Origin of the sequence: Lentisphaera araneosa HTCC2155 (assembly GCF_000170755.1) — a bacterium.
Lineage (GTDB): Bacteria > Verrucomicrobiota > Lentisphaeria > Lentisphaerales > Lentisphaeraceae > Lentisphaera > Lentisphaera araneosa.
Genome location: NZ_ABCK01000016.1, coordinates 1 through 115,343, shown reverse-complemented (window position 1 = coordinate 115,343; position 115,343 = coordinate 1). Strand labels below are relative to the sequence as shown.

The window sequence follows — 115,343 nt, the reverse complement described above, 5'->3', positions numbered from 1 at the left end:
ATTTGAAAAGAAAGTTCCTCCGTCTCTCCATGGAACTCGAACGCTTAATTTACCATATTGCCAAATTGGGCAATAGCTCCGAGGAAGTCTCCTAATGAAACGCCTCTACTCAAGATTAAAAATGGATGACGACACTCAAAACGTCGACATGACCCCGCTCATTGATATGGTTTTTATCCTACTGATTTTCTTTATTGTTACCTCGGTCTTTGCCAAAGATAAAGGAATGGATATAGAACGTCCTTCTCAGCAGTCTGCAGGTAAAGTCGCTAAAGAGAATATCATGATTGCTTTAACGGAAGAAGGCAAATTGCGTGCGGACGGTCGCGACATCTCCTTTAATAGCCTGCGTTCTTACGTCGCTAAAAAAATCACTTCAAAAGAACAAGCCGTGGTTATCATGGCTGACATTGATGCCGATGTTGGTGACTTAGCCGATATCATGGATGAATGCCGTTTAGCTGGTGCTAAAAAAATCAGCCTCGCCACGGAGACTGAATAATGGTCAACAACAGCGAAATCCTCATCTACCGTAGCTCTAATTCTTCCTATAAACAAGCTTGGATGAACTGCCTATTTGCCATCGTCTTTGGCTCGGCTTTTTTCCTTATCCTGCCTTTGATGAACCGCGCTCCTCAAGTCACTGTAAAAGATATTGAAATAAGAGAAATCCCGCAGATAATCAAAAAGAAAAAGATTAAAAAACTCAACAAAAAACTGGATAAGCCTAAGGAAGTCAAAAAGCTCATCAAACCTGTCCCTCAGCCTCCTATCCCTCAGGCTATGAAAACTGTGGATATTAAAATTGATCTCCCTCCCATTTCTTTTGCGAGCGAAGTTAAACTGAGCCCCATGACTCTCAGTCAAAACTTTGAGACCGACTTTGCTATTGAAGCAAGGCCAACAGCACCTGTCCAAACTACTAAAAGCAGTGAGTCGGCAGTTGATTATTCTGGGGTCTTTGAACTCACTGAAGTTGATCAGCAAGCCCGACGTCTCAAATTTGTTCAACCCGTGTACCCTCGACGAGCGATGCAGCGCGGTTTAACAGGAACTTTAAGCGTCCAGGTTTTAATCACCAAAGAAGGTCAAGTTTCGACCTACAAAATTTTAAAATCACCGCATCGCGGGATTTTCGATAAGGCTTGTATCAAAGCTTTACTCGCAGACAGCTACAAACCCGCTACAAAAAATGGTCGCGTGGTCAGTTCTAAAAGAATTATTAATTACGATTTCAGGTTAAAATAATGAAGTACCTCCTCTACTTCCTCAGTTTCACTCTTCTCGCACTTGAGCCCACGGTTCCCCGCGAGCAAAAAGTTCAATATCAGGAAATCATTGCTCTCATGGGTAAGGATTCTGATAAAGCTTTAGAAAAACTCAACAAGATGGATGAAAAGCGCTCTCCAATTTTTGATTATTTACAAGGCAGCCTATACCTCGATAAAAAAGACCAAAGCAAGGCATTCAGCCAATTCAATAAAGCCATCAAAAAACTCCCCGAGTTTACACGAGCTCATAAAGCCCTCGCTTTTATCTACCTTGAACAGGCTAAGCATAAACTTGCACTCAAACACCTTTCCTTAGTGATCAGCCAAGGCAGTGGCGATGCCAGTATTTGGAAGAACCTCGCCTATGTTCACATGAGTTTAGAAAACTGGCAAGCCGCTTGGTTCGCCTTCGAAAATGTTCGCCTCTTTGACCCTGAGAACGCTCAATTACAAAAGTATTTCCTCGACATACGCATGCGTCAAGAAAACTACACTGAGGCGCTCTTAATTGCTAAAGAAATTATTGAAGATACGCCTCAAGATCGCAATACTTGGCTAACTTATATTTCTTGTTTTAATCAGCTCAATAAAAGCGAGGAAGCCCTCGCCAATTTTATTTTATTCGAAAAACTTTTTAAACTCAGTGATACGGAAAAATTAAATCTAGCTGGACTCTATTATTCACAAGAGAATTATTTATCTGCGACCAAGTACTTTGGCCAAGTTGAAGGCGAGCTCCAAGCCGATGCTAAGTTGAGACAAGCTTATGCCTTGATGAATATCCAGAAATTTGCTGAAGCCGCAAAAATCCTTGCCGCACTTAAAGTTACTGAGTTCAAGAATAAAGAAACTTACTTACAGACTTTCGCTCAAGTCCAAATGAATTTGGGTAAAACAGATGAAGCGATCAAGCTCTATCGCGAAGCCCTAAAGTACAATGCGAATAATAGCATGACGCTTATGTCAATTGCGCAACTCGCTGATCAGATCGCTGATTACGAAGTCGCCATTGACTTCTACACGCGCAGTATGAAGCACAAGGACTTAATGAATAACGCCCTCCTGCGAAGAGCGCGAATCTATCTCATTCAAAAGCAATGGTCACTAGCTGAAGACGATGCCCGCGCGGTCATCGACTCAAATGCTGATAAAAACTCCAAGGCCTTTGCCCGAAACATCCTAGATAGTCTGCCCCAGTAAAATATGTGCACATAAAGTTCGAGCATCTTTTTTACCTCAACTTGATATAAGGAAACTCCCCTTAGAGACAGGAATCTAGATTGAAGCTTAAGGTCACAAGACCTGGTTCGCTTCTTAACTAGCGCCCACTGAATAATATATATCTTATTGATTATAAGATACATAACACAAAAAAGTGCTATATTATCTGTAATCAAAACACCTCAAAATAGTCATTAGGTTTGCAGAAGATGTACAAAAACACGAGTTTAGAGCCGAAAATGGCCAACCTCCCTTATTTCCTGGATACGACACTCAATGTAGATAACCGTTGGGTGAAATTATCCACTCTAATTCCTTGGTCAGATGTAGAAGAGATCTACGCTTTAAACTTCACTAGTCAGAAAGGCCCTAAGGCAATATCTGCTCGTGCAGCATTTGGTTCGCTTATCATTCAGGTGAAGCTAAGTTTAACCGATGAAGAAACGGTTGAGACGATTGCCGAAAATCCCTATATGCAATACTTCATAGGTCTTGAGCGATATGAACAAAAAGCTCCATTTGATTCAAGTATGATGACTCACTTCAGAAAACGATTCAACGCCCAAGGTATCAAGGATATTGACGAACTCTTACATTCCGCTACTAGAGAAAAGTCAGATGTTTCTGACGATGACTCTGATGATGATCAGCCACCGAGCAATAAAGGCTCGATAATTGTTGATGCCAGTTGTGTTCCCGCCGACATTCATTACCCAACTGACTTAGGTTTATTAAACAAAGCTCGTGAGAAAACAGAAGACATTATTGATATACTTTGGCGCAATCGATCTAATGTGGATGAGAAAGTAAAACCTCGAACTTACCGTGAGATCGGAAGGAAAAGCTTCTTGAGTATCGTACTACAAAAGCGTGCTTCGAAAAAGAAAAGACGTCAAGCTCTCGAGAAGCAGTTGAATTCAGTAAGAAGAAACCTTTCCAGTATAAATGAGCTCAAAAAGTACGCAGACCTATCCTTGTTGAAGTCAAATTTATACCGTGATTTATTAGTGATCGATACACTTTACCAGCAACAGCAATATATGTATGATAATAATGTAAAGAGTGTGAATGATCGAATTGTAAGCATTCATCAACCGCACGTACGCCCTATTGTGCGAGGCAAAGCAGGTGCTCATACCGAGTTTGGTGCAAAGATATCTATTAGTGTTGTCGACGGCTGGAGTTTTCTCGATACAATAAATTTCGACGCATACAACGAAGGTTCGGAACTTATCTCTCAAATTGAACAATATAAAGATCGTTTTGGTTACTACCCCGAATCAGCGCACGCTGATAAGATATACCGTAACAAAGTCAATCGAGCCTACTGTAAAAAACACGGAATACGAATAAGCGGACCCTGTTTAGGAAGACCTCCAAAAGATCTGAAACTTCGTAAAGAACAAAAAGAAATTCAACGACAAGATGAGGCAGTGAGAAATACGGTTGAAGGATGCTTTGGAGTTGCGAAAAGACGATACAAATTAGAGAGAATATTTACAAAAATCAAAGGCTCTTCGAAGAGCCTTATCGCTCTTATATTCATGGTGATGAATTTGGAGAAGGCAATGGCCTTTATAGCCGTTGTTTACTTTTCCATTATTAATACATTCCGCCGAATCATTAGGCAGGTTCAAGGAAGTCCTCAAGTTATCTTATTCAAAACACTTATTATTCAGTAGCCCCTAACTACAGTTCAATAAACGAATTTATTGCTTTGGTAATAGAACAAATACTCGTCAGTCCTACTGTTCATATCAATATGTGTTTGAACTATGGGATCAACAAACACTTAGGTGTATATACAAAAAAGCCCCTCGGATCAAAAATCCGAGGGGCTTTAAAAATCTAACTACGAATAATCCTTAACTTTCACCTTCATGAAGGATACCAATTTCTGCTTCTTTCTTATGCGCTACAATACCATAGATCGCAACTAAAATGAAACCAACTAAAGGCATTGCAAAGCTCGTAGCAACGTTGAATGTATCAACGAGAATAGCTTGAACTGGGACTAACACAGCTCCACCAACAATTGCCATAATGATGAATGAGCCACCTAACTTACGGTCATCACCTACACCGGTTAAGCCTAAACCATAAATTGTTGGGAAACAAATTGACATACATGTGAACGAGAGAACAATTGACATAGCACCAACATTACCTTTCACAAGAATCGATACAATCATCAATATTGCAGCTGTACTTGCCATAAAAGTAAGGATACGCGCTGGATCGAACTTCTTCATAAGTGCCGTACCTATAAAACGTCCTAAAATAAAGAGAATCATGCCTGCAATAGCATAAGAGGCTGCATCATCTTTTGTACTAACACCCGTGTGGTATTCAACGAAGTATGGCGTGATGTAAGTAAATACACCGATTTGTGCTGCTACATAAAAGAACTGTGCTATCACTGAGAACTTAAAGTTACCATTTTTCATTAATCGACCAAATGATGCTCCAAGCCCACCAAAATCTTCGCTATCTTTATGTACGGGGAATTTTTTAATTAAAATAACAATACCAACGATAAGACCAACTAGACCTACTGCCATATAAGCTTTAACAACAAAAGAAAGGTCAGTTACCTGACTTTCAAGTAAGTTATTAGTCAATGATTTTACAGCGTTGATTGAGTTTTCAGAAAGATTCGCAAAAGACTCTGAACCTACCATTTTTTCTTGTGCAGCACTAACTTTTTCTGTGATACTTAAATCAGAAAGCTGAGTAGATATCTCAAATAATTGACTCTTGAATTGGTCTAGTTTAGCATTCTGGAATGCATCAACGACTGCCGTTTGCTTTTCAGTATCAAGCTTAGCCACTAAGTCCCATTCAGTGATGAGTTCTTTAAATTTTTCAGTACGCTGAGCTAAATCAACTGAGCTGAGTGATTCTGCCCAAATCCCTGCCTTTTCATTAATTGTTGCGAGAGCTTCAGTTTCTGAGGTATCTGCACTAAACACACCTGCATCAGTAAGAGCTTTAATTGGAGCTTTTGTTGCATTCAGGTCAAAATTTACGGCGTTAATTGCATTCCTAAAACCTTCTGTTGTCATTTCAGGGTTTGGAGCATCCTCCATAGTTGGAGAAGTTAAGTTTTTCAAAATTAAAATTTTACCCAAGAACATACCACTAATTGAACCAATTGGGTTAAAAGCCTGTGCGAGGTTAATACGCTGTGTTGCTGTTTCATCAGGGCCCATAGTCAACACATAGGGGGCTACAGATGTTTCTAAGAACGCACATCCTGCAGCATAGACGAAGAAGGCGATCAAGAAAAAGTCAAAACTATCTGCTTGTGAAGCTGGGAGTGTAAGAAAAGCACCTGCGGCATAAATAAATAGACCTGTAACTACAGCTGTTTTGTAACTTGTTTTTTGAATAAGTATTGCGGCTGGAAGAGCCATTAAAAAGTATGCACCATAGAATGCCGACTGAATAATTGACGATTGAAATGCCGTCATATTCTTTACATCTTTGAAAACAGGAACCATGAAATCGGTCATGTTATTTGCTGCGCCCCACAAGGCAAATGGAATTGTTAATAGAATAAAGGGTACAAGGAGTCCCTTACCTACTGTTGCATATTTCTCTACTGACATAAACCCGTCCTATATATTATTAAAATTGACATTTTATTTATTGTACTTTTCGTCAAAAAATTTAACTCAAGTACATTTTCAACATGCACAGTTTAAGTCAGCCCAACTCAACATTCAATAGTCCGACTTACAGATTTCATCGTTTTTGAATATTTTTATCATCATATTTTATACATTTAATGCATTGAACGATTTTTATGTTAAGTCATCTCTAATAAATTGTATACACAAATCAGCTAATAACTTACAGCTTGGGCATGAACGATTAAGTTGCCCTTACTATTTCAAGGCTTCTTTAATTAAGTTATAAATCGCCTTGGTTAATCTTGTAAAAAAAAGCTTTTCATTTAGATTTTGGCCAATGTGTCAACTTTGGGATAAAACATGTTTCTGCTATTTTCTGTTGCCTTGATTTTCTTGGCTGCTTTTGCAACACCAGCTCTAGCTCGATTTATACCGAATAAGCGTCGCGCGCTATTCGCGATAGTTCCCGCGACATCTTTCTATCTTATTTTCAGTAAAGCCCAAGAGATTGCTTCGGGCACTAGCTTGAGCGAAGATTACACATGGATTCCAAGATTTGGGATCAACCTCAACTTTCGTTTAGATGGCTTAAGCTTCCTCATGGCACTGCTAATAACGGGTATTGGAACTTTGATACTCATTTATGCAGCCGGGTATCTAAAAGACTACAAAGCAAATACCCGCTTCTACACGATCATTCAGATTTTCATGGCTGCCATGTTAGGACTCGTCCTTTCTGACAACCTCATTTCTATGTTCATTTTTTGGGAACTAACCACCGTAAGTTCATTCTTACTTGTGGGTTTCAATCACGAAAACCCCGACGCCAGAAAAAAAGCCCTTCAAGCCCTCATTGTTACAGCAGGAGGCGGTTTAGCCATGCTAGCAGGCTTGCTTTTACTCGGCAATATTGCAGGTACTTATCAAGTTTCTGAACTCATTCAGCACAGCGAACTTATTAAGAACCACAAACTTTATGAAGCTGTCGTTATCTTAGTTTGCTTAGGTGCATTCACTAAATCAGCACAATTCCCTTTCCATTTTTGGCTTCCCAATGCCATGGCCGCTCCTACGCCTGTAAGTGCTTACCTTCACTCTGCCACCATGGTTAAAGCAGGGGTTTTTCTATTAGCTCGACTGACACCCGTGCTTGGTGGCACAGATTTCTGGATGTATTTATTAGTTTGTGTAGGTGGCTTCACCATGCTACTGGCCGCCACACTCGGTCTTATTTACCGCGACCTGAAAAAAATCTTAGCCTACTCTACTTTAAGTGTACTCGGCATTATCACCCTACTGATTGGTATGGGAACTGAGTTTAGTTTTAAAGCAGCGATCATGATGCTCTTTGCTCACGCTCTATACAAAGCGACTCTCTTTATGGTGGCAGGTTCCATTGACCATGAAGCTGGAACACGAGATATAACAAAACTTCGCGGACTTCGCAAAGTCATGCCTTGGACATTTGCGGCCGCCGCACTCGCTGCACTCTCTCAAGCGGGGTTCCCCCCTTTCACAGGCTTCCTAGCCAAAGAATATTTTTACGGAAGTGCTTTAGATCATAATCTGAAAGCTGTATTGATTAGCAGCGCTTTTATTTCCAGTATGTTTTTATTTGTCCTCGCCTTTAAGATTGGTTTTCAGCCTTTTTTGGGAAGAGCCAATAAAAAAATCCATGCACACGAAGCCCCCCCAAGTATGTTACTAGGTCCCATAGCACTCGGCTCACTCAGTTTATTGTTTGGTCTTTTCCCTGGCCCCATCGCCAAATACATCCTAAGCCCTGCACTCGCTAGCTTCACCACTTCCTTCCATCCCGTCAAACTTAAACTCTGGCATGGCGTCAACACTGCTTTAATTTTGAGCCTCATTACTTTGACTGTTGGCTTCATTCTTTATAATATTCGTAAAAAGATTAGGCGAAACGCTACTAATGTTGACGACAAGCTCAACATCCAATTCGACAAGTCTTTTGCTAATGGCCTCGAGAGCTTCATCAAATTTGCGAAGTGGTCCACTAAGCTTATTCAAAGTGGCTCACTACGCTCTTATATGATCATTACTATTTCTGCTTTTGCAGGTCTACTCTTATATATCCTCCTCTATGTGGGCGGGATGCCAGAGTTCTATAAATTTACTCACATAAAACCCATCACTTCAGCATTTTTGTTAGCTCTAGTCATTGTGACAATTGTGACATGTACAACTTTATCGCGCATGACTGCCCTACTTTCACTAGGTGTCATTGGCTTTGGCATCACACTGATCTATATGATGTACGGTGCCCCTGACCTGGCCTTCACTCAAATCCTCGTAGAAACACTTACTGTGGTAATGTTTATGGTCGTCATTCACAAGCTCCCTCGCTTCAAAGATTTCAGCACTCGTCGCAAAAAAATTACTGATGCAATCTTTGCCTCACTTGTTGGTATGACGGTGACTTTCCTCGTCATTAAAGCTCAAAACCTAAGTTCCAATAATCCCGTCTCCAATATTTATGCAGAAACGAGTTACTTAGAAGCTCATGGTCGAAATGTCGTAAATGTTATCCTTGTTGACTTCCGCGCCTTTGATACTTTTGGAGAAATTGTTGTACTGAGTATTGCCGGTTTGGGCGTCTCACTGCTCATGCGAAACAACAAGACGGAGAAGCCTGAATAATGCATTCTGTAATTATCATCCTTTCGGCTCGACTGCTTTGCCCCATCCTTATGGCTATGGCGATTGCCTTCCTTTACCGTGGGCACAACGACCCTGGTGGTGGATTTATCGGTGGACTGCTCTTCACTGCTGCACTGATTCTAAAAATCCTTGCTATCGGTGCTGAAGAATTCGAAAAACATCTTTGGATGAAGCCAAAAAACTTTCTTATGACGGGACTCATCATGGCCTTCACTGCGGGTATCATGCCCCTATTTGTTGGCAAAGCCTTTTTACAAAGCCTCTGGTTCCCGACTTTCTCACTGCCAATCCTTGGAGATGTTCATATCGGCAGTCCTCTACTTTTTGATCTTGGAGTTTTTATGGTTGTTATCGGTTTTGTTTTAACCGTCATTATCGATTTTGAGGAAGCTGTCTAATGGAAACACTCATTGCAATCCTCATTGGTGTTCTTTTTGCCGGTGGCGTTTACTGCCTCTTGCAAAGAAGTTTAGTTCGCCTTGTTATCGGCATTATGCTGATTAGCCAAGCGGCTAACTTACTAACCTTTGCTGCCTCGGGATTAACACGTAAGCACACGGCCATCATCAAGAGTGGCGAAACGGTTTTACAAGCGCCTCACGCCGACCCCTTACCTCAAGCACTCGTTCTGACTGCAATTGTTATCGGTTTTGGTTTCACTGCTTTTTGTCTTGCACTCTTGCATAGAACTTATAAGACTCTTGGCCATGATGATTTGGAAAAATTCAACACCACGGACACTGATAAATGAGTCCACTTTTACTTCCACTCCTGGTGCCTTTCATGGCGGCCTTATGCTGTTCCTTATTTACAAAGAACCTCAAACTTCAGCGAACCGTCAGCCTAATTGCTGCACTCTTTCACCTAGCCGCTTCTTTTAATCTTTTGCAAACAGTTCGTGCTGAAGGTATACAAGTTTATTTAAATGGTGGCTGGGCAGCAAATATTGGCATTGCACTTGTGGCCGATTTATTCAGTTCAATTATGCTAGTGATTACAGGCCTCATTTCCTTAGTCGTGCTCGTCTATTCCTTTAAAGAAATGAAAGAAGAGCTCCAAGCCCGGTTCTATTTCCCGCTCTTCAACTTCTTGATGATGGGTGTTAACGGCTCATTTATTACTGGCGACATGTTCAACCTCTACGTTTGGTTTGAAGTCATGTTGCTCTCTTCTTTTATCCTTTTAGCCATGGGCAAGAAACCCGATCAACTCGAAGGAGCGATCAAATACGTAACGATTAACCTTTTCTCCTCAATCCTCTTTCTTTCGGGAGCCGCTATTATCTATGCAAAAACAGGCTCACTTAATATGGCGGATATCGCCATCAGGATTGCTGAAAGCAGTGATGAAAAGCTCCTTAACTCAACAGCCATCTTATTCTTAAGTTCATTCGGCATTAAGTCCGCTCTCTTCCCTATGTTCCTGTGGTTACCGGCTTCTTATCACACTCCACCAGTTTCTATCTCTTCACTTTTTGCTGGCTTACTTACCAAGGTCGGTATATACGCCATGATTCGAACCTTTACGCTTATTTTCCCCCTTGATAATGGTCTACTTCAAGAGTTTTTCTACGTCATTGCGATCCTCACTATGGTGGTGGGTGTGCTTTGTGCAGCCTCTCAGTTTGAGGTCAGGAAAATACTTTCTGTTCACATTGTCAGCCAGATAGGTTACATGATACTTGGCCTTTCTCTATTTACTCCTCTTGGCATTGCTGGAGCCATCTTTTATCTCCTGCATAATATCATTGTCAAAACTAACCTCTTCCTATTAAGTGGAGTTATCCTACGTAAAAAAGGTAGTTGTGATCTGAAGAAAATCGGTGGTTTATACAAAATCAACCCTGGCTTTGCCACCATCTTTGCGCTCTCCGCATTTGCCTTAGCTGGCGTTCCTCCACTCTCAGGTTTCTGGGCCAAATTTGTCGTACTTAAAGCTGCCGCAGACTCACATGAATACCTTTTACTTGGCACGGGACTTGCCGTTGGGGTCGTCACTTTGTTTTCAATGACCAAGATTTGGGCTGAAGCCTTTTGGAAAAAGCAGCCCGAAGAATATCCTGGCGAAGGCATTGATACAGGCAATCAACCTTGGCAAATCATGCTGCCAATCATTTTCCTCACATGTTGTACTTTTGGATTAGGGATTTGGGGCGAATTCATTTTCGAAATTTGCGTAGAAGCTGCAGAGCAACTTCTCAACCCAGAAGAATACATCAAGGCCGTTATGGGAGGAGTTAAATGAAAGTTATTAAACTCATTTCTTTTATCTTATTCTATGTGAAGGAAGTTGTGATAACCAACGTGCAAGTTGCCTATGATGTTCTCACAAAAAAACATCACATGACCCCTGGCTTTGTCGCTATTCCCGTAGATGGTTTGAGTGACCGACAGCTATTAGTCTTATCCAACCTTTTGACCATGACACCAGGATCAATCACAATTGATTTATCTCAAGATAAGCAAACTTTATACATCCATGCCATGTACATCGAAACTGTTGATGAAGTTCGAGAAGAAATCATCACCAAGTACGTCAATAGAGTTAGGGAGGTTTTCTAATGGGTGATCTTCAAATTTTCCCATGGGCTCTTATGTCTGCCTATGTCTTGCTCATATCTGCCCTCGGCATTGCCACTTGGCGGTTAATTTATGGCCCGAGCCTTTTTGACCGTGTGGTTGCGATGGATCTCATTTCTGCCGTAGTCATGTGCATTGCCGCCGTATTTGCTCTCGAAACACAAAACCCGGTGTTTCTTGAAATCTCTGTGGCCATTGCCGTCGTGACCTTCTTAGGTACGATTGCCTTTGCTCGCTACTTAGAAGACGAGGAAGAAGAATGAACCTACTCGTCTCAATCATCCTAATTATTGGCGCCGCCTTCACAACGATTGCCGCCATTGGCCTTATTCGTTTCCCCGACTTCTACACGCGTATGCACGCTGCCACAAAAGCTGGTGCTTTCGGAGGCACCATTATCCTCTTGCTTTGTGCATTCTGTTTTGGTACTTTAAAAATCACTCTCATTGTCTTAGTCAATATAATCTTCTTCTATTTCACTGCTCCAGTAGCTGCTCATATGATTGCGAGGTCCGCATACATCAATCGCATCAAACAGTGGAAAGGCGGCAAGGCCGATGAACTCGAGGGCAAAATCCCCTTAAAACACAAGCACAAAGATTAAAAAAGCTTACTCCCCTTAGTAGAATAAGACTCAGCATGAAAAAAGATCTTTTTTTCATGCAAAGCGCTATTTTATAACTTTTTGAACTTAAAAGATAAGAAAGTCGCATATAATTTATACTTCATAAAAATATAAAGGGAGATTATATGAAATACTGGATTGCCATTGCCTTGATAAGCGCACTTTCCGTAAATGCGGAAGATAGCTTCAAAGGCTGGAAAGAAATGAGGGTCATTAAAAGTGAAAAAAGCGAAATCTATGTAGATGATTTTTTACATAATGGGCAAGATACATTAATGCTCATCAACCACATTCAGGGACGTTTAGACTTTTATCATTATATCGCCGCATCTGAAAGAGAAAATGAAAAAGCTGACGATTCTCCAAATGCTCTCCCGACTGCAAACGAGTTTAAATTAACTGAGCTGCCCATTACCCGCCCCATTGAAGCAGTCAAAAACATTAGCACTAAAGATAAAAAAGGGATCCTCGTCCAAACACTTTATCCCGACGAACTCAGCTATTACGAAAAAAATAAAGATGGCTGGGAAGAAAAACAGAAATGGAAACTCATTACTGATGAATTTCATGGTCTCCCCATAATCATCGATGGAAACACTGCCTACATCTCTGCAAAAAAGGGCATCCAAAAAATCACTTTAGACAAAGAAAGTCGCGTTTCTCATCTAGAACCTAGGGACAACAATGTTAATCGAGTTTGGTGGTGGTACACTGATGTGGATGGCGACAAGAAAAAAGACATCGTTGAATGGGTTTCAGGAAAACTAAAGTTTCTTAAAAAATCTAAGAATGACAATTTCCTTCCTTCAGTAGAACTTCACGAGGAAAACTTTTCGCATGCTGAACTTGGTGAAGGTAAAAATGGCGCCAATTTCTTTTTAATCTCCAATCAACAAGACAATCTGCTTGGTCGCTACGTACTAAAAGATGATAAAGAAATTAAAGAGTTTGGAAAAACTACTAGCCTCCCTTTAGAAAAGGCGAGTTTAAAACTCAACACAAGCCTGCTCATTGACGGCCAAAAAACACTTGTCCAAGTCGACAATAATAACTCACTCTTTAAACTTTTTGTGAATAAAGATCAATCTTGGCACGCAGCTAATACATTTCCTGGAATTCGTGATGTTGAATCTATTGCTGCTCCCTTAGCAAAGGAAGGGAAAGTTTTAATCCACGTTAAAAATTCTCCAAGACTTTTTTCTTCAGAATGGACAAATAATCGCTTGAGTTACCCAAGCCCCTGGCCCGCCAAAGGCAAGACTCCCAAAGACCAAGTCATTTTAAAGCTTGCTCGAACTGAAGGCATTACTTGGTGGGTCACAAGAAGTGGCAAAGACCTTGAACTCCACACCTGGTCAAAAACTGATAAAGAGCCAAAAAGCTCTTTATTTAAAGGGATTGGTGATAAAGTTGAAGACGTCAACTGGCTCGGTGGGACAAAAATCATTTACCGCCAAAAGTATCGACAAGAATTAATGTTTTCAAAATTACACGAAGAACATGTGGTGACTGTAGAATTGAGCAAGTTTAAAAAAGCCAACCTCAATGAATTCTCTTTTGTTATTAACTCCAAAAATGATAGCCAAGCCCTTCGCTTAGTTGGTGGCATCCTGACTTGGTTAAACGCAAAACTAGATCCTATCGATCAAATCAACTTGCCAAACAGTAGCAAAATCAGAGCTTATGTGCAACTCAATGGTGAAGAAGCTTACGCACTTGATCAAACAGGCAGAAATATTCATCGCTTGAAGAAAGATGAGAGCGGCATCTACAGAAGTCAGAGCGAAGACGAAGTCATTGGTAGCAATATGATCTTCAAAGACCCTGTCTTTGACTTAGTTTCACTCAGCAGTCGCGCACTTACACTCTTGGAAAAAGGTGCATCAAAAAAACTTAGCCTTCAATCATCTATAGATAAGCGTTTGCTCGACATCCAAGGCGTTAAAAAAACTCACATCAGTGATTACCGCCTCATGGATGTTACTGGAAACAAACGCAAAGATCTACTCGTCATGGATTACCCCAATCGTCGCCTCAGCTTATTGGAAATCGATAATAAATTTCAAGCGAAAAAAACTCTTTCATGGACAGTGTTTGATGATAAAAAATATCCTTATGGCGGGGGTCGAAAATCACAAGACGACAACTCTCAACCCCAAGAAGTTATCAGTGCCGATTTTGATCAAGACGGCAAACAGGACTTAGTGATGATGTGCCATGATCGAATTATTTTTTACCTCGGAGATAAGGAGCAAGCCAAATGAAATACTTTTTAAGTTTACTAATGTGCACAAGCGTACTTTTTGCCAAGGAGTCTTCTAAGGAAAAAATCACACTAAAAAACGGCTCTGTGATCACAAGTAAAATCCTCAAAGAAAATGAATCCAATATCATAATTGATGTGGGCAGCGACCTCATTAAGCTCGACAAAAATGATATCCATTCTCGCAAACTCGTTACTGAAAAAAAGCTGGTCAAAACTCAATCAGACCAAGTCGAAGATATTTACACTATTGGTCGCCGAGCAGTAGCACCCGTTAAAGAACTTGTCGATCGTGTGAATGAAAGTGTCGTGATGGTAAAAACACCTCGAGGCCTCGGCAGCGGTGTTATCATTTCTGATTCTGGATACTTACTTACTAACTACCACGTGGTTGAAAGAGAGACACAGATCACGGTCATTCTCTATAAAAAAACTAATACTGCCTTCGAAAAAATTGAGTTAAAAAAAGTAAAAATCATCGCTCTTCACCCCTACAGAGACATTGCTCTTTTAAAGCTCGACCTTGATGAAGAAAAAGGCCTCGACCTTAAACCTGCATCCTTCTCACCCGACTATAAGGTAGATCCAGGCAACCTCATTTTTGCCATTGGTAGTCCCCTTGGACTCGAACGTACCGTAACCCAAGGTATCGTTAGCTCAAACATGAGAAACTTGGGACAACTTCGTTTTATCCAAACCGACACAGCAATCAACCCAGGTAATAGTGGTGGACCTATGTTTAACGCCAACGGTGAAGTTGTAGGACTTGTTTGTGCGGGGTCCGCACAATTCCAAGGCTTAGGTTTTGGCATCCCCATGGCCGATATCATCAACTTTCTCACCCACCGTTCCGCATACCTCTATGATGAATCTCAACCTCAGAACGGCATCAATTATCACCAACCCCCTTACATCGAAAACAAGGAATCCAAATGAAACTCTTTAAACCTGCAGCCTGCGCTGCTTTCGTTCTCGGCAGCCTTTCAACACATGCTGCAACAGAAGACGTCTTCCAAGCCTTACCCAACGACACAATTGCCGCACTACGAATTAATCTGAGCAAAGAAAACCTCAATGCAATAAAGAATGAAACACAACTGGGCAAAATGTTTAGTGACCCAAAACGCATTGATAAGCTTAAGAATATATTTGAAGAGGCACTCAAAAAAGAAGGCGAGTACGACGAGTATAAAAAGAATTTAAATGAATTTGGCCTTAAAGATGGTGACCTGCACACCCTACTCAACAGTAAGTTTGGCTTTTCATTTTCACTTTCTGATAAAGTCGCTAACAAAAACATGGGCCTCATCTTCATGTGGCTTAAAAATGAGCCCGACCTCATCAATCGTTTTTACCAAGCCTTTGGCGAAAACTACAAACTAGAAAAAACTGAAAAACGCCTTGACCAAAACCTCGCTGACACTGATGTAATCACCCTGCTCGACCAGCAAAATCACGAAGTCAGCCACATGGTCAATCTTGGTGATGGCCACCTACTCTTAGCTATTGCTACTGACTTAGACAACAACGCCATGAGTAACGATTTTGATAGTGATGACTTTGGGGATTCAGACATAAGTGATGATTTCGAACCTCAAGTATTCAATAAGCTCCACAAAGCAATAAAACAAGAAGCCAAATTCCAAGCTCAGTTCTTCCAAGATGGTCTTTCCGATGAGTCCCTTGATGGCAACACGACATCAGGTAACAAAATGGACGATAAAGCCTTTGCCCAACTCAAAGAACTCAGCGAAGCCTACACAAGTCAATTACTCGCAGCTAAAAATGGTTCCGGTTCAGATTTCTATGCCAAAACTATGCAAAAGGAAGGCATGCGTCGAAACACCCCTGAAGGCGACCTCATTTTCGAAGCGGTAGCTGACCTACAAAATATCAAAATGGATGCTGAAGCGAAAGAGATTTTTGATAAGTTTGGCGAGCTCTCAACACTAGGTACTTGGTTGACTTATAAAGACAATCTAATGTTCTCAAATTTATTTGTTAGTCTCCCAGAAAACAAACGTGGCTATTTAGAGCTGCTTAACCAACCACATGTTGATGGAAAACCTGAAGCTTGGGTTCCGAAAGATCTTCAAACCTACTCGCAAGTAGCGATGGACCTTCCTTACACTTGGAACAAAGTAAAGGGGATCATGATCGAAGAAAATGTACCTAATGCCAATCAAATAGAAGAACAAGTTAATACTCAATTACAGATGAATTTCCAATCTGACCTCAATAAATTACTCAATAGCTTTGGCAAAAAAGTAGAAATCCTCGAATTTAAATCTAACAACCCTTTTGAATCGATGACTTACAACGGTAGTGCAGCCATTGTAGTTGAATTTAACAATCCTGAATTAATGAATAAAATCCTCATGACTCTAAAGGGTTTGGCAAGTATGTCGGCCCCAGGCACTCTTATCGATAGCCCACTCTTAGGTTTTAATGGTTTTAAAATTGATCCGACAAAAACCAATGGTGTTGCCTTCTCTGTTCACTACGGCAAAAATAAACTTGTCATTAGTCTTGGTGAAAAAACTGATGAAAGAGTCGTCAACCTCATCAATACGCCCCCAGCTTACGCTGACTCTTTAGTTAACTCCTCTGAGTACAATGAATTCCAAAGTAAATACACCCCAAATAAAGTTTTATTAAGTAGCTTTAACGATGCGGGAAAAACAATGGCCCAACTCATGTCTGGCATCAATTCAAGCGATATGATAGGCAACTTATTACAAATGGCCGGTGAAGACGACGAAATGGTGGAGCTTTTCAATAAATTCAAGGAAGTCCTTCCCAAAGAAACTGAAATCGCCAATTTATTCAAACTTGCTTGTTCCAGTGCAAACTTCTCTGAACACGGTCTATTAATCAAAAGTGTTTCGCAACTTCCACAAGCTAAATAAATCCTTTTAAAAAGGCTTTTACCACATAAGCCCCAAATGAATACATTTTGATATAAAGATGTTTTCATTTGGGGCTCTTACATTATATTGCGGAAATCAAATTATTCGAAGGTCATGAATGTACGCTGAAATCGCTCAAGTTTTAAATTCTATAGGTCAACCCAAAATCCTTATTGTCGGGGATCTTATGCTCGACGAATTTTTAAGTGGTTCAGTTAATCGTATCTCACCCGAAGCCCCAACCCCTGTCATTGCCTACCAAGATAGTAACTGTCAACTCGGCGGCGCCGGCTTCACCTCAAACGTCTTGGCTCAGCTCAATGCTGACGTGGAAATTTGCGCCGTAACTGGTGACGACGAAACTCGTAATAAAGTCATCCAATTACTCGACTCAATCAATGTTAAACACCGCTGCCTCATAAGTGATGATTCTAGGCCCACTACCCGTAAACAACGAGTCATGGCTCAAGATAATGATATTTCATCGGGACAACAACAGATCTTGCGCATTGATTATGAATCAAAAGCTCCCATCTCTAGCGCAATTGAAGATCGAATTATTAATTTTATCGACCAAAATGGAAAAAACTTTGATGCCATCATCATTTCTGACTACCAAAAAGGTGTACTAACCGAGAGAGTTCTAAAACACTTATGTTCTGCGAGTCAGTACACCACCGTCATTGCGGACCCCGCAAAAGGCGCCCCCATAGAGCGCTACAAAGGTATCACTGCCATGAAGCCCAACCGTCATGAATGCGAAGCTGCAGTAGGTTTCTCTATATCAACACAAGAAGAGGTTATTCGTGCGGGCAAGATCTTACTCGAAAAAGCTGAACTTGATTACACTCTAATCAGCTTAGATACAGATGGGATTTTTTATATTAACCGTCAACATGATTACCTATTTGTTCCCACTCAACCCCTACAAGTTTATGATGTTGCTGGAGCTGGCGATAGTGTCATCTCTATCATGGCTCTACTCTCAAAAGCCAATATTGCTCCACGCTACCTACTGGAAACTGCCAACGCGGCCGCTGGTATTATGATTTCTCAGCAAAGCCCAAAACACATAAGTCGCGAAGACCTCGTCCATCGCATGGTCGTTGATAAAGACGACTTCAATAAAAAGATTAAAAGCATTGATGAACTTGAAATCATCCTCAAATCATCCAGCACCAAAAACAAGAGCATCTACTTCACTAATGGTTACTACGACAACGTTTCACGCGAACGCATTCTTTACCTTGAAAAACTCAATGAGTTTGATGGTATTCGCATCGTTGCCATTAACAGTGATATATCGATTAAGAATCAAGGCCACGAACCTCAACTTAGAGAAAACGATCGCTTGCGCTTGCTGCAAATGTTTGATTGTATTGACTACATCCTTATCTTTGATGACACCGACTGCAAGCAAGTTTTAGAGCGTTTAAAACCCGACTATTTCCTCAAAGGTAAAAATTTCGAGGGCAAGGCAATTGCCGAAGCAGCAATCCTAGAAAAGATTAATTGTCAAATAAAATTTATCGACATCTATTCTTAGCCACTTTAAACTTAGCTTCTAGGGGCTAAGTTGCTGATTAAAGTTAAAACAAGAGATTTATGTACTGGTATTATAAATATATTTTAGTTGCGGCAGCACTTATTGGCATTGGCTTAGGGGTCTATAAAGTCTTACCCCAAGAATGGCTTAAAAGTAGCCCTTCTAGTCCCGTGGAAGACAATGATAGCCAAGAACCAGCTCAAACACCTACATTAGAATCTAATCAGGCTCGCACTGAAAAAGAAAAGTATACCCCCACTGCTTCTTCAAAAAATACTAATGCAGTAAAAACAATTAATAAAAAGACCGTTGTAAGCTCACCTAAGTTTAGCGAAAAACTCAAACAAGGCACTGAACTTAAAAATAAAGGCATGCTTGACTCTGCCTATAATATTTTAATCGAAGCCTTGGAACACTCTGAACCTTATTCAGACGATTGGATTAAGGCAGCTCAGCTCATTAGTGAAATCAACGTTTACATCTACAAGAATGCCGTACCTTCAAAACGCAAACAAAGTCACACAGTCAAAAGTGGCCAATCCCTCTGGGACTTTGCTGCAGAAAACACTACCATTCGCGCAGTACAAATTAGTAACAAAATCCCTATTGAATCATCAGTCATCCACGTCAACCAAGTCCTCACCTTCTTTGGAGGTCAATGGGAAATCAAAGCTTCTAAATCACATTACGCTCTTCAGCTTCTACTCGACGGGAAATTATTCCGCTTCTACAACATAGGAATTGGCAAAGATAACCGAACTCCATTTGGAGAATTTTTTATATCTGGAAAAAAACGCGAACCCAGCTGGAAAGGCTACCCCTTTGGCCACCCAGAAAATGTTTTAGGAACTCGTTGGATGAGACTCACAAAAATTAGCGATGGCTCAAATGAAGGCTATGGTATCCACGGAACAAGTGAACCTGAATCTATCGGCACTGCATCTAGTCTAGGTTGCATACGCATGAGAAACGAAGACGTTGAAGAACTTTTTAATTTTATACCTGACAACAAAATCAAAGTGACAATTGAGGACTAAACATGGAAAACTTTGTACTAGAATTTGAGAAACCTATTATTGAGCTCAAAGAAAAACTTAGCGAAATTCAAGAATTTGGCGAAACTAACAACATCGATATGTCTAAACAGATCGCCGAGCTTGAATCCCAAATCACAAGTAAAAGCACTGAAATCTTTGGCTCGCTCACCCCCTGGCAACGCGTTCAAGTGGCTCGTCACCCTCAGCGCCCCTACGCTTTAGATTACTTAAATATTTTTGCATCAGACTTTGTTGAACTCAAAGGTGATCGTCGCTTTGGCAACGACGAAGCAATTATTGGCGGATTCGCTAAACTTCGCGATGGTCGCAAAGTTATGGTTATTGCTCAACAAAAAGGACGTGACCTCAAGGAAAGAAGCCTCAGAAACTTCGGCATGGCTCACCCAGAAGGTTACCGTAAAGCTCTACGTTTAATGCAACTTGCAGATAAAGTTGGCTGCCCAATTATCACAATTATTGACACACCTGGTGCGTACCCAGGTATTGCCTCAGAAGAACGTCACGTCGGCGAAGCTATCGCCGTTAACCTCTTAGAGATGTTCAAACTCCGCGTACCAATCATCTCTGTAGTCATTGGTGAAGGTGGATCCGGCGGAGCTCTTGGCATTGGCGTAGCAAACAAAGTTTTCATTATGGAAAACGCTTATTATTCAGTTATCAGCCCAGAAGGATGCGCAGGCATTATTTGGAAAGACGGCGCCAAAGCACCTGAAGCTGCTGCCGCAATGAAAATTTCTGCTGGCGAACTTCTAAAACTCAAGGTTGTCGATGACATTGTCAAAGAACCTCTTGGCGGTGCTCACAAAGATCACGAAGTTGCTGGCAATGCCCTCTACGAGATGATCAGTAAAGAACTTAACGATCTTTCTGAGCTCAGTGAACAAGAAATCCTTGATCAGCGCTATGATAGATTTAGGGAAATTGGATCTTTTCTAGAAAATTAACTCCAAAAAATTTGGATTCATTAACAAATTTTACATATTAATTAAGCGATCATTTTTTGATCGCTTTTTTTTATAAATCAATAGGAGACAACACATGAAAAAAATATTTTTATTCATCATGATAGCAGTAAGCACTACTCTATTTGCAAAGAATGCCCCAAGCTTCGAACTAAAAGATAGCACTGGAAAAACTCATAGCTTATCTGATTATAAAGATAAAATTGTCGTTTTAGAATTTGTGAACTATTCATGCCCTTTCGTAAAAAAACATTACGATGCGTCCGGAAACATCCCCTCGCTCCAAAAAGCCTACAAAGATAAAGGTGTTATTTGGTTATCTGTCTGCTCATCTGCAGAAGGTAAACAAGGCAACTTTTCCGCCAGTGAGCTAACTAAACTCCATGCAAAAAATGGTGCACAACCTAGCGCTTACTTAATTGATGATAGTGGCGTTGTCGGCAAAGCCTACGGAGCAAAAGTCACACCTCATATTTTCATTATTGATAAATCGGGCTCACTTGTTTATCAAGGAGGAATCGATAGTAAAAAAAGCACTAAAGCAGGTGACATCGCTTCTGCTGAACCTTACGTAAAAAACGCCCTCAATGAGCTATTAGCCGGCAAGCCCGTTTCCACCACCAAAACTAAAGCCTACGGCTGTGGTATTAAATACGTAAAGTAACATGCGTTTAATACCTTCTCTATTATTACTTTTAGTAACAAGCTTTTCTGCCTATGCAGAAAAGCTTGTTGATGCTAAAATCATTCTCCCCCGCAGCTACGCGGCTCCTGGACAAGTACGACAAATCATCATAAAAACAACTGTAAAAAAAGGCTGGCACATTTACTGGAAAAACCCTGGTGAAAGCGGCTTAGCGCCAAGCTTCACTTGGCATGGCGACAATTACGATATAAAGAAAATCCACTGGCCAACTCCAAAAGCCTATACAAATGCTGGAATCCTTAATAACATCTATGATGGTGAAGTTTTATTCATTGCAGATTTACTTGTGAAACCGGGCACTAAAGACGGAAAGATAGACATCAAAGCAGACATAGATTTCCTCGTCTGCAAAGAGAGCTGCATCATGCAATCAGTAAAAGTATCAAGTACCATTGAGGTCAACTCAAAAAACATGATAGAAACTATGCAAATTCATCCTTTATTATCAAAAGCTATGGATTTGCTCCCTAGAACTGTCGCTATCACTAACAAAGACATTAAGGGAAATAAGTTTTCTTTAGATTTACCTAATAATTTACACAATAAAGAACTTTATTTTGCGTTTGATGAAGATGGCATCGTTATGAAACAAGGCAATCAAAAAGAAGGTCAATTCAATTTCACGAGCAATGAAAAAACTGAATTAAAAGGCCTCATCATCTCCAAAGAAGGCCCGTCGTGGAGAGTCAAAAACTAAACTAACTTCTCAATTTCAACATTAACTTGATCTAAGCTACTACTGAATGGCGCCATCACATACTGGCCATCTGAGAGAGCTTTATAGCTCTTCAAAGATTGATGTAAATACTTTTTTGTGTTTATGGCAGCCTGAAGCCCACTCAAACCATTGCTCAAACCCGCCGTTAAAGCAGAGCTAACTCGACAACCCGTACCATGACTCGCTTTGATCTCAAGTTCATCAGTCTTCAAGGACCACAAACCACTCTCATCGATAAAAAAGTCTATTGATGGAGCCTCTGCATTATGCCCACCCTTTAAATACACTGGAACTTGAACCAGATCGAAATACCTCTGCACCATTTCTTCTCCACACATCACTTCATCGATACCTAGCAAAAATCGAAGCTCAGGAAAATTAGGCGTCACCATATTAGCCGAAGGTATTAATAAATCCCTCATCACTCCCCAAGCACTCTTCTCTAACAATTCGGTCCCAGAGGTCGACATCATCAAGGGATCAACCACCAATTGTGCACTTGAAGGCTTTCTCTCCAAAAAAACATTGATATACTCTCCGTCCACCAACATCCCCGTTTTGATACAAGCTGGCTGAAAATCAGAGAACACCACCTCCAATTGATCCTCAAAGGCCGTAATACCCACTGGGTTCACTGATAAAACTCGCGAGTAACTCTGAGCCGTAGTCGCTGACAGGACTGATAAGGCATGACAATTGAAATAATTAAACACTTGTAAATCCGCCTGAACACCAGCTTCACCACCACTATCCGCTCCCGCAATAGTAAGGCATGTATTAAGTTTATTTATCACAAAAACGACTCCTTGAACGATTATTTTTCTGGCTTAAAAATAACCCAATTCATACAATACACTCAAAATTAGTAGATTTTCTTTTAATTTTTTTGCCTTTAAGCGTCAAATTAAAGGCCCGAGCGGTGATTTTTAACTGGATACAGTTAATTTATTAGCTTATCGAAACAGAATTGGGAATTTATCTATGATAGAAATGCATGACTTATTGCAGCTTGTTATCGACGAGGGAGCGAGTGACCTTCACATAACAGTTGGCGTACCGCCAATGTTGCGAATTAACGGATCATTAAACGGACTAGAAACAGCACCATTAGGACCTGAAGATACTGAAAGGCTGATGAAATCAATAACGTCCGATAAAAACCGTGTTGCAGTAAGTGAAAATGGCGGCGCCGACTTTGGCTTTGCATTTGGCGAACAAGCTCGATTCCGTGTTTCTGTTTTTAAACAAAAAAACACTTACGCAATGGTTTTACGTACGATCTCCAATGCACTTCTCACTCTAGAGCAAATCGGCCTCCCCCCAGCTATTAAAGACTTACTCTACACACCTCGAGGACTCATCCTCGTTACCGGCCCAACTGGTTCAGGTAAATCAACAACTCTGGCATCAATGATCAACGTCATCAATAATGAAAGAGATTGTCACATACTCACTGTTGAAGACCCTATAGAATTCTACCACCCCCACAAGACTTCGATTGTAAATCAACGAGAAATTGGCCCGGATGTCCCTTCTTTTGGAGAAGCTCTCAGACGTGCACTTCGTCAAGACCCCGACGTCATACTTGTCGGTGAAATGCGAGACCTAGAAACAATCTCTGCCGCTGTAACTGCCGCGGAAACAGGCCACTTAGTATTTGGAACTCTCCACACTACTGGTGCAGCTGAAACGGTAGACAGAATTATTGACGTCTTCCCCACCGACCAACAAGAACAAGTCCGCTCCCAGTTAGCGGCTGGCTTAGTGGCAGTTATCTCTCAGGCACTGTTACCTAAAGTTGGTGGAGGACGTGTTGCTGCCTTTGAAATTATGATTTCTACCGACTCAATCAAGGCACTCATTCGAGATAACAAAACTTTCCAGGTTGTATCAGAGATTCAAACTGGCCAAAAATACGGCATGAACACCCTCGATGCTCACCTCCTCCAACTCTATGAGGAAGAGAAAATCACTTATGCTGACATGATCACTAAGTGTAAAGATGTACAAGCAATCAACAACAACCTCAACGTTTAAGGAGTAGACATGGCTAAGTTTAAATATGTAGCAATGGATGCTACTGGCAAAGAGCATAAAGGTATAATCGAAGCTGAAAGTGAGGCTGATGCAAGCGCTCAACTAAAGCAGCAAAGCATGATTCCCACATCGATAACTCAAGAGTCTGCTGCTAAAAAGAAAAAGAAAAAAGGCGCTGGCGGAGGCATGGGTGCCATCACACTTGGCACACCAAAAATGACCTCAAAAAATCTAACTGTTTTTACGAGACAGCTAGCTACACTCCTTGGTGCGGGGCTCCCAATGGTCCGCGCCATACGAACCCTCGCAAAACAAGCGAAAAAAGACGTTATACTCAGGCAAATATTGACTCAAATCGCCGACTCAATCGAAGGTGGCAACGGCTTCTCCGATGCTCTTGCCTCTCAACCTAAATCATTTAACAAGCTCTACGTAAACATGATCCGTGCTGGTGAAGCATCTGGTGCCATGGAAGCCGTACTTAACCGCCTTGCGGAATTCATGGAGAAATCAGAAAAACTCAAGCGAAAAGTTAAGGGTGCACTCATGTATCCTTGTTCAGTACTTTTCATTGCCGTATGTATTACTTGGGGTCTCATGACATTCATTGTCCCTAAGTTTAAAGAAATCTTCGACGACCTCCTTGCTGGTGAACCTCTCCCAGGATTAACTGAGTTCGTAGTTCAACTCTCCACCTTCATCAACACCATGTGGTACATCCCTCTTGGTACTATTGTAGGTGCTGTATTTGCCTTCAAAGCATTTAAATCAACGAAAGGCGGCTCCTACGCCATTGACATGGTCCTCCTCAAAATGCCCCCCCTCGGTGGCATGGTCACAAAAGTAAACACAGCCCAATTCTGTCGAGTCCTTTCGACTCTTTTAGGCTCAGGTGTAGCCATCTTAAACGCCTTAGAAATTGTAAGGAACACAACTAGTAACGCCGTTGTAGCTAAAGCAGTCCAAAGCGTTGCTGACTCTGTTAAAGAAGGTGAAAGTGTAAGTAAACCTCTTGATCAATCTGGCATATTCCCTCTAATGATGATTTCGATGGTAGAAGTTGGCGAAGAAACAGGTGCAATGCCTGAGATGATGCTTCGTGTAGCAGATATTTACGAAGAAGAAGTTGATGTTGCCGTAGACGGCCTCACCTCACTTATTGAACCTATAATGATCGTTTTCCTAGCCGTCGTCGTTGGTGGCATAGTTATTGCCATGTTCATGCCCATGATTAAACTCATGCAGACAATGTAGTAAAATTTTATTAACTAAAGAAATATTATAAATAAATGAAAAAACTTATATTTACTGGACTATCTTCCACTGCAGCCCTTGCTTCACTAAGTCCTGAACTGCATGCGGAAAGCCAAACTGAATTAGATGCCGATATGAAGCTCATCAAAGCTTACATTGACAATTCTGACAAATTTGACTTCACAAAAGAATTAACTTTTCAAATCAAGCTCGCTAAAGCGACCTACAAGAGCCAAAAAGATGCTCTCGCAAAGATTGACATCATGCTTGCTTTCTCAAAAAAACGCAACACGACAGCGAGAAAAGTCCTTACTGACTTTGGTATGAACAGCCCTCAGTCAGAAGGTGTTTTATACTTCTTTATCGAAAAGGCACAAGAAGCCAACGATCGAAAAAGCTTAGCTATTGCAGGCAAATTATTCTTTGAATCAAAATTCAAAGAAAGCCTCAGTAAAGAAAATCCCTACTTTGAAACACTCCAAGGCGCCGCATACTCCTACAATCTTGAACTCACTAAGAGTGACAAAAACAAATCGAAAGCTTTTGAAGCCTGGTGGAAAAGCAAAGGCTTCCCGCCAATTGCACCGCCTGATCAATCTCCTTCAGAAGCCCTCTACGCTCAAACCGTAGCTGTAATGGATGAAGCTCTTGAGATTTTCACAAAAAGAAAGCCTGGCACAATAAATACAGCTGACATTAAGTCCCAAATCAAACTCATTAAAGAACTTGAATTTGAACAATCAAATGACCAGATCGACCCATGGTTTCTGCTGTGCGTAAGTGAAGCTGCTCGTGGCATGGCCCTACTTGGAGAAGAACAAGAAGCCCTACCATGGCTTGCACATTACTACAAAAGATTTGCTGATATTGATGCTGCTGTAAAAGCTACGGCTAAAAGAGAAGGCAAGCCTGAAATAGTTAGTACTTCAATCATGTCTAACTTCCTTTATTCAAAAGCCTGCATCTACTGGGCCGTTGCTCAACGCTCTGCAAAAGCTGGGGATAATGCCAAAGCTCAAACTTCACTAGTAGACAAAGGCACTCAAAATGCCGCTGTAAATATGTACCTCCTCGTTATGCGCTACCCACAATCACGCGGGGCAATCAAAACTTTATTTGAGTATGATGATGTTTGGAAGCTTTACGCAAAAGTTGGTGGAACAAAAAGCAAAAAAGCTCTCCCTACAGACAAAAAGCTTATTTTCATGGCTAATTACTCTAAAAAAGATTACGATAAAGCTATCACACTAGCTGATGAGTATATTAAGTCTGTAAAGAATATGAATGACAAAGGCGAAGTTCTTTGGCTAAGTTTCTATGCGGCTACTCAAATCGATAACTTCGAAAAAGCGGAAGAGTATTACAAAATCCTTAAAAATGAATTCTCGAGCAACGCCGCTTTAAGAGCTGCTTATCTAGACAAAGCAACTGGCTGGAGAAAAAGCTTCTACAAAACTCGCGTCAAGGAACTTGCAGATGACCCTAGCAAGAAATCAGCTTACGAAATCTTATCTAAGATCAAGCTATCGGATCCAAACAACCCAAACGATGCTCTACTTGACCTAGTTGATGAAGTCAAACTCGCTTTCAGTACTTACGGAAAATCAAGAAGTGCAGGCAAAGCCAAAGCTAAAGAAACTTTAGCCCTCATTGAGGCTTACATCAAAAAATTCCCTAACACAACTCAATTAACTTTGGCTTACTCACTTAAGGGCCAAATTGCGGAAATCGCACAAGAGCACCAAATTGCCCTTGAATCGTATCAAGAATTCCTCAAACGTGAAAGTGGTATTGATACTAAGGGGAAATATAAAAGAGCTGAAGCTTTTTATCACATAGCTTACAACTTGCTAAAACTCGACCAAATTGAAGGCGCCAACGGCATGCTTAACGCTGTTGAAACCTACAAAAACTACATCGCTAAAAATGACTTCAGTGATGCGAGTGATAAGCAACAAAAAAATCTAAATGATTTTAATGCTGGCTTAGACATCTGGAAAATAGATATTGACTACAATAAAATCAAAGAAGTCAAAACAGCTTTTAATGAGTCCGACAAGAAACTCAAAGCTTCCCCTGATGACAAGTCACTCCAAACGACACATAAACAGCAGCTCGAAAAACTCCAAAAAATGTCATCTAAAGTTGCAGACAGCTACCTTGATTGGACGAAACGCAATAAAACTAACAGCAAAATTGCAACGATCCTCGCAAAAGTCGGTGGCATTTACCAAGATGCTAAAATGGATCGTGAGTCACAGAAGATCTTCAGTGAAATTTCTGAACGTTTCCCAGATAGCCCTGTGTTAGAACAAATTCAGATGCGCCTCGTTATCTCCTACATCAACAACAAGGACATTGGAGCTGCAGCTAAAGAAGCAGCTAAATTGGACTATGAAAAAATGTCCGTAGGCACACTTCAATACTTAGTGTCTAAATTCCTCTACCCATCAAAACCTGACAAACGAAAGCTCAATCAAAATGATTTTGAGAAAGCTACTCAGATAGTCATCAAAGCCTCAAACAAGATCATTACTCAATCAAGTGAACAAAGTGCAAAACACCGTTACGCATTTTATGCTGGACGTGCACACTTCTTAATAGGCGAAAAACTTGAAGCAGGAAAACTATTTGATATCATCAAAAATGAAGCTCCTAACTCACCTTACAGTTTAGAGATATCATTCCTAGATGTTGAGATCATGATTGAAAAAGGCAAATATACAGAGGCTGATAAGATCATCTCTGATCTTGAAAACTTAGTTAAGACCTATGGCACTCCTTTACAACATGCTAAAGTGAGAACACTAAGTGGCAAAGTCGGCTTTGGTGCTAAACAGGAAAACTTTGTTAGAAAAGGTAAGACTCAGTGCTACTTAGTCTATATCAGTCAATTCCCTAATACCGTTGAAGAAACTGAAGCGAAAGAAGTTATGGAAAATGCAACTTTTTACCTTACCATGTGTAAAGCTTTGCTCGGAGAAGATATTAAACAGTTAAGAACTGAATTCTTACAAAAATACCCTTCTTCCTCCTTCCGCGATCAAGTTCTAACGCCTCCAAGCGCTATTAAATAAGGATTTCAACCAATGAAAAAAATCATATTCACACTCCTCACACTTGTTGGCTTCACCTCGTGGTCACAAGTCACCATCGGTCTTAAGGATGGAAAACTTATTGAGGGCCAAGAAATTGGTGAAAAAACAGGACGAATCACCATCACTATATCTGGTGGCGCTACTCGTACACTAGATAAAAACGACATCAAATACATTGACTGCCCTCAGCCTAAGTATATCTCTTCTTTGATTAAGTATACTAATGCAGGTAAATATGACGCTGTACTTAAAACAGAGAAAAACCTAAAAGAAGTAAGTCTCTTCGGTTGGGGCCAAATAGGTCATTTATATTACAGCCGAGCCTTACTTGCAAAAGGTAAAGTTGAAGATGCACGTAAAATGTTAAGACGCGCACGCTTCTCTGCTGTTAATACGAGTAATAAGTTACTTGATGATACAATCATCATGGCCGCACTTATTGATATTGAAGTCCATGATAAAAAACTTGCTGCAGCTGAAGATTACATCAAAAAAATATCGGAAAAACAATTCGACTCTAACGGCCAAAAATACTATTTCATGGCAAAAGGAAACTACTACAGAGCCAAGGGTGACGCTAACCAAGCACTCGCAAGCTACTTCAAAGTAATTTTACTAGAATCGCCAAAAGATTTCGAAAGAAAGCGTGCTTTGGAGAAAGTTAAGGAAATTTATACAGAATTTAACGATCCCCGCCTAGCAGAACTCAACAAACTTTAATATACTAAACGATTAATTTATTAAGATACACAACAGGAGCCAATAAATGTTAAACAACACACTAAAGTACACTCTCGCATCACTAGCCCTTTCGATGAGCGCTTTTGCACAAGAAGCCGCAGAAGCTGGTGGCGAAGCAGCTGCTCAAAATACAACAGCAGGTTTTAAAGAAATTATTTTTGGTGGCGGTGCCGTAGGTATCTTCATTTGGGTACTTATCTTACTCTGTTCACTCGGTATGCTCGCCTTTATCATCGACTCTGTCCTTATCTTAAATCGCGAAAAAATTCTTCCTGCACATCTTCAAGATGCTGTAGAAGACTCACTTAACGACGGTGACCTAGAATCCGCTATTGCCGCTTGTGAAGAAACTCCTAGCCCCCTTGCAAACATTCTCCTTGCTGCTTTTGCAAATATCGCAGAGGGTTACGATGTTATCCAAGATTCAGTTTCATCTGCTGCAGATTTAGAAAACGAAAAAATCCTTCAACGTATCAACTATTTAAACGTATTTGGTCAAATGGGTCCAATGTTAGGTCTACTAGGTACAGTATCTGGTATGGTTGGCGCTTTTGCGGGTCTTGCAAATAAAACTGGTGCTGCTAAAGCAACTTTCCTTGCAAACCAAATTTCAATCGCACTATGGACAACTGTTGCTGGTCTCTTGATTTCAATCCCAGCCTTACTCGGCTACACACTTGCTCGTAACGCCGCAATCAAAATCACTATCGAAACTCAGTCTACCGTTCTTGACCTCATTAAAAAGCTGAAAGATGCTGAAGTAGATGACGAAGAATACGAAGACGAAGAATACGAGTAATAATGTTCTATAATGGCCAATAGTAAAGACGTCAAAGCAGAAGGAGCACCGATTTCCTCCTTGATCGATGTGGTTTTCCTACTGATTATGTTTTTTGTAGCGACAGCCCAAATGGATCAGGAAGGCTTCGACCAAAACGTGCAACTTGCCATCGCTTATGATATGGAGAAAATCAAAAATAGAGCCAATGGACAATTCCCAATTAGTGTCCTTAAAGAAGGTGTAGTTTCTACAGGACCTGGTAGCACTGGTGACATTGCTGGTCTTAAGAGAGAACTCACTCAACACGTAGCGAACTATGGCGACGAAGTAACTGTCATCATACGTCCTGACAAGGAAGTTGAGCTCAAAGTTATCGAAGAAGTTATGAGTGCTGTAGGTGAATGTGGCGTAGCTAAAATCAATATCTCCGCGAAGTTAGAGGAATAAGATGGCTAAAAAACGCAAGAAAAAAAGAATTGAAGAAGAAGCTGAAGTACCACTCTCAGCAATGATTGACGTCACCTTCCTTCTCTTGACATATTTCATTATGACTCAAACTGAAGTCATTGAAGAAGCTTATATTGCAATGAATATGGTTGCCCCTAACCCAGGTCCTCCACCCGAGGTTAAACCAACTATTTTTGACATTAAAGTCTTCGAAAATGATTATGTCGTACAAGGTCGCGCATTTAAAGAAATTGACGCATTAGGTGCTTATTTAGCCGCCTTTGCACGTGAGACTGCGGGCGCTGAGATCACTATTGATTTAAAGCTTCAAGGCAGAGCAAAAACTAAGCGTTTAGTTGACTTATTAGATATCCTTGCCAAAGAAGGACTTGAGAAAAAAATCAATATTGCCTTCCTTCAATAACTACACTTGATTTACATAAACTAAGCCCCTTTATTAAACGATAGAAAGTTCCTTTCTATCGTTTTTTTATTTCTCAAACAAAGGTGATAAACAATGGCTAAGAAAAAAAAGTTGAAAATCGTAATTGGTGACACTGAAGTCCCTCTCTCTGCAATGATAGACGTAACTTTCTTACTTCTCGCATATTTCCTCATTACGAGTAGTCCAGTGATTGAAGAAGCTCATGTCGCTATAAATACACCATCAATACTAACTACGCCTATTATAGAAATCGATCATTCCACTTTTGACATACACGTTTTAAAAGACAAGTATCATATCCCCGAGCTAGGACGAACTTTTGAAAATGCTCAAGACATGAAAAATTTCATTGCGGACTTCGCAAATAATACCGAAGGCGACAATAACAAAGTAAATTTAAAACTAGATGGTAGCGCAAAGACTGAGCGACTCGTAGATTTAATCGATCTTTTAGCAAAGGAAGGCTTAGAAGACAAAATGACCCTTGCCTTCCTTAACTAAAGTCTCCATTCATTGTTAATACCAGCGAACGCCCTGACGCATAGTCACGGTGTTCGCATAAGTATATACCCTGCCAGGTACCTAACGCTAAACGACCATTTTTTATGGGTATACTTACACTCGAACCTAAAATAGAGGATTTCAGATGTGCAGGCATATCATCTGACCCTTCATAAGTATGCAAATAATAAGGCGCATTTTCAGGTACCATTTCATTAAAATGACTCTCAAAGTCCGTGCGAACGGTTGGATCGGCATTTTCATTTATAGTTAGAGATGCCGAACTATGCTTAATAAAAATATGCAATAAACCTACTTTACAGGTCCGCAAATCTTCCAACTCCCCTATTATGTCATCTGTAATCAAATGAAAGCCCCGGGATTTAGTCGGTAAATTAATTTCTTTTTGTTTCCACATATTTAAATAACTTTTAATAATTAATCATAGATGGGTATTATACACCTTAATGATATATTGGAAAAATCTATCTCAAAAAAGACTCATCATGACCTTAATAAAAAATAAAAAACCCATCATTAAAATTAGCGATAATTTTTCTAAATACCTAGAATCCCATAGTCGTCATTTTATTCTTCCTTTAGACTATGAAGATTTATTGCGTTTTCAAGATTCCTTCCCTGTCTATGATCACGATGACGAGCCCACCCTTTGGGAAACTGTCATGTATCCCCATCAAGAACAGGTCATCTTAGAAAAAGCTCTTCTCCAAATATACGTAACTCTTTTAGCTGGTGGCGACAAATCAATTATTGAACACCTTAGCGTTGATCGTATAGATTACTGCGCCTTTGCTAACTCGCGTCCATTCAGAATCCGCGTCATAAATAAATTCAATGATAACCGTGACCATTTTTACGTTAAAAAAGCCGATGCCTCGAGAATATATGGCCTCGAATTCGAAGGCTTACTCTCCCCCAATCGCGTCAATTATATGGTGGATCAAAACACACTAATTGAAGAACATATTATCGGTATTCCTGGCGACCATTATATAGAACACAATATGTCTCACCCTAAAGTCAACCCTGTTCGCCTCTGTAAAGAGTTTGTTAAATTTAATGAACGCTGCTTTACTTCCCTCATTGGAGACATGCGATCATATAACTATGTCGTCAATGTCACACCAGATGTGGAGGAAGATCAGTATCGAGTACGACCTATAGATTTTGACCAATTTTGCCACGAAGGCAATGTCCAAGTTTATCTCCCTCAATTTTTCCCTGAAAACCAAAAGATCGTTCAACTCTGCATGGATCGCCTTAATCCAGAAACTGTACGTCAGTATCAGAGAGAGGAAAGAAACATCATATATCGTCGCTTTCTGTACTCTAAACAACAAGTTAAAAGTCTTGTTGCCTGCATGAGTAAAGACAAACTTGCCTCACGTGAAAATATTGTCCAGTTACGCGAAGAACTCTCCGAATTCCATAAGAACAAAGATTTCATCAAGTGCAATAATATGGGGGACATCATCAAGCAAAACATTATTACCTTACTCAACCTCGAATCTAAGAAAAAGTAATTTATGCAATAAAAAAGCGCCCTCCTTACGGAAGCCGCTTTTTTTAAAGAAACAAACTTTCTTAGAAAGTTACTACTGACCTAATCGCTTTCCCCTCATGCATGAGGTCAAAGGCTCTATTGATCTCTTCAATTGGCATTGAGTAAGTAATCATGCTATCAATTTCAATCTTACCCGCAAGATAATCATCTACTAAGCCAGGAAGCTCTGAACGGCCTTTAACACCACCAAAAGCTGTCCCCATCCATTGGCGGCCAGTTACTAACTGAAAAGGACGCGTGCTAATTTCTTGACCCGATCCAGCTACACCAATAATTACTGATTTACCCCAGCCCTTATGGCAACATTCCAAAGCTGAACGCATCACCTGTGTATTACCGATACATTCAAAAGAATAGTCAACACCACCATCAGTAAGTTCAACAATAACATCCTGAATGGACGCACCATGTTTCTTAGGATTAATAAAATCTGTCGCACCGAGCTGTTTAGCCATTTCAAATTTATCTTCATTGATGTCAACGCAAATAATACGACTCGCTCCAGCCATCACAGCACCCTGAACGCATGAAAGGCCTATGCCGCCCATACCAAAGACGGCAACTGTAGAACCTGGCTCTACTTTAGCCGTATTAAGCACAGCACCAATACCAGTCGTGATACCACAACCGAGCAAGCAAACTTTTTCTAACGGTGCGGCCTTGTTGATTTTTGCTACAGAGATTTCCGCCACAACTGAATACTCTGAGAATGTCGAAGTGCCCATATAGTGAAGAAGTTTTTGACCCTTATATGAAAAACGACTCGACCCATCTGGCATCACACCCTTACCCTGAGTTGCACGAACTGCTTGGCATAAATTTGTTTTACCTGAGGTACAGAATTTACAGACTCCGCATTCGGGTATATAAAGTGGAATAACATGATCACCCGGAACAACACTTGTTACGCCAGGCCCAATTGCTTCAACAATTGCTCCACCTTCATGACCTAAGATGACAGGGAACTCACCCTCAGGATCATCTCCTGAAAGCGTGAATGCATCCGTGTGACAAACGCCAGAGGCAACATTACGGATTAAAACTTCACCTGCTTTTGGACCCTCTACATCAATTTCTACGATCTCTAATGGTTTGCCTGCGGCAAAGGCAACAGCTGCTTTTGATTTCATTTTTTATTCCTTTAGCTATTTATTTAAATTTTTGTAATGTTAATTTTACTGATAAACTACAAAAATCAATAGGTAAATTCAATGATTGAAAAAAAGTCTGAAAATCTTATTTTTAATGGGCAACAATTTTTTTATTCGCATCACTCCGACACCCTGAATTGCGACATGGAATTTTCCGTCTACCTGCCACCCCAATCGAAAAACAAAAAATACCCCGTTCTTTACTGGCTTTCGGGCTTAACCTGCACTGCTGAGAATTTCACCACTAAATCTGGATTTCAAAGATATGCGGCAGATCACGGTGTGATTGTCGTCGCTCCTGACACAAGCCCTAGAGGGGCACAAGTAAAAGACATTAAAGATGAATGGGACATCGGTTGTGGAGCGGGTTTCTACGTCAACGCGACGACAAATGAGTGGGATCAACACTTCAAAATGTACGATTATATCACAAAAGAATTACCCACCCTTATTAAGGACAATTTCAACTGCTCTGACAAAGCTTCCATATCAGGTCATAGCATGGGTGGTCATGGCGCCCTCATCTGCTCTTTAAAAAACCCTGGAATGTACCAATCCACATCGGCATTTTCACCAATTGTAAACCCTGTCAATTGTCCCTGGGGTCAAAAAGCATTCAGCACTTACCTTGGTGAGGATATAGAATTATGGTCTGCGTGGGATAGTGTCGAACTCATTAAACAAGGCCATCAAGTCAATCATCTTTTCGTTGACCAAGGACTTGCGGATAATTTTTTAGATAATCAACTCAAAACTGACGCCTTGAAACAAGCTTGCGAGAGCAAAAAAATAAACCTAGAACTCAAGTATAGGCAAGGCTACGACCACTCATATTACTACATATCTTCGTTTATTGGCGAGCACATAAAGTGGCATGCGCAGTTCTTAAATTAATCTAAATTCTCCCACTCAGGTCCTTCTTCGCTAATGCCTTTAAGGACCTTAACTTTTTTCTCGACTTCAGCTAATTTTGCTGAACAAACTTTTGCAAGATCACTCCCCTTTTCAAACTTCTTAAAGCTATCCTCTAAGCTAAGTTCTCCTTGCTCCATTTCCTGAACAATTTTCTCTAGCTCTCCTAAGGCTTCTTCAAATTTTTTCTCTTTCATTCTTTTACCTTCTTTTCAACTTTTGCGACTAATGAACCTTTTGCTAAACGAATTTCGAGCAAATCAGATTTTTCCACATCCTCATTAGAATGCAAGATTTCTCCCTTGCTCCGCACAATACTGTAACCTCGATCCAGCGTACTTTGCGGGTTTAGCAATTTTAAATTTTTATGTATAGCTTCTAACTGACTCCCCTTATTCCGAACAAAATTTTCGAAGGAAGTCATCAGTCGAGTTTTTAAGTGCTGTAACTCTTCTTTCTGACGCAATATATCAGGTGTACGGTTTTTCAAACGCCCCTCAAGCTCCATGAGTCTTTGCGACATGTACTGTAAGCGCTTCTGTAAGGCTTGCTCTAATTTTAATTTTACAAAGTCTAAATTCTGATACTGAACTTCTAGTTTTTTCTCTGGATTATTCATCATCAAACGATGCTTACATTCACGGAATTTCTGTGCTAATGAATACAACTTAAGTTGTAAATTCTTATCCAAAGATCGCATTTGATTATTGAGCTCTTGAATGAATTCGGCTCGACTCTTGACCACTAACTCGGCTGCAGCTGAAGGGGTCGGAGCTCGCAAATCCGCAACAAAATCAGAAATTGTAAAGTCCACTTCGTGGCCAATAGCAGAAATAATGGGGATGTGCGACTCGGCTATTGCATAAGCTAAGTGCTCCTGATTAAACTCCCATAAATCTTCAATGCTACCTCCACCACGCGTCATCACTATCACATCAGCCGCTTCCATCAAATTGCAACGATGAATCGCTCCTGCGATTTTTTTATGCGCGCCTTCTCCTTGAACTGGAACCGGAAACAAGCGTACTTCTTTTCCTGGAAAACGCCTGTTGAGTACCTGTAAAAAGTCGTGAAGTGCTGCTCCATCTGCCGAACTTATAACAGCAATCTTTTCTGGAAAAACGGGCAAACTCTGCTTTTTCTCTTGAGAGAATAAACCCAAATCACTCAACTTCTTTTTTAACTGCTCAAATTCGAGCTGAAGTTTCCCCACTCCGCCAGGACGCAATTCTCTCACAATAATTTGCGTTCTCCCCGAAGGAGCAAAATACGTTAAACTTCCAAAAACCTCAACTTCCATACCATCCTGCATAGAAAATGAACGCGCCTGCTGTGCACCATTAAAGTAGGTACATGAGACTTGGGATTTAGCGTCTTTAATCGAAAAATAGACATGCCCAGAACTATGAATTGTCAGGTTAGAAACTTCTCCTTTAACCCAAAAAGGTTTCACTCCCTGCTCAAGTACTTGACGAACAGCCATCGCTACCTGACTCACAGACCACATGTTCTGATTTTGACTCATCTTTATCTAAGCGCCTTCATATTTCTTTTTTGTCTTTGTTCGTTAACAAAGCGCCAAACAGTTTGTGATTTATGTAGAACTTTAATAAGTGCAGATGTACTCAAGGGTAGATTTTTCGATAAATCAGAAACTTGATACGAACACTCATCCAAACCATCCATTAAGGTGGCTATCAAAACTGGATAGAGTTTATTTTTCTCATTCATATTCCAATCCCCACTCCAAGCTTCATATTCTTCACGCATTTGCAAAGCGAGCTCTAGTCTAAGACGACGCAAGGCTCGTTTCTTATTGACGGATTGCTGACGGTCTTCTGATGCCGATGCTTGTATATCCGTTTCTTTATGGATTAAACGCACTGCAGATGAGGTTTTATTCTTTTTCTGCCCTCCAGGACCCGACGCCTTAAAAAAGTCCTGTGTGCATTGTTTCAACAAGTCTTCATCATCCAAGAGTAAAAGGTCTTGACGTTTCATTATCCCGGAGGCCAATTAAGACTTCTGCCACCGATAATGTGAAAATGTAAGTGAAATACACTCTGCTGGGCTCCTGCGCCATTATTAGTCACGACTCGGTAATCTTCAAAGCCCTGAGAATGGGCAATCTCTTTCGTTTTGATCATCATGTGCCCTAATAAAGCCTGATCATTTTCTTCCGCATCAGATAAGTTGAGTAATTCTTTTTTAGGAATTAATAAAATGTGCATGGGAGCTGTTGGGTTAATATCTTTAAAAGCTAGGCAAAGTTCATCTTCATAAACTATGTCCGCTGGAATTTCCTTTGCAATAATTTTGGAAAAAATTGTACTCATGTAAAAACTCCGTATTAAACTTAATCAGTCTTATAATTTAGACGATTTATTAATCTCTCCAAGTCGCCAAGTTTTCATGGTCAACTTTTTTTGCTAGAGATTTCCATATCTCTTCATCTGCAGAACTACGGATCAAAGGCATAAAACCAAAGTTTAAATAGAGCCTAACGGCCTTCAGACGCATCGTATAGGTTCTTAAATAGGCCTTCTCATGCCCACATTCCTTTAAGCGTTTGAGAACTTCGCTTAAGAGGCAATTGGCTAAGCCTTGCCCTTGATAATCGGGATGAACTGCCACCCAATGAACGCGACCCCAACTTTGACCTAAAAAGTTTTTATCATACCAAGCCGTGGCAGTGGCAACTGCAAGTCCGTCGGAATTACAAATATAAATTTGACGCTTCTCTAATTTTTGAGCCTTGGCTCCAAAGTACTCTTTAAAAGTCGTCGAATAAACTTTATTATAATTATCGGAAGCTTTGTAGATTCTAAACCAATTTTCTTCATCTTGAAATTCATAATTCCGAAAATAAAACCCTGCAGGCAAAGGACTCGAAACAAGCTCATTCAAATGAGCTCGCGTTAGGAAAATTTCTTGATATTTAGTATCATTCATAATAAAAAAAGGGCGGAATAAATCCGCCCATTAGAATTTGTTAAAGAAAACTATTTTTCGTCTTCTTCCTCTTCTTCGTCGAGGTCATCTTCCTCTTCATCGTCAAACTCAGATATTTCGTCTTCGCCGATAAACTCTTCGGTCTCATCCTTGCTTGCAGTAGTCTCTGTCGTAGTTTTGGGAGATACACCAATAACATTCATCAATCTTTCGTCTAGGCCCTCTTCATCGAGAACTTCTTCATCAGGATCAATGATTTCATCGTAAGCATCTTCTTCGTTTTCTTCGTCATCATCATCTTCTTCTTCAAGCGATGCGACAAGATCTTCACGACTAAAACTAACCGTATCCATAATAGATGGACGAACAGGCTCAGATTTTTCAACACTCATTTTCTTTAAGTAAGGTGATTTTCCACCATACATATATAGATGGTCATGAATTTCTTGATCATCACTATCCATCCACTCATCCCAGTAGCCATCAATGCATTCTTCTAGGCCAGAATTCGATTCATCTAATGCTTTAGTCTTGCGCACATACTTAAGGGCTTGTGCCAAAGAATCAAAATTTGTATACTCGGGATCACCGTCATACCATACTCGATATTTACTCACGATTTTTTTCCTTAACTTTAACTATTGAAATTTAATTTTGAGAAATGAATAATCCCTATGAGAAAAAATGTCAAGTAGCAGAAGAAAAAAATTACAGAGAACCTTTGGTTGAATACAGGTTTGAAGTGCCATCTTTAGAGGCCGCAATGGCGAAAGCTTTCGCAAAACATTTGAAAATTGCTTCAGAAATATGGTGCTTATTATCACCATAATGAACAAGTACGTGAATGTTCATACGCCCAAAAATGGAAAGTGCTCTGAAAAATTCTTTTACCAATTCACAATCGAATGTCCCCATCTGCCCAGTAAAAACCTCAGGCACACGATATTCAAAATGAGGTGATTTACGGATATCTACAGCTACCGTACATAAAACCTCTTCCATGGGAAGTGTGAAACTACCGTAACGATTAACACCCGTCATATCTTCTGTGGCTTTATCAAAAGCCTGTCCTAAAACAATAGCCACATCTTCCACCGTGTGGTGAAAGTCAACTTCTATATCGCCAACTGCCTTCAAAGTCATGTCCATTTGTCCATGCTTAGCAATGTGAGTTAACATGTGATCAAAAAACGGTATTCCTGTATCAATAGTGTACCCAGTCCCCGAGAAAGGACGTAAGTCTAATTCAATTTCCGTTTCGTAAGTTTTTCTGTCTATCTTTACTTGTTCCATAATCTTTTGGCCATATAAACTAATTAATAAAGTAATTGAACTTAAATCTCCTTTTATTTAGATCAAGTCCATGTTGTAAGAGAGTTGTTTGATGTGTATAATACGCAGTCAATAGGAATGTTGAAATATTAAAAAAGTTTTACTTATGGAAATTACACTCACTCCCGATTATTGCTGTGGTGGCGGACACTGTGGCCCCATGCCTGGATATTTTTACGAATGCCCGCACTGCGGAACGGAAACTCAAGCTCGTACTGGTTTCGAATTAGAAGAAGGCGACGAACTTAAATGCTGCCTTTGTAAAGAATCAATAAAGGCAATCAAGAAAAAATCTAATTTTAAATTTGAATTTAGCTTGGACTAAGAACTATACTAAAGCATGAGTACACTGCCCCCAGAAGATCAGCCGCCTCAGCGTGGACTTAAAATCAAATCCCCAGGACAAAAACCCCAAGGATTAAAAATTGTCTCTTCAGGCAACGATAGTCATCAACTTAAGATGGTTAAGCCCTCTTCTCAGGACAATTCTCACCAGCTAAAAATTAAGTCTCCTTCTTCTACTTCATTTCATCCCAAAAACGCTCAAGAAACTTTAGACGAAATCGAATCCTTCGATCCACTTGCTACCTACGTTCAGCATCAAGAAACACTCTACGATATGGAAGAAAAAAAGCGACAAGCCATTGTCGAACAAGAAGAAAAACTTCGCAAACTAGAAGAAATGCAGGAGCAACGCCTGCGTGAATTAGAAGAACGCCTTGAGCAAGAACGCAAAAAACTTCAAGAAGAAAAGATGAAGTTTGAGCATGCGAAACGAGAAGAAGATTTTAGACACCAAAAAGAAGAAGATTTTATCAAAGAACACGAACGCGAAGATGAAAAGCGCTGGGTTGAATACGAAGAGAAAATCAAAAAAGAAGAAGAACTTCAGAAAAAATTAGAAGAACTGGAGAAAGAAAAAACTTCTGTTGAAATTAACGCTCACAACAAGCAAACAGAAGAAGCGGAAGAAGCGGAAGAAGCGGAAGATCCAACAAACGATGCTCCCATCAAGCTAGAAAAGAAGCGCCACACCGATACTAGCACTTGCAAAGCTATCAATCCGGTTAATAACGACGATTCATCAAAAACTGCTAAAGAAGAATTACTCAAGCACACAGTTGATTCAGACCGCGAAAGCCTTCTTGCCCTTGATGAAGAAGCCGACGAAACTATCCCGTCTTCAATAGTTGACGACAAGGTGGAAACCGAAGAAGCGCGTAAAGAACAAGACCCTCAAAAAACCCTCGTCCAACTCGACCCCTTCGCTATAAACCCCGATGATATCGATGACGATTTTATAGAAGAAGATGAAAACAAACACCAAGCTATCCCTCTTAACGAGCAGCAAGCTAGAACCTCCGGCGGCTTCACCCCCTGTTTTTATGTCATCGACGAAAAAGGCATCCGCATGACCCCTATTGAAGATGACGACGTCATCTTCAATTTTGGACGTGGAAAAAATAACGAATGTCACATCAACGATAAATCAATTTCAGAAACGCAAATGCGTGCCATTCATTTTAAAGGACGTTGGACCTTCATGGACACTGGCGTCCGTGATGCACTCTCCTTCAACGGCATCAAATCACGACAACTCACAACCACTTCAGAATCCCGTACAGCAATTAAATGCGGTAACAGTTGGATTATTCATGTTGGCCTCGACAGCTCAAAATACGAAGACACCGATACACAACTCCTTAAGCGCTCCATTCTGGACAACATACCTGAACCCTTTGTAGATGACGCTTGTGTCACTCTTAGCTATAGAAACAAAGCCCGCTCGAGTACCATGGCACCTATACTTGCGGGTTCACATGCAAGCTGCGATTTCCGTATGGACACACTCAAGCCTTTCCACTTCATTATATACTGGAGCCAGGTCGGCTTATACATGGAAGACCTCACAAAAGGTCACCCAGGCGTCTTCTTAGGTGATAGACGAATTTCTGGCAACACTGGCATCAACCAAACCATCAGTATAACTGCAGGTAAAAATCGCTTTGACGTCGTTGTAACGGGAACCCAAGACACGCATCGCCAAGCTTTAGCCGATGCACACAATAATAAGCAACGGCTTAAATTAATGCCCGTTAGCAGTCAACTCCCCCCGATCATCCTTACACCAGGCCTTCGAAATCTAGTCATTGGTAGAAACGAAGAATCTGATTTAATGATTGAGGATATTTCTGTGTCTCGTCGTCATGCAAAAATTAGTATTCGCGATAAATCTGTTATGCTCGAAGATCTCAAGAGTATCAATGGAACTAAAGTCAATTTAGAAAAAGTCAGAAGAAGTATCGTCGTCCCCGGTGATGTAGTTACAATCGGCAATGTCTCTTTCTTACTTTGCTACGAAGAACTTTCCCGCACCGCCCGATGAAACTCAAGCTCTTTCTTTTATTAATTTTCTTCAGCCTCACATCTAGCTATGCACAAAGCAATGCTCTAAACATAGATATTAATGGTGACCTCAAATTTAGCGCCGAAGAACAGAGTTCTTGGATCCAAGTCGCTCTTGAAGAATTTGAAAAATACAGCGTCCGTGGCTCATCTAGAACTCAACAAAAACTTGAACTTATCTTCAGCTCAGACATCGATGGTAATAATGAAATTGATAAAAAAGAGCGACGCATCATTCGCGCCCGTTTAGCTTCCATTTGCGCTTACTATGAAAACTTATTTAAAACGGAATATGGCGAAAACGGAGCCATCGATCCAAGTCAAATTAAAAAAATAAAATCAAAATACTCATCAATGACACCTGGCTACGACCTCGTCGACCCCTTCAAAGACAAGAACCAGAAAATAGAAGAAAGCTTGACGCCTATCTATTTTTGATTGACAAAAACCTTGGCATCAACTTCACTAGAAAAAATCTCCCCGTAATCGACGCGATCATCTTTCTTGTTATAAGGCAAGAAACAAGCATAAGAACTGCCATCCTTATACTCCACATGAGCCTCTATTGCACTGCAATACTCACCGTACTCTGGGTGTTTCACTTTTACCTGACACACTAAAACTGCGCCAAAAATCTCTTCTTCTGAAGCCCTTTTCTTCAAGCGAATGTATAAGTCCTCAATCAATTCTTCTGGATCACTCTCATAGACATCTTTATCGAAATCTTCACTAAATTCCACATAAGTATTCTTATCCATCACTAGTACGTAAGGATAAATATTTTCATTTTTTTCTAATTTCTCACAAGCTTTGGTCAAAGCCGAATCTAGCATGAGGTCGAGGTGTTCTGTTTTCATCTTTTAATCCCTGTAATCATCATTAACCGCAAGCTAAATGACAAGATCTGTTTTTCAAAGCCTATGGCAGATTAACTCAAGCTATTTTTTATCTGGAAAATGCTGATCCATAAAATAAATACTCGTCGTCATATCTTGAATGCGACCACTATCTAATCTCAATGACTTTCTGTATTCACGAGGACTCATCCCCAACTCTTTTTTGAATGTTTGAGAAAAATATTGCGAACTCGAAAAACCCACTTTGTAAGCGATCTCAGTAATCGATAAACTCCCTTCGCGAATCAAACGTTGCGCAGTGTCCACTCTAAATTGACGGACAAAATCAACTGGTGAAGTTTTAAAGATTTTCTTAAATAAGAAACGGAAATGACTCTCCGAATAATTAAAATGCTCCGCAATCTCCTGAACCTTAATATCTGTGCGAGACACATGTGTTTCCAAGTAGGACAACAAACTCTTCTTGAACAAATTATATTCATTGAGATAGGTTTTGGCTTCCCAACCCTCCGAACGGCGCACGACCATTGTCAAAATTTCATGTAACCAGCCTTTACAAAGACCCTCGGAAAAAACATCCTGCCTCTCATGCTCACTTATCAATTTCGAAAAAAGGATACTTCTGTCAGTTGGAAGGGAAATTTTTCGACCTTCAATAGCATGTAATTTTCTATTAAATAACTCTCTCTCAGACTCACTCATGAAACCATCATAATCTAAGTCGATCTGCATGAAGTAGGCATCACTCACCATAAAATGCCCGCCAAGCAAAGCTAATTTATCTTCTGGAAAAGTGACTAAGATATCATTTTGACGCGTTACGATTAACTCATCGTTAATCAACCACTCAAGAGTCCCCGAGACCACATAAGTAATCTCAAAGCGCTTATTCATATGAGGCAACATCGCATTACGACTCACTTCTGTAACCTGCCTATGACCTAAGACCGCAATCTCATTTAATAAGGATGGGCGATCCTGTGGTCGACCGAATCGAATAAGTTTATTAGCCATAATTTCACCTTTTTATTTTTTTATAAAAGCACTTATTAAGAATATATAACTACAGAAAACAAACACCTAAGCAAAAGAAAATATCTGAAGTTATAATATTCAACGATATTAGCGTGGAAGTATATTTCAAACCCTACCCGTAGTATTAAGCATCATTTTTTATAAATAGTCATAAAACAAACAAGGAAACTGAATAATGAAAATCAAAAATGCTGCAGATTGTAAATACGACATCTTATCACTAGGCGAAGTCATGCTCCGTTTGGATCCAGGAGAAGGACGCGTTCGCAACACTCGTAAATTCAACGTATGGGAAGGCGGAGGTGAGTACAATGTTGCTCGCGGCCTCAAACGCTGTTTCGGACAAAGAGCTGCAATCGTAACTGCTCTTGCAGACAACGACATCGGTTATTTAGTTGAAGACCTCATGTACCAAGGCGGCGTCAACCAAGAATATGTTAAATGGGTTCCTTACGATGGTTGTGGCCGCACAGTTCGCAACGGACTTAACTTCACGGAACGCGGCTATGGTCTTCGTTCTGCACTCGGCATCTCCGATCGTGGTAACACAGCTGTTTCTCAACTTAAAAAAGGCGATATCGACTGGGAGAAAATCTTTGGCCAAGACGGCGTTCGCTGGTTCCACACTGGCGGTATTTTCGCCGCTCTTTCTGAAACGACTCCTGACGTAGTCTTAGAAGCCGTTCAAGTTGCAAAAAAATATGGCACGATCGTATCTTACGACCTCAACTTTAGACCTTCTTTATGGAATGCCATTGGCGGCGAAGCGACTGCACAGAAAGTGAATCGTGAAATCGCTAAATACGTTGATGTGATGATTGGTAACGAAGAAGACTTCACGGCATGTCTCGGACTTGAGATCGAAGGTGTTGATCATAATCTCACTAAACTTGAGTCTTCTGCTTTCCACAACATGATTAAAAAAGCTTCCGAAGAATTCCCTAATTTCCAAGCCATTGCTACAACCATGCGCGGCGTTAAAACTGCTACTATCAATGACTGGAGCGCTGTTGCTTGGTCAAGAGAAGATGGCTTTGTTGAGTCAGCCAAGCGCGACGAAACAGAAATCCTCGACCGTGTTGGCGGTGGCGATAGTTTCGCATCTGGCCTCATTTATGGCGTGATGATTAAAGGAAGTATTCAAGAAGGTGTTGAATACGGTGCTGCTCACGGTGCTTTAGCAATGACCACTGCTGGCGACACAACGACTGCACGTCTCAATGAAGTTGAGCGCCTCGTCGGTGGTGCAGGAGCACGTGTCATTCGATGAAAAATAAAATCCTCCAATTCGGTTCGGGTGTTTTCCTCCGCGGTTTTTGGGGGTGGATGGTCAACGAACTCAATAAAAACGAAAACTTTGACGCCTCTATCACTATGGTTAAGCTCACCCCTCGGGGTGACCTTAGTCAGTTCAAAGAAACTTCTGGTCTCTATTCACTAAGTACTAAAGGGCTCTTGAACGGCGAAGTCATTGACACAAATGAAGAAATTGACATCTACCAAAGATTCATCCATCCCTATCCTGAATGGGTTGAGTTCTTACTCACTGCGGAAGAAGAAGATTTGCAAATTGTCGTTTCTAACTCCACAGAAGCGGGCATTGTCTACAAACAATGTCTTTTTCCAAATGAGTGCCCGGAAACTTATCCTGCTAAACTCTGTGCTTGGCTCTATAAGCGTTTTGTTCACTTTGATCAAAGCTCAGACAAAGCACCACTCATCTTGCCTATGGAGCTCATCGAAAGCAATGGTGACAAGCTCCAAGAAATCATTATCAAGCACGCTAACGATTGGGGCTTGGACCACAATTTCATCACTTGGGTTCAAAAAGATTGCGATTTCCGCAATACACTTGTCGATCGTATCGTTACTAAAGGGGATAAGAACGACGCTTGCGTAGAACCTTATCATCTCTTTGCCATCGAAGGCGAAGAAGCTGAAGAGATCCTCCCTTTGAAAAAAGCTGGCGTCAACGTTTTTTGGACCAAGAACCTTCCCGCTTTCAGAGAAACAAAAGTGCGCATGTTAAATGGTGGTCATACATCAATGATTTATGCCGCTATACTAAGTGGTGAAACCATTGTCGCTGACGCATTAGAAAAACTCGAAATCGACCAATTCTTACGCTCCATACTTCTCGATGAAGTCCTCCCTACTCTCGAAGCCAAAGGTGGCGACAAACAGGAACTGACGGATTATGCCGAAGCGGTAATTGAAAGGTTTAAAAACCCTTTCCTCAATCATGAAATGATTAATATTGCTTTAAACTCCGCATCCAAACTACTCGTACGAATCCTCCCCTCTTTTAATGATTCCACTAAGCTCAACAAAAAATATCCTGAGAAACTTTCAAAGGCTATCGCTGCTTTTTTCTGGTTTTATAGAGGCTCAGTTGAGGGTGATACCTTTAAAGGTGAATCCGAAGGTTTGACCTATGAATTTGCGGATGACGCAAAAGCCATGAGCGCCATCGCTAAGTGTGATACGAGTTCCGCTGCGAACTTCGCAAAAGCCATCCTGGCTTGTTCCGCTTGGAAGGGTGCATTTAATAAGCACCCAGATTTCGAAGCAACTTTAACAAAAATTTTAGAAGAATTTGAAGAGAAAGGACTTAAAGCAAGCCTTTTCCCAAATACTTAATAAGGAAATATTATGTCTATCGAACAACAAATTGCCGATTTAAAATTAGTCCCAGTTATCAAAATAACTGACCCAGCTCATGCCGCACCTTTAGCTGAAGCTCTCATTGCTGCTGGTCTCCCCGTAGCCGAAGTGACTTTTAGAACTGACTGTGCTGCCGAAGCTATCAAAATCATGTCAAACTATAAAGACCTACTGCTTGGTGCAGGCACAGTGATTAATGCCCAACAAGTAGAAGAGGCAAAAAATGCTGGCGCTACTTTTATCATCTCTCCTGGTTTTTCCCCGGAAGTGTCAAAAGCCTGCTTAGAGTCTGGCTTAATTTATTTCCCAGGCATTGCATCACCACGTGACATCCAAGATGCACTCGCTGACGGTTGGAAGACATTAAAGTTCTTCCCAGCAGAAGCTTTAGGTGGCGTAAAAACTCTCAAGGCCTTTGCTGCGCCGTACCCAGGTATTAAATTTGTTCCAACAGGTGGTATCAACGCCGACAACGTCGGTCAATACCTAGAACTCCCACAAGTACAAGCTTGCGGTGGCAGCTGGATGGTACCCAACAAACTTATGGACGAAGGTGATTTTGCTGGAATTACTGAGATCGCCAAAGAAGCTCTTAACAAAGTTAAATAAACGAGGACAGAATTATGAAAACAGTTGTTTGCCAAGAACCCTACAAATTCACCATGGAAGAAACAGAGAAGACTCCTGTTAAAGAAGGAGAAGTTCTCGTGAAAATTCGTCGCATTGGCATTTGCGGCACCGACCTCCACGCCTACCAAGGCAACCAAGCCTTCTTCGAATACCCTCGCGTTTTAGGACATGAGCTCTCTGGTGAAGTCACTGAATTTGGTACAAATGCAGATCAAAGCAAGCTCGCTATTGGCGATAACGTTCTCATCGTGCCCTACCTCCACTGTGGCAAATGCGTCGCTTGTAGACGTGGAAACACGAACTGCTGTGCCAACATGCAAGTTATTGGTGTTCACCAAGACGGTGGCATGTGCGAATACATTAGCGTACCAGCTAGTCACGTTCTCAAAGTTGATAATTTAAGCCTCGATGCCATGGCTCTCGTTGAATGCCTTGCTATTGGCGCTCACGCCGTTCGTCGCGCCGACATTCAAGAAGGCGATAACGCTCTTGTCATTGGCGCTGGCCCCATTGGCCTAGCCACCATGCAGTTTGCCAAAGCTGCAGGTGCAAATGTGATTGCTCTCGACCTCAACCAAGAACGTTTAGACTTTTGCCAAGCCGACATTGGTGTCGCTGCTACGGTTAACCCCACTAGTGAAGATGCGATTGAAAAAATTAAAGAACTCACAAATGGTGAATTTGCCACTGCTGTTATCGATGCGACTGGTCATGCAGGCTCAATGATGGGCGCCGTTGAATATTGCTCTCACAGTGCGAATTTAGTTTATGTTGGTCTCAGTAAAGATAAACTTTCTTACGATCACCCAAACATCCACAAACGTGAACTCACTATCATGTGTAGCCGTAACGCTACTTTAGAAGACTTCCAACACGTAGCCGACTGCCTAAACGATGGCCGCGCAAAAAGCACTTGTATGATCACTCACACTTGTAAATTCGAAGACATGATCGAAGAATTTCCTGCGTGGACCAAGCCAGAGACTGGCGTCATCAAAGCTATGGTTGAACTCAACGATTAATAATCTCTGAGTCTGTCAAGGCTAATATTATCCTTAGTCGCAGTCCTTGGCAGGCTCACTTCCTTTAAGGCATACATCATGAAAAAAGCACTTCCAAAAGTCATCTTCGGAACCTCTTCACTAGGTAATCTTTATTCCGCACCGCCCTTCGAGACAAAACTCAACATTGTCAAAGAAATTGTCAACGCCAATCCAGAGCTTGCGGTCTTTGATAGCGCAGGAAAATACGGTGCAGGCTTAGCCCTCGAAAGCTTAGCCGAATGCTTGAGCGAGCTCAAGATCCCAAAAGATAAAGTTCTCATCAGTAACAAACTCGCATGGAAACGAGTCCCTTTAACAAGTGATGAACCCACTTTCGAACCTGGTGCATGGGTCGATTTGAAAAATGATGCCATTCAGGATATTTCATACCAAGGCATCATCGATTGTTACGAACAAGGCAACGAGCTTTTAGGCGATTACGATGCCCAACTCGTCTCTATTCACGATCCCGACGAATACCTCGCATCTGCAAAAAACGACGAAGACTTAAAAGATAGAAAAGAAAAACTTCTCGAAGCTTTTAGAGCTTTAGACGAACTTAAAAAATCGGGACGAGTTCAATCGGTCGGAGTCGGCGCTAAAGACATCTCCGTTATTGACTTCATCTCCGATCACTTTCAACTCGACTGGGCTATGTTTGCCTGCTCGATCACCCCCTATACCCACAGCGACTTCGCCATCAAACTCCTTAAAAAGCTAGGTCAGCAAGGTGTTGATGTGATTAACTCAGCTGTATTCAATGCTGGTTTTCTCATTGGTGGCACCCATTTTGACTACCAACTCATTTCACAAGAAACTCATCCCGAAGTTTTTGAGTGGAGAGATAAGTTCTTCGCTATATGCCAAGAATTTGATATAAAACCCGCCGCGGCCTGTGTACAATTTTCATTTTTATTCCCAGAGATCAAAGCGATTGCACTCAACACGAGTAAACCTGAACGCGTTAAATCAAACATGGATTTAGCTCACGCGAAAATCCCGCAAGGCTTTTGGGACAAAATGAAAAGCGAAAAACTGATCAATATTTAAACTGGAATCATCATGCCTGAAGTTAAATTTAAACGCTACTGTAAAACATTGACTGTAAAAGATGACCCCCAACTCATCAAAGAATACACTGAAGCTCACTCTATGGGCAAAGCCTGGCCAGAAATCACTCAGGGAATGAAGGATATTGGCATTACCGACATGGAAATCTATATCTTTAGCAATCGCTTATTCATGGTCATGGAAACCCTGCCGGATTTCGATCACGATAGTGCTTTTGCGAAGCTCGCAAACATGCCTCGCCAAAGTGAGTGGGAAGCTTCTATGGCGAAGTTTCAAAACACCTCAGCCAATGCTTCGGCAGATGACAAATGGCAGCTCATGGAACGCATTTACAAGATGGATCAAAAACACGAACGCCGAGCTATTGAAGGCCAATTCGTTTTTCGATAATTCAAGCCTTCTCTAATGAGCTAATTTCTTCTGACTCAATAAGTCTGGACTTAGCTGATTAGAGAGTTTGAAAGCCTGCGGGTTTCGTTTAAACTATGAAAATTATTTTATAAATTTCCAAGGATCTACGCTATGTCAAATAACGAAGCCGAATCACGCTACGCAAAACGCGGTGTTTCTTACTCCAAAAAAGAAGTTCACGACGCCATTAAAAACGTCGATAAAGGCCTCTACCCACAAGCTTTCTGTAAGATTATCCCCGACTTCCTAGGTGGCAGCGATGATCACGTTAACATTGTTCATGCGGATGGTGCTGGTACAAAGTCATCACTCGCCTACATGTACTGGAAAGAAACTGGTGATCTCAGCGTTTGGGAAGGCATTGCTCAAGACTCTATCGTGATGAACGTCGACGACATGATTTGCGTCGGTGTGACCGAAGGCATGCTGATGTCTTCTACCATCGGCCGTAATGCCAGCAACATCCCTGGTGAAGTTATTTCTGCGATCATCGCAGGTAACGAAAAGTTAATTCAATTTTTTAACGACAATGGCATCCCCATGGTTAACACAGGTGGAGAAACTGCTGATGTCGGCGACCTCGTTCGTACAGTTATTGTCGACACAACTGTCAGTGCACGTATCAAAAAATCACAAGTAATTGACGCCGCTCGCATGAAAGCTGGGCAAGTCATTGTTGGCCTTGCTTCTCACGGGCAAGCCACTTATGAAAGCGAATATAATGCTGGCATGGGCTCCAATGGTCTCACATCTGCGCGCCACGATGTTTTCGCCAAAGAATACATGAGTCGTTTCCCCGAAGCTTTTGACCCTAACACGGAAGCTGATCTCGTTTTCAGTGGCAAATACAAGCTCACGGACAAAGTGAATGACATGCCACTCGACATGGGTAAAGCCGTACTTTCTCCCACTAGAACTTATGCTCCCGTAGTGAAATCTATTTTCGACGAAGTGGGTCGCAATCGCATTGGTGGAATCATCCACTGCAGTGGCGGTGCACAAAGTAAATGCCGTAACTTCGGTAGCAACCTTCACTTCATTAAAGATAACCTCTTCGAAATCCCACCACTTTTCAAACACATCCACGAATGCTCGAATACTCCTTGGCACGAAATGTATGCCGTATTTAACATGGGTCACCGTTTAGAACTGATGGTTGACGAAGAAATCGCAGATAACATCATTAAGATTTCTGAATCATTTGGCATCCCTGCTCAAGTTATCGGTCGTTTGGAAGAAAACCCTCAAGGCAATAAAGTTACAGTTACATCACCTTACGGCGAATTTAACTACTAAATCTCCAAATTAATTGAGTCCGCTTCAATTTCTTAATAAAAATGAATCGGACTTAAATATCCTTTGTATTTTGGAGCTACTCGCTTAGCTTAGGGCTGAATTTGATTCTTCTCAGGAGGCACTCACATGTCTAATCAACAAATATGGTTTGAACGTATCTCTTCTCTTCTCGAAGAAGAGGACGATAAACAAATCAAAGAAGAGCTTCTTGCTCTCGAGCCTGCTGATATTGAAGAAGTCATTTCCCAATTTGATAGCTTCAAAGAACAGAGAACAGTTTTTCGCTTAACTGAAGATACGGAAAAGCGCGCCGAACTGCTTTCACTCCTCGAAGATGACCTCAAAATCAAGTTAGCAGAAAATGCCGACCCAAAAAATGTCGCTCGTCTTATCGAAGAAATGGCCTCCGATGATGCGGCCGACTTTCTTGCCGACCTAGAGAACGACACCCTCATAAAAGAGATCCTCACTCATTTAGAAGATGAGGTTCGCCAAGACATCACTAAGCTTCTTTCCTTCGATGAAGAATCTGGTGGTGGTATCATGACCTCGGAACTTTGTGCCTTCCCAGATAACCTCACCGTGAAAGATGTGCTCAACTCACTGCAGCCCGAGACTCTAAAAGACCCCGTCATGTACATTTACGTAATTGACTCTGTCTCGAAACACTTCCAGGGGGCGATCTCACTCATTGACCTAATCAATGCCAATCCCGATGAGAAAGTCGGTGAAATTGCAGAACCAAGTTCAATTTGGGCTAGTCTTGATGAAGACCGAGAAAAAATTGCCGCAAAATTCCGCAAATATAACCTCTGGGTTATGCCCGTACTCGACCACCGCAACCAAATCGTAGGTCGTATTACCGTGGATGACATCCTCGATATCTCGATTGATGAAGCAGACGAAGATATAGCGATCATGACGGGTACGAGTGAAGTTGTTTCTCACGACGCCAATCTCATGGAAGCTATTCGTCTCCGCCTCCCATGGCTCGTCGTCACACTTCTCCTCGCTTTAACCAACGCCTTTGTGATCGGTCATTTCCTTAAATCTCTCGATAAATTCATTGTCCTCGCTGCTTTCCCAACCGTTATTGCCGCCATGGGGGGCAACACAGGAATGCAGGCTGCCACCGTCTTTATTCGTGAATTAGCACTCGAAAAAATCTTACCGGAAGAATTCAACTCACTGATCCTCCGTGAAACTTTATCTGGCTTACTTATGGGTATTGTTTGTGGCCTCATTGCAGCTGTCATTGCCTACATCGGCATCCCCTTACTTTATGCAGATGGCAATAGCTTAGATCCCTTCATTTTAGCAAAGATCATCTTCTTCTCCGTCTGTTTCGGCATGACCACTGCTAGTCTAATCGGCACTCTAATTCCTATAATGTTGCGTAAAGGTGGTCTCGATCCTGCCGTTGCTGCAGGACCTTTTGTCACAACAATGAATGACATCTTATCTTCCTTCATTTACTTCCTCATTGCCACAACGCTGCTCAAAGTGTTCCTTTAATTCTCGTATCATAAGTTCACGCAATGTATAATGAAAAAGAAACCAAGCCCCTTGCAGTAATTGTCCTTTTGACAATTTTCTTTTCTTACATTGCATTAGAAAACTTCAGCTACGAAATTAGCAACCGCGAAAGCACCCTAGGTCATATCACACGCCACATAAGTGAACATGGCTTCTTCGAAAACTCCATGCTCGGCACCCAGACACAACGCTCACCCTTTTTCTCTTGGCTGAGTCTCTTTCTGAGTGGGGGGCAAATCCATCACTTCTCCCTGCGCCTCGTTTCGGTATGCGCCCTTATCGGTATTGCTTTGATTTCCTTCTTTTCTGCCAAACGCTTTGGTGGAGTCAAATCGGCTTGGCCTGCTCTCGCTTTCAGTTTAACTTCTGTTGCAGTCGTCAACATGTCCACACGTGCCGAAGAAGGCTTACTCACAGCTTTTTTCATGGCTTGTGCTTGGCTCACTTGGTACAGCATTAGCCGCAAGAGTAAACGTTGGTTTCGAGCTTGGTTCTGGGGGATTTTCTTCACCTCGATAGCCGCCTCTATTAATGGCCCTCAGATGTACCTTTTCTTTTATCTCCCAACGCTATTTATGACTCGCCCTACCGATGTTCGCAAACGTCTTGTTATGTTGCCTCACCTCAGTGCTGTCAGCTTTAATATCCTCATCATCATTGCAGTTCAATACCTGCTCACTAATTTAGCGAGTAGCCGTGATTTGGCTTTCACCTTTTTTAGTACCGATGTGAACCCACCACAACGCCCTGATTTCCCTTTTGATGAAGGTTACTTCAAAGCCTCAATAAAATTTGCTTTCAATTCGCTCTCCTATTATTTACCTTGGACTTTTATTGCTTGGACGGGATTTTGCGAAGCTTACCGACTCGTTGAAAAAACTTCTGATGCAGGACCCGAAATTTTCCGCTTCATGCGCAAAGTCACTTGTGTTCTTTTTTTCGCATTCATGTTCTACCCCGAAACCAACGCCTATTCACTGCTCCCCTTAATCTACCCACTCTCTGTAATGGCCGCCCTCCATTACCCCATCTATGCACGTCGTTATGGAAAATTCGTCAACAATATTGTCCGAAGCCTCATCATTATAAATTTCATTGCTCTAGCTGTCATTGCCATATTCATTTACCCTCTTCTTAATGAGCAACACAACAGCTACCAAACTCTTCATATCAATAGCGCCCTGTACTTGATCATTGCGGGAATCATTATTTCAATTTTATGCTTCTTCAAAATGTTTAAGCGCCAAGCCCTATGGTACAAAATATCTTTCACCGTTATCCTCATCTACTTTAGTGTTGATTCAGCTCGCCACATGAGAATGGATGAATTTAAATATAGTAAGCAGCAAACGGCAGAACTTATCGAATCCAGTATCAATGACCCTTCGAAATTAGTCTACAACTTTTCTGGGCAGAGCCTGCGCTCCGAACTCTTTTATCTCAAAAATGACTCACAACGAGTCACTGACCCGATAGAAGCCGAAAATTTAGAAGAGACCATCTACGTCATCGGTTCGGACTCAAAGCCCGTGCGTATTTGTACTGACTCCGTGCGTTACAAATGGGAAGCCATTAGCGAGCCCATCAAGGTCAACGACGAGATCGTCACTGTCTACAAAGGTATTGTAGCCATCGCCACCAATGGCGAAAGCAAATAAATCCTTACTCTCAAGTCGAGGTAATCTTCGACTTCATCATCATCTTTTTTACTAAGCTGAATTCCCTTTACATAATCCTGTATTAGATTAGCGAAATTTTTTATAAATCACTTTAGGAAACATTTTTATGAGACTCTCAAAACTCGTAGGTAAACGCGTCAAAGAAGCACCCAAAGATGCTCAAAGCGCTAGTCATATTTTTCTCATGCGTGGCGGTTACATTCGCCCCGTATCCACAGGCATTTACACTTTGCTCCCACTCGCTAAGAGAATGACCACAAAAATCGAAAACATTATTCGTGAAGAAATGGAAGCGGTTGATTGCCAAGAAATCATGATGCCAGTGGTGAACCCTGCTGAAATTTGGCAGGAATCAGGACGTTATGATAGCGTTGACCAAAGTCTCCTACGCTTCAAAGACCGCAATCAAAAAGACATGGTATTGGCCATGACTCACGAAGAAGCGGTATGTCATATGGCGAGAACAGAAATCACTTCCTACAAGCAGTTGCCTGCATCAGTTTACCAGATACAAACTAAATACCGTGACGAAGCTCGTGCTCGTGCAGGCCTCATTCGTGTGCGCGAATTCACTATGAAGGATGCCTATTCTTTCCACGATAGTGAAAAATGCCTTTCTGATTACTACGATCGCGTTCACCAAGCATATGAACGCATTTTTGAGCGCGTAGGTTTAAGTGACTGTGTTTCTATTGAATCTGACGCCGGAATGATTGGCGGTTCACTTTCCCACGAATTTATGGCTATTTCTGATATCGGCGAAGATACCCTCTTCCTCTCACCTGACCGTCAGTACAAAGCCAACCGCGAAATTGCTACCGCTAAACTTGTCTATAAAAAAGAAGAGGCTCAAGAACTCGAAAAAGTTCATACTCCGACTCAAAAAACGATTGAAGAAGTCTCCAAGTTCCTCGGTGTCGCCGAGAGCGATACAGCCAAAGCCGTTTTCTATGCATCTGCTTCAATTGAGGATAAAGTCATTCTTTGCATCATCCGCGGCGATTTAGAAGTCAATGAAACAAAGCTGGGCAACCATCTCTCATGTGGCGATTTAGTGGCTGCCAACGATGAACAAATCCTTGCTGCTGGTTCAGTCCCTGGTTTTGCTGCTCCTATGGGACTCAACAAGGACAAAGTCATCATTGTTGCCGATCCTTCAGCCCTTGAAAGCTCCAACCTCGTTGTCGGTGCCAATGAAGCTGCATACCACTACAAAAACTTTAACTGGGAACGCGATTTCGATGGCGAAGCTGACATCATTGATGTGGCGACTGTGCGCGAAGGCGACCCTTGCCCCGTAACGGGAGAACCCTTAGAAATGCTCAAGGGTATTGAAGTGGGCAATATCTTCCAACTCGGAACAAAATATTCAGATTCCATGGGAGTTCGCTACCTCGACAAAAATGGTAAGGCCCAAATTCCAACTATGGGTTGCTATGGCATTGGCGTTGGCCGTGCCCTCGCCTCTGTTTGCGAACAGCGCAACGATAAGTGGGGACCAGTATGGCCCATCTCTATTGCTCCTTACCAAGTTCATGTTATCGCCCTCACAGGTGGTCAACCAGAGATTAAAGAAGAAGCCGAAGAACTCTACAAGAATTTACAAAAAGAAGGCATCGAAGTTATTTTTGATGACCGTGACCCAAAACCAGGTTTTGCCTTCAATGACGCCGATCTCATTGGCGTTCCTTTACGTTTAATCATTTCAAAGAAATCTATGGCTCAAGATAGCTATGAATTCAAAACTCGTGATGGTAGCGAAAAAGAACTCATCCCCAAAGCAGAAGCTTTTGAGTTCATCGTAAATCGAGTTAAAGCGGAACTCAATAAGTTCAAGTAAACTCATACACCACTTTTAAACGGCTTAAACCCATTGGGTTTAAGCCGTTTTTCTTGCTTAGCTCAAAGTACACGATTAAGGTAGCTAGAGAATTAAAATGTGAGTAAAGGGAGCCCATGTCAAAATTAAAAAGTTTATTTCAAGAGAAACCGTTCGTTCGCCACGCGACTTATTTTGCGCTTGCCGCAATAAGTTTTCAGTTATGTTATTTGGGTGCGACGCTATTTTTCCCCGTTTATTTCTTCGCTCTTTGGCAACTGACCAAGATGAAGTCAATTTCAAAAGCCTTTCTCACTGGCATGCTTTTATCTTTTTGCCTCTATATCTATCACTTACAGTTTTTCATTAGCATCTTCAAGCAATTCTCTTATAGCCTCTTTTGCATACTTGGTTTTTGGCTGGCCATCTTTATTGCGATCTCTTGCTGGCTTCGCAAATGCTACTCGGAGAAGTCTCTGATTTTACTTATCCCCCTGCTTTATTTCGCTCTCGAGTTCACGCGTTCTGAACTTTACCCGCTCAAATTCTCCTGGCTGATTCCTGGCCTCGCCTTTGCCGATTCCAGTTACTTTGCCGGACTTGGACTTTTGGGTGTCTTCGGAATTTCCTTACTCTGCCTCTTGCTCGTGGCTTTAGGGGAGCATCTCATTCCAAAGCAAAAAAACTTTTTAATCGCCATAATGGCTTTCGGGCTTCTTTGCCAAATCACTAGCTTTATCCCCGTCAAAGAAAACAAAGTCAGTTCGGGGCCAAGAATCTCTGGTATTCAATGGGAAATGGGATCTCGTGCTGAAATACTCGCTTCACTCAATCAAGCCAAAGAACTCTACCCCGACACAGAACTTTTCTTTCTTAGTGAGTATTCCTTTGACGAAGGCATCCCCCAAATGTTTAAAGATTGGTGCCGAGAAAACAAAACTTACCTCTTGGCAGGTACTACCGAGACCATTAAGGATAGTGCGGTTCAAGAATCTAACAAAAAAAGCCTTCACGCAAAGCTCAAACATAAAGCCTTCTATAACATGGCCATGGTCATTGGCCCCAATGGTGAAGTGGTTTTCAAACAAGCTAAAGTGATGCCCATTCAATTTTTTAATGATGGCGTTCCCGCTCCTGAACAAAACTTATGGAAATCCCCTTGGGGTGATCTAGGCATCTGTATTTGTTATGACTTGAGCTATACAAAAATCACTGACGAACTCGTACGCCAAGGGGCTCAAGCGATCCTCATCCCCACCATGGATGTGGAATTCTGGGGCGAACGTCAACACAAACTTCACGGACGCATTGCTCCCACTCGCGCCAGCGAATATGGCATCCCCATCTATCGCGTCTGCAGTTCGGGGATTTCCCAATTTGTTAATCAAAGGGGCTTGGTTCATCAAGAAGGATCTTTTCCTGGTCAAGGCGATATTCTTTCAGCTAAAATCAATTTACAGGAAGCGGGTTCCCGCCCCTTGGATCGCTTCCTCATTTATCCCGCGATTTTAATTTCTGTCCTCGCCTTCCTCTACTCTTTCATTGTGTTTTTCAAAAAAAGAAAAAGTAAGAAGGAAAGCAAAACTATGAGCTGAGTGCTGCCTCTAAATCATATATAATGACCCTTTGAGTGGGGCAAAGCCACACTAGTCGCCTGGTCAAGGATTGGCAAATCCTTGCAGGGAGAGCTCGAGAGGGACAGAGTCCTTCTCGTATAGTCGCACCCTACTCCTTCTTGAGGCTTATCGTGAAATACTAAATCCCTTTAATACTTAACTTACCTCTGCCTCATTCGCTGCGTTGCGAGCCTCGAGCTGCTCTTGAATCTGCTGGCACTTCTTGCGTGAAAGCGGATAGAAAACAATGAGTATGATAGCTGCAATCACACCAATAATATCACTGGCAACTAGTAGCGTTTTCATATTTTCTAGCTGTTCCATATTGGGTTTCACTTCGGTATTCACATAACCCGCAAGTCTAGGCATGTAACCACTCAGTAAGAGAACGAAGACATCAGAGACTTTCGCTATAATACTACTAGCAGCTGCGTAAGTCCCCTCTCTGCGTTGGCCTGTAATAAGTTCATCTTCATCACAAACATCTGCCATCATCGAGGTATACACCAGGTTAGTAGTTTGTGCCCCAAATTGCGACAGTGCCCATACAACAACGATTAGGTAGGGGTAAGAAGGTGTCATCATCCATGGGATAGAACAAACACCCGCAAGCAAGACAAAAGTACCCATAAGTGCGGCTTCTTTCTTGCCCCAGTGAGTTGAAACCCAAAGTGCAATTGGCAAGGCAACAAAAATCACAATCGTTGACACGGTTCCACCAACACCGCCAATTTTTGACGCCACATCTTCACTACCACCCGAGGTGTAGTGCACATGTAAATAGTTCCCGATTATCGCATCGACGCCCATACCTAACATAACAAAGAGAATTGCACCTTGAATGAGCAGGAAAGATTTATTAGTAAAGGTCGCCTTGATCGCTTCTCCTAAAGGAATTTTATCCTTTTTATTAAAAGAAGGTTCTTCGGCAACTTCGTGATTTCCAAAAAAGACCGTCACAGAACAAATAATAAGGATCGCACCGACGATGATTCCTAGTACGACTGCGCCATTACTTACACCACCAAAAATGGGTCTCGCCGCAAACCAATAAAACCATGCGACCATAAATAGCCCGAGGGTCTCGACATACTTTTTCCAAGTGAAGACTTTGGTCTTTTCATCATAGTTTTTTGTCAACTCAAATCCAAGAGCCTTGTAGGGAACAGAATAAAAGGAATGTGCTAAAAAATAAGCTGACATCATGAAGAAGATAAAAACAAACTTAAAGTTTTCCGAGCTTATATGAAAGAAGTATAAATTGACTCCTCCCTCTACACTTGGCACCATCCACACAAAGGGCATCATAATCGCACAGAGAATCCCCGTAATTAAAATAAAGGGCTTACGTCGTCCCCATTTCGTGCGCGTCTTATCGGAAATAACCCCTGCAGTGGGATCGCCTATCATACTCACGGCCTTTGTCGCAGCCAAAACCCAACCCATTTTCACGGGGTCTAACTTCATATCAACAATAAATACATAGGTAAAGAGAGCTTGAATGAAGTTGGGGATGAAAAAGTCCCCTAGACCACCTGCACCGTATGCGAGCTTTTGAGAAGCCGGAACTCGGTCTTTTTCAGGTATGGGTAAGTTATCGTGCATATGAAGTTCCTTAATTAAAATTTGTGTGAGTCAATCAGTGATAGACGTCCTTTAGATAGAAGACTTGTTTTCTTAGACTCCTAAACTCGTGAGGATTTCCTTGATCGATAGATCTGCTGCACAGATTACCGTATCTGATGCTCCGTAATAAAGCCTTACACAATCGCCCTTGACTAAGTGACCATTGGTAAAAACAACATTGCCAAAAAAACCTTCCTGCTCATACTTGGCAATGGGCTCCATAATAGGCTTATTTGAGCGCGCAATAACTTTTGTGGGGTCATCTAAATCCAGAAGCAATGCCCCTAGACAATAACGAGAACTTTCATCGCAACCGTGATAGATTTCGAGCCAACCCTTCTCCGTTTTTATAGGAGCTGCTCCCGCTCCAATACGCTGACTATCCCAGAGTCCTGGACGAGTTTTTGCAAGGCAAGTATGATTTCCCCAATGTTGCATATCAGGTGAACTTGCCAGCCAAATATTCAGTTCACTCCAGCTATCCACTTTGACTACTGGACGATGTAAACACCAGTATTTCTGGTCTATCTTTTCTTCAAAAATTGCACAATCTTTATTGGGAGGTGGCAACATGATGCCATCGCGTTGAAAACTCTTCCAATCTTTTGTGGTGATTTTTCCCACTGCGGGCCCATACTCAGAAACGGCTGTGTAAGTCAAGACATAAGTATCTTCAATTTGAGTCACGCGACAATCTTCCATACCAAAGTCTTCGTATTCTCCAAGACCTAAAAGCAAAGGTTTTTCATGAACTTTAAAAGTGACACCGTCTTCACTCTCGGCTAAACGTAAATGCGAAAGCGTCGTCAAATATGTCTTGCCATCATAACTAAAAACACGTGCATCATCATAAACGAGTTTGGGGTCATCTAAAGTAAACTCCACAACACTTACACCATCTTGACTCGAGGGGTCTACAACTAATGTGGACAAGAAACCATCACGCTGCTCCATACGCTCAGCGACGCGCATCAATAGAAAGGTTTTTCCTTCAAATTGAAAGACTCCTGGATTGAGTAAGCATTCAACTTCAGCTCCTTTTAAACTTGGCACAACATCAGCAGGACTAATCAGTGGGTTTGCGTCAAAACGCTTGGCAATATCCATTACTGATCACCTTTTCTCAATGAAGCCAAGAAATTTAAAACTCCTCTCGGAGCTTCATCATGAGCGATATTAATTTTTAATTGAAAGTTCTTTTCTGTGCCTCCTAAATCAATCCTTAGAGTCATGTAGTATCCTTAATTTAAGCTCGCCAATTTTCCATAATTTCGATGCAAGCCCTGTTGAGTTCTATGGCTCGTGCTTCGGAATCAGCTTCGTTATAACAGCGCAATTCAGGAGCATTGCCTGAAGGGCGTAAGTGAATCACTTCTTTATTATCGAAAGTCATACGAACACCATCGGTCTGATCAATCGACGCTAGGCTACCGCTGAGTTGAGCAAAGAGTTCTTCGATGCGACTTTCTCCACCTTCTGAAGTGAATGATTTGAGTTTTTCTTGTGATCTTTCCGTAGGGAATTCCTTGAGTCGGTCAGAAATAGTGTAACGTGCTGGCAACGTCGCCACGAGCTCACTTAATTTGATCCCTTGCTTTTTTGCATCCACTAATAAAGCAATATGTAAAATCGCTGCGTCACGTGTTGGTAAAGCTTCTAAAACTTTAGCACCCTGCTTAAAATCAGAGTTAGTTAAAAATCCACCATTAGCTTCGTAGCCGACAACCATCTGTGAGCCAGACGCACTCGCTTCTTTCATCGAGGCGATCACATAAGGACTACCAATTCTCGTACGTTTAACCACAGAGAAGGATTCACAGAGTTCCACGGCAGAATTACAACTCACTGGAGTAGCAACCGCATCCGCGTTTAAAAATTGTGCACAAAGTATACCTGCTACATCGCCGCGAAGCCATTGACCTTTTTCATCTGAAATCAATGGACGGTCACAGTCACCATCAGCACTTAAAATTGCATCAAAGTGACTTTCTTGTGCCCATTGAGCTGCTAAAGCAACATCTTCAGGACGAATCGCCTCTGTGTCTACTGGAATAAACTTTTCACTGCGCCCGAGCCCAACGACTTCGGCACCCAGCTGCTGATAAATACTTTTTAATGTATCACGCCCTACACAACTGTGTTCGTAAACACCTAAGCGAAGTCCCGCGAGTGTATCTGGAGCAAAAAAGTTCGTGTATCGTTTGATGTAGATTTCTTCTGCTTTCTCACAAATTGTAGCGAGCTCACGAGTTTCAATAAAGAAACCTTCGTCGTCGAAAACATTCTCGGGGATCGTCACTTCTTGAGCACGAATACCCTGCTCATCTTCTTTTAAAATCTCTCCGAGTGGCGTGTTGTATTTAATACCATTGCGATCGTCGGGAATATGACTTCCCGTCACCATGACTGAGGGAATTGTCTTAGAAAAACCGTAATACGCTACTGCTGGAGAAGCTATTTCACCTGAATAAACTGCCAAATAACCTTTATCTTCCACGGCTTTTACGACTGCCGCACAAATTCTTGGTGATGAAGGACGCAAATCACCTGCAATCGCAACTTCACTGCCCTCTTTAATATTATTGCTATTTTCTAAATGAGTCAGAAAAGCTAAAGTGTAAGCATAGCAGACTTCATCAGTCATGGCCGTCGCCAAACCACGGGCTCCCGAGGTTCCGAATTTGACACCACTTACTTCCATTAAATTTTCAATGTTCAACTTTTTCATTGCTTAAAACCTTATGTAATAAAACTTTTTGTTACGTAATAATTAAATAATAATACGAAACAAATTTAATTCAAGTGAATAAACAGATTAGATCTGCGTAAAAATGCTTCAATATTTTTTATAGTTATGTACTGATTTCATCAGTCCATATCTGTATATAAGTAAATATGATATGAACTCCACAAATACAAAGATCTCTTACTCAGCTAAGTGTGTTTATTTGAGTAGAAAACCGATTACTAAGCCTTTAAGGCCAAATTTAGCACCATCGCAATCAGTCAAACTATTTGACTCATCAAGCTAACGTGGTAATTGAGTGCTCAAACAAAAGTGACCAATCCCAGCGCCAGCTTACTAAAATAACTTAAGCTAGCTCCTAGGAAAGAGTTTCATTAACTCTTTCAATGATGATTCCGAATCTATTACTGCTTGATCGTATTGCTTTTGGTTGAGGATTTTCTCTCTGGCCAATCTATCTTCGGGATACTTGTCTTTATTGACTGCGAGGTTTTTTAAACGATTTTTCTTGGTTCTAACCAGACCAGAAGCCTTTTGGCGTTTAGCAATTAGAGCCGCTAATTCGGGGCTGGAATTATTACTCATGTTGTGAACTAAGATTTTCATTCTATTTCCGAAAGCTCTATCATCCTTATGACGAGTGGCGTATAAGTACACCTGAGATGATATCGGCAGAGATATCTCTGGCTTCATCCAATCCAAAATATTGTAAATGGTATTGAGGCTGTAACTATTAAAGGCGAGTTTTTTCAACTCGACCACACCGGCGTCTACCTCTCCAAGTCGAACCAAGAGCCAGGCTGCATAGGCCCGGACGACTTCAGATTTGTCATTTGCCACGGTTTGTTTCATTGCCGCTATAATATTTTTGGAATCTTTAATCTCATTAGAGAAGGTAAGATTTAAGAGCCCCAGAGTGGACCAATAGCGCAGACCGATGTACTCAGATTTTAAGCCCTTTAAGAAAATGGGGATGTTTTTAAGATTAACTTCTAGGGAGAGATCCGCCATATCGATGAAGGATTCTAAGGGATAGAGTTTGGGGTCACGCACATAGTCGTAGACCAAGAGGCCAGCCTTTTCGGCTTCGCGATTAATTTCGTCTTCGGGCAGAAAACCAGAGTCGAAAATGGACAGTTGCCAGCTCCGTAAGGCGGCACGCATTTCTTTAATCTTCTGAGTATTTTTTGGATCAAAGGCCAGGTTTTTCACATTGTCGTAATCGCTAGCGGAGTCATAGAGTTCGTCGATGTCGCGAGGTTGTTTAAAATAACGACCCGTAATCTCATCGGTCTTGCCTTCCTGATGGTGTTTCCACCAGGCCCTCATAGCAGCGGAATTGTGAAGGTAGGCCAAGTATTGACCTACAGGGACAAAAGGCATGTAGTTGCGGATGTAGAGTAAGTCTCGTTCTCTAACTGAACGAACCATGTCCAGACGCTCATCCATACGACCACGGAAGGAGTAGATCTGTTTGGGTTCAACATCCTTTTTTTCACCGAGGAAAACCCGTCCCTGCATTTGCTGAAGATCTTTTTCACTAGCACCGCCTAGACTCAAGAAAGTCTTGGGAAAATCGGTAAAGCTGACTAATTCATTAACCACCATGCCCGGCTTTTCTGCGGGATAGAGATGTTTAAATTTCTTTGGTATACGAACAATTAGAGGACAGTGGGTGCCCGAATTGTAGAGGTAACGTTTGGATCGGGGCAGCACACCACCGTGATCGGAGCTGTAGACCACGATGGTATTCTCAGCCATACCAGAATCTTCTAAATCTTTAAGCCACATGGCGACGGTCTTATCCATCTTGCGATGACATTCATTGTATTTTTCGTAGACATAATCTACCTCAGGGAGATCGGGGTGGTAGGCCGCCCTATTTTTTGCCTTGGGAGCATTATCCTTATTGGAATTAAAAGCACCAAAAGAGCGACTTTCGTGGGTATCGTGAGTGTTAATAACGTGCATAAAGGGCTGGTTTTTCTTTAGAGTATCCCAGTCAAGAGTCTTACCATTATTCCAGGACTGATGGGCCTCGCGACTCTTCTCTTCTTTGCTAGTCTTTACCCCTTTGGAATTATAATCAGTCTTACCATCACCGGGGATCTTGCCTTTTTTATTGGCCCCTTTGGAGGTGTAGTAACCTAGGTCTTGAAATATTTCAGGGTAATAACGGATCGATTTCGGGATAACCACATTCGAGCGCATTCCCTGGGTACCTGCCGAGATGGCATTTATGCCGGTGAGCCAAGTGAAGCGTTGGGGTGCGCAGACGGGCACCGAGGCATGGGTATTGGTGTAGCGAAAACCCTCTGCCGCAAAGGCATCCAAATTGGGTGTGGGTTTGGCGGGGTTGCCGTAGCTACCCAACCATCGAGCACCATTATCTTCGGAAACCAACCAGAGAATATTGGGTTTATCGGCGGCAGTGGCGAAAAGAGTCATCGTCATAAGCGACAACAAAAATTTATAATAAAGCTTCATAATTAGACCTTTTACTGCTTCTTTTGCTTTTTGGTTTTATTTAGTGATTTTGCCAAGCCCTTAAACTCTGGGCGTTTGGCAAAGGTCTCGAAATAAGGTTTATATTCATCCATATTTTTCCAAAACTCACTCCGCGCCTTCTGTATTACCCGGCCTTCAGGATAGTCAGCACCTTCTGCACTTCTCTTTGTTGATTCTATGAATGCTTCCATTTCCGATTTCATTTTTGTAAATCGTTCAGGAAGTTCCTTTGATAAATCCTTTTCTTCCTTGAAGTCATCCTTCAAATTGTAGAGTTCAAAACCAGTTCTAATATTAGAAGTGACTAATTTATAATCGCCGTCAATTAATGCTGCCTTGGACTTTATTAAAAATGGAATAGGATTTTTTCGCTCAGGAGTCTTCCCCTTTAAAAGATCATTGATACTTTCTCCATCATGCACCTCTAATAGTGAAGATTTTGGTAGATCTAGCATGTCAACCAGGGTGGGAAATATATCCATAGTAGATGCAGGAAACGAACTAACCGCAGGGTTAATTTGACCCGGCCACTCAACAATAGCTGGAACCCTAATTCCCCCCTCATAAATATTGGTCTTGTATCCTCTCAGGTCGCCACAGGAGTCGGGGTCTGTCTTCAATCCTCCATTATCACTGCAGTACCATACTATGGTATCTTTCTCAATGCCCATGTCCCGTAAGCCCTGCCTCAAGGAACCCACACTTCGATCGAGTGCGACGAGTTCACCTAAATGTTTATTTCTAGCTCCCTTAAGTGCGGGAAAATCCTTCATATCTTCATCAAAGGCGTAAAAGGGAATATGGGGTGATCCATACCAAATAACAGCCAGGAAAGGCTTTGATGAATCCTTCTCTTTAGAAATAAATTTTAGAGCCTCTGCGACTACTACCTCGGAGGAATCTCCTTTTAGATCTTCAAACTCACCGTTACGACTCATCAATGGATCGATATCAAAAAAGTTGGTGACCGATAACCATTCATCAAACCCGTAATGTCCTGGATGATTGGGGTCATCCTTTAAGATGGGTACTCCATGGCCTCGCACACCGTTTAGATGCCACTTTCCAAATAGGGCCGTTTTGTATCCGACGGCTTGTAGGGCCTGTGGTAGGGTTTTTTCCTGTAGACAGAGATTAATACCGTGGTCCTTGACACCAGTCCTGGAAGGGCTTCTACCGGTCAATACTGAGGCCCTCGTTGGTGAGCAAACAGGAGCAGCTGCATAAAACCTATCCATACGGAGACCAGCTTTCGCCATGGCATCAAGATGGGGAGTCTTCAATAGTGCATGACCATTGTAGCCAGTCTGCCCCCAGCCCTGATCATCTGCCATAACCAATATAATATTAGGTCGTTTAGTCGTTCCTGCGGCCATTGCGATGGGAGTGATCAAAGATATCATCACTACCGACAACAAAAAATTTGAATAGAATTTCATAAACTTAACCTCATTGTAAATATCATTTAAAAATCAATGGCCCAAGGTAACTGAACCTATAATGTTGATTATCTGCAATCATCTGATTCTAAACAACAAATTGGAATTTAATGCCCATCGCAATGGTTCAAAATCACATGTCCCTCAGTTCATCCCTTTTAATCAGCCCGTATGGCAATACCTCCCCGCCGGAGTGAGGCGAATCAATCTCCTTTTTTATCTGAAATTTTGGGACTCCGTCCCCATCCCTGCAAGATACTGCCGTATGGGCAAATACTTTTTATCGCCCGTATGGCAATACCTCTCCGCCGGAGTGAGGCGAATCAATATCCTTTTTGATCTAAAATCTTGGAACTCCGTCCCCTTCCCTGCATATACTACCGTATGGGCAAATACTTTTTATCGCCCGTATGGTAAACTTCACTAAGCTTGGTAGACAGTTAAAGAAAACCAATAAATCACTTCAGCTGATAATCAATAACTATGCCATTAGCGCTAAGCTGAGAACCATCGTGGCTAATTTTTGCTCCCTGCGGTACCATCACTAAAACCATGGCTTGATCTGCTTCCATTTTAATTGTTTGACCTGAAGTCAGAGCTGTGGCGACAAACTTTTGACTGACGCTATCATAGACATCCACTGGTCCTTTAAGTTTGTCGCTCAGCCTTATGCTGACTTCTTGACTAGTCTCGTGAGGATTCCAATACAAAAATGTGGGGTGAGCTTCTTCATGTAACCATTCCGTTTTTAAGCAATCCCAACGCAAGACCCCTTCCACGTTCGTCTTCTCACAAATCGCACCTAATAAACCCACGTGATTACCCATATACATACCGAGGTTATTCGAAGTTTTAGAAAACCATTCTTTCTTCTGAGCTAAATAATCTTTACGCTCTACTTTAGGAGTCCCCCAACCCAAACGAATGGGGTCACCCGTTGCGTTTGGACTATACATCCGTTTGTCACTAAACTCTGAGCTTCCCAAGGCTTCGTAAAACAAGAGGAATTCAGGGTCAAATCTATCTTTCCAATCTTTGTGATCCTGACGATTCCAGTCGAGTGTATGACCCTGCATCAAGCGCATTGAATTGGCCATATTTAATGAATATTTGGCAAGAGCACGGGCATAAGTTTGATCGTAGCGCAATGCGGGTAGCAACCATGCAGGACCATTAAGTGAGCCCATTGTGAAACAAAGAAAGTTACCGCTCTTCCAAATCGCCCCGTCAAGCCCATCCACGGTCACGCCATCGAATTCTTCTCCTGCTGTAATTTGCCAGATTTTCTTTTCCCCGCCTCCACCAAACCAAACATCGTAAATCAATGCCAAATCAAATTGATCTCCATGTTCTGCATTGAGTTTAGATGCCACATAAGGAGCCATTACGTGAGTCAATTCATAACGTCCAGGATTTTCTGTATAATAACGCATCGCTGAACGTGCACATTCCAGCATTTCTTCATTTCCTTGCAGCTGATAACCCAACAAGTTCATCCAAGCCACTATAGGAGAATTCCCGTAGCGATTCATTGGCTCCTTACGTCCTCCGGGCCCATTCGTCTCGAAATTAAAACCTAAGGTATCAAAATTGGGATTATCTGGGCAACCCAAGCCTTTGGCAATAGTTAAAAAGGCATTTGTTGACGCCTTCACTTGATTGAGAAAATCTGGATCTTCGGGAAAAAGATCCGCTAGCATGACGCCATAGACAGAACTCCAGTAACCATAGATCCCGGAGTGCAGTTCTGGACTCTTCTGTCCTGGTCCATGACGGTAGAGTCCATGCTTTTCATCAAACCAAAGCTTAACGGATTTTAGTATGTCAAAACCCACTAATTTAACGGGATCTAAGCCCACCATTTTTGCGCCCACTACTGAAGAAACATTAGTGAAAATCTCCCCACCTGGCTTACTATGTCGATACGAAGGCATGCGCAAATCAAATGTGGTATTGCGCTTCATTTCTTCGAATTCTTCTGCGGATTGATAATCCCAATTTAAGTAGACGTAAGCATCGCCACTTACTTCTTTATATTCCACAACTAGCTTATACTCTTTGCCTTTCTCAAGTTGCGCTTGGTGGGAGGTCTTCACCAAGCCATCGAGTTTCCCCATGACCTGCTTTCCATCTATACTCAAACGCGAGCCATCATCTGATTTCAAAAAGAACTTATATGTTCGACTTTCAGGTACTTGTAGAGTCGTTGACCATCTCACTGTAAAGCGATCATGAGCAATTTCATCTAAAGGTTTACCGTGCTTCCAGTTAAAATTAACATCCTCATCCAAACGACTCACGCTTGCGGTTCCCGCAAATTCCATATTATCGTAAAACTCACAATCCCATGCCTTCTTGCCCGCACGACTCTGCAGGTAATTTGCGCTAATCGCAAACTGTCCTGGATTTTTCCCACGTGGCTGAACCTGCATCAGTAAGTGCCCATCAAGTTCATAGCCAGGACGCATAATGTATTGATAATATTTCTGGGATACTTCCAGCCAATCCCTCATGACTAGCGGTTTCGGCATTTGAACCATGCGGTCTACAATTTCAATATTGTTTTGGCTTAATGGTTCTGACACCTCCAAATTTTGATTGAGTTCTTCGGGCTCTTTTACGGGTCCAAGCTCCACTGGCGCATCAAGATTTACTTCATTGGTTTGACTTAATGAATCTCCACTTTTATCCATGGAATTATAGGCAAAAAATGCGCCCCCTCCAAGTAAGAAGATAAGCACAAGAATAATGGGCAAAGGACTTCTGGATTTTTGATTCTTAAGTGCATTCTGAGCTCTTTTCGAAAGAGTTTCTTCGACCCACTCATCTTCTACTTCTAAGTCATCTTCAGTGTCTAAGTGAGAAACTTCTTCACGATCCATGATATTTTCTAAATCAATCTCCTGCTCTGGCTCAGGGCTATGTACATCTACTGGATCTAAAGGTGTGGGATGAGAAGCTACATGAATTTTTGTCTCTTCTATGATTCGAGCTTCATCCCCCGCTTTTGGCACAAGCATTTTTGTTTCGCAATGATCGCAACGAACTTTGCAGCCTACGTAGTTGATTGGAGCTGATAAAGATCTTGCGCAACCCCCACAAGCAAAACTAATTTCTTGTGAACTCGCAGGCACTTCTTGCTTCACATCACAATGATCACAACGCACATGCAAGCCCGCCATCTCAATTGGAGCCGCCAACTGCAAGCCACAACCATGACAATTAAAATCTATTTCCATTACACAACTCTAACTTTTTTTATGATTTTTATCTGACTGATTCACCTAATAGAAACTCCAGTAATAGAGCATCTCCTATGGACCCTCCTGCACCGTGACCACCATCGACTTTATAATGAATCAGGTCCCCATTTAGGTAAGAAAATCTTTCTACTTTTTTGTTTAATCGCTCACCCTTCTCTAACTTATCTCCCGTATAGCCCATCGCTTTGGCCCATATAAAAATTGATTCCTCAGCTGCGACAAAAGGAAGTTTTCCGTCTTTAGCAGGGATTCGTTTAGAGTCGCCTCCTTCATAGGGAACTAAGCCATCCTGAGTTCCAGATATATTTAATAGGCGAATCCCTTTGAGTGGCTTGGCTACTTCGCGATAATTATTATCATGCCCCCGTTTTTTAAAGTTCTTGCCATCGTATTGGTAGCCATTGAGGGGGCTCACAGCTGAAATGTAATTTTTTATACAAGCCATTTGTGTTTCAATAGCAATTTGATTCACTAAAGCCGCTCCATTGGAATTACCCATGATACTGAAATGAGTCGCATCAACATTATCGTACTTCTGTAAATCCTTAATGATCGATTCCACAAAGACTAGATCATTCGACTTGGCTCGCTCCGAAACGATGTTCCAACTCGCTTTATAGCCTTGAGGGAAAACCATGATAAAATGATCTTTCAACAGCCTTTCCGACCTCATAAAATTCTTCATAGCCGCTGCTGCTTTACCCCCATTACCATGTAAGAATATAAAGACGGGTTTTTTCTTTTTGGAGCTTTCCACGGGGACTTGCACAAGATAGGAACGTTGATAATTCTTTTCTTGCGCCCAAGACTGTTGAATAAAGTATTCCCCATCTTGTAAATCCTTTGCACTCAGTGCAAAAGTCAATAAAATGATGCTAATAAAACACTTCATTTGATCCTCCCTTATACTTGGCTAATAAAAGCTCTCATTTTATCGAGGACCTCATTGCGCTCGGATTCGTATTGATCTAATTCAGCTTGCGCTTTTTTAATTTCTGTTTGAACGCGTTCCGGCGAATACTTCTTCTCTTTACCTGCTTTAAGCTTTTTAATACGTCCCTCTTTAGCTTTAATTTTGTGACGAAGACTTTCCGATTGCTTAGTCAATTCCGCTAATTCTGGTGAACCATCTTCAATTAAAACACTGGCTAAAACTCGAGTAGCATCAACCCCGCCCATTTCACCTTTGATGAAGTACTCAATGGCCACGGGTTTTATATCGTTGAAATCAATCCAATCCAGCATATTGACCATCGTTCTCGTATATTTTTTGTCCTTTCCTATTTCCCGAATTTTTGCGAGCCCCGCAGATTTTTTGCCCTCGCGAATAAGAACCCAACTCGCATAGGCCTGTTGCAATACGGACTCACCCTCGCGATTAACAAAGGACTCGAGCGCCGCAAGCGCTTTGGAGTCAGCCTGTAGCTTACCTGCAAAACTCAAGTTCAAAAGACCCAAGATCGACCAATGACGTTTACCGATATATTTATCGTCTAAAGACTTCACAAACAAAGGAATATTTGAGGGGTCATATTCGAGCGATTTATCCGCCATGTCAATATATTCCGCGAGGGGATACAAATCGGGTTTGCGCACGTATTCATAAGCAGTGAGCTCATGCTGTCTCAGCTCTTTAGTCATATCATATTCTGATAAAAAGCCACTATCGAAAATTTTCAGTTGCCATTCACGTAGCGCCTGACGCATTTTTTTAATCTCAGCTTGGTGAGCGGAAGCGACATTTTTCACATTGTCGTAATCTTCATTGTAAAGATAAAATTCATCGCTCGCTCGATCTTTGCCGAAGAAACGTGATTCAATCTTACTCGCTTTGCCATCCAAAAAGTATTGCTTCCAAGCCCTAGTGGCTTCCATATTGTAGGTATAGGGCAAGAATTGGCCATTAGGGACAAAGGGCATATAATTGCGAATATATAGGTGTTTATGATCGCGAACGGAACGCACCATATCCATGCGATCATCCATGCGATTTCTAAAAGTAAAAATGTATTCGGGCTCAGCTTCTTTTTGACTTCCTAAGAAAACGCGCCCTTGCATTTGTTTGAGCTGTTCAGCACTCGCTCCACCCAAACTCAACCAAGTCTTAGGAAAATCAGTAAAACTCACGAGTTCATCCACTTTCATCCCTGGCTGTTTAGCTGGGTAGAGATGCTTAAATTTTTGCGGAATTCGCACAATCAAGGGGCAATGAGTTCCACTATTGTAGAGGTAACGTTTTGAACGAGGTAAAACACCGCCATGGTCAGAGGAATAAATGACGATTGTGTTTTCCGCGAGTCCGTTTTCTTCTAGCTCTTTGAGCCAACCCGCGACTTCACCATCTAATTTTTGCAAACACTTATTATACTTGTCATAGACGAAATGCATCCCTGGAAGATCGGGATGATAAGAAGCTAAGTTCTGCGCTTTCGCTACTTTATCTTTTTCCGGATTAAAGCCGCCAAAAGACCGTGATTCGTGCGTCGCATGAGTATTAAAAACGTGGATAAAAGGCTGATTTTTCTTTAAGTTTTCCCAAACAATTTTCTTGGGGTCATTCCAGGTATCGTTTGGATTGCGCGGACTACGCAAATTGTAATCACTCTTAGCGTCATTACCCTTGCTGGTATAATAAGCAATTTCTCGAAAAATTTCGGGATAAAATTTAATATTATCAGGAACATTAAAGCCGCTGCGCATACCTTGAGTCCCCATTGAAATAGCATTGATCCCCGTAATCCAAGTAGAACGCTGAGGAGCACATACAGGTACTGACGCATAAGTATTGGTAAACAGAAAACCTTCCGCAGCCATTTTGTCGAGTGTGGGAGTTGGTTTAGCTGGATTGCCATAGGCTCCTAACCAACGCGCGCCATTGTCTTCACTCACTATCCAAACGATATTGGGTCTATCCTTAGCCTCAACTTGATTAGCAAGCCCCACTAAACTCATGAGAAGTGCAGCTACAATTTTATTGACCATGTCAGTCTCCTGTTATAATTAAAGTTATTTATCAATTAGTTAACCTCGTCATACGCTTTCTTAACAGGCTTCCTTAAATTTAATTAATGTCCATACTGAAGGTGAATACCGTAGGCATAAATAGCTTAGCCCATTGGCGGGAGAGGCTATGTGAAATGGGCGGTTGAAAACTCTGGTTATCTCTAACGGGCAAATTCAAGCAGGCGAGCTAGATAAACTTGAAGAGGAATTCACCATTAAAAAAGCAAGTGAATAACTCACTTGCTTCAACTCTCTAGGACTTACAGTCCATGTAATTTATTTAGAAGGTGTCATTACAATAAAAAGGATACTGACCTTTAGAATAGTTAAGGTACTTAAAATAGGCTGGAATAGTATCAAAAACTGGACCGTAATAAATGAAGTTCGCATGGCCATCGGCAAAGAGCATGGGGAATTTTAATGTGCCCGGAAAGTGCCACATGAAATTATTAGGAGCATTCGCTGGGTTACTTCCTGTACCCCACGAGCCCATTAGGGACCTACTACTTGTTAAAACATAATCCTTAGGGACCGTTACATTGTTGATTGATTTGTCTTTGTCATAAGCGGCATTCTCATTCCAATGATAACTACTGCCCCTGCGTTCATAAGTGGTTCTACCATCTGGCACCACTGCACCACCATTGGCCCAATTCCCTTTATCTGAGGGACATTCCCACATTTTCGTTGAGATCCCAAGATATTCTTCGTAAGACTGTGGGGCCTTATGGTGCCCTTTATGAAAATAAGTGTCATTATCCATTACATACATAAAAGTGGCGACTCCAACCTGTTTTAAGTTGCTCAAGCACACTGCTGATTTACCACGTTCACGCGCCTTACCCAATGTTGGCAAAAGTAAACTGGCTAAAATCCCAATAATCGCCACAACCACTAAAAGTTCAATCAAAGTGAATCTTTTGCATCTCATTTTCATAGGCACCTTATTAATAATTCAGTTATAAATGCCCTCCATTGCTTTAAAGATATGAACTTTTTCTCTCTTTTTCAAGTCTTATTACATTTATTTTTACATATATTTACGTAAATAAACTATATTACGTAATATACACCAAGTGTGAAAATCTTCGAAATAAGGCTCATTACACTCAGGACTATCGCGAACCTCTTAAGAAAAACATCTCACAATCGACAAAATGTGTTTAGATTGTTAAAAGGATGGTTAATGAACTCTGCAAAGAAGCTTGAGTTGAGGCTTGCGATGAAAGCACAAACAGGCACAATCATCAAAAAACTAAATCTAAGCTCAAACATTTTTTATTCCGCGGTGTAGTTAATTCAATTAACATTTAAAAGGAAAACTATGAAGTCTTTATTCTGCCTATGCCTCATTTTTGTCACTAGCCTTGCCGCTAAAGATAAAATGAATGTACTCTTTATCTCCGCCGATGACCTCAACTGTGATATTGGCCCTTATGGAAATACACAGGTGAAGACTCCCAACCTCGATCGACTAGCTAGAATGGGCACAGTTTTTGATCGCGCCTACTGCCAACAACCTCTGTGTGGTCCAAGTCGCGCTAGTATAATGTCTGGCTTACGCCCCAATACACTCGGTGTTTGGACTCTCAATAGTAAACTGCGCGGTCGCATCCCCAATCTCGTCACCATGGGAGAGTTCTTCCAAAAGCAGGGGTATTACTCTGGTCGAGTCGGCAAAATCTATCACTACGGCAATCCAACTTATATTGGCACCAATGGTAATGATGATGAGCAAACTTGGACTGAACGCTTCAACCCCAAAGGAATTGACCGCACACAGGAGGAAAATATCATCCGCTACCCCGGAGGAAAAACGGGTAAAAAAGGTGGCTTAGGCATTTCCATGGCTTGGTGGGACCCTGTTAGCAAAGATAATGAACACACCGATGGCCTCGTAGCGGATCGCGCCATCAAAATGATAGAAGCCAACAAAGATAAACCCTTCTTTATTGCCGCAGGTTTTTTCAACCCGCATTGTCCTTATGTCGCTCCTAAAAAATACTTCGACATGTATGACATCAATGATATTGAACTCCAAGAACTCGAAGAAGCCAAACAAGAACTCGCAGACGTCCCCGCCATGGCCATTCAACGCGATGCAGGCCAACGCTGGCCCTACTTCTATAAAGGACTCACACGTGACGAAGCCAAACAATGTAAACTTGCGTATTACGCAACCGTTTCTTTTATCGATGCTCAGGTCGGTCGCATTTTTGAGGCTCTCGAAAAAAATAATTTAATGGACAAGACGATTATCGTCTTTTGGTCCGACCATGGTTACTTCCTCGGTGAGAAGGGACTTTGGTTCAAGCGCAAAGCCTTTGAACGTTCAGCTCGTGCGCCCTTACTAATTGCAGCTCCTGGACTCAGTAAGGGACAAGTTTGCAAAAGCCCCGTCGAGTTACTCGACATTTATCCCACTCTCGTCGAAGCAACTGGTTTCCAAATCCCCAGTGAATTAGAAGGCGTCAGTTTGAGCCCCCTACTCAAAAATGCTCAAACGAAATGGACCAAGCCCGCCATAACTCAAATCCACCATGGCGCTGACAAGCAGGGCTATTCCATAAGAACCAAGAAATGGCGCTATACTGAATGGAACAAGGGCCAAGCCGGCAAAGAACTCTACAATCATGAAACTGACCCAGAAGAAACCATCAATCTAGCTACAAACCCCGAGCACACTCAAATTGTCGCTCAACTTAGTACAGAGCTTCAAAAGTTCAGTAGCTCCTATATTCCCGGACCACAGAAAGCTAAAAAAGGAAAGAAAAACAAGAAAAAATAAAGCTTTTTTTATACTGGTGTTTTCCCTAGCCATTTACAGAACATCAGTATCATAATTAATTCAATCACTAAGATATCAATATGAGGATAATCATGCACAAACTTTTCGCACTTTTTACTATATTCATACTGCCCTTTTTTATAAGTGCCGATGAAAGACCGAACATCATGCTTATCCTTGTGGATGACATGGGTTATTCCGACCTTGGCTGTTTTGGTAGTGAGATTGATACGCCCAACCTAGACAAGCTCGCCTCTCAAGGAATTAAGTTCACGCACTTCACCAACAACTCCAAATGCGAAACAACGCGTACGAGCCTCATGTCAGGTCGCTACCATACTGAAACATACAAAGATAATCATAGCACGGTCACCATCCCCGAAAACCTCGGCTTAGCCGGCTACCAAAACTGGATGGTGGGTAAATGGCATATTTTTGATAAGCCCATGGACCGCGGTTTTGAACGTTATTTTGGTTTTCATGAGGGGGCAACCAACTTCTTTAACGGAGAAGGTACAGGTGGTGGTTACTCCTACTTTGAGGACGAACAACCCTACGAAATGCCCAAAGATTTTTATAGTACTAATGCCTTCACGGACTACGCCATCAAATACATAGATGAACGAAAGAAAGAAAAACCCTTCTTCATGTACATGGCCTATAATGCCCCCCACTACCCCCTTCAAGCACCGAAAGAAGATGTCATGAAATACCGTGGCAAGTACATGGAGGGTTGGCAAGCGCTTCGCGAAAAACGCTTTAAACGTATGAAAGAACTCAACATTATCCCCCAAGACATGAAACTTTCGAAACCAGAAAGCAATATCAAAAGCTGGGACAAACTTTCCCAGGAAGTCAAAGAAGACATGGATCTTCGCATGGCCGCTTATGCCGCCATGATTGATGTGGTCGATCAAAACATTGGTCGCGTGGTCAAAAAACTAGACGACGAAAAAATCCTCGACAATACTTTGATCATTTTTCTGAGTGATAATGGTGCCTGCCCCTTCGATAGAACTCGTAAACCCACTAAAAAAAATAATCTCATGCCATGGGATCCAGCTTCGTATATTTGCTACCCTGCCTCTTGGGCGAATGCTTGTAACACTCCCTTCCGTATGTATAAGCAAAACCAGCACGAAGGCGGCATTGCCACAAGCATGATTACTCACTGGCCTGCTGGCATTACAGTTCCAGGAACATTCAATCGTCAAAGAGGTCACCTCATTGATTTCCACGCGACTTTTCGCGAATTAGCCCAGGTTGATTACCCTTCAGAGTACAAAGGCAACAAAGCGGCCAAAGTTCGTGGGATTAGTTTAGTGCCAAGCTTCAAGGGCCAAAAACGCCCCGAACACGAATTCCTCTATCAGAATTTTTCTAACAGAAAAACAGCCTTCGTCATGGGCAAGTGGAAATTAATCAATGCCAAAGAACTCTACGACCTCGAAACTGACCGTATCGAAAGCAATGACCTAAGCGAAAGTCACCCTGAGCAAATGCAGCTCATGTTAACTGAATGGAAAAAGCGTGACCTCGAGTTAAATCACGGTCGTGCCACAGTCAAAAAGCCACAGAAAAAGAAGAAAAAGTAAATTCATAGCTTTATATAATTACCTAGAAAAGGGGCGAAGCACTATGCTTGCCTGGTCAAGGGAGGCATCTCCTTGCAGGGGAGATCGAGGGGACAGAGTCCCTTTGTATGGGTCGCATCTTGCCCTCTATTCTATCTAATCGAAAACCTTTTTTAAGGGGCAATTACGATCGTGCCGAAGGTACGAAGCATAACTCAAGCTATGGTTTCATAAACTGTGAATCAGGGTTCACTTGTGAGTCCGATAGAATGTAGCATGCCCCATGAGGGGCATGACTGTAAACATCAAATTTGTAAGGGCCCAAACTTGGGCCCGACAGATGCCGGACTCACATCCACGAGGTATTGCCATACGGGCGGATAAAAACTGTTTCCTCATACGTGTGTGGCTGACGCCACACGCGATTGCATGCCGGTACTTTGTACCTTAAAAAAACTCACACAGCCTCTTTCAACCATAGGATCGTAATTTTACTCCCCCCACCCGTTCTGAAGGAACGGTGCATTGATCACCTATCTAGAGAAATTTTTAAGAGATTAATTTTCATTAAGCATCCAAAGGAATGCCTAGCTTACGTATCTAAATTATCTAACAATAAAATTTACGGTTTAAAAATGAAAAAATTCTCTACGGCATTTTGTCTCGCAGCACTTTTAAGCACCTCATTATCGGCAAAAAATCAATGGCGCATTGATAGTAATGAAGAATGGAAAGCTGCCACTTCTCAGGCTAGTGAACTCAAAATAGAAAATGGTTTAGCTCAACCCCAAGCTAAAAATGCTCAATTTTCGAGTGTTATCAAAAGCTTTGACGAGAAACAAAAACTCGATAATATTCAATTCAAACAATCCGCAATTTGGGATAACTGGGAACAAATTGACGACATCACTCCCCCGGGCTTAGGCAATGCTTATGTTTTTCTTCCCGTTGCACCTGGTGATTATTACATCCTTGCTCAGCCACCAAAACCTAAAGTTAAGTACCCTAAAGGACTCGACAAAAAAGAGAAAAAAGCCTTCCTCAATAAATACTATAAAGAAAATCCAGACAAGAAACCAATTGGTGGCTACCATAGCTGGCATAGTACAGACCTCAAAAGCTGGACTCATTGCGGACCCATTTCTAATAGCAGATGGGTGACAACTGCGGAATACGCAGACGGCAAATTTTATATCTATTATGATGAGCCCAATGACCAAGATCCTCACCTCATCATTGATACAGATTTAAAGGATGGCAAAATCGGCCAAGAAATGGGTAAGGTTTTTGATGATCCCACGCATGGTTCAGACATTGCGGCTTTTCGTGATGAAGACGGCACTTTCCACCTCATTTACGAAGATTGGAGTCCCATTAATGCTCAGCAAAATGCCTGGGACTCGCCTTTAGCGGGACGTGTCAGTAGTCCCGATGGTATCAAGGGTTTCACTTTTGGCCAACACCCAAATATCATTGACCACAGAACGACTCCTACCGGCAAAAAAGGCACCTTCAAACATGGAGCCACAAAAGCCGTCAATGGTACAGGCATACTCGAATACGAAATCCATGAACCTAAGCAAAATGCCTATGGTGATTATAGCATGATCAAGATTGGTGAGGACTATCACATCTTCTGCGACTATGACCCTGCTGACCATTCACAAAAAATGAAAATGGGACGTTTCACCGGTAATGATCTCAACAAAGAGTTTACTTGGTCAGGTTCTATGGGCGATGGTTTCCACCCCGATCCAAGCATTGGTTTTGCCGAAGGTAAATTTTACGCTGTCATGCAGCAAAAAACTGACTTCGTTAGTTCAGGTCCTTGGCTCGACGGCCTCGAAGTAAGAGCTGGTGCCGATAGCAATGGTGACGGCAAGGTCGATCAATGGACTGATTGGCAAAAAATCAAGGAAAGCTACACTCAAAAGCCTGGCTTTGCTCGCATCGTTGACGTGGATCCAGCTACACTTGATTGTAGTTCGCTACCCGCCAGCCAATCTTTCCAATTTGAATTCCGTACCACGAGTATTCACAACAAACTCAAGGATCAACTCATTCACCCCGTACTAGACCGCGTTGAAGTGAACTTTAAATAAACAAAAGCTTCCTTTATCCACTCTAACTCTAATAGGTTTTACAAAACTTATTGGAGTTTTTTATTTGATTTGAATACCCATTGAACAGCATTGCTATTGTCTTGAGAAAAATAGTCCTCGTGCCGAAGGTACGAAGCATAACTCAAACTATACTTGTCAACCATAAGGCTTTCGTTTTCACACCCCACTCCGTTCTGATGGAACGGCGCATAATTCGTCATACTAGCTCCTAGGTAAACCTGAGAAAAACCATGCCGAGATAACACATTTCTCTCTATGTTCATACTTACCCTGTTAAGATCCGCTTAGAAGCTGCAAACAAACTCAGCAAGAGAAAGCTCAGACCTCACAGAACTTCATATATACGTAGAAAATTTTTTCAGTGGGCTCACTTGAGTATAACTAAGCAGCTATGAAACAAAACGGGAACCTTATGAACAAGACTTTACTCAGCATCGCCTCAGTCCTACTGATCAACTTTTTTCTTATTCACGCAGATGATAACAAAAAGCCGAACATCGTCTTGCTCATGACCGATGACCAAGGTTGGGGCCAAATGGGTTTTTATAATCACCCCTACTTAAAAACGCCAAACTTGGATGCGATGGCCGCAAATGGCCTGCGTTTTGATCGCTTTTACGCAGCGAATGCCGTTTGTTCCCCGACCCGCGCCAGTGTGCTCACAGGAAGAATACCTCAGCGTACAGGTGTCATTGATCACGGCTTCCGCTTGCGTCATCAAGAAAAGACTTTAGGTGAAGCACTTCAAAAAGCCGGCTATGCCACCAATCACATTGGCAAGTGGCATTTGGATGGCGTTGGTCAAATGGGTGTGCCAATTCTCAAAGACGATCCCTTTGGCCCGGGAACTTTTGGTTTTGAAAATTGGTTGTCGATGACGAATTTTTACGACATGGATCCCCTCATGAGTCGCAATGGTGTTTTTGAACAGTTTAAAGGAGATACGTCCGATATTGCCGTTGCTGAGGCCATCAAATACATTCGTGCTCAACACGAAGCTGATCGTCCTTCACTCACACTCATTTGGTACCCCTCCCCCCATTACCCCTGTCGTGCCTTACCAGAAGACCGAGCTCCTTTTGAAAATTTGGATCTTCGCAATGGCGTCAAATCTGTATTAGCCGAGCTCGTAGCCGTTGACCGCTCTGTGGGAGCTCTGCGCTCTGCCCTAAGAGAGATGGGCATTGAAAAAAATACCATCCTATGGTTTTGTAGTGACAATGGGGGATATCACGGGCATGATATCGAACATGGTATGGGTGGCCTCCGAGGTGCAAAAGGTGATCTCTATGAAGGTGGCATTCGCGTTCCCGGGATTATTGAATGGCCCGGACATATCGAACCGCGAATCACTAAGTTCCCGGCATGTACAACAGATATCTTCCCCACTATTGCCAGCCTCTTAAATCTCCCAAAAGAAGACTTTCTCCAGCCCATCGATGGCATTGACCTCGTTCCCGTCTTCAAAAAAGATTTACCAACTCGCGACAAGGCGATGGCCTTCTTTCAGCTACATGGTAAGCTTCAAGGCTACATCGATAACGACTTTAAAATTGTCTCACTCATCGACAAAACCACCAAAAAGCGTTATTACGAACTTTACAATATCGTGGAAGATCGCGCCGAGACTAAAGACCTCTCCAAAGAGTTGCCCGAAAAGTTTACCCAGTTAAAAGCTGACTTTGATAAGCTTCATAAAAACATAGAGGCCAGCTTAAAAGGTGCTGATTACCCCATGCCACCACAAATCAAAACTATTCGCAAGCCAGATTGGGTCAATCAGCCTCAGTATGAACCTCATTTCGACGAATTTGCTAAGCACCGTGACTACCAGGGCCAAATCAAAAAATGGCGTGAGAAACAAGCTCAAAAAGAAAAGTAAAAGAAATCATAAGTTCCTCACGTTTACGGAGCGCTTGAACGCATCATAGCCCTTGTTGTGGATCAAGGTAAAAAACATCATAATTCCCCATAAAGCGTGGCAACGCCCCTAGTCGCCTGGTCAAAGATTGGCAAATCCTTGCAGGGAGAGCTCGAGAGGGACAGCGTCCTTCTCGTATGGGTCGCATCATGCCCTTTATTCTGGGTGATCGTAAAAAACATTGTTTTGTAGATGAGTTGTCAAGTATTAGATCGGTTGATATCTTATCCTCAGATAAATTAATAAGACTTTAGATTAGGAAGTGACGATGAACCGAAAAACCTTTTTAAAGAGCTCAGCGATTATTGGCGCAGGACTCTTCTTTGAGTCATGCCAATCACCAGCTAATGATTCACCGAAAAAATTAGCCCTCGGTTTTGATAACTTTAGCATTCGTGCCTGGAATTGGGACGCTGACCAATTACTTGATTATGCCGCCAAGCAAAAGCTAGACACCGTTTTGTTTTCAGATTTAGATGTCTATAAAAGCCATAACCCTGCCTACCTCAAAGATTTGGCTAAAAAAGCACAAAGTTTGGGAATAAAGATCCAAGCAGGCACAGGAGGGATTTGTGGATCTGTTAAAAACTATAATGACAAATGGGGCACGGACATAGAGCACCTTAAGCTTGCCATTAAAATTGCCAACTTAGTTGGTTCCGATGTGGCTCGGTGTTATATGGGCTCTGCTGAACTACGCCGTGAACCCAAGGGCTTAGAGCCCCATATGGGTCGCGTCGTCACTGTGTGTAAAACTGTTGAATCCTATGCTAAAGATCATGGTATTAAAATTGCCATTGAAAATCATGCTGGTGACATGGCGGCTTATCAATTAAAGGATCTCATCGAGCGTGCTGGCCCAGATTACGTCGGTGCAACAATCGATCCAGGCAACGCCGCATTTACACTTGAAGACCCTATTGAGAACCTTAAAATCCTCGGTCCCTATGTTTTATCGAGTGGCATTAGGGATACAGCTATTTTTAAAAATGATACGGGTGGCATCACCGCCAACTGGTGTAAAATGGGGGAAGGCTCTGTTGATTGGACGCAGTATTTTGAGCTATGGCGCAAACTCTGTCCCGATGCACCTGTGCAACTAGAAATCATTTCGACTTGGGGGAAAACGATAGCTCCAAAAACTGATGAAGCCTTCTGGAAGAACTACCAAGATATACGTGACGTCGACTATAAAGCCTTCGAAAAATTAGCGACACAATGGAAAAAAGCGCCACTCCACCTTCATAAGGATAGGCACAGCAAAGAGTTCATGTTAACTGATCTAGAAAACAGCTTGGACTACTGTAAAAACACGCTCAAATTAGGCCTGAAATAGTTAAGGGGATTCAATCACTGATTTGAGAATCCGAAAAATCTGCGGCAATAAAACGAAAGACTTTCCAGAATTTTTTAGAGATATAAGCAGGATTTATGTTTTCATTATTCATAGTACACTATGAATAATTGTGTTTAAATTTCACAAGACCCTTATTTAATGCCATCAAAAAATTGTATTATGGTTTTGAGTTCTGTAGTTTAACAACAGAAAGTTATAAAATTAAATATATATATTTTGTTTGACTTTATTTTATATATTTACGTTTTACGGGGGTTTTTATGTTGGGTAATAAAGAATATCGATCAATAATCGCGATGAATATGTTAATCGCATTGCTCTACTTTATCTTAGCAAAAACCTCTCTTTTAATAGCCATCGGGCCCGGTTATTCTAGTCCAATCTGGCCTGCTTCAGGTTTAGCTTTAGCCGCTGTTTTAAGTAAGGGTTACAGTATATTGCCTGGTATTGGCATTGGCTCATTCTTAGCAAATTCCACACAACAAGGTTTTGATGACCCACTTATAATTTTTATCAATCTAGTTATCGGAATAGGCGCTATGCTACAAAGTGCCTTTGGTTCTAAATTAATTAAACGTTATGCAAAATTTTCAGAAGCCTTAAATACTAGCTATAATATCACTCTTTTTTTTATTTTCGGTGCAGTTGTTTCAACAATTATTAATGCATCTATAGGTAATCTTACCTTATGGGCCTTCAAGATAATCCCTACCCATGATTTACTCAATAATTTCCTTACGTGGTGGTTCGGTGATATGCTGGGAGTTGTTGCTATTAGCACATTATGCCTAACCTGGTTAATACAAGATAATCCATTCTGGAAAAAACGTCGATTACCAATAACTTTGACAGCTTTAGTCGCCTATGCGATAATGACTTTAATACTCAATTTAGCTGATAATAGTGAAAAAAAACACATGCATTACACTTTTCATGATAAAGCTACCATCATGACTACGAGTTTAATTAATCATATTGATCAGTACTCCACCTCTCTCGCTTATATACGAGCATTTTACGAAAGTAGTCAAGAAGTTACTGAGAAAGAATTTTATACTTTCACCAATAACCAATCTTTAAACCAGGCTCATTCTCCATTAATAACTTGGCATCAATTAGTGATTTCTAAAAATCGTGACGCTTTTGAAGAAAACCAATTAATAACTCCCATACAGAGTAATGAATACTTAGTCAGTACCTATCAGAAGAATTCGCTCAACACAAACTCCATGCAAAAAGTAGGCATTTATATCTCTCCAATTCACAAAGAAAAACTTCTCTTGTCTAGGGAGAGTGGCAAGGAATTTGTCATACATGCTAAAGATAAAACTCAAATGCACTCCGTATTTATGCCAATTTATAATGGTGGCATCAAAGAGACTCCTTCAGAAAGAAAAATGAATTTCAAAGGCTTTTTATCTCTAGATTTTTACCTTAATGATTTAACCAAATATGTAACTAACTACCTTTCTACAGATGATATAGTCTTAGTAATTAATGATACCTGTTTCAATAAAAACGTTAACACATTGAATCAAAATGAATTGACTTCAACATTAACTACCGATCCCTATTTTATTAAAACTAAGTCTTTTTCTTTTTATGATTATAACTGGAAGATAAATGCTATCGCGACAAATAAGTTTTTAGACAGTAATCATATGCTAATATTTTATAGCATTGTTTTTTTTATTGTCATGATTCTTAATGGGGTTACACTTATAACCACAGCTCGTTTTGCAGAATCCGAGCACATGCGAATTATCGAAACAAATTTATTAAACCAACAAACTAAAGCCAAAATTGCCGCCGATGAAGCAAACCGTAGTAAAAGTGCTTTTTTAGCCAAAATGAGCCATGAAATACGAACGCCTATGAATGCTATCATTGGTTTTTCAGACCTACTTCAAAATGTAAGCATGAGTGAAAAAGGGAAGTCTTACCTTCAAAACATTTCAAATAGTAGTAATTCTCTTTTATCATTAGTTAATGATATCCTTGACCTCTCAAAAATTGAAGCTGGTAAAATAACCCTCCAGTTAGAAGCCTTAAACATATCAGACTTCATCAATGATATGCATACACTTTTTGTCGATAGGATATCAAAAAAAGATTTAAATTTAACCGTAAGTATAAACAAAAACTTGCCAAAAATCCTAGAACTTGATGAAAATCGCTTACGGCAAATTTTAAATAATTTACTAAGTAATTCATTAAAATTTACTGATTCCGGATCGATTACAATTACCGCTGATTATAAAACAAAACCTAATCAAGAAGATTTAATTGATTTGATCATTACCGTTAAAGATACTGGTAAGGGGATACCCATAAATCAACAGCCAAATATTTTTAACAGCTTTGAACAGGTTAAAGGACAATCACAGGCTGTATACGGCGGGACGGGCCTAGGCCTTCCTATTAGCAGAAAATTAGCCGATATAATGAATGGTTCATTAACAGTTAATAGTACAGTCGCTGAAGGCTCATGCTTTACTTTAACACTCACACAAGTCAAAGTTTTACAAAACAAAGAAAAATCTACAGGCTCAACTCCATCTATTAACGAAATTATATTTAAGCCTGCCACTCTATTATTAGTTGATGATAACAAACTTAATCTTAAACTACTGGTTCATATGCTTGCCGACTTCCCTTTCAAAATACACACAGCAGAAAATGGCCAATTAGCTCTTGAAAAACAAGCCGAAATAAACGCGGATATAATTTTACACGATATTTTGATGCCGGTAATGGATGGTTATGAATTGGCTACACATCTAAAAAATGATCCCATCAATAGCCGTATCCCAAGGGTTGCTTTGACAGCAGCTGCTTTAAATGAAGATATTGATAAAATCAACAAACTTTGCGATGCTTATTTATTTAAACCTTTTCACCGCAATGAACTTATTGAAATTCTAATAAGGTTTCTTGATTATGAAATAGATCAAAAAAACAATTCATTATGAATGACTATAAATCACTAATTTGAGATTTTTAAGGCGTCCAAAAACTTTCCAGATGATCGGTTTTTGTAAGTAACTGAGAATAACTTAAAGTGCCCACATGACCATCTAAATAAGAAATATTTGATCTCAACTGATGACGTGCCACATTTGGAGAAGCTTCGATCAATTTACTATCTACCATATCGGTGCTAAGTATGAAACGAAAAGTACTGTAACCATCCATTATGATCATTGTATCACTAGAATTGTCGCCATACATCCTACTGAGATACTGAAAATGATTACTATCGAGATTTGATCCACCATTATTATTACCTCGACCTAATCGAAAATTTAGCGCATAGTTACTTTCCCAATTATTAGTGAATTCCTTCCCATTTGGGCATTCATATATAGTCTTTTTATTTTGAGCATTAAAATCCAAATACCCTTTTACCGAAAGTGTTCGGTGCCACTGTAAATTTGTACTTGAAGATTTTGTATCTGCTGGTGCATAATTATTATTATCCATTGCATATATCATTAATGCTTGAGTAATTTGCTTGAGGTTACTTTTACAAACTGAAGCCTGGGCTGTTTTACGTGCTTTAGCGAGTGAGGGAAGCAATAAAGATGCTAATATACCAATTATGGCAATGACAACTAAGAGCTCTATTAGTGAAAATGTTTTTCTAGTCATTTAAATCTCCAGATTATTAATGTCTTTCAAATTAGAGACATAAGATAATTTAAACAAATATATAAAATGAATAGTTTTATACGAAAAATGAAACAGAATATAAGCGAATTTATTTATAGGTATTTATCTAGTTTTAAATAAACTGAGCCTTAAATCATAGTTTATTATACTTAATATTTAATTTTAAGTCTGTAGTCGTTAAATAATATAGTTAAATTTAATAAATTATAAAATAAATAATCAATAGTTTCATTATTATAAGTTAATTGATCAAAAATTATAATTGTTAAACGACTATATTACCTTTAAAGTTAATTAAATTTTTTATTTAATATTAAAATAAACAGACTAGTCCTCTGCAAAGTTTCATTAGTAGCTTTCATGACTTGTGATGGTATTAGCAGACTTTTCTTAAATTATAATATCTCAAAGAATTAGGGAGATAAAACATGAACAAAGTAATAGACTTAGATAATAATATTAATAGTGACGCAGAAGCTGTAAATAAAAAAGATTTAGCTCGAGCAGGCCATTTACAACAAAAGTCTCTTCCTCTAGTAAGTCATATATATACCGCTGATCCGTCTGCACATGTTTTCAATGACAAAATCTACATCTATCCCTCGCACGATATTGAAAGTGACAAACCATTAAACGACGATGGCGATCATTTTGACATGAGAGATTATCATGTATTTTCACTAAATGAACCTGATGCCAAAGTCATTGATCATGGTTGCGCATTAGACATCAATGAGGTTAAATGGGCAGAGCGTCAAATGTGGGCACCTGATGCAGCTCAAAAAGACGGCAAATATTATTTATATTTTCCTGCCCGTGATTATGATGGCTTATTCCGCATTGGTGTTGCTTCTAGCAATCAGCCAGAAGGTCCATTCAAAGCTGAGCCATCTTATATTAAAGGAACATATAGTATTGATCCTGCCGTATATGAAGATAAGGATGGCTCCTATTACATGTACTTTGGAGGACTCTGGGGCGGCCAATTACAAAACTGGCATAAAAGCTCTTATGGCCCTGAACAATACCCGGCGAATGATGAGCCCGCATTAAAACCACGTATGGCCAAACTTTCCCCAGACATGCTAAGTTTAGACGAGGAAGTCCATGAAATATCAATTTTAGACGAATACGGAAATGAGCTTTTAGCAGGAGATACTGACCGTCGTTATTTCGAGGGGCCATGGCTCCATAAATACAAAGAAAAATATTACTTCTCTTACTCAACAGGTGAAACACATAAAATCGTTTATGCTACGAGTGAGTCGCCTTATGGTCCCTTTACATATCAAGGCCTCATTCTTGAGCCCGTCCTTGGTTGGACTACACACCATTCTATTGCCAAATTCAAAGGTAAATGGTACTTATTCTATCACGACACTATGCTTTCAGGAGGTCAAACACATTTAAGAAATATTAAAATGATTGAGTTAACGCACAAGGAAGACGGTAGTATTCAGACAATATCTCCTTACTTCAACTAAAACTTATTTAGAATTGGAACCTTATAACATTTAGAGATCATAAGAATTAATCTGAAATTTTAGAGAGCGCTAAAAGTTCTAGACTTAACTTTGGATTATAGCTTATTTTTTTATTTTATTTTTTTTATAGTTACCAGGTGTTTCACCAGCCTCTCTCTTAAAGAAAAGATAAAGAGATGGCGTAGAGGTAAAGCCTGCTTCAAAAGCTATTTCTTCCATAGACTTATCTGTATGAACAAGTGCATTTTTTATAAAACGAATACGTAATTTCCTTAAGATCTGACCTGGTGATAAATGAAAATGAGTCCGAAAAGCTCTTTGCAAGCCCTGCTGAGTCATATCCATTTGTTGGGCTACCTCAGCTGCTGTTATTGAAATGTCATTATTCATAATCTCCAAGGCTGTACGAATTACCGGATTTGAGCTTGCAATAACATCTGTACTTGCTCGAGTCACCACTGAAGTTGGCTGAAGTTTATAAAGGTGATCCCCTATCCCCTTACCTTCCATTAGGTCTTTCAAAACCAGTGCTGCTTGTTGTCCAAGACCCTCTTGGTTAGTTTCTACACTGCTTAAAGGCGTTGAAAGAGACCTTGCAATAAGAGGGTTATTATCTGCCCCTAAAATAGCCAAATCATTTGGCACTTTTAAGCCCATTGATTCCGCTAAATAAATCCACTGTGCTGCCCAGCTATCTTCGTAAGCAAAAAGCGCTGCAGGATTTTTGAACTTTGACAGTTTTTGCTTTAAAATCGCCTGAGATAAATCTAGAAGGTGCGTATCATAGAGGTTAGGGACTTCAATTATTTCGCAATCATAGCCTTTCTTCATGAGTGTTTCTTTAAAGGCTTGGTAACGCTCCTGAAACATCTGAATATTGTTGGTGGATAATGCATAAAAATGTGTAAATCCACGCTCGAGAAAATGTTCTGCAGCCATGCGCCCTAACTCTACATTGTCTGTCACTACCCGAGGTATGGCTAAACCATGTTTATTTAAACCCAAATCCACAACAGGAATTTTATGTGTTTGAAAAAATTGATAGGTCTCAGCACTATGAATTAGAGTTATAGCGCCATCTCCTCTCCATGCTGCGGGTACAGCACTACTACGAAATGAATTTTGTAAAAATAACAAACTCCAACCATTTTCTCGCGCAACGTTCACTACACCTTGATGAATTCGGTAATCATACCAATCCAAGGCTAAAATTATTTCGGGGGTCTTACTCATATGTAACTCCTGTTTAATAAAACATAAAAAATACTTATAGATTAATATAAATATACAAAACCCAAACTTTCCTAATATATTTTATAATATTCTTTATATACAAATAAATTCAAAACAGCACATATCAAAGGATACTTAAAAAAGTTTCATTTTTGATACATAAGTGTTCATGTTATATAATTGATTAAACTTTTTACTTGGCCTATCTTTGTTCAACTCAACAAATAAGGACCAAGCCTCATGCTTATCAAAAGCCTAAGAAACTTACTTCAAACTAAAAGTTTATATCTTGATCCTTTAGTAAAAATCATGTCTAAGCATCAAAAAAAATATCTACAATTATAGCCATAGGACTTGTTGTACTAATTCCGTAAAAATTGGCTTTTTAACTAACGAGAAGTCTTATTCAATTAATGACCACCTAAACCTCGAGGTAAGCTAGTATGAAACCTTTAAAACAAAGCAATATCTTCGCCTACAGCTTAGGTGACCTAGGCATGAATCTAAACTTTCAGCTCATTGGTTTCTATTTGGCTTATTTTTACACTGATGTGTTTGGCATTTCTGCAGCTCATGTAGCAGGATTATTTCTAGCCGCTCGTATTTGGGATGCTTTCAATGATCCTATCATGGGTTTCATAGCTGACCACACAAAAAGTAAATGGGGTCGCTTTCGTCCATACTTACTCTTTGGAGCCATCCCCCTCAACTTAGCTTTACTTGCCTGCTTTTACACACCAGATTTATCCGACTCAGCTAAAATTGCCTACGCTTATATTACCTACATTATCCATGGCATGTGTTTCACTTCAGTAGGGCTACCCTACTCATCAATCAGTGCAGTAATGACACAAGACCAACAAGAACGAGCTGTGATTTCTAGCTATAGAATGTTCTTTGCAGTAGTGATTGCACTTGGAGTTATTGGAATAGGTGTCAAACCCTTCGTTAACCAATTTTCTACTGAGCAAGAAGGATTTTTTATTGCTGCATGCGTTTTAGGTGCCACATCCGTAATCCTACTTTGGATTTCATTTTTCTTCTCTAGAGAGCGAGTTGAGCCACCTAAGGAAAAATATAAATTAAAAGACATTCTCCCAATCATCTTTAAAAACGATGCTCTCTTAGTTCTTGCTGCAGCGATGTTATTGAATACAGGAGTCTGGGTTACAGGTAACGCCGTTGCGCTCTATTACTTCAAATACATCCTTGGAGATGCTAACCTACAATCAACATTTTTTATGGTGATGTTGCCAGCAAACCTCCTTGGTGCACTAATCACTCCACAACTCACTAAACGCTTCGGTAAAAGAAGTGTTTTCATGTATGCTAGTATTGCTGTAGCGCTCTTTAGTCTTGGGCGTCATTTTGTACCAGACACTAATCTATTTATGATTTTTGCGCTATCCGCACTTAGTTCATTTTTTATGATGTTCTGTTCTATTACCCAATGGGGCATGTTGCCAGACACTGTCGAATATGGTCACTGGAAAACAGGTGTCCGTTCAGAGGGCATCCCCTTCGCTTTTTTCTCTTTCATGCAAAAGTCTGGCATGGCTTTAGCAGGCAGCATTGCTGCTTTTGTGATGTACCAAACTGGCTACGAAGCCAACACTGAATTAAGTAGCGCCGCTGAAACTGGCATTCGTTGCTTATTTAATATCATCCCGGCAATCTACTCTATAATTTGTTTTGTCGCTCTAATTTTTTATAAAATTGATGGTGAGCTTTTTAATAAAATCATTAAAGACCTTAAGCAAGATTAAAAAATATGAAGACAAAAAAATTCACCTTTACACTAATCGAGTTACTTGTTGTGGTAGCCATAATTGGCATACTAGCCTCCTTGCTTTTACCGAGTCTTGGCAAAGCCAGAAAAAAAGCACAAGCTTCGGTCTGTAAAAATAATCTTAAGCAAAGTTATTTGGCATTCACAATGTATGGCGATGATTATGAGTCATATCCAGCACCTTGGGATCGAAATAGCTATGGCGGTAACTATACCGAAGCTGCTCGATGGCACATTGCTTTAGGCTCTTATATAGGCAAACCGTCTTGGACTCTTGGAGATGCTGATTCAGTAAATAATAAGCCTCTCGCTGAAACAAATTTATTACATTGCAACGAAGCCAAAGCAAATGAAATGATTGTCACTGCCTCTCAAGAAAATATTTTTGGCTACGGAATGAATCTCTTCTTAAAAGCAGACTCTTTAAGCTTAGACAGCAACCAAAAACGCATTTCATACCCTTCACTACAAGAAATAATCAAGCCCTCACAAACCCCTCTTCTTGCAGATTCCAGAGGCGTCGACTTAGGGGAATCCGTACACATAACTAACACCAACAACGCCAACTATTACTTGTATGACCGAGATAGACATGATGAGAATAGTAACATGTCTTTTAATGATGGTCACGTAGAATCATTTTCCGAAGCCTCTGCACTTGGTCGTTACGGAATACTTGGAAACAATTTTTGGTCAGGAGACTATTAATGTACAAACTCTTTACTATATGCCTTTTATTTTCATTTTTAAGCACCGGCCAACACCTGAAAAATAGCTTTGCTCCCTATTTTAAAATAGGCACCGCTATCAATATTGAACAGCAACTGGATAAACGTCGGGGTGAATTCACTGAGCTGATCAGTTCACAATTTAATTCCCTTGTTGCAGAAAATGCCATGAAATGGGATGCTTTAAACCCTGAACCGAATGTTTACAATTTCGCTCTCTCTGACAAACTTATTGACTTTGCTACCGAACGCAAGATGGAAGTAGTCGGACACGTACTTTTCTGGCATAATCAAACACCTGAATGGCTTTTCAAAGACACAAATGGCAAGCAAGTCAGTAAAGACCTCTTAATCAAACGTATGCGTCACCACATTAGAGTTCTAAATAAAAGATATGGTGAAAAAATACATGCTTGGGATGTGGTCAATGAAGCTTTAAATGAAGATGGTTCTTTACGAGATAGTCCTTGGAAACAAATCCTAGGTGAAGACTGGGTCCAACAGGCCTTTAAAATTGCTCAAGAAGAGCTCCCTCCAAAAACAAAGCTAATTTACAACGACTATAACCTTCACAATCGCAATAAACTTATGGGACTCCTTGAACTCTTGCACTCAATGCAAGCGAATAGCATTCGTATTGATGCAATAGGAATTCAGGCTCATTGGGCTTTAGACTACCCTTCTCATAAGAATTTAGAATTCCTCATCAATACACTTCATAAAAACAAAGTCCAAATTCATTTTTCTGAACTTGACATAGATGTACTACCTCGTCCAAAACAATTTGATGGAGGCGCTGAAATCACGGAATCACATAAATATAATATGTTCATAGATCCTTATAAAGAAGGTCTACCTACATCTATGCAAAATCAGCTTGCCAATCGCTACCAGGGCCTTTTTAAAGTTTTCTTAAAACATGCAGATAAGATTGATCGTGTGAATTTCTGGGGACTCACCGACGAATTCTCATGGAAAAATCAATGGCCAGTCGCCAATAGAACGAATCATCCTTTGCTATTTGATCGTGACGGTAAAGCCAAGGCGGCATTCTATAGCATTATTAAAACAGTCAAACCCAAAACACCATAGGTAGCATTATGATAAAATTAATATTGAGTCTTCTCAGCATAGCCACCTTTATGCTCACTGCGCAAACTAAACCCAACATCCTTATTTTCCTCGCTGATGATCATAGTACCTTTGATGTAGGCTGCTACGGCAACCAAGTTGTCCGTACTCCACATATCGATAAACTTGCCAAAGAAGGCATGCTATTTAACAAAACTTTCACTTCCACCGCTATGTGTGCCCCTGCAAGAAGTATGCTTTATACAGGTTTGTACCCACACAATAATGGAGCTCACATGAATCATGGTGCCGTCAACAAAGGAGTGAAAAGTTTTGGCCAATACTTCAAACCCCATGGATATCGTGTTGTCTTAGCTGGCAAGGGACATATTAAACCTATGAGTGTCTTTGCAATGGATCGAGTCCAAGAAACAGTTAAAGATATATCTGAAGTCATTAATGGCGAGGACCCATTTTGCCTTATTATTGCATCCAATGACCCTCATGCTCCACACCAAAGCGGTGGCTTTGATCCACAACTTATACCCATCCCACCATACCTCCCCGACACCTATGAAACTCGCAATACACGTGAAGGTTATTACACGGATATCGAAACTATGGATAAAGCTTTTGGCTCCTACTTAAAAATTCTTCAAGAATCTGGAAAAGCGGATAACACTATAACTATATTTTTAAGCGATCACGGCGCAGGTAAACTAGCAAAATGGACCTTATATGAAATTGGACTTCGTGTTCCTATGGTTATTCGCTGGCCTGGTAAAATAAAACCTGGCACTCAAAATAATGCTATGATTAATCTTATCGACATCCTTCCCAGCATGTATCAGGCTGCGACGGGAAAAACTATTCAAAATATTGATGGCCAAAGCTTCCTCCAAACACTCACTGCATCAAAAATAAAACATCGTGAATATATTTTCGGGGCTCATACCAATAGAGGGATTATGGCAGGACTTCCCTTTCCCATTAGATCCGTTCGTGACAAAAGATTCAAATACATTCGCAACCTCAATCCCGATGGAATATCTAGTAATATCACAACACATAACTTGGATTATAAAGCCTATGGTGGAGGCTGGATGACTTCTTGGGAAAAAATGGGGCAATCTGATAGTTTTTGGGCAGCAAGACATAAGCTCATCCTTAATCGTCCTGCTGAGGAACTTTACGACTTACAAAAAGACCCATGGGAACTCAAAAATCTCGCAAATAAAAAAGAATACAGATCTACACAATCTCGACTCAGCCAAAAACTCGACCAATGGATGAAGCATCAAAATGACGCTGGCATGCAAGCGGAACTAAGCGTTAAAGCACACTCAAAAAGAAAAAAATAAGGAACCTAATTATGTTTACTAAGAAACTACAATATTTCTCGTTAGTCTTATGCACATTGAGCTTATCATTATTTGCATCTGAAAAAAACAATGTACTCTTCATCATTGTCGATGACTTACGTCCCGAACTCGGCTGCTATGGAAACAAACAAGTCCTTTCACCTAATATTGATCGACTTGCTTCGGAAGGTACTCTCTTTTCAAAAGCCTACTGCAATGTACCCGTTTGTGGTGCCTCGCGAGCAAGTGTCATGACAGGCTTGCGCCCAACAAAAGATCGCTTCATTTCATATAATGCAAAAGCCTACAAAGAATCTGGTGGTGTGCTTGACCTCGCAGGTATATTTCAAAAAAATGGTTACACCACGATAAGTATTGGCAAGGTATACCATGAACGCAATGACTACAGAAGTTCTTGGGACTTTAAAGATAGTCCATTAATAACCAGTCCTTCAATGCGTGACTACCACCTCCCAGAAAACCAAGCTGGTCGTGGAAAATATAGTTTTGAAGCCCTCGGCACCGCCTGTGAAGCTGCTGATGAACCTGATGAAAAGTACTTCACCTATCAACTAGCAGACGCTGCCATCGATTATATCGATAAAACCGAAAAGAAAAACAAGCCCTGGTTTCTTGCCGTTGGTTTCACTAAACCACACTTACCCTTTGTCGCTCCCAAAAAGTACTGGGACCTCTATAAGCGTAGTGACTTTAAACTTGCTAGTAATCCTAATATGCCTAAAAATGCCCCAACTCAAGCGAGTCATCAATGGCATGAACTTAGAAAAATGTATAATGATATACCTCAAACTGGTCCAGTTCCTGATGATAAAGCGCTAGAACTCAAGCATGGATATTATGCCTGCGTTAGCTTTACCGATGCTATGATTGGTCGAATTTTAGATTATCTTGACACCAACAACTTACGTAAAAATACCACCGTCATCCTTTGGGGTGACCATGGCTGGCAACTCGGAGAACATGGCCTTTGGTGTAAGCACGCAAATTTCGAAACTTCACTTAATACACCTCTTATCGTTTCTGCCGCAGGACAAAATGCACAAGGCCCAAGTAAAGCTCTAGTGGAATTTGTTGATATCTATCCATCCTTATGCGACTTAGCAGGATTCACTAAACCGCCTCATCTCCAAGGTAAAAGCTTTGCCCCATTGTTAAAAAAACCTAATACGAAATGGAAAAGTGCCGTATTTAGTCGCTACCATGCAGGAGACTCTATCCATACAAATCGCTTCCTATACACTGAATGGCGCAATAAAAGCAATGGTAACATCACGGCTCGTATGCTCTATGATCATCAGCGCGATCCTGACGAAAACTTCAATATTGCAGCAAATCCTGAGTATGCAGAATTAGTCAAAAAACTGAGTAAACGCCTCCAAGCTCACATCGATTCTTGGAATAAATAAAGGACTGAATCATATTATTGCTAATGTGTAAAAATTCCTGTTAAGATTTTTGGGGTTCTTGTTAATCAAGTTGCTAAATACAACTATTAGGAGAGCTCATTGAAATTTTTAGCTGGAATTTTCATCCAATTACTGGTGCTCGGCATCTGTGCCGCAGAGAAACCCAATGTCATTTTAATTATGGCGGATGACGTGGGCATGGAAGCCTTCTCCTGTTATGGTTCACTCGATTACCAGACGCCAAACATCGACAAGATTGGTAAAAATGGTGTCTTATTCAAGCACTGTTACGCTCAAGCTCTTTGCACTCCTTCACGCAATCAAATCATGACGGGTCGCTATAACCATCGCAATTACCCTGGCTTTGGTAAGCTGGACAAAAATGAAATTACTTTTGGCAAAATGATGCAAGATGCGGGTTACGTAACGGCTATTTGCGGTAAATGGCAATTGGGCCGCAATCGCGAACTGATCAATCATTTTGGCTTTGATGAGTACTTACTTTGGTGGCTCGAAAATAAATCTGAACGCTATAATAACGTAGGGGAACTTATCGGCAATGGAGAACTCCTCCCCGGCGATCAAGGCGAATATGGCCCCGACCTCATGGCCAACTTCGCCCTCGACTTCATCACCCGTCACAAAGATAAGCCCTTCTTTCTTTACTACCCGATGATCTTAGTTCACGATCCCATGGACCCCACCCCCGACACGCAAGATAGCGCACGCCTAGGAGTGACTTTGAAAGATCGTAAGAAGCTCCCAAAAGAAGTTCGTAGTAAAATGGTTAAAGACAACTTTGTCGACATGGTGCATTATATGGATAAAATTGTCGGCAAAATTGATGCTAAACTCGAAGAACTCGGCATTCGCGACAACACAATTTTAATCTTCACGGGCGATAACGGCACCCACTCAATGATTAGTTCCAATACAAAAATGGGCGAGATTCGAGGAGCTAAAGCCACTTTAAAAGACGCTGGCACACATGTTCCCCTCGTCGTTTCTTGGCCCTCACAAGGGGTCAAAGGACTCGTCACTGATCAACTGATTGACTTTAGCGACTTCTTCGTCACACTTGCAGAAGCTGGTGGAGGCAAAATGCCCAGCGATCGCAAAATGGATGGTGTTTCTTTTCTTCCCACACTCCAAGGAAAAAAATCAGAACAAAGAAAGTGGGTTTACTCCGCCTATTTTAATAAATTCACTTTGTTACGCCAGGATTTCATCCGTACTCAGCGCTACAAACTTTATAATGATGGTAGCTTCTATGATATCCCCAATGATCGTCAAGAAAAGAACCCAATCTCCAACCCTCAAGGTGAAGCACTGAAAGTCAAGAATTTCCTCGAAGCCGAAATGAAAATTGTCAGCCAAACGACACGCGTCATTCCAAAGGCACTTTATCAGGGTAAGAAACCAAAGAAGAAAAAATCAAAAAACAAGATATAAAAATAAGGACTTTTCATGAAGAAACTCATTAGCATTCTTGTCTTAGGCCTTGCTTATCTCCACCTACAAGCGACCGATAAAAAGCCAAATTTTATCGTCATTTTTACTGATGATCAAGGCTACCAAGATCTCGGTTGTTTTGGCTCACCAAAAATCAAAACACCCGAAATTGATCAAATGGCTAAAGAAGGTGCCCGCTACACGAACTTCTATTCTGCCAATGCTATTTGTTCAGCATCTCGTGCGGCTTTACTCACCGGTCGCTACCCTTCGCGCAATGGAGTTTTTCACGTTTATTATCCTGGAGCTTCACAAGGTCTTAAGCCCTCGGAAATCACCATTGCCGAAGTCCTCAAAACCGCTGGCTATAGAACGTCAATTATTGGCAAATGGCACCTTGGCGATCGCAATCAATTTTTACCCACTAATCAAGGTTTTGATAGCTATTTTGGAATCCCCTTCAGTAACGATATGTGGATGAGTAAAGATTTAGCTCTAGCCGATGACATCAAGCTCTTTGGTGGCGTCACTGTTGAGCAAATCAAATCCGGTGAAGCTAGCAAAGCCGTTAAGGGTGAAAAGCGTGGTGGCAAAGTGCCATTGATGCGCGACGAAGAAGTCGTTGAATACCCCGTGGATCAAACTTATATCACCCAGCGTTACACTGACGAAGCCCTGAAAATCATCAAAGAATCCGAAAAGAAAAAGCAGCCCTACTTCATCTACCTCGCCTATGCCATGCCTCACGTTCCCCTTTATGCCTCACCAAAATTTGCGGGAAAGAGTGCACGAGGCCCCTACGGCGACACGGTAGAAGAAATGGATTATCACGTTGGTCGCATTCTCAAACACCTTAAATCGAGTGGTGCGGATAAAAATACACTAGTGATCTTTACTTCTGATAATGGCCCTTGGAACTTGGGCGAACGCGGTGGATCTGCCCTTCCCTTGCGCGGTGCTAAATTCTCGACTTACGAAGGTGGGCATCGCGTCCCCTGTGTCATGTGGTGGCCTGGAACTATCCCTGCAGGCACTGATTCTGCGGAGATCGCAACGACTCTCGATTTTATGCCAACTTTTGCGAAACTCGCAAATGCCCAACTCCCCAATCGCACCCTCGATGGCAAAAATATTGCGCCCATGTTACGTGACGGAAATAAGGGTAAAAGCCCCTACGAAAAATTCTATTTTTGGAGTAAAAACCACATCGAGGCGCTGCGCATCGGCAATATGAAACTGCGTATGTCTTGGGATAAGAAAAACAACGTGCGCAAGGAAACTGAGCTATTCAACCTTGAGGGCGATATCGCCGAAAGTCATAACTTAGCTCCGCAAATGCCCGAAAAAGTGGCTGCCATGACAAAGATGCTGCTCGAAGCTGAACAAGAACAATTGGTCCAAGCCGAATTCGAGACCCCCGTTCCCCAAGCTCCATCTTTTACTGCCGCTACATTTATTCAATCATCGGGGCATCAATACAAGAATGTCGCTAAAAATGCTTTTGATAAAAATGAAAAAACTCGTTGGACACCCAAAGGGCAAAAGAATCTTTGGCTACAAATTGAGTTCAAAGAAGCCCAAACAAGTTCAGAGTTTAAAATCACTTGGGAAAAAGAAGCCACCTACCGTTACGCGATTGGCACCTCTATGGATGGTGATAATTGGGATATCCTCCTCAATAAATTCGGCAACCGCACTAGGGAAACGGTGAGCAAGAATAGCACGAGTCAAAAAACCTACCGCTTCTTACGCCTCGTTATTTTTGGCGCCGAAAAAGGCACTAAAATTGCCGTCCGCGAATTTTCTTATTAATTATTAAAAAGGATCAACCATGAAAGTTAAATCTATACTGCTCATTCTCACTTTTTTCTGTGCTTCAGTCTTTGCCAATGAAGAATCCAAAGCCATACACGCTAAAATTAAGCTCATGAAAAAAGAAGTGAGCTCGCTTCGAAAAGCTAAGAAAATTAAAGAATCACGCGCACTCAATAAACAAGTCATTGCCCTCCATCATAAAGTCTTGTGGTTAGATCATGGGGAGCAAATCAAAAGCGATATCAAGAACATGGAAGTCCAAAAACCTAAGAAAGCGAGAAAGGTTCTCATCTATTCAAAAACAACCGGCTTTCGCCATACCTCGATTGAATTAGCCGCGGATGTCCTCAAACTTCTAGGTGAGCAAAGCGGTGCATATACCTCCACACATACCGAAGATGCAGAAATGATTAATGATGCGGAGCTCGCAAAATACGATGTCATCCTCATGCTTAGCACAACTAACAATCCCATTAAATCACCTGAGCAAAGAGCTGCCTTTGAAAAGTTCATGGCTTCAAACAAAGGCCTTGTGGGCATTCATGCCGCTACTGATTGCCACAAAGATTGGCCTGAGTACTTGGAAGCTATGGGTGGGATTTTTGATGGTCACCCTTGGGGCGCAGGTTCAACTGTCACACTCTATAACGAAGGCCTCGATCACCCCTGCTGTAAACATGTTCCACAAGGCTATAAAATTCGCGATGAAATTTATCAGTACAAAGATGATGAACACTTTACCCGCGATAAAATGCGCGTCTTACTCAGCCTCGACCTATCAGGTGAGAACATGATGAAGAAAAATATGAAACGCAAAGACAATGACTATGCCGTGTCTTGGTTGCGCAGCTACACAGGTTCACGCGTATTCTATACGAACCTTGGTCACAACGAAGCGACCTACTTCGACAAAGTCGCTCTCCAGCACATGCTATCTGGCATTCAGTATGCCTGCGGTGACCTAGAAGCCGACGCCACCCCAAGCGCCAAACTCGGCCTCCTACCCAAGCCAGTTAAATAGTTACCCTATCATATAAATACCGATGCCAGAAGTGCTAAAAGCACGGCATAGCTCAGCCTGGTTCATGAATAATATATAGAATTCGAGTGCTGAATACACCCCATAACTGAGCCTAGTTTATTAGACAAACCGAGTGCTGAAAGCACGGCATAGCTGAGCCTAATTCGTCAGAACTAGGTTTTGGGAAATCTAACTCCATTGCGAGTTCTGAAGGAACGGCATAAATACTTATGCCATACCTTCGGCATTCCTATGTCTTACCACACGAGAGCCCCAAGGCTCACGCCTTGGGCTTTATTATTTCATGCCTTCAGCATTCAAGACAAGTGATGTTCAAACGCCACTACATAGTCTAACTCATTAGCAAAATCGCGTGCTGAAAGCACGGCATAACTGAGCCTGGTTCGTCAGAACTAGGTTTGCGAAATCTAACTCCATTGCGAGTTTTGAAGGAACGCCATAAATTCCTATACCATACCTTCGGCATTCAATGCATGGCCAACAACCCTAACCCAAGGCTCACGCCTTGGGCTTTATTATTTCATGCCTTCAGCATTCAAAACAAGTACTGATCAAACGTCATAATACAGCCTGACTCGCCTGAGGCTCACGCCTTTAATTCTTCTGAAGCAAATTTCATAAACTCAATTAAATTCCCAAACACTTGTTAAGAACCTCGCTCTTCATGTTAATCAAGTTTTTAGAAAGATGATAACATTTAAAGAGAGACAAACATGTATAAAAAAATCGGAATTATTGGCTTTGCCCTCAGCCTCTGTAGCTCAATTTTTGCGGCTCCCGCAAACGCTCCTGACTTTTCTAAAAAGCAAGGCTCGCAAGATCCCCTCGTACGTCAGCGCACACATGCTGAATCAATGAAAGAATTTGAAGTCCAAGACAAATATAGCCTCGAACTCGTCGCTGGTGATGATATGCTCTCCGAGCCGACGCTTTGCGTTTGGGATGGCAATGGCCGCATGTATGTGGCTCAATTCGAAACCTACATGCAGGATGTCGATGGCAGCGGCAAGTACGACAAGGTCAGTCGTGTTTTACGCTTAGAAGATAGCAATGATGACGGCATCATGGACAAGCGTACAGTCTTTGTCGATAAAATGATCCTCCCCCGCATGATCCTTCCTTTAAAAGATTCTGTTCTCATCGGTGAAACCAATACTCACGACATCTATGAATACTGGGATACGAATAATGATGGCATTGCCGATAAAAAAGAAATCTGGTATGAAGGCGGAAAACGCGGTGGCAACTTAGAGCACCAGCCCAGTGGTTTAATCTGGGCAATGGACAATAATATTTACACAAGCTACAACCAACACGCCTACCGCTACACCGATGGTACAGTTAAAAAAACCATGACCGCCGGTAATCGCGGCCAATGGGGTTTAACTCAAGATAACTTGGGTAAAGTCATTTATGCTGATGCGGGCGCAGGTATTGGCCCCGTTCACACTTTATTCCCCAACGTCTACACAAAATGGGATCCTAAATGGGTTCGCGATCAAGGTTTCAAATCTATGTGGGGTATAGATCGCGTTTGGGATGCTCAAGGTGGTTTTAACTCCATGCGCGAAAATGGCGAACTCAAGAGATTTACCGACACCTGCGGCCAGGCAGTTTTTCGCGGTGACCGGCTCCCACAAGAGATGGTAGGTGAACTCTTCTTTAGTTCTCCTGTTGGACGTTTAACTCGTCGTACTAGCTTCAAAAAGGATGCCATGGGACGCCGTATCATGACCAATGCTTACGGCGAACAACAAAAGGAATTCATCGCCAGCACCGATGCTAACTTCCGTCCAGTCAATGCTGCTACGGGGCCCGATGGCACGCTTTATATTGTAGATATGCACCGCGGTATCATCCAAGAAGGACAATGGGTGCCAAAAGGATCTTTTGTACGAAAAGCTATTGAGTACTACGGACTCGAGAAAAACATCAAACACGGACGTATTTATCGCGTTCGTCACCCTGACTACAAACCAAATGACAAGAAACCTCGCATGCTTGAAGAAAGTCCTGCGCAATTGGTCAAGCACCTGTCTCACCCTAACGGCTGGTGGCGTGATGAAGCGCAAAAACTCATCATTCTCCATGGAGATCGTTCAGTAATTCCAGCTTTACAAAAAATTGTTGCCTCAGGAAAATCTCACCTCGGACGCCTCCATGCCCTTTGGACACTTCACGGTTTTGATGCAATTACACTGCCTTACCTCCAAAAACTCTACAAAGATAAAGATGTGAATATTCGTTGTGCAGCTATTCGCATGACTGAACCCTACTTTCATGAAGACATGTCAGTATTAAAAGGTCTTCGCGGACTTATCAAAGACAGTCATCACGACGTTCATATTCAACTCATTCTCTCTATGTCGACTAAAGTCACACCTGACACCCGTAAGTTTGCGGAAGTATTGATAAAAACCCAAGCCAGCAATGATTACCTCGCGGAAATCGACACCGAACTCAACAAAACCTATTTCGAAGAAATCAAACGTCAAAAAGCTCTTGCGGCTTTCGCAGAAGAAGAGCGTGAACTCATGGATGCAGGTTCCAAACACTACGCAGCACTCTGTGCCTCTTGCCACGGCCTAAAAGGCGAAGGCATGCCCGCAGGACAGGCCATGATGGCTCCAGCCTTTGTAAACAACCCGCGCGTTCTTGGCGACAAGGGGATTTTAGCTCATATTGCACTCAATGGCTTTACTGGTCCAATTGATGGAAAAACTTATGCGGGTGGCGTCATGATGGCACTCAAGACGAATGATGATAAATACCTCGCTTCAGTACTGACCTATATTCGCAATAGCTGGGGCAACAAAGCTCCTATGATTAGCCCAAAGGAAGTCGCAAAAATTCGTAAAGAAACAAAATCGAGTGATGGCCCCTATAACGAACAAAGCTTACGCAAAGTCATGCTCAAATCTGGCGATGATATTAAACTCTGGAAACTCTCAGCTAAAAAAGGGGAGAAACACTTGAGCAACCTTCAGGATGATGACAAGAAAAATACCTATGCCACAAAAGCGCAAATAAAAGCTGGCTTTTATGTTCAGGCTGAATTCCCTCATGAAAGACGTATTTCGAAAGTTACCCTCATGGCGAAAGGTGGAGATTTCCCTCTTAGTCTGAAAGTCGAAATCTCTAAAGATGGTAAATCGTGGACGACTGTGGCGGATAAAGTTCCTGGCAAGCGTAAAACCGTAATCAGCTTCCCGGAAACGATTGCCGTAAAAGTTAAAATCACTAGCCTCGAAGACAAGAAATCTTGGTGGCAACTGTACGACATAATCATCCCCGCACCTTCCAAGTAATTCTCGTACTCCACTCATATCATAAGCCCCACATCATCATGTGGGGCTTTTTGCGCTTTGATCTATTGATAGAGTCCCGTTGTTTCTGTAAATTGGTGTTGACCAATTTTAGTTAAACAGATAGATAAACTCTTTTTGTAGCTATCCAGGTTTCATCTAATTCCATAAGAATAGCGGATGCTAATCTAAGAAGTGAAGCTTCATTTGGGAATATAGATACGGTTCTAGTTCGCCTGAGAATTTCTCGATTCTGTCTTTCAACCATATTGGTCGTTCTCAGTTTTGTCCAACAAGAACGCTCGAGATCGAATACAGAAAAGCCTTCAGGAAGTGCAGATTCCATCCATTCAGATAAATGTGAAGCCTTTTCTTCATACTTTAAGCAAGTAAGCTTTAAAAGCCTTTCAGCCTCAAGCTTTGAAGGTGCATTAAAGATATCTCTAATATCTTGAGCTACTTCTGAGCGCATAGCTTTCTTAGGGACATAAGCACCAGCATTTTGCTGTAAGTGAAATTGACATCTCTGCCATGGGATAGAACCAAATACAGTCTTTAACGCTGCTTTTAGGCCCGAATGACTATCACTGGTAATCATCTTGAGGCCATGGAGTCCTCGAGCATTCAATGACAGAAAAAAGTTCCTCCAATGAACTTCCGCTTCACTTAAAGAAACACTTGTTCCGAGGACTGAACGTTTTCCTGATTCATCTATTCCATAGGCAATAAGTAAAGCACAATCTCGAACAGTCTTATCTACTCTAACCTTCTCGTATCTCGCATCCACCAAAAGATAAGAATATTTACCTAAAGGACGGTTGCGCCACTTTTCTAAACTCTCATCTAGCTCAGTTACCACACGGGATACCTGTGATTTACTTACAGATAGACCACATATTTTCTCTAAAAGTTTAGTCACCTTTCTAGTCGATGTCCCCTGAATATAACTCTCTGCCATAGCTGTCATTAAAGCTCGTTCACTTCGCAAGCCTTTCTCCAAAGAACTTGGATAAAAATCAATTTCACCTCTGACTTGAGGGATATTAAGCTTCATTGCTCCAAGTCGAGTGTTTACAGTTTTATTTTTATAGCCATTAGCATAACCCAAGCGACTTTCATTACGTTCATATGGATCAGCTTCAAGAGAATTACTTCTCTCCACTTTCATCGCTTCATTTAATAAAACTCTCATCGCTTCAAGCATTCCGCTTTCGCCGTTTTCTGTAACTTGTTGGATCATTTCTAATAAGACGCTACTGTTTTCTTGTGTAGAGTGGTGCATAATAATTCCTTGTGGGTTGTTTTGGTACAACACCACTCTGCATCTTCTTTACCCCGAGTTACAAACAACTTCCTCAATTTCGCTCCGACGAGAAAGTTCCCATTCTCGCGAAGTCTCGGAAGCTATTCATAACTCTTAAAGTAGAGCAATAGCAGAATTTACAGAAAATTTGGGACACTACCGATCTATTGCCACATAGCCATAATCTCCCTAACGCCCAAAGAGTCATTATTCATTACTGTTGAATCCTTATTTACTATCAAAAAATATCATTTTCCTTGTTAAGAAAATATCTTTCTTAGTTAATCAAGTTTTCAAACACACTCGCTTAACTACAAAAGGTTCATTTATGTTATTACAGAGACTGCTCATTCTTAGTTTATTACTCTTAGGTTTCAATGGCTTTTCAAATAAATCCGAAAGACCAAATATTATACTCATCACCGCAGACGATTTGAGCTGGGACTCACTAGGTTGCATGGGGAATCCCATCGAAGGTTTAACACCGAACTTGGATAAAATGGCTTCGGATGGACTCATTATTGAACACTGCTTTATTTCTACACCCATTTGCGGACCTTCTAGAACGGCTTTATATACAGGGCGTCACCCCCATACGAGCGGCTATATGGGCCACGGAGTTCAACCTCCCACTTGGTGGAGAAAAAATGGCGGTAAGTTCCCCAAGAAATCCATCACTTCAGAACTGCATAAGTCAGGTTATTTGACCGGCATTGTGGGAAAACACGGTACTTCAGTTTGTAAGTTTGATGAAAAATTCTGCGACTATCAGCAAACCGGTTTTGGCCGCGACCACAATAAATATTCCGCTTTTGTGAAGGATTTCCTAGCTCGAGCAAAAAAAGAAAATAAACCTTTCTATTTAGCGGCCAATACCCACGACCCCCATCACTATTGGCCCCGTAGTAAAGGAGAAAATAAACGCTGGTTTGATCAGGGCATGCGCACCACGGACTGGAAAGCTTATGAAAATGGCAAACCTTACCCTGACCCTTTAACTCAATACAAGCCGGAGGAGATTGTTCTCCCCGCATCATACCCAGATGATATTAACTTCAAAAAAGAGGCGACACTTTATTTTGACGGCGTCAACCGCATGGATCAAATTATTGGTGGCATCCTCAAAGAGTTAGACGAAAGTGGTATGGCTGACAACACACTAGTGATCTTTTTATCGGATCATGGCATGCCTTGGCAAATGGGTAAGTGGTCGCTTTATCCCTCGGGAACTCGCACACCACTCCTCATGCGTTGGCCAGCACAAATCAAGCCTGGAAGAAGAGAAAAGAATGCGATTGTTTCTGCGGTGGATATTGCCCCAACCCTAGCTGAGATTTGTGGAATCAACGCTATCAAAGCCACTGATGGCAAGTCTTTTGCGGACCTCGCAAAAACTGAAAACTCCAAGTGGAATCGCAACTTTGCCTTCAGTACTTTTAATTACATGAACAATAATAAACCACAAGATCAATTGGCACCTGAATACTCCACTGACCTCTATCAAAAAACCGAGCAGTACCGCCCTTCTAGAGCTTTGAATAACACGCGCTTTTCCTATGTTTGGAACGGCTGGGCAGATGGTGATGCTCAACTACCGAAGCAAATGGGTGGCGCCGTTAGCCACCTCTTAAATAAACACTCAAAAAATCAACTCGACAAAAATTACCCCGATTACAAAAAGCGTGCGAAATTCATGAAATTCCGCGCTCCCGAAGAACTCTATGATATCGTCAAAGACCCTGGCTGCAGAAATAATTTAGCGAAGAATCCTGAATACCGTCCTGTCCTCGAAAAGATTCGCAAAAATATGATCCAATTATTGAAAGAAACTCAGGATCACGAATTAGAGAACTATGTGAACTCACTCTAGAATTCTTTTATATTCATCGAATAAATAAATTAAAAGTCCTATAATTCATAAGCTAAATGAAGCTCAGGACTTTTATGTCAAACTAAGGATTCCAAAAAGCTCTCTAGGCCAGCTTTTTGAGCTCATAATATTTGTAGATCCAGTGATGAAGCCGTACTTTATATGAATTCAATTTAGCTAACAAAATCGAGGTCTTGAAGTCTGATGAGTAATGAATGGGTCACCCGCCAAACGCTGCTTTTGCGAGCTAAAAACCCCGATGATCATCAAGCTTGGGAAGAATTCATTTCCTACTACAAAGATTTTATTCAGGTACTCATTTACAAACTGAGGTTTTCTGGAAAAGATACTGATGATCTGACCCAAATGATTTTATTGAGCCTCTGGAAAGATCTCGCCAAATATGATAAAGAAAAAGCTTCCTTTCGCAACTGGATGGGAGCCGTCATTCGCAACACCACACTCAATTATTATCGCAAGCAAGCCAACCAGGCCAAACGCGACGCCGAAAAAATGAATGAGTACATTGACTCCACCCCGCCCTCTGAACTGGACCTAATCATTGAGAAAGAGTGGAAGTCCTATATTTGTGACCTGGCCTTTGAAAAAATGAAGTCGCTCTTTTCGGGTAATGCCATCGACGTTTTTGATCTCTCGATGCAGGGCTTAAGCTCGGAAGAAATCGCCGAAAAACTCAATTTGAAAAAAGACTCGGTCTACGTTTTAAAAAACCGCGTCAAAAAGAAATTCATGGATGAAGTCCGCGTCCTCGTGACGCAATTAGAATATTAAATTCTCCATGCAGAAATCGACCACCATCAACCCAGAGAATACCAAGACAGATAACCTACTCTCTCTTTTTGACGATGCTCTCGATGACCAGTCTTCTGAATCAACTCCTAGCAGCCCCCTTTTTGAAAGTCTTGAAGTCATTCGCAAACGCTACTTAGATCCTGAACCCATCAATGCTGGTGGCATGAAAAAAATCTACCGCGTTTTTGACTCTGTCGCCGGTCGTTATATTGCCATGGCAAAATTGCACGAACACGCAGAGCAAGAACACTACGACCCCTTTATTTGCGAAGCTCGCATAACTGGTCTCCTCGAACACCCCAACATCATGACCATTCACGACTTGGGCATCGATAGCGACAACACGCCCTTTTTTACAATGGAATTAAAAGATGGCGACAATCTAGAGAAAATTCTCATTGCTAAACACAAGGAAAAAAATGACTACCTAGATAAATATCCGCTCAATTCCCTTCTCGAAATCTTCATTAAAATTTGCGACGCCATTGCCTTTGCGCACTCAAAAGGGGTCATTCATCTCGATATCAAACCCGATAATATTCAGGTGGGTGAATTCGGTGAAGTACTCGTCTGCGATTGGGGCTTGGCAAAAATCATTGGAGGCAAGGAAATTTCGGGGGATAACGAGCTCTTTAAATCAGATTGGCTCAACAACATGACCCTTACGGGCCAGGTCAAAGGGACGCCGTCGTATATGGCTCCCGAACAAATTACAAAAGATATGGAAAAGAGTACAAAAACTGACATTTATTCACTAGGTTGCTTACTCTATACAATCCTCACAAATCGACGCCCCCTAGAAGGTGACACTCAAGATATTTTAGAAAAAACACTCCTTGGGAAAATCACTCCTGCAATTGAACGTGCGCCAGAACTCAACATACCCGAAAGTTTAAACGCCGTTGTACTCAAGGCTATGGCCGTAAATCCTGACGATCGATACAATTCTGTATTAAAATTGCGCGATGAAGTCCATGCCTACCTCGCTGGTTTTGCCACCGATGCCGAAAATGCCACCATGTTGAAGTCCATGAAGCTTCTCTATCAACGCAATAAATCGCTCTGCCATTTATCTTTTTTGTTTCTCTCGATTTTAGTTTTTTTAACGGCTCAATTCATCTACAATCTAAATGAAAAAACTTCTCAAGCGATTGCCGCTAGAACTGAGGCTGAAAAAGCTAAAACCCAAGCCGAGAAGTCGGAACAAGAAGCCACGGAAGCCCAAATCCAAGCCGAAGAGCTCTTACTCGTTTATCAAAATGAACAAAAGCGCGTCGCCGCCCTCAACGCCCAAAAAAGCTTGGTGCGCCCCTCTAATTTTGAGAGTATTGATTATAGAAATCCTATTGAAAGTGTCCAGCAAAAAATTGCCAATTTTGAATCTCGTAATACGGGTGCGTCACGCAATAATATTCTAAGCGAGTACTACTTTATCACACAAGATTTTAAAGCCGTTATTGAATTAAACAAAGATAGCAATCCAAGACTGTCGCTTTTTAAATTCTCTAAGAATTACGTGAAAATCAAGAAAAATACTGATGGCTTGTTGCCCATAAAAGATTTCATTAAACTATTTAAAAGCTTTAATCACCGCAATGAAATTTTCATGGAAAAAGTCATGGTCTATGATGCGGCTTTGAGAACTGACATGAGCTCATACGATCAAATCGTCGCCCATATGATCGCGACCAGAAATGGCGATTCAAAAAATGGTAAATTCGTCTATTCCGTTAAAGATTTTTCTTTGCGCTTAAGAGGCTCAGAATTCAAAATATTAGGCACACGAAACATGAGGAATCATCGCAATTCTATGCTAGCTCCCCTTAAGATAAAAACACTCGATATTAGAGAAACCCAAATACATGATCTAAATCAACTACGAGGACTTAATGAACTCGAAGTTATTGATCTACGCAAAACGCTCGTGAGTGATTTGTCTCCGCTCAATCAATTACCCGCTTTGAAACAAGTTATTATTTCATCAAAACAATTTCTGCCCAAACAACTCAAACAGCTCGACCCAAAGGTTGAACGACTGATTAAATAAAAATCAGATCAGTGTCCTCGGCACCTTGACTTGGCTCCCCTTTCTGCGCTTCACCACTTAGGCAATGCGCAGCTAAAGAAACCAGTAATACCTACAGTAATTTCATCGAACAGGGCTGAATTATTTAATAAAGCAGGCGTCTGCCCATACGGCGTGATCACCATCGGGCTTACCATCTTTACCCGCAGCAACGATGAGTTTAATTTCCTTTGCAGAAGAAACGTCTATATCCACAAATTTAGCTGGATCACCTTTGAACACATCACCACTTTTATAGGCAACTTTTCCATCCACATGCACTTCAAATGCTGTAAAGGTATCGTGTCCGCTATCCGCATGTCCTACTTTACTATAAAAACGTTTGTAGCCTTTCCCGGCAATATCGTAAACGATCTCACTATGCGCGTGGGTCCAAATACCTTTTTTGTATTTCACTTTGCCGATACTCAGGTTTTTATCTTGTTTGAGTTCACCCCAACCAGTTTTTGCGGACTTCGCATCTTTGAACTTAATATAATGACGTTTATCAAGGGGGTATTGATCGATGTCACCCATTCCAGGTCCACGAATTTCTAAACCTTCTAATTGCCACCACTTATTTTTATCTTCGAGACAGGTGAGACGGACCTTTTTAGCTATGACCATGGGGAAAGAAATCATTGTCGCGTTTTGTCCCTTCACTTTATCAGCCACAGTTTTCCAAGTCTTGCCATCTTCTGAAACTTCTACCTTCACTGACTTGGCAAAATCACCACCTTTAGCCTTAATGAAAACTTTGAAGATATTGCGCTGATGAGGAAATTCCGCCTCAATCCACATACCCGTTTTCATTGATGCTTTGCTGGCATAAGTCGTTTTCGGATCTCCATCTTGTAAGTTCGCAAGCAGGTCGACTTTGTGGCTCGCATTGAGTTTCCATAAACGAATATCACCGCCAGAATTTAAGCTCAATTCGCGTAGAGTCTTCTCCGTGTACGGAGCCGTAACTGATTCACTTTCTTTACGAACTACTGCCACTTCATCCTCGGTAATCATATCCGCTTTGTTACCAAAACTATTGCGAATATACGTTAATACAGAAGCAATGTATTGATCATTATTTGCTTTCAGGCCCATCATCATTCCACCCGCATAAGTTTTCCCATCTATGGGACCGGTAAAGCCATGCAGAGTGATACGAGTTAAAATTGCTTTATCACCCAAGATTCGTGGATTTTGGAGAAAGGATGGTGCCATTAGACCTTGCCCCGCCTGCATACCTTTAGCATCTGTTCCGTGACAGGTAGCACAGAGTGCATCAAAATGTTTCTTGCCCTCATCCATCAAAGCCGCTTCTTTGGCATTGAGTTTTGCAAGATCCGCAAGGCGTTTTTGCTCATCAAAGTAAGCTTTATTGAGTTCTTCATCAATTTCTACTAAATAATCATTACTTGGGTTCGCTTTGATGACCGCTTTTGCTAAAGAACGCGTTTCTTCAGTAACTTTAGTCGAGGCCGTGAGCATAAGCTGGATAAGTACTTCCTTTGCAGGATCTTTCACAAGACTTTTGAGTGCGTAAATATTTTTGATATCCTCTTGGAAATAAGGTTCAGTCATGCGAATGGCCGCTGCACGTACATGCGGACTCTTATCCTGGTAAACTTCTTGCAGGTAAGCTAAGTCAATCAAACCCAAGCCTTCTAGAGTCCAAAGCGCGTGTAAACGAGCGAAGTCAAACTTGTGGTTAGCGACTATTTTCTTTAGGGCTGGGGCCACTGATTTATCACCACTCAAAACGATCAATTTTTGAGCTTCGTCACGCCACCAACCATTTGCATGAGTGAGGTGTTTGACGAGCTGTGCAGGAGTTTCTTCCAGCATGCGAGGTTTTTTGTCATTGGGTTTAAAATCTTTGTGACGCACACGGTAAATACGACCATTCCCAACATTTTGATCCAAGCCATAAAACTCAATCGACTTACGGATAAAGGAACCCTTGGGAACCCATTGACCCTCTTGGATAATGCCTCTGTGCATATCAACCAAATAGAGTGTCCCATCTGGTCCTGTGGCTGAATTAACAGGACGAAAATTAGCATCAGTTGAGGCAATAAATTCCTTTTGATCGTAGGCATTGTGCAAAACCTGACGGCCTTTGTCATCAACTTTAAAAGTCGCTCGACGAGTTAAACGCCCTACTGGAGTACTAAAAATCAGTTCGCCTTGCATCTCCTCTGGAAGACGGTCTCCGCGAAAAACTGCCTGACCACAAGTGTCAGTAAAACTTTTCACACTACCATTCGAGTGCATTGCACCCATACCACCTTGAGCATCAAAGACTTGACTAATACCCCAAACATTTCTAAAACCGTCTGCTCGTACCCACTTAGGATCCCACTTTGTGTAAATATTTGGGAACAATGTATGAACCGGTCCTACTCCAGCTCCCGCATCTACAAATATAACTTTACCATAATTATCTTGCGTGAGTCCCCATTGACCGCGATTGCCTTTGGTTTCAACCTTTTTCACTGAGCCATCTGTGTAGCGATAAGCATGCTGATTGTAAGTTGTATAAATGTTGTTGTCCATTGCCCAAATCAAGCCAGTGGGTTGGTGTTCCAGGTTACCTCCGCGCTTTCCACCCTCATACCAAATCTTCTTTTTATCAGACACTCCATCGTCATTGGTATCAAAGTATTCATAAATATCATTAGTGTTAGTTTCACCAATAAGTACTGAATCTTTTAGTGGTAGAACCATTCGTGGTAAATTAAGCTTGTCAGCAAATACCGTTCGTTTATCCATAATACCATCATCATTAGTATCTTCTAAACGAAGAACTCGACTTACTTTATCGAATTTACCAGATCCATCCACATCTTGCATATAAGTTTCTAACTGCGCCACATACATGCGACCATTGCCATCCCATACACACAGAGCTGGCTCATAAAGCATGTCATCACCCGCGACTAACTCGAGGCTATAGTTGCCCTGGATTTCAAACTCTTTCATACTGTCTTTTTCGCTACGCTGACGAACGAGTGGGTCTTGAGTTCCTTTTTTCGGTGGCAAAGCGTAAAGCGGCTTTGATTTCGAAGAGGTATCCACATCGATTTCACCCAAGACAAAACGCATGCCCTCGACCCACATTTTGAGCATGTCTTTATTCCAATAAATGTGATGATTATGCCCTGGGCTCGAGACAAAAACGCGACCTTTTCCAAAGTCCTTCACCCAAACCATGGCATAGTCATTATCCTCTCTTTTCATACCTCCGCGTTGATTTTGAAATTTTGACATATCGATGGAAATCAAAACTCGATTATCCTTGCGATCAAAATTCTTGTATTGATAAAGCTCATCATTGAGTTCAAAGCTTTGTTCGCCATTAAAAATATTGGCTACAATCGGGTGTGTCGGATCTTCATTACAAAGGCAATAAGTACCTTCGTGCCCCCATGGATGACCATCAAAATCACCACCCGTCATTTTTACATACTCTGGCCAGCCTCCATCAGTGGCTGCGTGAACCGCAAAAAGTCCACCGCCATTTTTCACAAAATCTACGAGCTCTTTACGTTTGAGAGGATCTGTAATCCCCTTCTCCATTTTAGTCGTATTATTAAGGTAAAGTGCATCGTATTTTGCGAGGTTCGCAGCGGAGAGGTCTTTGACATCATCACTAAAATCTACCGTAAACATCCCCGTTTTATCCCCCATCACCTGAATCATTTTTTTCGCAGTTTTGATTGATGAATGGGGAAAACCATAGGGTTTAGAAAAACAAAGTACTTTATACTTTTTCTTAGCTGCAACACTGCCTGGCATTGCTTCTTTAATATTAGCTAATTCTTCTTCTGCTGAAAGCTTGGCCGCATCTGCGACATTCGAAAAAGCCATTACTGAACAAGCTATGAGCACACTAACTTTCTTATACATCTCTTTTCCTTTTTCTAAAAGATTTAATTAACATAAATTATATATTCCAGCCTTTATGAAAATTACAATTAATTACGTAATAATATTTATTTAATACCGTAAAATATATTTTCACATTAATTTTTTTATTAATTATTACTAGAATTAAATACCAATTCGCACTTAAAACAAGTATAAAGCAAGAAAATATGTAAAATATTACGTAATTTATTTTGAATATTACTTTTTGTTACATATATTAAAAGTAATTTCAAAAACTATTCAGGAGATCACATGACCTTAACAACTTACAACGAAGCCCTCGAAAACTTCAAACACAGCATTGCTGAAGTAAACTTTAAAACTCAACAAATTCAATTTTGTGGTGTTGGTGAAAAAGATGTTTATAACATAACTGCACCTTTTGAATGCTCAGGTAAAACAGTTATTGGCGGTCGCGTAGAAAGTCGCGACAGTGAGCATTCACAAGTTTTCTTCTTCGAAGAAGTTAATGGTGTATGGACGCCTATTCCTGGCGCACAAACTTTTAATTTACAAGACCCGTTCTTCACACGTGTTGGCGATGAACTCATTGTAGGTGGTGTTGAAATTTTCCCTGCTCCTTGTGGAACACCCAACAAACTTTCTTGGCGTACCATCTTTTACCGAGGCAAAGACATCTATTCTTTAGAGAAAATGTTCCAAGGGCCAGAACACATGAAGGACATTCGTGTTGTGGAATTAGCTGACGGACGTATTGGTGTCTTCACACGTCCACAAGGTGAACGCGGTGGCCGTGGCAAAATTGGTTATACCCAAGTTAATCAGCTCAGTGAGCTCACGGAAGAATGCATCAACCAAGCCGAACTACTTGAGCAATTCCACGATGACGAATGGGGTGGTGCTAATGAGATCCATTTATTGAGCAACGGCAAATTAGGTGTTTTAGCCCACATCGCAAAATTCAGTTCCGACGAGAGCACGCGTCACTACGCCGCATGTGCCTTCCTCTACGACCCCAAAAGTAACGAGTACTCAAAAGTAAAAATGATTGCTTGCCGCGAACTCTTTAACGAAGGCGCTGCTAAGCGTCCTGACCTGCAAGATGTGATTTTCTCTGGTGGACTCAAGCGTTTAGGCAATGGCCGCGCGGTTCTTTATGCAGGTGCAGGCGACGCTGAAGCTCACTGGTTAGAAATTGCTGACCCTTTCACTGAGTGGGAACAAAACTAAAAGTTTAAACTAATTCGGTCAGCCCCCTCTTTTGCGGGCTGACTTTTTTTTGTCTACAGCACTTCATCAGCTACATTAATGCCATTAGACAACATCGTTCTTATTCAATTTCATAATCCCCAATTTATAAGGAGCCATGAATGCACTTGGTTTTCCAAAAATTCTCTAGCCTTTTACTCAAAAAAACGACCCTTGCCTTGAGCTTGGGTCTCGCTTTCAATTGCTTTGCGGATTCCGCAAAAAATGAAAACTCCTGCGAGCTCTCTCCGCAGATTCACATCCCTTTGATTAAACGCATGCCCAATTTTCCCGAGCCCTATCACATGCGCGATTGGCAAAAGGTCACTCATGATTTTGATAGCTTTCTTTACGATCTCGACGCTAAAGGTGAACACCTACCTTTAATGAAAGTCCTTCCCAATGAACTCAATCCTAATAGTGATGAAAAAGCTTTTGGTTTCACCTCTTATGTGGGACCTATTGAAAAGCATCAACATTCTTTTGAAGCGATCGCAGTTATCGGCAATGTACTCAGCGCCACTTTTGCAGGAATTGATAAGAGCAAGGGCGAATACAACTGGGTAGAAATGTGTCAGCAGTACTTTAACAAGGGCAATGGTCGCAATTTAGTACTCAATATGATGGATACTGACTACGACTCCTTTTGGTACACCGTTTTCCCCCACATCCTTTTTTACTCCTTAACGGATCGTTACCCAAATACGGGTGAAATGGATGAAATCATGAAAATAACTGCCGACAAATGGTATCAGGCCGCATATATAATGGGCGGCAGCGACAAAGCTACGGGCTTTAACTTCACTTATTTTGACTTCGACACAAATCAACCCAAATACAATAACACCTGGCGTGAACCCGATAGTGCCGCAGGCATTGCCTGGCTAATGTACTCGGCCTACCTCAAATTTGATGATGAAAAGTACCTCAAGGCCGCCCAATGGTGCCTCCAAGATTTGGACGACAAACTCCTCAAAGAAAACCCCTATTATGAAGTTCAACTTCCCTTTGGAGCTTACACCGCAGTTCGCATGAATGCGGAGAAAGGAACACATTATGATGCCAGTAAATTGATCAACTGGTGCTTCGAGCACTCAAGTGAAGTTCGCGGGGATATGGGTGTCGTTTATAAAAGATGGCTGGATCATGACTGCCACGGCCTCGTAGGCTCACTCAACCGCCTTCCCTGGAGAGATCGAGAAGGTGGCTACGCTTTCGCCATGAATACTTTTGCCATGGCTTGGCCCTTTGTGTCGATGTTGCGCTATGATGATCGCTATGCCGATAGCATCGGTAAATGGATACTCAATGCCGCCAATGCCTCACGACTCTTTTATGGAGGCTTTCATCCCCCAGAGCGCCAGTCTTCCCCCGAATGGAAAGAAGATAAAAATAATGCCGTAGCCTACGAGGGCCTACGCCAAAAATGGGACAAAGATGAAGAGCTGTTTGCGAGTGGAGATGCCGTCAATCATAATTGGGGTTACGCTACAGATCACGGCCTCTACGGATCATCTTATGTGGGCGTCTATGGCGGTATCATCAAAAAAACGAATCAGAAGTACATCCTCCAACTCGATTGTTTAGCGACCGATGTCTTCTCCAAAGAAGCCTACCCAACTTATTTGTATTTTAATCCCTACAAAGAAACAAAGTCCGTCAAAATTGAATTGCCCAAAGGAGAATTCGACATTTACGAAACGCGCTCCAATTCATTCCTAGCGCGCAATGTTTCAGGAAGCAGTGAAATCATGATCCCCGCAGACTCATCCATTGTCATCGTCTTGGCACCTGCAAAAGGAAAGTTGACGAAGGATAAGCACAAAACTTTGATCAATGGTATCATTGTCGACTACCGTTAATCCCCTATAAAACGAAAAAGAGCTCGCCAATTTGGTGAGCTCTTTTTTATTGACTAGCAGTCTGTCGGACTTTGAGCTTAGTAACGAAAAACG

General features: G+C 41.4%; 92 protein-coding genes (1 of these 92 running past the window's edge). 66 read left to right on the top strand and 26 right to left on the bottom strand.

Annotation, left to right across the window (positions count from 1 at the left end):
• The 5 genes from LNTAR_RS16085 to LNTAR_RS16065 all read left to right on the top strand — a co-directional run.
• A protein-coding gene (locus LNTAR_RS16085) for a MotA/TolQ/ExbB proton channel family protein (protein WP_007279795.1) crosses the window boundary here: on the top strand, positions 1 to 95 show its 3' end. It extends 535 nt beyond the left edge of the window; 95 of the gene's 630 nt are visible here — the last part of the coding sequence; its start codon lies off the left edge, out of view; it ends in the stop codon at positions 93 to 95.
• A complete protein-coding gene (locus LNTAR_RS16080; RefSeq protein WP_007279794.1) occupies positions 95 to 502 on the top strand; it encodes an ExbD/TolR family protein in 408 nt (135 codons plus the stop codon). The genes LNTAR_RS16085 and LNTAR_RS16080 overlap by 1 nt, the downstream gene beginning before the upstream one ends.
• Complete coding sequence (locus tag LNTAR_RS25940; RefSeq protein WP_007279793.1) at positions 502 to 1,248, top strand: energy transducer TonB; 747 nt, start codon at positions 502 to 504, stop codon at positions 1,246 to 1,248. Before LNTAR_RS16080 ends, LNTAR_RS25940 begins: the two co-directional genes overlap by 1 nt.
• Complete coding sequence (locus LNTAR_RS16070) at positions 1,248 to 2,471, top strand: tetratricopeptide repeat protein (protein WP_007279792.1); 1,224 nt, start codon at positions 1,248 to 1,250, stop codon at positions 2,469 to 2,471. Before LNTAR_RS25940 ends, LNTAR_RS16070 begins: the two co-directional genes overlap by 1 nt.
• A gap of 230 nt (positions 2,472 to 2,701) precedes the next feature.
• Positions 2,702 to 4,174 carry an IS5 family transposase gene (locus LNTAR_RS16065; protein ID WP_007279791.1) on the top strand — a complete coding sequence of 491 codons (1,473 nt, stop codon included), beginning with the start codon at positions 2,702 to 2,704 and terminating at the stop codon, positions 4,172 to 4,174.
• 183 nt (positions 4,175 to 4,357) lie between these two features.
• Here the strand turns inward: LNTAR_RS16065 and LNTAR_RS25935 are convergent, their stop codons facing one another.
• Entirely contained in the window at positions 4,358 to 6,103 is a 1,746-nt protein-coding gene (locus LNTAR_RS25935) for a sugar MFS transporter (protein WP_007279790.1), read from the bottom strand.
• Positions 6,104 to 6,487: 384 nt separating this feature from the next.
• Between LNTAR_RS25935 and LNTAR_RS16050 the strand changes: the two genes are divergently transcribed.
• From LNTAR_RS16050 to LNTAR_RS15980, 15 genes are all read left to right on the top strand, one after another.
• On the top strand, positions 6,488 to 8,788 hold the full coding sequence (locus LNTAR_RS16050) for a putative monovalent cation/H+ antiporter subunit A (protein ID WP_007279789.1): 2,301 nt from the start codon (positions 6,488 to 6,490) through the stop codon (positions 8,786 to 8,788).
• Entirely contained in the window at positions 8,788 to 9,207 is a 420-nt protein-coding gene (locus tag LNTAR_RS16045; RefSeq protein WP_007279788.1) for an MnhB domain-containing protein, read from the top strand. Before LNTAR_RS16050 ends, LNTAR_RS16045 begins: the two co-directional genes overlap by 1 nt.
• The gene (locus tag LNTAR_RS16040; protein ID WP_007279787.1) at positions 9,207 to 9,560 is read left to right on the top strand and encodes a Na+/H+ antiporter subunit C; all 354 of its coding nucleotides are present in this window, start codon (positions 9,207 to 9,209) and stop codon (positions 9,558 to 9,560) included. The genes LNTAR_RS16045 and LNTAR_RS16040 overlap by 1 nt, the downstream gene beginning before the upstream one ends.
• On the top strand, positions 9,557 to 11,053 hold the full coding sequence (locus LNTAR_RS16035) for a Na+/H+ antiporter subunit D (protein ID WP_007279786.1): 1,497 nt from the start codon (positions 9,557 to 9,559) through the stop codon (positions 11,051 to 11,053). Before LNTAR_RS16040 ends, LNTAR_RS16035 begins: the two co-directional genes overlap by 4 nt.
• A complete protein-coding gene (locus LNTAR_RS16030; protein ID WP_007279785.1) occupies positions 11,050 to 11,370 on the top strand; it encodes a Na+/H+ antiporter subunit E in 321 nt (106 codons plus the stop codon). The genes LNTAR_RS16035 and LNTAR_RS16030 overlap by 4 nt, the downstream gene beginning before the upstream one ends.
• Positions 11,370 to 11,651, top strand: coding sequence for an MrpF/PhaF family protein (locus LNTAR_RS16025; protein ID WP_007279784.1), 282 nt, complete (start codon positions 11,370 to 11,372; stop codon positions 11,649 to 11,651). The genes LNTAR_RS16030 and LNTAR_RS16025 overlap by 1 nt, the downstream gene beginning before the upstream one ends.
• The gene (gene mnhG / locus LNTAR_RS16020) at positions 11,648 to 11,992 is read left to right on the top strand and encodes a monovalent cation/H(+) antiporter subunit G (protein WP_007279783.1); all 345 of its coding nucleotides are present in this window, start codon (positions 11,648 to 11,650) and stop codon (positions 11,990 to 11,992) included. The genes LNTAR_RS16025 and mnhG overlap by 4 nt, the downstream gene beginning before the upstream one ends.
• A gap of 146 nt (positions 11,993 to 12,138) precedes the next feature.
• Entirely contained in the window at positions 12,139 to 14,277 is a 2,139-nt protein-coding gene (locus LNTAR_RS16015; RefSeq protein ID WP_007279782.1) for a hypothetical protein, read from the top strand.
• Positions 14,274 to 15,212: a S1C family serine protease gene (locus LNTAR_RS16010; RefSeq protein WP_007279781.1), complete on the top strand. Its 939-nt coding sequence runs from the start codon at positions 14,274 to 14,276 to the stop codon at positions 15,210 to 15,212. The genes LNTAR_RS16015 and LNTAR_RS16010 overlap by 4 nt, the downstream gene beginning before the upstream one ends.
• The gene (locus tag LNTAR_RS16005) at positions 15,209 to 17,185 is read left to right on the top strand and encodes a hypothetical protein (RefSeq protein WP_007279780.1); all 1,977 of its coding nucleotides are present in this window, start codon (positions 15,209 to 15,211) and stop codon (positions 17,183 to 17,185) included. Before LNTAR_RS16010 ends, LNTAR_RS16005 begins: the two co-directional genes overlap by 4 nt.
• 118 nt (positions 17,186 to 17,303) lie before the next feature.
• Positions 17,304 to 18,731 (top strand): PfkB family carbohydrate kinase, encoded by a 1,428-nt coding sequence (locus LNTAR_RS16000; RefSeq protein WP_007279779.1) that lies wholly within the window; start codon positions 17,304 to 17,306, stop codon positions 18,729 to 18,731.
• A gap of 59 nt (positions 18,732 to 18,790) precedes the next feature.
• The gene (locus tag LNTAR_RS25930; protein WP_007279778.1) at positions 18,791 to 19,768 is read left to right on the top strand and encodes a L,D-transpeptidase family protein; all 978 of its coding nucleotides are present in this window, start codon (positions 18,791 to 18,793) and stop codon (positions 19,766 to 19,768) included.
• Between the two features lie 2 nt (positions 19,769 to 19,770).
• On the top strand, positions 19,771 to 20,733 hold the full coding sequence (locus LNTAR_RS15990) for an acetyl-CoA carboxylase carboxyltransferase subunit alpha (RefSeq protein ID WP_007279777.1): 963 nt from the start codon (positions 19,771 to 19,773) through the stop codon (positions 20,731 to 20,733).
• Positions 20,734 to 20,827: 94 nt separating this feature from the next.
• Positions 20,828 to 21,415: a thioredoxin family protein gene (locus LNTAR_RS15985; RefSeq protein ID WP_007279776.1), complete on the top strand. Its 588-nt coding sequence runs from the start codon at positions 20,828 to 20,830 to the stop codon at positions 21,413 to 21,415.
• 1 nt (position 21,416) lies between these two features.
• Positions 21,417 to 22,154, top strand: coding sequence for a protein-disulfide reductase DsbD domain-containing protein (locus LNTAR_RS15980; protein ID WP_007279775.1), 738 nt, complete (start codon positions 21,417 to 21,419; stop codon positions 22,152 to 22,154).
• On the opposite strand, the gene thiD is transcribed toward LNTAR_RS15980, so the two are convergent.
• Positions 22,151 to 22,969, bottom strand: a complete 819-nt coding sequence (gene thiD, locus LNTAR_RS15975; RefSeq protein WP_007279774.1) for a bifunctional hydroxymethylpyrimidine kinase/phosphomethylpyrimidine kinase — start codon at positions 22,967 to 22,969, stop codon at positions 22,151 to 22,153. The two genes, LNTAR_RS15980 and thiD, sit on opposite strands and share 4 nt — an antisense overlap.
• 187 nt (positions 22,970 to 23,156) lie before the next feature.
• On the opposite strand from thiD, the gene LNTAR_RS15970 reads away from it, so the two are divergent.
• From LNTAR_RS15970 to LNTAR_RS15935, 8 genes are all read left to right on the top strand, one after another.
• Entirely contained in the window at positions 23,157 to 24,212 is a 1,056-nt protein-coding gene (locus tag LNTAR_RS15970) for a type IV pilus twitching motility protein PilT (RefSeq protein WP_007279773.1), read from the top strand.
• Between the two features lie 9 nt (positions 24,213 to 24,221).
• Entirely contained in the window at positions 24,222 to 25,466 is a 1,245-nt protein-coding gene (locus tag LNTAR_RS15965; RefSeq protein ID WP_007279772.1) for a type II secretion system F family protein, read from the top strand.
• A 35-nt stretch (positions 25,467 to 25,501) separates the two neighbouring features.
• On the top strand, positions 25,502 to 28,543 hold the full coding sequence (locus LNTAR_RS15960; protein ID WP_007279771.1) for a tetratricopeptide repeat protein: 3,042 nt from the start codon (positions 25,502 to 25,504) through the stop codon (positions 28,541 to 28,543).
• Between the two features lie 12 nt (positions 28,544 to 28,555).
• Complete coding sequence (locus LNTAR_RS15955) at positions 28,556 to 29,284, top strand: tetratricopeptide repeat protein (RefSeq protein WP_007279770.1); 729 nt, start codon at positions 28,556 to 28,558, stop codon at positions 29,282 to 29,284.
• 46 nt (positions 29,285 to 29,330) lie between these two features.
• On the top strand, positions 29,331 to 30,104 hold the full coding sequence (locus LNTAR_RS15950; RefSeq protein ID WP_007279769.1) for a MotA/TolQ/ExbB proton channel family protein: 774 nt from the start codon (positions 29,331 to 29,333) through the stop codon (positions 30,102 to 30,104).
• Positions 30,105 to 30,116: 12 nt separating this feature from the next.
• A complete protein-coding gene (locus tag LNTAR_RS15945; RefSeq protein WP_007279768.1) occupies positions 30,117 to 30,533 on the top strand; it encodes an ExbD/TolR family protein in 417 nt (138 codons plus the stop codon).
• Between the two features lies 1 nt (position 30,534).
• The gene (locus LNTAR_RS15940) at positions 30,535 to 30,957 is read left to right on the top strand and encodes an ExbD/TolR family protein (protein ID WP_007279767.1); all 423 of its coding nucleotides are present in this window, start codon (positions 30,535 to 30,537) and stop codon (positions 30,955 to 30,957) included.
• Positions 30,958 to 31,050: 93 nt separating this feature from the next.
• Complete coding sequence (locus tag LNTAR_RS15935) at positions 31,051 to 31,479, top strand: ExbD/TolR family protein (RefSeq protein WP_007279766.1); 429 nt, start codon at positions 31,051 to 31,053, stop codon at positions 31,477 to 31,479.
• Here the strand turns inward: LNTAR_RS15935 and LNTAR_RS15930 are convergent.
• Positions 31,472 to 31,897, bottom strand: coding sequence for a secondary thiamine-phosphate synthase enzyme YjbQ (locus tag LNTAR_RS15930; RefSeq protein WP_007279765.1), 426 nt, complete (start codon positions 31,895 to 31,897; stop codon positions 31,472 to 31,474). The genes LNTAR_RS15935 and LNTAR_RS15930 overlap by 8 nt on opposite strands.
• A gap of 88 nt (positions 31,898 to 31,985) precedes the next feature.
• Here LNTAR_RS15930 and LNTAR_RS15925 point away from each other — a divergent pair, with 88 nt between their 5' ends.
• Positions 31,986 to 33,023: a hypothetical protein gene (locus LNTAR_RS15925; RefSeq protein ID WP_007279764.1), complete on the top strand. Its 1,038-nt coding sequence runs from the start codon at positions 31,986 to 31,988 to the stop codon at positions 33,021 to 33,023.
• A 61-nt stretch (positions 33,024 to 33,084) separates the two neighbouring features.
• Here the strand turns inward: LNTAR_RS15925 and LNTAR_RS15920 are convergent, their stop codons facing one another.
• On the bottom strand, positions 33,085 to 34,194 hold the full coding sequence (locus LNTAR_RS15920; protein ID WP_007279763.1) for an S-(hydroxymethyl)glutathione dehydrogenase/class III alcohol dehydrogenase: 1,110 nt from the start codon (positions 34,192 to 34,194) through the stop codon (positions 33,085 to 33,087).
• Between the two features lie 84 nt (positions 34,195 to 34,278).
• Between LNTAR_RS15920 and fghA the strand changes: the two genes are divergently transcribed.
• Positions 34,279 to 35,109, top strand: coding sequence for an S-formylglutathione hydrolase (gene fghA / locus LNTAR_RS15915; RefSeq protein WP_040915120.1), 831 nt, complete (start codon positions 34,279 to 34,281; stop codon positions 35,107 to 35,109).
• Here the strand turns inward: fghA and LNTAR_RS15910 are convergent.
• From LNTAR_RS15910 to hisB, 7 genes are all read right to left on the bottom strand, one after another.
• Positions 35,106 to 35,324, bottom strand: coding sequence for an exodeoxyribonuclease VII small subunit (locus LNTAR_RS15910; protein ID WP_007279761.1), 219 nt, complete (start codon positions 35,322 to 35,324; stop codon positions 35,106 to 35,108). The two genes, fghA and LNTAR_RS15910, sit on opposite strands and share 4 nt — an antisense overlap.
• The gene (gene xseA / locus LNTAR_RS15905) at positions 35,321 to 36,652 is read right to left on the bottom strand and encodes an exodeoxyribonuclease VII large subunit (RefSeq protein ID WP_007279760.1); all 1,332 of its coding nucleotides are present in this window, start codon (positions 36,650 to 36,652) and stop codon (positions 35,321 to 35,323) included. Before xseA ends, LNTAR_RS15910 begins: the two co-directional genes overlap by 4 nt.
• 2 nt (positions 36,653 to 36,654) lie before the next feature.
• On the bottom strand, positions 36,655 to 37,128 hold the full coding sequence (locus tag LNTAR_RS25925) for a peptide chain release factor family protein (RefSeq protein ID WP_007279759.1): 474 nt from the start codon (positions 37,126 to 37,128) through the stop codon (positions 36,655 to 36,657).
• The gene (locus tag LNTAR_RS15895; protein WP_007279758.1) at positions 37,128 to 37,463 is read right to left on the bottom strand and encodes a histidine triad nucleotide-binding protein; all 336 of its coding nucleotides are present in this window, start codon (positions 37,461 to 37,463) and stop codon (positions 37,128 to 37,130) included. Before LNTAR_RS15895 ends, LNTAR_RS25925 begins: the two co-directional genes overlap by 1 nt.
• Positions 37,464 to 37,512: 49 nt before the next feature.
• Positions 37,513 to 38,079 (bottom strand): GNAT family N-acetyltransferase, encoded by a 567-nt coding sequence (locus LNTAR_RS15890; RefSeq protein ID WP_007279757.1) that lies wholly within the window; start codon positions 38,077 to 38,079, stop codon positions 37,513 to 37,515.
• A 50-nt stretch (positions 38,080 to 38,129) separates the two neighbouring features.
• The gene (locus tag LNTAR_RS25920; RefSeq protein ID WP_007279756.1) at positions 38,130 to 38,696 is read right to left on the bottom strand and encodes a hypothetical protein; all 567 of its coding nucleotides are present in this window, start codon (positions 38,694 to 38,696) and stop codon (positions 38,130 to 38,132) included.
• A gap of 91 nt (positions 38,697 to 38,787) precedes the next feature.
• Positions 38,788 to 39,372 (bottom strand): imidazoleglycerol-phosphate dehydratase HisB, encoded by a 585-nt coding sequence (hisB, locus tag LNTAR_RS15880; RefSeq protein WP_007279755.1) that lies wholly within the window; start codon positions 39,370 to 39,372, stop codon positions 38,788 to 38,790.
• Positions 39,373 to 39,517: 145 nt separating this feature from the next.
• Between hisB and LNTAR_RS15875 the strand changes: the two genes are divergently transcribed.
• Genes LNTAR_RS15875 through LNTAR_RS15865 form a run of 3 tightly spaced genes read left to right on the top strand, consistent with a single transcriptional unit; the run spans position 39,518 to position 42,255 of the window.
• Entirely contained in the window at positions 39,518 to 39,736 is a 219-nt protein-coding gene (locus LNTAR_RS15875) for a hypothetical protein (protein ID WP_007279754.1), read from the top strand.
• Between the two features lie 15 nt (positions 39,737 to 39,751).
• On the top strand, positions 39,752 to 41,797 hold the full coding sequence (locus tag LNTAR_RS15870) for an FHA domain-containing protein (protein ID WP_007279753.1): 2,046 nt from the start codon (positions 39,752 to 39,754) through the stop codon (positions 41,795 to 41,797).
• A complete protein-coding gene (locus tag LNTAR_RS15865) occupies positions 41,794 to 42,255 on the top strand; it encodes a hypothetical protein (RefSeq protein WP_007279752.1) in 462 nt (153 codons plus the stop codon). Before LNTAR_RS15870 ends, LNTAR_RS15865 begins: the two co-directional genes overlap by 4 nt.
• On the opposite strand, the gene LNTAR_RS15860 is transcribed toward LNTAR_RS15865, so the two are convergent.
• Entirely contained in the window at positions 42,246 to 42,674 is a 429-nt protein-coding gene (locus LNTAR_RS15860; RefSeq protein WP_007279751.1) for a hypothetical protein, read from the bottom strand. The genes LNTAR_RS15865 and LNTAR_RS15860 overlap by 10 nt on opposite strands.
• A gap of 81 nt (positions 42,675 to 42,755) precedes the next feature.
• On the bottom strand, positions 42,756 to 43,688 hold the full coding sequence (locus LNTAR_RS15855; protein WP_007279750.1) for a helix-turn-helix transcriptional regulator: 933 nt from the start codon (positions 43,686 to 43,688) through the stop codon (positions 42,756 to 42,758).
• A 196-nt stretch (positions 43,689 to 43,884) separates the two neighbouring features.
• Between LNTAR_RS15855 and LNTAR_RS15850 the strand changes: the two genes are divergently transcribed.
• From LNTAR_RS15850 to LNTAR_RS15800, 11 genes are all read left to right on the top strand, one after another.
• The gene (locus tag LNTAR_RS15850) at positions 43,885 to 44,979 is read left to right on the top strand and encodes a sugar kinase (protein WP_007279749.1); all 1,095 of its coding nucleotides are present in this window, start codon (positions 43,885 to 43,887) and stop codon (positions 44,977 to 44,979) included.
• Positions 44,976 to 46,349 carry a tagaturonate reductase gene (locus LNTAR_RS15845; RefSeq protein ID WP_007279748.1) on the top strand — a complete coding sequence of 458 codons (1,374 nt, stop codon included), beginning with the start codon at positions 44,976 to 44,978 and terminating at the stop codon, positions 46,347 to 46,349. The genes LNTAR_RS15850 and LNTAR_RS15845 overlap by 4 nt, the downstream gene beginning before the upstream one ends.
• A gap of 12 nt (positions 46,350 to 46,361) precedes the next feature.
• Positions 46,362 to 46,982 (top strand): bifunctional 4-hydroxy-2-oxoglutarate aldolase/2-dehydro-3-deoxy-phosphogluconate aldolase, encoded by a 621-nt coding sequence (eda, locus tag LNTAR_RS15840; RefSeq protein ID WP_007279747.1) that lies wholly within the window; start codon positions 46,362 to 46,364, stop codon positions 46,980 to 46,982.
• 14 nt (positions 46,983 to 46,996) lie between these two features.
• Positions 46,997 to 48,025 (top strand): zinc-binding alcohol dehydrogenase family protein, encoded by a 1,029-nt coding sequence (locus tag LNTAR_RS15835; protein ID WP_007279746.1) that lies wholly within the window; start codon positions 46,997 to 46,999, stop codon positions 48,023 to 48,025.
• Positions 48,026 to 48,103: 78 nt separating this feature from the next.
• Complete coding sequence (locus tag LNTAR_RS15830) at positions 48,104 to 49,096, top strand: aldo/keto reductase (protein WP_007279745.1); 993 nt, start codon at positions 48,104 to 48,106, stop codon at positions 49,094 to 49,096.
• A gap of 12 nt (positions 49,097 to 49,108) precedes the next feature.
• Positions 49,109 to 49,507 (top strand): L-rhamnose mutarotase, encoded by a 399-nt coding sequence (locus LNTAR_RS15825; protein ID WP_007279744.1) that lies wholly within the window; start codon positions 49,109 to 49,111, stop codon positions 49,505 to 49,507.
• A gap of 132 nt (positions 49,508 to 49,639) precedes the next feature.
• Positions 49,640 to 50,824: an AIR synthase related protein gene (locus tag LNTAR_RS15820; protein WP_007279743.1), complete on the top strand. Its 1,185-nt coding sequence runs from the start codon at positions 49,640 to 49,642 to the stop codon at positions 50,822 to 50,824.
• A 126-nt stretch (positions 50,825 to 50,950) separates the two neighbouring features.
• A complete protein-coding gene (gene mgtE / locus LNTAR_RS15815; protein ID WP_007279742.1) occupies positions 50,951 to 52,339 on the top strand; it encodes a magnesium transporter in 1,389 nt (462 codons plus the stop codon).
• Between the two features lie 23 nt (positions 52,340 to 52,362).
• Positions 52,363 to 54,018 carry an ArnT family glycosyltransferase gene (locus LNTAR_RS15810; RefSeq protein ID WP_007279741.1) on the top strand — a complete coding sequence of 552 codons (1,656 nt, stop codon included), beginning with the start codon at positions 52,363 to 52,365 and terminating at the stop codon, positions 54,016 to 54,018.
• A 127-nt stretch (positions 54,019 to 54,145) separates the two neighbouring features.
• Entirely contained in the window at positions 54,146 to 55,879 is a 1,734-nt protein-coding gene (locus tag LNTAR_RS15805; protein WP_007279740.1) for a proline--tRNA ligase, read from the top strand.
• 116 nt (positions 55,880 to 55,995) lie between these two features.
• Positions 55,996 to 57,453, top strand: coding sequence for a carbon-nitrogen hydrolase family protein (locus tag LNTAR_RS15800; protein WP_007279739.1), 1,458 nt, complete (start codon positions 55,996 to 55,998; stop codon positions 57,451 to 57,453).
• A 177-nt stretch (positions 57,454 to 57,630) separates the two neighbouring features.
• Here the strand turns inward: LNTAR_RS15800 and LNTAR_RS15795 are convergent, their stop codons facing one another.
• The 5 genes from LNTAR_RS15795 to LNTAR_RS15775 form a co-directional block, all read right to left on the bottom strand.
• Positions 57,631 to 59,079: an MFS transporter gene (locus LNTAR_RS15795; protein ID WP_007279738.1), complete on the bottom strand. Its 1,449-nt coding sequence runs from the start codon at positions 59,077 to 59,079 to the stop codon at positions 57,631 to 57,633.
• Positions 59,080 to 59,151: 72 nt separating this feature from the next.
• Positions 59,152 to 60,207, bottom strand: coding sequence for a glycoside hydrolase family 130 protein (locus tag LNTAR_RS15790; protein WP_007279737.1), 1,056 nt, complete (start codon positions 60,205 to 60,207; stop codon positions 59,152 to 59,154).
• Positions 60,208 to 60,346: 139 nt separating this feature from the next.
• Positions 60,347 to 61,828 (bottom strand): phosphomannomutase, encoded by a 1,482-nt coding sequence (locus LNTAR_RS15785; protein WP_007279735.1) that lies wholly within the window; start codon positions 61,826 to 61,828, stop codon positions 60,347 to 60,349.
• A 369-nt stretch (positions 61,829 to 62,197) separates the two neighbouring features.
• Entirely contained in the window at positions 62,198 to 64,333 is a 2,136-nt protein-coding gene (locus LNTAR_RS15780) for a sulfatase family protein (protein ID WP_007279734.1), read from the bottom strand.
• A gap of 11 nt (positions 64,334 to 64,344) precedes the next feature.
• Complete coding sequence (locus tag LNTAR_RS15775) at positions 64,345 to 65,793, bottom strand: sulfatase family protein (RefSeq protein WP_007279733.1); 1,449 nt, start codon at positions 65,791 to 65,793, stop codon at positions 64,345 to 64,347.
• Positions 65,794 to 65,893: 100 nt separating this feature from the next.
• On the opposite strand from LNTAR_RS15775, the gene LNTAR_RS15770 reads away from it, so the two are divergent.
• Complete coding sequence (locus LNTAR_RS15770) at positions 65,894 to 66,220, top strand: hypothetical protein (protein ID WP_162026413.1); 327 nt, start codon at positions 65,894 to 65,896, stop codon at positions 66,218 to 66,220.
• A 31-nt stretch (positions 66,221 to 66,251) separates the two neighbouring features.
• Here the strand turns inward: LNTAR_RS15770 and LNTAR_RS15765 are convergent, their stop codons facing one another.
• The 4 genes from LNTAR_RS15765 to LNTAR_RS25915 form a co-directional block, all read right to left on the bottom strand.
• Positions 66,252 to 69,032: a PA14 domain-containing protein gene (locus LNTAR_RS15765; protein ID WP_007279732.1), complete on the bottom strand. Its 2,781-nt coding sequence runs from the start codon at positions 69,030 to 69,032 to the stop codon at positions 66,252 to 66,254.
• A gap of 28 nt (positions 69,033 to 69,060) precedes the next feature.
• On the bottom strand, positions 69,061 to 69,948 hold the full coding sequence (locus LNTAR_RS15760; protein ID WP_007279731.1) for an alpha/beta hydrolase family protein: 888 nt from the start codon (positions 69,946 to 69,948) through the stop codon (positions 69,061 to 69,063).
• 11 nt (positions 69,949 to 69,959) lie between these two features.
• On the bottom strand, positions 69,960 to 72,038 hold the full coding sequence (locus LNTAR_RS15755; protein WP_007279730.1) for a sulfatase family protein: 2,079 nt from the start codon (positions 72,036 to 72,038) through the stop codon (positions 69,960 to 69,962).
• 301 nt (positions 72,039 to 72,339) lie between these two features.
• On the bottom strand, positions 72,340 to 72,990 hold the full coding sequence (locus LNTAR_RS25915) for a type II secretion system protein (RefSeq protein ID WP_007279729.1): 651 nt from the start codon (positions 72,988 to 72,990) through the stop codon (positions 72,340 to 72,342).
• A 393-nt stretch (positions 72,991 to 73,383) separates the two neighbouring features.
• Between LNTAR_RS25915 and LNTAR_RS15745 the strand changes: the two genes are divergently transcribed.
• The 6 genes from LNTAR_RS15745 to LNTAR_RS25910 all read left to right on the top strand — a co-directional run bounded on the left by LNTAR_RS15745 (position 73,384) and on the right by LNTAR_RS25910 (position 84,794).
• Positions 73,384 to 74,847: a sulfatase gene (locus LNTAR_RS15745; protein WP_007279727.1), complete on the top strand. Its 1,464-nt coding sequence runs from the start codon at positions 73,384 to 73,386 to the stop codon at positions 74,845 to 74,847.
• A 92-nt stretch (positions 74,848 to 74,939) separates the two neighbouring features.
• Positions 74,940 to 76,442, top strand: a complete 1,503-nt coding sequence (locus tag LNTAR_RS15740) for an arylsulfatase (protein ID WP_007279726.1) — start codon at positions 74,940 to 74,942, stop codon at positions 76,440 to 76,442.
• Between the two features lie 614 nt (positions 76,443 to 77,056).
• Complete coding sequence (locus tag LNTAR_RS15735) at positions 77,057 to 78,523, top strand: hypothetical protein (protein WP_007279725.1); 1,467 nt, start codon at positions 77,057 to 77,059, stop codon at positions 78,521 to 78,523.
• A gap of 433 nt (positions 78,524 to 78,956) precedes the next feature.
• On the top strand, positions 78,957 to 80,426 hold the full coding sequence (locus LNTAR_RS15730; RefSeq protein WP_007279723.1) for a sulfatase family protein: 1,470 nt from the start codon (positions 78,957 to 78,959) through the stop codon (positions 80,424 to 80,426).
• 307 nt (positions 80,427 to 80,733) lie between these two features.
• Positions 80,734 to 81,801, top strand: a complete 1,068-nt coding sequence (locus tag LNTAR_RS15725; protein ID WP_007279722.1) for a sugar phosphate isomerase/epimerase family protein — start codon at positions 80,734 to 80,736, stop codon at positions 81,799 to 81,801.
• A 317-nt stretch (positions 81,802 to 82,118) separates the two neighbouring features.
• Positions 82,119 to 84,794, top strand: coding sequence for an ATP-binding protein (locus tag LNTAR_RS25910; RefSeq protein WP_162026411.1), 2,676 nt, complete (start codon positions 82,119 to 82,121; stop codon positions 84,792 to 84,794).
• A 28-nt stretch (positions 84,795 to 84,822) separates the two neighbouring features.
• Here LNTAR_RS25910 and LNTAR_RS25905 read toward each other — a convergent pair whose 3' ends face one another.
• The gene (locus LNTAR_RS25905; RefSeq protein WP_007279719.1) at positions 84,823 to 85,473 is read right to left on the bottom strand and encodes a type II secretion system protein; all 651 of its coding nucleotides are present in this window, start codon (positions 85,471 to 85,473) and stop codon (positions 84,823 to 84,825) included.
• A 449-nt stretch (positions 85,474 to 85,922) separates the two neighbouring features.
• Between LNTAR_RS25905 and LNTAR_RS15710 the strand changes: the two genes are divergently transcribed.
• Positions 85,923 to 86,978 carry a glycoside hydrolase family 43 protein gene (locus tag LNTAR_RS15710; protein WP_007279718.1) on the top strand — a complete coding sequence of 352 codons (1,056 nt, stop codon included), beginning with the start codon at positions 85,923 to 85,925 and terminating at the stop codon, positions 86,976 to 86,978.
• A 102-nt stretch (positions 86,979 to 87,080) separates the two neighbouring features.
• On the opposite strand, the gene LNTAR_RS15705 is transcribed toward LNTAR_RS15710, so the two are convergent.
• Positions 87,081 to 88,211, bottom strand: coding sequence for an AraC family transcriptional regulator (locus LNTAR_RS15705; protein ID WP_007279717.1), 1,131 nt, complete (start codon positions 88,209 to 88,211; stop codon positions 87,081 to 87,083).
• A 443-nt stretch (positions 88,212 to 88,654) separates the two neighbouring features.
• On the opposite strand from LNTAR_RS15705, the gene LNTAR_RS15700 reads away from it, so the two are divergent.
• The 9 genes from LNTAR_RS15700 to LNTAR_RS15660 all read left to right on the top strand — a co-directional run bounded on the left by LNTAR_RS15700 (position 88,655) and on the right by LNTAR_RS15660 (position 102,204).
• Complete coding sequence (locus LNTAR_RS15700; RefSeq protein WP_007279716.1) at positions 88,655 to 89,977, top strand: glycoside-pentoside-hexuronide (GPH):cation symporter; 1,323 nt, start codon at positions 88,655 to 88,657, stop codon at positions 89,975 to 89,977.
• Between the two features lie 5 nt (positions 89,978 to 89,982).
• Positions 89,983 to 90,708, top strand: a complete 726-nt coding sequence (locus LNTAR_RS15695) for a type II secretion system protein (RefSeq protein WP_007279715.1) — start codon at positions 89,983 to 89,985, stop codon at positions 90,706 to 90,708.
• On the top strand, positions 90,708 to 91,820 hold the full coding sequence (locus LNTAR_RS15690) for an endo-1,4-beta-xylanase (RefSeq protein ID WP_007279714.1): 1,113 nt from the start codon (positions 90,708 to 90,710) through the stop codon (positions 91,818 to 91,820). The genes LNTAR_RS15695 and LNTAR_RS15690 overlap by 1 nt, the downstream gene beginning before the upstream one ends.
• An 8-nt stretch (positions 91,821 to 91,828) precedes the next feature.
• Positions 91,829 to 93,160 (top strand): sulfatase family protein, encoded by a 1,332-nt coding sequence (locus tag LNTAR_RS15685; protein WP_007279713.1) that lies wholly within the window; start codon positions 91,829 to 91,831, stop codon positions 93,158 to 93,160.
• Positions 93,161 to 93,171: 11 nt separating this feature from the next.
• Positions 93,172 to 94,587: a sulfatase gene (locus LNTAR_RS15680; protein ID WP_007279712.1), complete on the top strand. Its 1,416-nt coding sequence runs from the start codon at positions 93,172 to 93,174 to the stop codon at positions 94,585 to 94,587.
• 99 nt (positions 94,588 to 94,686) lie between these two features.
• The gene (locus tag LNTAR_RS15675) at positions 94,687 to 96,039 is read left to right on the top strand and encodes a sulfatase family protein (protein ID WP_007279711.1); all 1,353 of its coding nucleotides are present in this window, start codon (positions 94,687 to 94,689) and stop codon (positions 96,037 to 96,039) included.
• 15 nt (positions 96,040 to 96,054) lie between these two features.
• Entirely contained in the window at positions 96,055 to 97,851 is a 1,797-nt protein-coding gene (locus tag LNTAR_RS15670; RefSeq protein WP_007279710.1) for a sulfatase-like hydrolase/transferase, read from the top strand.
• Positions 97,852 to 97,870: 19 nt separating this feature from the next.
• On the top strand, positions 97,871 to 98,875 hold the full coding sequence (locus LNTAR_RS15665) for a ThuA domain-containing protein (protein WP_007279709.1): 1,005 nt from the start codon (positions 97,871 to 97,873) through the stop codon (positions 98,873 to 98,875).
• 734 nt (positions 98,876 to 99,609) lie between these two features.
• A complete protein-coding gene (locus LNTAR_RS15660; protein ID WP_007279708.1) occupies positions 99,610 to 102,204 on the top strand; it encodes a DUF7133 domain-containing protein in 2,595 nt (864 codons plus the stop codon).
• 112 nt (positions 102,205 to 102,316) lie between these two features.
• Here LNTAR_RS15660 and LNTAR_RS15655 read toward each other — a convergent pair whose 3' ends face one another.
• The gene (locus LNTAR_RS15655) at positions 102,317 to 103,483 is read right to left on the bottom strand and encodes an IS256 family transposase (RefSeq protein ID WP_007279126.1); all 1,167 of its coding nucleotides are present in this window, start codon (positions 103,481 to 103,483) and stop codon (positions 102,317 to 102,319) included.
• Between the two features lie 349 nt (positions 103,484 to 103,832).
• On the opposite strand from LNTAR_RS15655, the gene LNTAR_RS15650 reads away from it, so the two are divergent.
• From LNTAR_RS15650 to LNTAR_RS15640, 3 genes are all read left to right on the top strand, one after another.
• Positions 103,833 to 105,374 carry a sulfatase family protein gene (locus LNTAR_RS15650; protein WP_157473623.1) on the top strand — a complete coding sequence of 514 codons (1,542 nt, stop codon included), beginning with the start codon at positions 103,833 to 103,835 and terminating at the stop codon, positions 105,372 to 105,374.
• A 204-nt stretch (positions 105,375 to 105,578) separates the two neighbouring features.
• On the top strand, positions 105,579 to 106,166 hold the full coding sequence (locus LNTAR_RS15645) for an RNA polymerase sigma factor (RefSeq protein ID WP_007279706.1): 588 nt from the start codon (positions 105,579 to 105,581) through the stop codon (positions 106,164 to 106,166).
• 7 nt (positions 106,167 to 106,173) lie between these two features.
• Positions 106,174 to 108,234 (top strand): serine/threonine-protein kinase, encoded by a 2,061-nt coding sequence (locus LNTAR_RS15640; protein ID WP_007279705.1) that lies wholly within the window; start codon positions 106,174 to 106,176, stop codon positions 108,232 to 108,234.
• Positions 108,235 to 108,354: 120 nt separating this feature from the next.
• On the opposite strand, the gene LNTAR_RS25900 is transcribed toward LNTAR_RS15640, so the two are convergent.
• Positions 108,355 to 112,158, bottom strand: a complete 3,804-nt coding sequence (locus LNTAR_RS25900) for a DUF7133 domain-containing protein (protein ID WP_007279704.1) — start codon at positions 112,156 to 112,158, stop codon at positions 108,355 to 108,357.
• A 273-nt stretch (positions 112,159 to 112,431) separates the two neighbouring features.
• Here LNTAR_RS25900 and LNTAR_RS15630 point away from each other — a divergent pair, with 273 nt between their 5' ends.
• Both LNTAR_RS15630 and LNTAR_RS15625 read left to right on the top strand, forming a co-directional pair.
• Complete coding sequence (locus tag LNTAR_RS15630) at positions 112,432 to 113,370, top strand: DUF1861 family protein (protein WP_007279703.1); 939 nt, start codon at positions 112,432 to 112,434, stop codon at positions 113,368 to 113,370.
• Positions 113,371 to 113,510: 140 nt separating this feature from the next.
• Positions 113,511 to 115,250 carry a hypothetical protein gene (locus tag LNTAR_RS15625; protein ID WP_007279702.1) on the top strand — a complete coding sequence of 580 codons (1,740 nt, stop codon included), beginning with the start codon at positions 113,511 to 113,513 and terminating at the stop codon, positions 115,248 to 115,250.
• Positions 115,251 to 115,343 lie beyond the last annotated feature (93 nt).

What these genes read in the sequence shown, in the direction of transcription:
- LNTAR_RS16080 (WP_007279794.1), top strand. Translation starts at nt 95, where the DNA reads ATGAAACGCCTCTACTCAAGATTAAAAATGGATGACGACACTCAAAAC.
- LNTAR_RS25940 (WP_007279793.1), top strand. Translation starts at nt 502, where the DNA reads ATGGTCAACAACAGCGAAATCCTCATCTACCGTAGCTCTAATTCTTCC.
- LNTAR_RS16070 (WP_007279792.1), top strand. Translation starts at nt 1,248, where the DNA reads ATGAAGTACCTCCTCTACTTCCTCAGTTTCACTCTTCTCGCACTTGAG.
- LNTAR_RS16065 (WP_007279791.1), top strand. Translation starts at nt 2,702, where the DNA reads ATGTACAAAAACACGAGTTTAGAGCCGAAAATGGCCAACCTCCCTTAT.
- LNTAR_RS25935 (WP_007279790.1), bottom strand. Translation starts at nt 6,103, where the DNA reads ATGTCAGTAGAGAAATATGCAACAGTAGGTAAGGGACTCCTTGTACCC.
- LNTAR_RS16050 (WP_007279789.1), top strand. Translation starts at nt 6,488, where the DNA reads ATGTTTCTGCTATTTTCTGTTGCCTTGATTTTCTTGGCTGCTTTTGCA.
- LNTAR_RS16045 (WP_007279788.1), top strand. Translation starts at nt 8,788, where the DNA reads ATGCATTCTGTAATTATCATCCTTTCGGCTCGACTGCTTTGCCCCATC.
- LNTAR_RS16040 (WP_007279787.1), top strand. Translation starts at nt 9,207, where the DNA reads ATGGAAACACTCATTGCAATCCTCATTGGTGTTCTTTTTGCCGGTGGC.
- LNTAR_RS16035 (WP_007279786.1), top strand. Translation starts at nt 9,557, where the DNA reads ATGAGTCCACTTTTACTTCCACTCCTGGTGCCTTTCATGGCGGCCTTA.
- LNTAR_RS16030 (WP_007279785.1), top strand. Translation starts at nt 11,050, where the DNA reads ATGAAAGTTATTAAACTCATTTCTTTTATCTTATTCTATGTGAAGGAA.
- LNTAR_RS16025 (WP_007279784.1), top strand. Translation starts at nt 11,370, where the DNA reads ATGGGTGATCTTCAAATTTTCCCATGGGCTCTTATGTCTGCCTATGTC.
- mnhG (WP_007279783.1), top strand. Translation starts at nt 11,648, where the DNA reads ATGAACCTACTCGTCTCAATCATCCTAATTATTGGCGCCGCCTTCACA.
- LNTAR_RS16015 (WP_007279782.1), top strand. Translation starts at nt 12,139, where the DNA reads ATGAAATACTGGATTGCCATTGCCTTGATAAGCGCACTTTCCGTAAAT.
- LNTAR_RS16010 (WP_007279781.1), top strand. Translation starts at nt 14,274, where the DNA reads ATGAAATACTTTTTAAGTTTACTAATGTGCACAAGCGTACTTTTTGCC.
- LNTAR_RS16005 (WP_007279780.1), top strand. Translation starts at nt 15,209, where the DNA reads ATGAAACTCTTTAAACCTGCAGCCTGCGCTGCTTTCGTTCTCGGCAGC.
- LNTAR_RS16000 (WP_007279779.1), top strand. Translation starts at nt 17,304, where the DNA reads ATGTACGCTGAAATCGCTCAAGTTTTAAATTCTATAGGTCAACCCAAA.
- LNTAR_RS25930 (WP_007279778.1), top strand. Translation starts at nt 18,791, where the DNA reads ATGTACTGGTATTATAAATATATTTTAGTTGCGGCAGCACTTATTGGC.
- LNTAR_RS15990 (WP_007279777.1), top strand. Translation starts at nt 19,771, where the DNA reads ATGGAAAACTTTGTACTAGAATTTGAGAAACCTATTATTGAGCTCAAA.
- LNTAR_RS15985 (WP_007279776.1), top strand. Translation starts at nt 20,828, where the DNA reads ATGAAAAAAATATTTTTATTCATCATGATAGCAGTAAGCACTACTCTA.
- LNTAR_RS15980 (WP_007279775.1), top strand. Translation starts at nt 21,417, where the DNA reads ATGCGTTTAATACCTTCTCTATTATTACTTTTAGTAACAAGCTTTTCT.
- LNTAR_RS15970 (WP_007279773.1), top strand. Translation starts at nt 23,157, where the DNA reads ATGATAGAAATGCATGACTTATTGCAGCTTGTTATCGACGAGGGAGCG.
- LNTAR_RS15965 (WP_007279772.1), top strand. Translation starts at nt 24,222, where the DNA reads ATGGCTAAGTTTAAATATGTAGCAATGGATGCTACTGGCAAAGAGCAT.
- LNTAR_RS15960 (WP_007279771.1), top strand. Translation starts at nt 25,502, where the DNA reads ATGAAAAAACTTATATTTACTGGACTATCTTCCACTGCAGCCCTTGCT.
- LNTAR_RS15955 (WP_007279770.1), top strand. Translation starts at nt 28,556, where the DNA reads ATGAAAAAAATCATATTCACACTCCTCACACTTGTTGGCTTCACCTCG.
- LNTAR_RS15950 (WP_007279769.1), top strand. Translation starts at nt 29,331, where the DNA reads ATGTTAAACAACACACTAAAGTACACTCTCGCATCACTAGCCCTTTCG.
- LNTAR_RS15945 (WP_007279768.1), top strand. Translation starts at nt 30,117, where the DNA reads ATGGCCAATAGTAAAGACGTCAAAGCAGAAGGAGCACCGATTTCCTCC.
- LNTAR_RS15940 (WP_007279767.1), top strand. Translation starts at nt 30,535, where the DNA reads ATGGCTAAAAAACGCAAGAAAAAAAGAATTGAAGAAGAAGCTGAAGTA.
- LNTAR_RS15935 (WP_007279766.1), top strand. Translation starts at nt 31,051, where the DNA reads ATGGCTAAGAAAAAAAAGTTGAAAATCGTAATTGGTGACACTGAAGTC.
- LNTAR_RS15930 (WP_007279765.1), bottom strand. Translation starts at nt 31,897, where the DNA reads ATGTGGAAACAAAAAGAAATTAATTTACCGACTAAATCCCGGGGCTTT.
- LNTAR_RS15925 (WP_007279764.1), top strand. Translation starts at nt 31,986, where the DNA reads ATGACCTTAATAAAAAATAAAAAACCCATCATTAAAATTAGCGATAAT.
- LNTAR_RS15920 (WP_007279763.1), bottom strand. Translation starts at nt 34,194, where the DNA reads ATGAAATCAAAAGCAGCTGTTGCCTTTGCCGCAGGCAAACCATTAGAG.
- LNTAR_RS15910 (WP_007279761.1), bottom strand. Translation starts at nt 35,324, where the DNA reads ATGAAAGAGAAAAAATTTGAAGAAGCCTTAGGAGAGCTAGAGAAAATT.
- xseA (WP_007279760.1), bottom strand. Translation starts at nt 36,652, where the DNA reads ATGAGTCAAAATCAGAACATGTGGTCTGTGAGTCAGGTAGCGATGGCT.
- LNTAR_RS25925 (WP_007279759.1), bottom strand. Translation starts at nt 37,128, where the DNA reads ATGAAACGTCAAGACCTTTTACTCTTGGATGATGAAGACTTGTTGAAA.
- LNTAR_RS15895 (WP_007279758.1), bottom strand. Translation starts at nt 37,463, where the DNA reads ATGAGTACAATTTTTTCCAAAATTATTGCAAAGGAAATTCCAGCGGAC.
- LNTAR_RS15890 (WP_007279757.1), bottom strand. Translation starts at nt 38,079, where the DNA reads ATGAATGATACTAAATATCAAGAAATTTTCCTAACGCGAGCTCATTTG.
- hisB (WP_007279755.1), bottom strand. Translation starts at nt 39,372, where the DNA reads ATGGAACAAGTAAAGATAGACAGAAAAACTTACGAAACGGAAATTGAA.
- LNTAR_RS15875 (WP_007279754.1), top strand. Translation starts at nt 39,518, where the DNA reads ATGGAAATTACACTCACTCCCGATTATTGCTGTGGTGGCGGACACTGT.
- LNTAR_RS15870 (WP_007279753.1), top strand. Translation starts at nt 39,752, where the DNA reads ATGAGTACACTGCCCCCAGAAGATCAGCCGCCTCAGCGTGGACTTAAA.
- LNTAR_RS15865 (WP_007279752.1), top strand. Translation starts at nt 41,794, where the DNA reads ATGAAACTCAAGCTCTTTCTTTTATTAATTTTCTTCAGCCTCACATCT.
- LNTAR_RS15860 (WP_007279751.1), bottom strand. Translation starts at nt 42,674, where the DNA reads ATGAAAACAGAACACCTCGACCTCATGCTAGATTCGGCTTTGACCAAA.
- LNTAR_RS15855 (WP_007279750.1), bottom strand. Translation starts at nt 43,688, where the DNA reads ATGGCTAATAAACTTATTCGATTCGGTCGACCACAGGATCGCCCATCC.
- LNTAR_RS15850 (WP_007279749.1), top strand. Translation starts at nt 43,885, where the DNA reads ATGAAAATCAAAAATGCTGCAGATTGTAAATACGACATCTTATCACTA.
- LNTAR_RS15845 (WP_007279748.1), top strand. Translation starts at nt 44,976, where the DNA reads ATGAAAAATAAAATCCTCCAATTCGGTTCGGGTGTTTTCCTCCGCGGT.
- eda (WP_007279747.1), top strand. Translation starts at nt 46,362, where the DNA reads ATGTCTATCGAACAACAAATTGCCGATTTAAAATTAGTCCCAGTTATC.
- LNTAR_RS15835 (WP_007279746.1), top strand. Translation starts at nt 46,997, where the DNA reads ATGAAAACAGTTGTTTGCCAAGAACCCTACAAATTCACCATGGAAGAA.
- LNTAR_RS15830 (WP_007279745.1), top strand. Translation starts at nt 48,104, where the DNA reads ATGAAAAAAGCACTTCCAAAAGTCATCTTCGGAACCTCTTCACTAGGT.
- LNTAR_RS15825 (WP_007279744.1), top strand. Translation starts at nt 49,109, where the DNA reads ATGCCTGAAGTTAAATTTAAACGCTACTGTAAAACATTGACTGTAAAA.
- LNTAR_RS15820 (WP_007279743.1), top strand. Translation starts at nt 49,640, where the DNA reads ATGTCAAATAACGAAGCCGAATCACGCTACGCAAAACGCGGTGTTTCT.
- mgtE (WP_007279742.1), top strand. Translation starts at nt 50,951, where the DNA reads ATGTCTAATCAACAAATATGGTTTGAACGTATCTCTTCTCTTCTCGAA.
- LNTAR_RS15810 (WP_007279741.1), top strand. Translation starts at nt 52,363, where the DNA reads ATGTATAATGAAAAAGAAACCAAGCCCCTTGCAGTAATTGTCCTTTTG.
- LNTAR_RS15805 (WP_007279740.1), top strand. Translation starts at nt 54,146, where the DNA reads ATGAGACTCTCAAAACTCGTAGGTAAACGCGTCAAAGAAGCACCCAAA.
- LNTAR_RS15800 (WP_007279739.1), top strand. Translation starts at nt 55,996, where the DNA reads ATGTCAAAATTAAAAAGTTTATTTCAAGAGAAACCGTTCGTTCGCCAC.
- LNTAR_RS15795 (WP_007279738.1), bottom strand. Translation starts at nt 59,079, where the DNA reads ATGCACGATAACTTACCCATACCTGAAAAAGACCGAGTTCCGGCTTCT.
- LNTAR_RS15790 (WP_007279737.1), bottom strand. Translation starts at nt 60,207, where the DNA reads ATGGATATTGCCAAGCGTTTTGACGCAAACCCACTGATTAGTCCTGCT.
- LNTAR_RS15785 (WP_007279735.1), bottom strand. Translation starts at nt 61,828, where the DNA reads ATGAAAAAGTTGAACATTGAAAATTTAATGGAAGTAAGTGGTGTCAAA.
- LNTAR_RS15780 (WP_007279734.1), bottom strand. Translation starts at nt 64,333, where the DNA reads ATGAAGCTTTATTATAAATTTTTGTTGTCGCTTATGACGATGACTCTT.
- LNTAR_RS15775 (WP_007279733.1), bottom strand. Translation starts at nt 65,793, where the DNA reads ATGAAATTCTATTCAAATTTTTTGTTGTCGGTAGTGATGATATCTTTG.
- LNTAR_RS15765 (WP_007279732.1), bottom strand. Translation starts at nt 69,032, where the DNA reads ATGGAAATAGATTTTAATTGTCATGGTTGTGGCTTGCAGTTGGCGGCT.
- LNTAR_RS15760 (WP_007279731.1), bottom strand. Translation starts at nt 69,948, where the DNA reads ATGAAGTGTTTTATTAGCATCATTTTATTGACTTTTGCACTGAGTGCA.
- LNTAR_RS15755 (WP_007279730.1), bottom strand. Translation starts at nt 72,038, where the DNA reads ATGGTCAATAAAATTGTAGCTGCACTTCTCATGAGTTTAGTGGGGCTT.
- LNTAR_RS25915 (WP_007279729.1), bottom strand. Translation starts at nt 72,990, where the DNA reads ATGAGATGCAAAAGATTCACTTTGATTGAACTTTTAGTGGTTGTGGCG.
- LNTAR_RS15745 (WP_007279727.1), top strand. Translation starts at nt 73,384, where the DNA reads ATGAAGTCTTTATTCTGCCTATGCCTCATTTTTGTCACTAGCCTTGCC.
- LNTAR_RS15740 (WP_007279726.1), top strand. Translation starts at nt 74,940, where the DNA reads ATGCACAAACTTTTCGCACTTTTTACTATATTCATACTGCCCTTTTTT.
- LNTAR_RS15735 (WP_007279725.1), top strand. Translation starts at nt 77,057, where the DNA reads ATGAAAAAATTCTCTACGGCATTTTGTCTCGCAGCACTTTTAAGCACC.
- LNTAR_RS15730 (WP_007279723.1), top strand. Translation starts at nt 78,957, where the DNA reads ATGAACAAGACTTTACTCAGCATCGCCTCAGTCCTACTGATCAACTTT.
- LNTAR_RS15725 (WP_007279722.1), top strand. Translation starts at nt 80,734, where the DNA reads ATGAACCGAAAAACCTTTTTAAAGAGCTCAGCGATTATTGGCGCAGGA.
- LNTAR_RS25910 (WP_162026411.1), top strand. Translation starts at nt 82,119, where the DNA reads ATGAATATGTTAATCGCATTGCTCTACTTTATCTTAGCAAAAACCTCT.
- LNTAR_RS25905 (WP_007279719.1), bottom strand. Translation starts at nt 85,473, where the DNA reads ATGACTAGAAAAACATTTTCACTAATAGAGCTCTTAGTTGTCATTGCC.
- LNTAR_RS15710 (WP_007279718.1), top strand. Translation starts at nt 85,923, where the DNA reads ATGAACAAAGTAATAGACTTAGATAATAATATTAATAGTGACGCAGAA.
- LNTAR_RS15705 (WP_007279717.1), bottom strand. Translation starts at nt 88,211, where the DNA reads ATGAGTAAGACCCCCGAAATAATTTTAGCCTTGGATTGGTATGATTAC.
- LNTAR_RS15700 (WP_007279716.1), top strand. Translation starts at nt 88,655, where the DNA reads ATGAAACCTTTAAAACAAAGCAATATCTTCGCCTACAGCTTAGGTGAC.
- LNTAR_RS15695 (WP_007279715.1), top strand. Translation starts at nt 89,983, where the DNA reads ATGAAGACAAAAAAATTCACCTTTACACTAATCGAGTTACTTGTTGTG.
- LNTAR_RS15690 (WP_007279714.1), top strand. Translation starts at nt 90,708, where the DNA reads ATGTACAAACTCTTTACTATATGCCTTTTATTTTCATTTTTAAGCACC.
- LNTAR_RS15685 (WP_007279713.1), top strand. Translation starts at nt 91,829, where the DNA reads ATGATAAAATTAATATTGAGTCTTCTCAGCATAGCCACCTTTATGCTC.
- LNTAR_RS15680 (WP_007279712.1), top strand. Translation starts at nt 93,172, where the DNA reads ATGTTTACTAAGAAACTACAATATTTCTCGTTAGTCTTATGCACATTG.
- LNTAR_RS15670 (WP_007279710.1), top strand. Translation starts at nt 96,055, where the DNA reads ATGAAGAAACTCATTAGCATTCTTGTCTTAGGCCTTGCTTATCTCCAC.
- LNTAR_RS15665 (WP_007279709.1), top strand. Translation starts at nt 97,871, where the DNA reads ATGAAAGTTAAATCTATACTGCTCATTCTCACTTTTTTCTGTGCTTCA.
- LNTAR_RS15660 (WP_007279708.1), top strand. Translation starts at nt 99,610, where the DNA reads ATGTATAAAAAAATCGGAATTATTGGCTTTGCCCTCAGCCTCTGTAGC.
- LNTAR_RS15655 (WP_007279126.1), bottom strand. Translation starts at nt 103,483, where the DNA reads ATGCACCACTCTACACAAGAAAACAGTAGCGTCTTATTAGAAATGATC.
- LNTAR_RS15650 (WP_157473623.1), top strand. Translation starts at nt 103,833, where the DNA reads ATGTTATTACAGAGACTGCTCATTCTTAGTTTATTACTCTTAGGTTTC.
- LNTAR_RS15645 (WP_007279706.1), top strand. Translation starts at nt 105,579, where the DNA reads ATGAGTAATGAATGGGTCACCCGCCAAACGCTGCTTTTGCGAGCTAAA.
- LNTAR_RS15640 (WP_007279705.1), top strand. Translation starts at nt 106,174, where the DNA reads ATGCAGAAATCGACCACCATCAACCCAGAGAATACCAAGACAGATAAC.
- LNTAR_RS25900 (WP_007279704.1), bottom strand. Translation starts at nt 112,158, where the DNA reads ATGTATAAGAAAGTTAGTGTGCTCATAGCTTGTTCAGTAATGGCTTTT.
- LNTAR_RS15630 (WP_007279703.1), top strand. Translation starts at nt 112,432, where the DNA reads ATGACCTTAACAACTTACAACGAAGCCCTCGAAAACTTCAAACACAGC.
- LNTAR_RS15625 (WP_007279702.1), top strand. Translation starts at nt 113,511, where the DNA reads ATGCACTTGGTTTTCCAAAAATTCTCTAGCCTTTTACTCAAAAAAACG.